Source organism: Novipirellula aureliae (assembly GCF_007860185.1).
Classification (GTDB): Bacteria; Planctomycetota; Planctomycetia; order Pirellulales; family Pirellulaceae; genus Novipirellula_A; species Novipirellula_A aureliae.
The window spans coordinates 1-115,343 of sequence record NZ_SJPY01000011.1; the positions used below are offsets into that span (position 1 = coordinate 1).

Below are 115,343 nucleotides of genomic sequence, written 5' to 3' on the forward strand. Positions count from 1 at the left end.
TGCAACTCGATTGACGGACGAAGCATCCCTGCTGGCCTGTGCCGCTTACGTGGATTTGAACCTGATTCGTGCCGCGATGGCGGAAACGCTGGAGCAGAGCGATCATACGTCGGTGCAAAAACGAATCGAGGCGATGAAAAGTGAGTCACCAAGCGAAGACAAGCCGGATGCTTTCTTGGCACCTCTGTCGATCGATGAGCGGCTTGATCCCGTAGGTCCCTGTGCTAGCGATAGCGGCAAGCGATGTAGTGATAAAGGCTTCTTACCGATTTCGCTCGTGGATTACTTGAAGCTACTCGATTGGACAGCTCGGCAAGTGGCGCCGGGCAAACGCGGAGTGACGCCTTCGGCTGCACCACCGATTTTGGTTCGGTTGGGACTCGAGCAAGCGACTTGGTGCGAACTGGTGAAGGACTTTGGGAAATTGTTCTGCAGCATTGCTGGACGCCCCGAAAGTGTCGATTCGATGCGTTGTCACCGTACGCACCGCCGCTACCATCTCCGCCGCCGCGCCCGCGAGCTATTGACGCTCCCGGACTGAGTGCCCCTTCTTCGATTCCCCTCCTTTTCGTGACGCTCTTTGAGCTGCCCCCAGGATGAAGGTACGCACCCAATACGGCCATTCCGAGGTAAAAAGCCTATCTCCCTGGTTCCCATGCATGATTATTGACGATCAAGTGCAATAGCAAAGCAAAAATCACGACGGCGTCTGCCCGGGGTGTGGCTGTATCACCTGAAATGATGCTCTGTCCCTAAGATTTGGCTACGTGCCAACCGAACCATCACACACCTCCCGAGAGAAAAGCATCAGCGGAATCACCAGGAATCGTATACCTCGGTTAGGGAAAAGGCAAATCCACCAGAATCATGCTCTGTCCCTTGGTGTTATATCCACCAGAATCATGCTCTGTCCCTTGGTGTTACCCGACGGCGTCTGCCCGGGGTGTGGCTGTATCACCTGAAATGATGCTCTGTCCCTAAGATTCCCGAACTGGTGAAGGACTTTGGGAAATTGTTCTGCAGCATTGCTGGACGCCCCGAGAGTGTCGATTCGATGCGTTGTCACCGCACGCACCGCCGCTACCATCTCCGCCGCCGCGCCCGCGAGCTATTGACGCTCCCGGACTGAGTGCCCCTTCTTCGATTTCCCTCCTTTTCGTGACGCTCTTTGAGCTGCCCCCAGGAAGATGGTACGCACTCGTTGCGGCCATTTCGAGGGAAAAGCCTATCTTGCTGGCTTGCATGCATGATTATTGACGATCAAGTGCAATAGCAAAGCAAAAATCACGACGGCGTCCGTCTGGGGTGTTGCCTCATCACCTGAAATGATGCTCTGTCCCTAAGATTCTTTCCTAAGATTCTTAGCGGAATCACCAGGAATCGTATACCTCGGTTAGGGAAAAGGCAAATCCACCAGAATCATGCTCTGACCCTTAGTGTTAAATCCACCAGAATCATGCTCTGTCCCTTGGTGTTATGTCCCTTGGTGTTACCCCTAAGATTTGTCCCTAAGATTTGTGTCCCTAAGATTTGGCTTGCCAGAGTCAATGATATCGATGGCGCGATCGAAAAGGTCACGGGTGGATTTCAAGTCAGTTGCGATGTCGTTGGAGTACAGGCCCGGGCCCCAAGTTCCCATATTGATACCTCTTCAGATGCATAACGGCAGTGATCACCGAGCTGGAACGGCCGATCATCCATTTGAAAGCACGAGCAAGTCCGGATTCGCGTGCATGGCATTGATACTCATCACGGCCTCCTTGGGTGTGTGAGCCTTTCCATGACGGCGAAGCCGTCTCATTCGTCTTCTGCAAGCTACGCTTGCAGTGCGAAAAACGTCACCCAAAAGGTGCGTTACGACATCTGGCTAAAACCCAATCATCACCCAAGGAGAACCACAATGAATTTGTATTCTACATAACATCCTTTCTACGGTGGAATCGATTTGCACACCGGAGCGATGTATGCCTGCGTCGTTGACCAAGATGGTAACAAACGACTCCACCAAAACTTCTCAACTAACAACATTCCCGATTTCCTTGCGAAAATCAAACCCATTTTACCCGATCTTTATGGTCACTTTGCAATGGTTCGTCGGCTTGTGGGCGTTGGTGCAGTTATCGTTCGTTGGTGTCGTTGGCGTTGTGTTCTGCCCTTCCCATTTCTGTATCGGGCATGAAAAGACAAACTAAAGGTGCAGACGCACAAGCAAGACCAAGAAACCAGCCAATGCCTAGAGTTGCCTTGCCGCTGGACAGTGCCAGTCCTATCGGGGTGGTAATCCAGATTGCTGCCCCAATCGCTACGATCCAAAGGGCAATCTTTGGTATCGCGAAGGCATCCGATGAACGCATAAGCTGTAAGACATTTGCTGCAATTGCGACTGCAACTACGAACCACAGTGGTGTCTTGAATAAAAGTGTCACGTGACCATTTAGCCCCGTAACGTCAAACGTCATCCCTTGGAATGCAGAATTGAACAGGTTTCCGAAGCCACCTTCGATCTGCATTTCGGCGTTGCGAATGGTCATCCAGGTCATGGGCAGAGACACCAGTCCTGACACGATACCGGCGGCTAGAATCGTGTTTTTCTGCTTTGCATTCATTGTATTCTCGCGGGATGATATTTTGCCGACGATAACCGCGTCGGCCAAACTAACGCTTAGATGACCGCAAACCGTCGTGGCCAACCGTGGTTCATCAGGTCCAGCGATTCTGCGATGGACTTCATCCGCTTCGGTGAGATATCGTTTACCAAACAACGTCGTCATCAAGTAAACGCTCGGATCCAATCCGATGCCATCGCGTTTGCTGTACGATGACTTCATCAAGTTTAGCTGAGTTGATTGGCAGAGCAAGTTCCGGTTGGTGTTCCAGATGTTTGCGAGGTGCAATTGCGGCGTGGATCGAGTATGCAAAGCGGATAACGAAACGAATTGCGATCTATCCGGGGGCCAGGCGTGTAAAAGCTTTGATCAATCGTTGACGTGTTTCGCCTGGTCCACGGATAGAATGTGGGTTGAACTCTCGGTAAACGAGTTCCAGTCGCCGACCCGTGACAAGTTCCAGGACGGATCGAGATTACTGTCGGATCGATTTCAATTGACCAAGTGATCTTCAACATCGTAGCCGCTTGTGCCAGCGTTAAACCCATGACGACTCATCGTTCCCGCAATCGTTCCCGCAATCGTCTCGGACATCGTGTTCTTGTTCGTGCTCGTGTCCCAGTCGTAGGTAAGATTGCCGATCGGGGTTACTGAGAAGGAGATCCCTGCGAGCGTGTTATCGGTATTGTCCGTTCTGGTTTCGCTCACCCCCATCTAGTCGGTCAAGAGGATCTCGGAAATACTAATGGGGAACGAAATTGATCGATAGGAATACATGAAACCGAATCAGGAGCTCCTTGTTATGGCGTTACACGAAAAAGATATGATCCGCGAAAACCTGCTTGATGATGTCTACGCCTCCGCTAGTCTCGCACACAGCTTGCCGAAGTACCGGATTCCGGACACCGAGCAGGATCCGCGTCATGCCTATTCGGTCGTGCACGACGAGTTAATGCTGGACGGAAATTCGCGACAAAACCTGGCAACGTTCTGTCAGACATGGTCCGAACCCGAAGTTCATTCGCTCATGGATGAGTGCATGGATAAGAACATGATCGACAAGGACGAGTATCCGCAGACGGCGGAGATTGAATCCCGCTGTGTGCACATGTTGGCTGAGCTCTGGAATTCGCCGGAAGCGGCCAATACCATTGGATGCTCGACGACTGGATCGAGCGAAGCGGCAATGCTGGCTGGATTGGCGATGAAGTGGAAGTGGCGTGCGAAACGAAAGGCGGAAGCTAAATCGATCGACAAACCGAACATGATCTGCGGTCCGGTTCAGATTTGTTGGCATAAGTTCGCTCGTTATTGGGATATTGAATTGCGTGAAATTCCGATGGAGCGGGATCGTCTGATCATGTCGCCTGAAGAAGTGCTCAAGCGGTGTGACGAAAACACAATTGGGGTGGTGCCAACGCTAGGTGTAACGTTTACCTGCCAATACGAACCGGTCAAAGCTGTCGCCGACGCACTGGATAAACTGCAGGCAGACACCGGGCTGGATGTTCCGATGCACGTGGACGGGGCCAGTGGCGGTTTTCTTGCACCGTTCTGTTCACCTGATCTCGTATGGGATTTCCGCATTCCCCGCGTGAAGTCCATCAACAGTTCCGGCCACAAGTTTGGCCTGTCTCCATTGGGTGTGGGCTGGGTCGTTTGGCGCGAGAAGGAAGATCTACCGGAAGACCTCGTGTTTCATGTCAACTATCTGGGCGGTGATATGATCGACTTTGCGCTGAACTTTTCGCGACCGGGCGGTTCAATTGTCGCCCAGTACTACAACTTTCTGCGGCTTGGCAAAGACGGCTATCGCAAGATACACACCGCCTGTTATGAAACGGCCGAGTTTTTAGCGAATGAAATTGAAAAACTGGGCCCGTTTGAAATCATCTACAACGGACAGATGGACGCAGGCATTCCGGCGCTTTGTTGGAAGTTGAAGGACCAAGAGGCGGAAGGCTATACGTTGTATGACTTCGCCAATGCGCTTCGTTCCCGAGGCTGGCAGGTGCCTGCATATTCGATGCCGGCAAACCGCCAGGATCTAGTGATCCAACGCATCCTCGTCCGTCACGGGGTCAGCCGTGATTTGGCGGTTCTCTTGCTGAAAGACATGAAGCGTTCGCTGGATTTTTTTGAGAAGCACCCCGACCATGCGTCGCTGGCCGCTGAAGAGGCAAGCGGGTTCATGCACTAGGGCCTTTTCGAGAACGATGTAGCCCCAGCCGCTTACGAAATGAACTTCCAAAACATGACTGAACCAACTCCGAACGATGCTCGGCCTTTGGATTCCGATTGCGTCGAGCAAACGGGTCCGTGGCCGTTTGTGACGCGCCGAGTCTATCGGTTGGCGGATCCATCGAGACGGATCTGGAGTTCACGGCACCATCGGAAGGGCCTGCTTGTCCGTGACCTATCGGAGATCGAGCAACTCGGATCGATCCTGATTCGGTGCCTTTGGTTGCCGGGAAAGCTGAACTGGTGGATCGGCATCGTCTTCACAATCGGATCGCTGCTGTTTGCGTTGGCGAGCGTATTGAGTTTGTCACCGTCGTTTGCAGGAAAATGGTCATTGGATGCGGAGCAGATCAACGCTATCTTCTTCGCGGGATCGATCCCATTCACGACAGCAGCCTATCTGCAGCTCTATCAAGCCGCAAACGTGAGCCCGTTCTGGCCGGATGGTACGTCAGCAGGAAGGCGGCGATCCTTGATCGGTTGGCGGCCATTTGATATCGGATGGCTGAGTGCTGCGTTGCAGTTTGTGGGCACCATCCTATTCAATTTCAACACGTTCGACGCAATGATTCCAGCAATCAATTGGTTCCAGCAAGACTTGCTGATTTGGGTGCCAAACATCGTCGGATCGATCCTGTTCCTGGCGTCCGGCCACTTGGCGTTCATCGAAACGTGTCATTCCCATTGGTCTTGGCAACCCAAAAGCATTTCCTGGTGGGTCGTATTCACCGGTTTACTGGGGTGCATGGGGTTCATGATCTCGGCATTGTTTGCGATATCTTTTCCCACGGCACACCCGGCGGCGATCACCCTCTCGATTGGGTTTACGCTGTTGGGGGCAATCGGTTTTCTGGTCAGTTCTCTGCTGATGCTTCCTGAGACAGTGGACGCAAATGGAATGCCGTACCGGCCCAATATCAAAAACTCGCATCGCATTGGCGACTGAAACGCGGACACGCTGGTGTGCCGGAGTGGGGCGGGACACCACCCTTTCTTGAAGAGAAGGCCGTTGAACGGAGTGAAGTTCCGTTGAACGGCCTTTTCATTCGCGATCATGAAAATCGATCACATGACAACCAACTCATTAACCTTTGCGTCGGCTCTGGTCAACCATTTGAGGCCATTGGCAGGGTTCCAAATCGAATCTAGTTGTCTGCGTTCTTTTTCATTTCGTTTGCGGCCTTCTTATCAGCTGCAACCATCTGAGACGGACCGAGCTTGACGACCACTTTATCAATCTTTCCATTGAAGCGGAAAGGCAGCTGATAATCCTTATCGTTCACTCCCGTGCGGGTATCCATTCCGATATCGAACGACTCGTCGATCGTCAAGATAGCCGGGATGCTGTGAGGGATTGTACCTCCGAAAACCTCCTTGCCGTCCACATACAACTTGCCTGACCCACCCTTGGCCATGCCGGGGCCATCGTATTTGAAATCAAACATGATGGTGTGCTTGCCAGGTGTCAGCGTCTGCTCTCCTGCCCAACGGTAATCGTTGATGCCCAGGAAGTTGTAGACATAGACGGGTTTTCCTTTGAGCAGATAGAGTCCGTAGCCACCGAATCGTCCGCCGCAGGTAACGATCATTCCGTCGCCCCCGCCTTCCGGGACTTCCACGTCGGCGGTGATGCTGTAGGACTTAGCCAGAATGTTCGGCGCGTCGCCGTTGGGCAGTCCACTCAATTCAGTTGTGTAGACGAACTCATTCCGTCCGGCGGTATAGCTTGGCCTTGCAGCGAGGATTCGTGGGAGGATTGAATTATCCAGTGGCAGCACCTGATATTTCGCGGCCTCGACGAGAAAGAGTTCCTGCAGTTCTCGCAGTTTCTCGGGATATTTGGCGGCCAGGTCATTGGACTCCGAGAAATCCTCGTCGATATGGTAGAGTTCCCAGTTGTAGCCATTGACCACATCGGGAAACTTACCTTCGCCCATGAACCAGGGAGCGTTGGGCGGTGTCGTCGTCGCGATCCAACCCTCGTGATAGATTGCACGGTTTCCAAACATCTCAAAGTATTGCGTGGTTCGTTTGGATGGGACTTTGGCGTTGGCTTTGTCCCAGGTGTAGGCCATGCTTATGCCCTCGATGGGTTTCTGCGCGATGCCGTCGACCATCTTCGGAGCCTTGACTCCGGTCGCTTCCAAGATGGTGGGAACAACATCAATGAAGTGATGGAACTGGGGACGAATGCCTCCGGCGTCCTTGATATGTCCCGGCCATGACATAACCATTCCCTGGCGGGTTCCACCGAAGTGTGAGGCGACCTGTTTGGTCCATTTGAAGGGTGTATCAAAGGCCCATGACCAAGCCACCGACATGTGCGGCGTGGTCTCCGGCCCGCCCCATTTATCGTAATACTTCATCTGATCTTCGACGGGAATGTTGATGCCCTGAATCGCTGCCATATCGAAAGGGGTGCCGATGGTCGAGCCTTCGGCACTCGTGCCGTTGTCACCGCTGACGTAGATAATCAGTGTGTTATCGAGTTTGCCCAAGTCTTCCACGGTCTGGATGACCCGGCCGATTTCGTGGTCGGTGTAGGCGACATAGGCTGCGAAGACTTCCGCTTGCCGCGCGAAGAGTTTCTTTTCGGTGTCCGTGAGCGTATCCCATTTCGGTAGTTTGGCGCCACCAAACTCGGCTTGCCCATCTGGCCAATCCGTCAATACGGTATCCGCTGGGATGACGCCCAAACGTTTCTGGTTGGCGAAAATCTGCTTACGCAGTTCGTTCCATCCCATGTCAAATTTCCCTTTCATCTTGTCAATCCACTCCTGGGTGGGCTGATGAGGGGCATGGGTAGCGCCGGGGGCGTAATAAAGGAAAAAGGGTTTCTCGGGCGCGGCAGCTTCCAGTTGATGCAAATAGCGGATCGCGTCGTCTGCCATGCCGGTAACCAGGTTGTACCCGGGTTGCTCTCTCCATGGAAAAATCTGGGTGTGATCTCGGAACAGCCATGGTGTCCATTGGTCGGTTTCACCGCCCATGAAACCATAGAAATATTCGAAGCCCATCCCGCTGGGCCATTGGTCGAACGGTCCCGCGACGCTGTATTGATAATCGGGTGTGTTGTGATTCTTGCCAAACCACGACGTTGCATAGCCGTTCTCTTGGAGGATTCGACCAATGGTTGCGTTGTCTGTGCCAATCGTGGAATCGTAGCCCGGGAAACCGGTGGCTTGCTCGGCGATCACGCCAAAGCCGACCGAGTGATGATTACGTCCGGTGATGATCGCCGCTCTTGAAGGCGAGCAGAGCGCCGTGGAATGAAACTGTGTATAGCGCAGCCCGGTTTTTGCAATACGATCCATATTCGGCGTCGGAATGATACCGCCGAAAGTGTCGTAGATGCCAAAGCCCTGGTCGTCGGTCAAAATGAGCAGAACATTGGGCGCGTCTTTGGGCGGTACGACGTTCGGCGGCCAATACGGTTTGGAATCCTTCGCACTCAGATTGATCACCCCACCAAATCTGTCCGGCGGATTGGGTAGGTAATTGCCATCGACGGTCGTGGTTGCACTTGGCAAGCCAGGCGTACCGGTGATCTCTTGTGCTTGAGATGGCGACGCATGCACCATCAAGAAAAATGGGAATAGGAAAATGAGTCGGTTCGTTTTCATAGCCTTACTTCGTAAAAAGACTGATCGTGGAGCGATCGAAAACAGTCATCAAGTTCAGAATGATTCTCGTACGTGATTGACTCGATACGATTCGACTTTGATGGTCGCGAAAAGAACACAATGGAAGCCATTAACCATTGTTGCGAAGATCTTCGCTACAGAATCAAAAAGAGGAGATGACCGCGATAAGCCCACGTCACTACGTCGCACCTGCCCGCCGCGCGTGCAAAAAGAGTGTTGCAACAGAAAGCGTATCAAATCCAGGTGGGATTGCAATTACTGAAACACGAAATCGCCCGTTCTTCACACAAAGCTCAGGCGATTGCACCGTCAGAAATTAATTTTGGATTTCTCAGCCATGCTTTGCTGCATTTCTTGGGGCTTCAAGAAAATATCTTCCGCAATAGACCAGCAAAGCGATTTCCCCATTTGTCGATTGCGAAAGTTGTTTTTTTTGGACGCCTTTAGCTTTGACGCCTTTAGTGACGGCCATTCAAGCTGAGCTATGTGGACAGACAAACGGAATCGTTTTTGCCGATACCAACCGGACGCATTGGTGCACGGCGTGCAACCGCTAGTGATGTCTCAGGATAGCTGAATCGTCCGTTTGGGTTCAGTTCCATTCGCAAGGAATGGGCAGACATTGACCGGAACCTCGTCGGAAACGCCAGGTAATTGCACCGCCCACCCAGTAGCTCTCGAGCGAAGAGATGGTGTCGGCAAACTGGTCGGTGTTCTCGAACATGCCGCCGGCAAATAGGTCGACATCGACGCCCGGCAGCATGTCGCGGATTCCCACTCCACCGGTGATGCGATGCTGGCTGATTGCGGCGAATTGTCCTTGAACGTATCGCAGGGCAGGTATTCCGTCAGGAAGATCCACACCACCGATCGAAGTCACCGAGGGATCCTGTCGCATCGGGTTCTCGTTGTATGCATATCCCGCTCGCAATCGAAGACGTGGTGATACCGCATACTGGGCCCCAAATTGATACACCCACTGGTTATTGTAGATTTCCTTCAGGAAATCCGCGTTACTGTGGTGCTTGTAGACGATATCCATGGCCAGCAGCAAGCGTCCATCAAGCAAAGAGCTGTTTGCGACACCGATGCCGAAATTTTCGGGATGATCGAATGCAAGATCCTGAGCAGTACCACCATTGTAGAGCACGGCATCCTCGAAATTGAAACTCTTTTTGGTTTGCCAGTAGGCGCCCAACGACGTGTTATGCCCGAGGTCATAGTTTGCACCAATCGTTCCTCGCAACGCGAAGGCCGCTGTCATGCCAGTTAAATCGACAAAAGGTCCATCAAGGAAAGAGGTGCCTACCGTCATCGCAGCACCGACTGATAGCCGATCGGTTAGGTCGACGCCTGCACCGGCAACAACATCCAACGCCAGGTATTGCGACGACGTGCCGTTTGACGCGGGGACGCCTCGATACTCGGCGCCAAGTCCGGCATTGGTCAGCAAACCGAGTCCGATGGTAACAGGCAAATCAAACACTCGCATATCTTGGGTGACGCCAATGTTGGGAATGGCACTTCCTGGCGTACCCGACTTCGCGGCATAGGGATCGACGCCGACCAGTGGAAGCGAAGTCGACTGATCGATATTGATCGTTGGTTCAGCCCATCCGGCACCGAACGAGAATTGGGTTCCGCGAAACTGTGTCAGCGTCGCCGGATTTCCATAGATTGCGGATTGAAGGTCTTGTGGGCGAGAGAGACTGGCACCCGCCATTCCGCCCGAAGCGGGCATCATTGTATTGTGCAGTTCAATCCCAAACGTCTGGGCGTTGGCTTCGAAAGCAAAAGCAGATGCTGCAAAGAGAATCAGGGCGACTCGTAGGATTTTCATCGTTGACATCCTGTCAAAATTGGAATTTGGTTGGTTGCGGCAAGACTCATTCATGCCGGGATGATGGCCGCAAAACCTTCCGGGCCGTACATTGATTCCTACGTAGCCGCGGCATATCAAATGGGGATTCTGGCATTGCGCATTCATCTAATCGGATGAAACGCAAGTATCTCCACAGGGACGCACCGAATGTATCGATTGTGACGCTAAATAGGATTGGTCACCCAATGGGAATTGGACTGCCATCCAATTTTCCAAATTGACAAAAGCGAAATCTTCTCGAACTCGGCAGCGTCAACAGCTTGGAAGCTGGCGGAAACCGAAGGGATGTAGAGATCGAAACGATTGATTTAGTGAAGCCCGTGTCGACTCATCTTGTAATGCAGCGTTCGCACGCTGACGCCGAGCATTTTTGCAGCTCGTTCGCGGTGATAGTCGCAGACGCCCAACGCAGCAGTGATCGCATCGATCTCGGCTTTTTCCGTTGCCTCAACTAAGGATTTGACTTGAACGTTGCCAGCAGGGGTCACCTGTTGGATTTCCTTGGGCAGATGGTTGACTTCGATGGTCGAGCCACTGATCGTAACGACTAAGCGTTCCATCAGGTTTCGAAGTTGACGTACGTTGCCAGGCCAGTTTACCGACGCAAGCATTTGCATCGTATCGTCGCTAAGTTGCTTTGGCGGACGTTGATGTCGAAGGCAAAAATAGGTCAGGAAATGGTCGGCGAGTAGCGGTATGTCTTCGCGACGTTCTCTCAGCGAAGGAACACGAATGGGAACGATATTGAGTCGATAATACAAATCGTCTCGGAACGACCCATCCTGAGTCATTTCACCGATATCCTTGTTCGTTGCTGAGATAATTCGAGCATCCGATTGCATTGTTTCCTCACCGCCAACTCGCGAGAATTCTCCCGTTTCGAGCACACGCAACAGATCGATTTGGCTCTTTGGCGGGATCTCGGTAATCTCGTCCAAGAACAGGGTGCCGCCGAATGCTTGCTCGAAGCAGCCCGGTTTTTGTCGCGCCGCACCTGTGAACGAGCCTTTTTCGTGACCGAATAGTTCGCTTTCGAGGAGTGTTTCAGGTAGCGCACCCAAGTTGACGGCGATAAACGGATTTGCGCTCCGCGTGCTAAGATCGTGTAGGGCTCTGGCGATCAGTTCTTTGCCGGTGCCGCTTTCGCCTTGAATCAAAACCGTTGCGTCGGTTGTCGCAACCTGCCGAACTTGCTGATACACATCGCGCATCGCGGAACAGTTTCCAATAATCCCAGAGATTGCACCCGCGTTTGCAAGTCGGCCCTTGAGCTCTCGATTTTCGGATTGAAGCCGATAATGCTCTAACGCCTTGGTGACCTGTTCGCGAATCAGGTCCAAGTCAACCGGTTTGGTGATGAAGTCGAACGCTCCGCGGCGCATCGCATCAACGGCGGTCTCAACGGTCCCGTGAGCGGTAATGACGATGACGGAGGTGTCTGGTTTGTGTTGTCGAATCAGCGTCAACAAGTCGAGCCCATCACGATCGCCGGGCAGGCGAACATCGGCAATCACAAGTTGAAAGTCGCCTGATTCGAACTTGTCAAGCGCCTCGTTGACGTCGGATGCGGTTTCGATTTTGTCAACAATCTTGACCAAACCCTTGGCCAATCCGCTACGGATATTGGGTTCATCGTCCACCACCAGGACTTGAAATCGCCTTTCCACGACTTCGCCTTGCTTCTGATCGTTACGGTTGGGCTTCCGATCATTGTGGTTGGTAGGGGAGAGTGAATTCAAACACGGTTCCTTCAAATGAACGGTGGAAGCTTAGGTTTCCATGATGTTGTCGCACAATCTTATCGCATAGAGCAAGTCCCATGCCTGTTCCCGCTGGTTTGGTCGTAAAATAGGGATCGAAGATTCGAGCCTTCAATTTGTCGGGGATGCCTGGACCGGTATCGATCACCTCTACCCGTTGAAAACCTAAATCGCGTCCACTCGGTTGAGCGGACAAACGAACGGTCAGCTGACCACCATTCTTCATTGCGTCGATCGCGTTGACCAGCAGATTAAGAATGACTTGCTCGATCCGCACCGCGTCGGCTTGTACCGCCCCGGAGAAGGAGCGTTCGATTTCGACATGGAGGTCGATTTTTTGTTTTTGAGCTTGAGGAGTCAATAGCGTCGTTTGCCTTTCGACGACCTCTCGCAGATCGACGGGCGAAAGGTTTAGTCTTCCCATTGAGGCAAAATCACGAAAATTTTCCAGGACCGAAACCGTTCGCTGAATTTCCGTTTTAATGATGATCAACATGTCATTCGTCTCTGGGGACACATCGCCATCTCTTAAATGCTCGTCCAGCAATTGCAAATGAAGTGACAATGCCGTCAATGGGTTTTCAATCTCGTGACGCAAGCCTGCGGCAAGCGTACCAAGTCCCATGTAGCGTTCCATTCGCCGCATCTGTTCTTCGATTAAGACGCGTTCGGTAACATCACGAAGCTGGATGATACAACCGATGTCGATATCTTCATGATTGCGAAGCGATTGCACAAAGGTGCGTAGCGTTTGCACCGAATCGTTGACTTGAACCGCGAAATCGCGGGTCTCCGCATGGGTACCGCATTGGCAACCCGGTTCGTGGAAGATCGGTAACCCAATCGTTTCGGTCAGATTCCGAATCGGTATTCCGATCGGGTCTTCGGTGATCGAAAGCAACTCCAAACCACGATCGTTGATGCTGGTGACAAGTCCTTGTTCATCGGTTGTAATCACGCCTTGATCGAGGCTGCTGAGGATATCGCCAGCGAGAGTTTTCAAATCTCGGAGCGTTCGTTGACTTGTTTTTAACGCACGCCACAGCAGCGCCATTACCGCTCCGGTAACGATCGAGTTGAGGACAATCAGCGAAGACAGCCGGAATTGCCACTTCAGTTCGCTTTCTAGCTCTTTCCCCGAATCACGTGCTTCGGCGGGCAGTTGGCTGATGAGTTGGTGAACGATTTGGCGTTCTTTTAGAAAATCGACCATGACCCAAATCGTGATCAGCAATGCGGTGACGCTGAGGATCAACAACAAGGCGATAACGAGGCGATAACTCTTACTGGTTTCAGCATCGGAGACGCGAAACATGATGATTGGCTTTGAGTGAATGAGGGGTTTGACAGGTGGCTTCGATGGCGCCCGATCGGTTCCGTTTGGCCGCAATTGGGCATCGTCGTATGGGGCATCGTCGTGCCAGCCTAGAAAGCCAGACTCTGTTTTGCAATTCGGCTAGTGCTTTGTCCAGCCAAAAAAATAGGGTGGGTCGTCCACGACCCTAAAGATATGTTTTGACAACGCACTACGGGGAAAACTCTGAAACGATTCCGGCTCGACGAAAATCACGTTTCAGCACCGCAAAACATGCAGACAACTGCAGCCGGCGTGCAAGAATTTGCAGGGTTGTTCGTTGGGCGTGATAGGTCGGGGCATCTCTAACGATTGACACAGTCGAAACGAAAATTCACTCTCTGCATTGCCGATGGGAAAGAAGGATACGCCGAAGGCTTACCCCTAACCCCGCCCCTATCAAGCACCAAGGAACCTGGGCAATGGATTACCGAAACGTTTTGCGAGTTCTAATGCTCGCCATCACTGGCATTATACAAATCCCCACCAAGGCGCAGAATACCGGCTCTGAAGATCTCGGAATCCAAGAGATTGGATTGCTGGCAGAGGGGGTTCCCGATTCCGGATCCATTCCGAGCGACGTTCGTATCGCCCTGGATCATATGCAGCGTCAGATCGACGCCATCAACGCTCCGGTGATCCACTGTGCTCCCGCACCGGCAAAGCCTGAATTTCCAGCAATTCGCGTTTCGGGATTTTTTCAAGCCGACACGGCATGGTTTGATCAGGACGCCGCTAACATAATTGCCGTGGGCGACGTCCAAGATGGTGCCGATTTCCGTCGCGCTCGTTTGCAGGCGATTGGGTCCGTCGCTGAGAACGTTGACTTTAGCGTCGAGTTCGACTTCGGTTTTCCAGGTCGGCCAAGCTTTATGGACGTTTGGCTCGACGTCCAAGATTTGAGCATACTACAAAATGTAAAAGTTGGCTTGTATCGGCAACCCTTCGGACTCGATGCATTAACAAGTGTTCGTGAGCTGACGTTCATCGAACGAGCGTTGCCATTTGCATTTGTCCCGTTTCGTCAAATTGGTGCGATGGCTCACGGTAGCTCGAAAGCCGACGACATCACCTGGGCCGTTTCAGGCTTTCGTTTTCCAACCGATTTCAATGGCGGAAATATCGGTGACAACGGAGGCTATGGTTTAGCGACGCGATGGACAGGGCTACTTATCGACAACGGCGATTGCGCAGCACTGCATCTAGGTGGAGCTTACTGTCTCATTGATCCTTCAAATGACGCGGTTCAATATCGGTCTCAACCGGAGATCTTCATTGCCGAAACCGGCGGTGCTGCATTCGTCCCCGCTGGTGTCCCTTCCACCGTCCCTCCGTTCGTCGATACAGGGGTGATTGAAAATACGGATTTGACGAATTTGTTTTCGGCCGAATTGGCGACCACGATCGGATCGTTTCATGCGCAATCGGAGGTCATCTATTCAACCGTTGACCGCAGCATTGGATCGACGGTCGGCTTTTCCGGCTTTTCGGCCCAAGCGGCCTACATTCTCACAGGCGAGCATCGGCCTTACAACAAAACCAATGGTGTTTTGGGGCGAATCACACCAAGAAATAATTTCGGGAAAGACGGCTGGGGAGCCTGGGAGGCAACGTCGCGTTACTCCTACCTCGATTTGAATGACGACGATATCCAAGGCGGACGACTCAACGATGTCACTCTTGGCTTGAATTGGTATCTCAACAACTATACTAAATTTCAAGCCAACTACATCCACGCGATGTTGGATAGCCCGGTCAACGGTGACAGCGATGCCGATATCGTTGCCATGCGAGCCCAGGTGGACTTTTAGGGCGTTAGTCGAGCGGTATGCGTTGGAGAAACGCTACCGCTTGGTCGACCCACGCGGTCAGGAAAGAAGGCGTATAGACCCCTAGCAAGACCGTCAATCCAACCGCGATAAAAATAGGTAGAATCAACAAAAAGCTTTCTCGAAATTGCTGTGGTGACCCCACGCCTTCGACTTCTTCGGCGGGCCCCAACATGAAACCCAACAAGACGGACCCCATGCCGAAGAAAACGATCAATAGCAGGACCAAAAACGTGATGCCCCGTCCCACGTTCCCAGAGTCGAACGTACCACTGAGTATTTGAAATTCGCTGACAAAGGGTCCAAACAGTGGCGAACCGGTGATTGCAAAAAACAGAATCATCATCATCCATCCACTCCAGGGCAGTCGCTTGAGCACGCCGCGCACTTGGTCCGTCGTCTTGCTGCAATAGGCACGATGGATATTGGCCGCTGCCAGGAATAGCCCGGCCTTGCATAGTCCATTGTGAATGACATGAAGGAGTGCTCCACCCGTGGCAATACCGCCAATCCCAAGTCCAAAGACAAGCATCCCCATGTGCTCAACACTGCTGTAGGCCAACAGTCGTTTGATATCGCGTTGCCGGGGCATAAATACAGCCGCCGTTCCCATCGACAATAGTCCCATGAAGATCAACAACCGCTGTGAGTGCTGGTCGTCATCTGCGATATGAGCGATATGAAAGAATCGCAAGACGCATAAAAACGCACAACTCGTTAACCCACCCGCCAACAGGGCACCGACAATCCCCGGAGCTTCGCCGTAGGCGTCTGGTTTCCAGGTGTGCATTGGGGACAACCCCATCTTGGTGCCATAGCCTACTAACAACAGGACAAATGCGGCGTGCAACCAGGGCAACGACAAGGGGTGCGAATGCTCGATCAATTCATCGAAAAGTAGCGTCGATTCCGAACCCGCTTGAACCATTGCGTAAATCAAAAAGAACGACCCAAGAAGCGCCAATGCGATCCCGACGGATCCGATCACTAAGTATTTCCAAGTCGCCTCGAGCGATTTGGGGTTGCGGTTGAAATAGACGCACGGTGCAGTCGCTAACGTGGTCGCTTCCATGGCAATCCACATCAATCCAAGATGGTGCGATAGCGTGACGAGCGACATCATACCGAACGCGACGAGCAAACATGCGACCAAGATTCGATTGTCGCGTCCCAGTCGCAATCGAAGGTATGCGGGCGCGTACAATGCACAAATGAAGAACAACACGCTGATGAAGCCCACGAACAGTCGGCTTAGCGGATCGATCGCCAACCATCGGTCCATCGCCCATTGCTCCCCTTGCGGCAACATCCAGACAACCAATGCCAGATGGCAGACTGCGGTAACGGGCAAAATCCATGGGCGATGACGGTTCGAGGGAACCAGCATCGCGATAGCGGCCGCAACCAGCGGAACAAGAACGAGCAAGACAATCACGATACACTATTCCTTCAAAGTAGAGAGATGCTCGACGCTGGCTTCCGGAAACGCTCGGCTGACGTGATTGAAGATGATCCCCATCACAAACACGCCGACGAACAAATCCAGCACGATCCCAAGTTCAACCAATAGGGGAACCGCTTCGATCAATAATAGGCCGAAGATGAAGATCCCGTTTTCCAACACGATGTATCCCAGGACTTGTCCCATCGCTTCGCGGCGGCTACTAAGGATCAAGAAGCCACACATCACGGTCGCCAAGGATGCAGGGATCGGTAGATGGCTGATGTGCTGCGGTGCCAACGGTAGCGACTTGGCAAAGACGAGTGCCAAGACCGTTGCCACGCCCCCTAACAGTAGCGGTAGCATCACGCCTACGGTGGAAGTGACCTGCGACCGCACATCCGCCAAACGTGCTGCACGAAGTAAGAAGCGTGGAATGAGAAATCCTTTGACGAGCACAATCGTTGCTGTCAACGCCATCAAGCGGAGACCGCTGAACCAGCTCGTCGGCTCGGCATCTGCATGGGAAAGAAATCCGGTGTGGGCAATCGGATACAGCATGCCTAGCAGCGCACCCTGCATCGCGACCGCATAGATCATTTGTTTTAGATTGGTGGTCGTTAAAGCGTAAAAGTTTAACAGCAACGCAATCACGAGACCTGGGTCCAGTAAATCACTCATTGATAGCTCAAAAGTAAGATGACTGCAAACAACGATACCACGCCGGCACCGATCAATAACTTCGGAATTTCAGCAATTTTTAATCGAGCCATCGTGGACTCAATCGTGCCGATCACCACGGCGACAAACAGTGTGCCGAGCAAGAAGATCAGCCAATCCAACAGCGAGCTGCCGCTGTCAAACGGCAGGATTAGGTTGACAATCAAACCCGCAAAGACGAATAGCTTTAAGGCTGCGGCATAGACGATCAAGCCAAGGGTTGGTCCGCTGTGGTCTAGCACCATAACCTCATGGATCATCGTCAATTCCAAGTGCGTGTTGGGATCGTCAAATGGAATCCGGCAGTTCTCGACTAACAACACCACGAACCACGACGCGACAATCAATAGCAGCGGAGCAGCGGCAACCCCCCACCCATTCGCGACCCCATCGCCAAGCATTTGGCTCATCTGCAGCGAACCGCTGAGTCGTGCGAACACCAATAGCCCTAAGAAAAGCACGGGTTCCGCCAGGACAGCGAACGTCGCTTCCCGCGCCGCGCCCATGCCTTCGAATGCCGATCCCGTGTCGAGAGCGGCAGCCATGGTGAAGAACCGACCAAGCGCTAAAACATAGGCAAACAAAATGAGGTCGCCAGTGAATGACAACGGTGCACTGGCGTGTCCGAGTGGGACGATGCAGGCCGCGACCAACGCGGTTACCACGCTCACGATTGGACCAAAACGAAACACCCATGACGTGGTTTCGCTAAACACACAATCCTTCTGCATCAATTTGATCAGGTCAAAATAGGTTTGCAAAATCGGTTGCCCGCGCCGTCCACCAAACATCGCTTTGGTACGGTTGATCACGCCTAACAATAGCGGTGGAAACGACAGTATGACGATCATATGGAAAAGGTTGTGGAGAATTATCATGCCGTTGGGTTCCATAGCATCAGACCAATCACGATCACAAGAATGTACAGTAAATACGCTTGCAAACTTCCCTGTTGCAAATAGCGGGAAAGCCCAAACAACCACGTCAATCCTTTCGTCGTCGGCTTGACCGCTTTCTCCAAAACGGTGTCGTTCACATGGCTTTCAAACTCAGCATCGGCAGGAAACAATGTGTTGATAACCGGCAAGTGGACGGCTGGTCGCAAAGCCCATGCAAATAGATCAACCAACCATTGAGCGAACGACGATGACGTGTACTGCATCGACGCCGAAGGAGCCGCGTAACCACAATCCCAGGTGCCTGATTCAGGACTTGTGCGAACACGACGCATTAACACCATGCTGCCAACTCCGATCAGTAGGATCAAAATACCGGCGACCACACTGATGGCCATCAACGGAGCAATGTTTGCCAAGTGAAGCCCCCCGACGTCCGCTGCGATGCCTGTATCGGCGGCTGCCCAAGTCGAGGTTGCGAGTTCTAGCATCGGAGCAAATAGTAGCGGCACCACACCGATCAGAACACAGCATCCCGCCAGTACCATCATTGGTCCTGTCATCGCGTGACCTGATTCGCGTGCCTTGGCTGCTTGCTGACTACGGCTCGCTCCGAGAAACACGATGCCATAGACTTTCACGAAACAGGCGACCGCCAAAGCTCCCACTAACGCCAAGCCAGGTGCTGCAAACGCGGCGGCTGAGGCGATCGATGCGGAGGGGGTTCCTGCGGGCGATGGATCCATTGGCATTTGAATCGTGCCGAACAGGCCGAGGTAAATCAATAATTCGGACACAAATCCATTGAGCGGAGGCAGCCCACAAATGGCAACGGCTCCAATGAGAAAACAAGTTGCCGTTTGAGGCATGCGGCGGCTCAGTCCACCCATGATATCCAAATCGCGGCTACCGACTCGGTGAATCACCGAACCGGCTCCGAAGAACAGCAACGATTTGAATAGGGCATGATTCCAAACGTGGAGCAAACTGCCGCAAGCTCCCAGCAATACCCACTGAGGTTGGTGCATCGCTCGACCGATCAGGGCAACCCCCAAACCCATTACAATGATGCCAACGTTTTCGATACTGTGGTATGCCAACAAACGCTTGATATCGTGTTGCCCAATCGCAAAGGCAACCCCAAGGATCGCCGAGATCGTTCCGACAACCAAAGTGGTCATTCCCCACGACAATGGTATTTCAGGATAGAACGAGGCGACACGAAAAATTCCATAAATGCCCATCTTAATCATCACGCCCGACATGACGGCCGATACATGACTGGGGGCCGAAGCGTGTGCGCCTGGCAACCATATATGCATCGGCATCAAGCCTGCCTTGGTCCCAAATCCGACGAGTCCTAAGGCGGCCATCGCTATCGCAGCAACCGACGTCACGCCTGGAACGGTTGCGTATTCGAAAGAGCCGGTTTGTGCATACAAAAGGGCAAACACCCCAAAAGCACATAGCGTTGCAAAATGACTGGCTGCGATATAAAGCCACGCTGCTTTGCGAGTGGAGGCAATATGATCTTCCGCCGCGACCAAAAAGTAGGCGGATACGGCCATTGCTTCCCAGCCAAACAAGAACGCGATACCATCGCGAGCGATCACTAGCATGATCATCGCAGCCGTCATTGTGCCGAGAAACAGAGAAACGCGACGTGGGTTGGCGGAGTGTTCGCTGTCGTGGTGGGGCCAATATTGAAGCGAATAGATCGACGCTAAACCGCACACCAACAACACCGGAACGAGGAAAAACGCAGACAAGCCATCGACAGCAAACGTGAACGCAAAACCTGAGATCGGAGCCGCGATTCGCGTCACTTCGATCGATCCGTTTTGCAAGAAAGACCAAACCGCAACCAAGCCAATGGTACAACCGATGACATTCATCGCGATAGCAATCCATTGCCCTAGCGAAGAACGTGCTGGCATCATCAGAGCGGGACATCCACTCAGACTGGACAGTAGGGTTGCGATGAGAATCAATTCGGTACTGGACACAAGCGACACCTTTGTGACACGACGATGATCGAGAATATACTTTCCATGACGATACCTTCAAACGGGTTGGCATCGTAGCCTTTCTATACTGGGAGACGAAGTACCAGTGACAGAATTCTTGGTGTGGCAAAATTTCGCGTGCAAGCGATTGCATTCGTTCTGCAATGATCTGCACCAAAAGATCGCTTGCGTTTTGACCAGCATTGTGGACGAGTAAAAAAATGGAAATGGATCGCGAGATCGTCGGCCCCATACCCCCAATGCTCATCGTGGGCCCTTCTATGGTACCCGTTTAGCCACTAAATTGACCTGCCTGTTCATATCGACGCCGTCGTATATCCTTAGCAGGGGCATCCGCTTGACGTGCATCCTCGTTGTGGCACGTAATAAGCATGTTTGCTCTCGACTTCTCGATCACTATCCTTTTAAACAAATCGTATGGAACTGTCACTCCACCAAGTCGCCAAGATCTTCCGCGTCTCGGAGACGCAAATTATTGGTTGGATCAATAGCAAAAATCTACCTGCCGAGTTGGTGTCGGATCAATATCGTTTCCATCGCGCCGATTTGTTAGAGTGGGCAGCGGTTGCGAATCGCTCCTTTGACCCTTCGATTTATTCGGAGGTCAATGGCGACTTGACACCTGCGGGAACCCATCTTGCCGATGCTTTAGAAAGGGGCGGCATCCTAGTCGATGTTTCGGGGAAAGGCATCCGTGATGTCTTGTCCAACGCGATCGACGGGTTGCCAATTCCCGCATCGATTGGCCATGATGACTTGATCGAATTGTTGCTCGCACGCGAAAGCGTTGGCAGCACAGCGCTCGGTGATGGAATCGCGGTACCCCATCCACGTAAACCAACCCTGGTTTCGGTTCCATCGGCAATGGTGAGGTTGTGCTATTTATCTCAACCGCTAGCGATGAAGAGTCCTGATGGTATCCCGGTCGACAAACTCTTTTTGATGATTTGTCCAACCGTACACGAACATTTACAACTGCTCGCTCGACTCGGGGCACTGCTACAAAACGAGTCGGTGGGGCAGGCGCTCCGCGATAAAGTTGCGGGTGGTGAAATGTTCAAGATTTTGCGGGAAGCGGGTCAGGAATTTGTAGCGGCGTAGAGAAAACAATCGATCATGCACGAGAATTTTAATGACAGTTGCTGAACAATTGACGACAACAAACGGCGTTTCGGTTGCTACGGAGAGTGTTCCGCTACTGTCGTTCGATAGTTTTGCCGATCGGCTCGCTGAGCAACTCGATCACAACACCAGCGGTTTGTCCGCATTGTTCGGGGTTCCAACGGCGAGCCAAACCGTGCGATTGTACGCCGTCACCAACCGAGCAACCAAATCGGAAGTGACCATTTTTGCAACCGACGTCGGCGATTCCTACCCTGCGTTGTCGGTGCGAACGCCGCAAGCCCATTGGTTTGAGCGAGAAATCGCCGAACAGTGGGGGATTGTGCCGGAAGGTCACCCCTGGTTGAAGCCGATTCGGTTCCACCGATCGTATGTCGCGACGCGCGATGCCTGGGGACGCAGCGAGAACGAAGAGATATTGCCAAGCGTGCAGCCTCAGGGAACGGACTATTTTAAAATTCGTGGCGATGAAATCCACGAGGTTGCTGTCGGACCGGTACATGCTGGGGTGATCGAGCCAGGCCATTTTCGATTTCAATGTCATGGCGAGAATGTGTTTTCGCTCGAGATTGAACTTGGCTTTCAGCATCGTGGTATCGAACGGCAATTACTTGGCGGGCCTGATAAACGATCGCTGCACTTCATGGAAACACTCTCGGGTGATACATCGATTGGCCATGCGACCACCTATTGTCAAGCACTGGAAGGACTCGCAGGCGTCGATGCGCCTCTTCGTGCTCATTCGATTCGCGCGATTGCGTTGGAGTTTGAGCGGCTGGCGAATCACACCGGCGATCTGGGGGCTTTGGCGATGGATGTTGGTTTTTTGCCGACGGCTTCGTTCTGTGGCCGATTGCGGGGCGATTGGCTCAATGCGAGTGCGTTGATTTGTGGCAATCGTTTTGGCCGTGCCACCGTGCGGCCTGGCGGTGTACAATTTGATCTGGACGAAGAACGCATTGACGAGCTTCAAACGCGAATCGATGCAATTTATCGCGATGTGACGGGTGCCGCTGAATTGCTTTGGAATACACCAAGCGTGATGGCTCGTTTCGAAGGTTGCGGCGTGGTTCCACGTCATGTAGCCGACGACTTGGGCTTGGTGGGAATCGCAGGCCGAGCGTGCGGGATTGATCGTGACGCGCGGCGAGATTTCCCATTCGGCATCTTCCGATTCCACCAAATTCCTGTCTCGACATCGAGTACAGGTGACGTGTTTTCGCGTGCTTATGTGCGTTGGCTAGAAATCCAAAGGTCGGTGCGATTTATCCAAGAACAACTGCGTGCAATGCCGAAAACGGCAACGCGGCGTGATCTTGATGAGTTGAAAGGCAATCAATTCGTGGTTTCGATCGCCGAGGGTTGGCGCGGCGAAATTTGCCATGTTGCCCTCACCAATCACGAGGGTCAATTCGAGCACTACAAAGTGGTCGACCCCAGCTTTCACAATTGGATCGGTTTGGCGATGGCCCTGCGGAATCAAGAAATCTCGGACTTCCCGGTCAACAATAAAAGTTTCAATCTCAGTTACTGCGGACACGATCTGTAATCCATGTTCAAAATTCTTAACCAACGTCGCTGCCAACAATATCGCACCATCGATTGGCCTGACGGGGACGCACCGAAATTGTCCGCTCGCTATCGCGGTTTGCCGGTGATCGATTCGAGTCGCTGTCCAGATGGTTGCCAGGCGTGCGTCGATGCCTGCCCGACCAATGCCATTTCCATCAACGGTTCGCTGAAAATGGACTTAGGGAAATGCTTGTTTTGTACCGATTGTGTTGACGCCTGTCCCGAGTCCGCGATTTCCTACAGCGAAGATTTTCGTCAAGCCGTCCGTGTTCGAAATGACTTGGTCGTTGATGGCGGGGCGATCGTGTTGGCGGATGCGTTGGAAGCAAAATCGCGAAAACTGTTTGGTCGATCGCTACAATTACGGCAAGTGAGTGCGGGTGGCTGTAACGCCTGCGAAGCCGACATCAATGTGCTGAGCACGATTGGGTTCGATCTCGGTCGGTTCGGAATTCACATCGTGGCCTCGCCCCGGCACGCCGATGGCTTGATCATCACCGGTCCTGTGACCGAAAACATGAAATTGGCACTAAAGAAAACCTACGATGCCATCCCATCGCCAAAGATTGTCATCGCCGTTGGGGCATGCGCGATTAGCGGTGGTCCATTCATCGACAATCCAGAGCAGAACAACGGCGTGGATCACATGTTGCCCGTCGACCTCTACATTCCCGGTTGCCCACCACACCCGCTGACGATTCTCGATGGATTGCTACGCCTGTTGGGTCGAATCGAAGACGACTCGTCGGATACACACTAACGCTGTGTCCCAATTCCGATGTTGGCATGCCCGAAGTGGGCGCGGTTTCGATTCGCGAACGTTCACGAAGCGAGTGGCATTCTTCGCGTAGTCTCTCAACTTCTCTTTGTGTAGCGGGCCGAGCTTCCGTCCTCCCAAGCACAGGAGGCCATGTTGTTTTTAGATGCATGTTTCACAGGCGTTGGCGCTTGTGAGACATCTCATGTAGCGGCGCATCCGCAATGGATTGCACCGCGGCTGCAAGGATTTGCAGATGTCGGATTCTCGTAACGGGCACGATTCTCGATATGGTTGTTTTGTCTTCCTTAAAGTGCATTTCTGTGCAAGAAATGCTCTCCGCATGAAGGTCTCGATTCGCTTGGCACGGGGAGTGCTTCTAGCTGGCAAGGTCACAAACGTTATGAGAGCGTTCGGACAACTGCCATCTTGTACTTTATAGAACGACTCGCACCGTGATTGTCGAAACCTCTGAACAACCATCTGAGTCCAACCCGTCCGATAGCCGTTTGGATGAGTTGCAATCAATTATTGACCATGCGATCCATTTTTTGCCTGCGCAAGGTCCTATCGAAGTTTTTGTTCATCACAACACGCTACATGCGTTCGAGGACAAGTCGTTCCATGAAGCGGCGCGATTGGCATCAAAGATCTATGACGCGAATCCGTATCTGAGCGAACAACGATACCGCGAGATGCTGGAGTCGAAGCGGATTCGGATTGCGGATCTAAAGGCGGTCTTGGCTGATGACATGGTCAGTCGTGCCGATGCAACGATCGACGGCTTGGGAACTCGTTTCGATTTACGGCTTTCGATGCTACTCTATCCGCTTCGTACCGCCCCCGAAGCCGAGTTGCGATGGGTGATTGCTGAAAGTGACGCGTTGAGCCGATTCCGGCCTGAGGTCTCGTCGTTGGTTCGCGAACAAGTTCTTGAAGCGACCCAGAAATATGTATTGTCGTCACTGGTACGAATTCCAACGGCGAATGGAAGTAGCACGAGACAACTCGCGGACCTGCTAGACGAATTCGGCCATGGCGACCCAGCACATTGGAGCGAGCGGCGGTGGGAGGAATTCACGCTGCGTTATCTTTGGCAAGTTTGTGATTCCGGTATTCGCGCGGCGAGTATGGATGAGGGCACGTTGCGAGTGCCAATTCGTGGACGGGACGCTTTGCTCGCAGCGACGGGGCAAGACACCGACCGCTATGTTCATGAAACACTGATCCGGTTTTGTGCTGCGTTCTTGGATCAGGGGTATGCCGATTGGCGACTGCCTCAGCGAGAAGCGGGCCTGTTCGGGTCGTTTGTAGAGGTATATGGCAAACCCAGTTTATTCGCCGAATCATGGCTACATTCCTTGCCGGATGAGCTAAAGAAGATATCGCAAGCCCAGATGACGCCGCTTGAATCGATAGACGAATCGTTAACGATGCTTGGCGTTCCAATGTCCGATCGAGCGATGTTTATCACCAAGAGTTTGCTGGCACTCGGTGGTTGGGCCGGAATGATATGGCAACTCGAATCGTCAGCAACTTGGGTGGACCGCCCCATCCGCCCTGGATCGCTGATGGAGTTCTTGGCCGTTCGTTTGATATTGGACCGAGTTGCGATCGACTATGTCGCTCGTGAATACTTACGTTTTGGGGGGGCCCTTAGCCAGGTGAGTGACGCGGCTTGGAAAAAGGCCGCCGCATTGAACGATTCTCACTTCCAGACCACTTTCCAGATTTTTCAAGTGGCACAGTCGATGGGTTGGGCACCTCAAGCGATGGGGCAAATGTCGACAGAAGATTGGCGGGCATTGATCGGCGAAGTCCGTGATTTCGACGAGCTGCATCGCCGCTGTATCTTCCACGAAGCTTACGAAAAATCGTACCGAACGGATGCGCTCGACGCGTTGACTCTGCATTGCCGAACGATAAACAATGGTCCCAAAGAACCAATCTCACGACCTTCGTTTCAGATTGTGTGCTGCCTTGATGACCGGGAAGAATCGATTCGTCGGCACATCGAAGAGGTCGATCCGGCAGCCATCACATACGGTGCGGCAGGTTTTTTTGCGGTGGTGATGAATTACCAAGGTGCCGCCGACGCGGGGTACAAGCCATTGTGCCCGGTGGTGGTGACGCCGAAGCATTTCGTTCGCGAAAACGTCGGCTATACATTTGCGGGTGAAGATCGTCGGCGAGCAGGAACACGGCGAACGCTTGGCCATTTGACGCACCAAGTTCACTCCCGTAGCCGAACGATTGGCGGGGGCGCGTTGACTGCGATCTTCGGATCATTGGCCGCATTTCCGCTGGTTGCTCGCGTGTTATTTCCACGAATCACTTCGCAAATTAGGCGGCGTGCGGGACGGTTTGTTCAACCACCACCGATCACGCAATTGCAACTCGAACGCTACCAAGTGGAACCGGGACCAGAGAATGGGCACGTTGGCTACACCGTCGATGAGATGGTCGAAATCGTCTCGCGTTTGCTCAACGATATTGGTGCACTGAAAAATTTCTCGCGGCTTTTCGTGGTGACGGGACATGGATCTTCGAGTACGAATAATCCCCACGAGTCCGCTTACAATTGTGGTGCCTGTGCTGGCAAACGGGGTGGCCCGAACGCTCGAGCGGTCGCACAAATGGCAAACGATTGGCGTGTTCGAGCCAAACTGCTCGAACTTGGATTGCGAATCCCCAATGACACGGTTTTCCTTGGTGCTTACCACAATACTTGTGACGACAGTTTGGTGTGGTTCGATTTGGATCGTATGCCATCGTCTCACTTTGCCGATTTTGAACATGTAAAAACGGTCGTCGATGAAGCACGAAAAAGAAACGCTCACGAACGTTGTCGTCGATTCGAGTTGGCGTCGCTCGATTTAACGCCAACCGAAGCGCTGCGGCACGTCGAGCAGCGGTCCGAAGATTTGTCTCAGGTGCGTCCCGAATACAACCACGCCACCGATGCGATGTGTTTCGTTGGACGCCGTGATTGGTCGAGAGGCTTGTTTTTGGATCGACGTACATTTTTGACATCGTACGATCCCGCCGTTGATGACGAAGAACAATCGATCCTGCTTGGGATCTTGTCTGCTGCGATCCCCGTCTGTGCAGGCATTAGTTTGGAGTACTATTTCTCCGCGGTTGACAATGGCAAGTTCGGATCGGGGTCAAAGTTGCCGCACAACATTGCGTCGCTGCTTGGTGTGATGGAGGGGGCAACGAGCGATTTACGTACCGGTTTGTATCAGCAAATGGTCGAAATTCACGAGCCAATGCGAATACTGTTTGTGATCGAGACAACACCTGATGCGATGCGGAGCGTGATGCAGCGTCATGTGGGGATTAGGAGATTGGTCGAAGGCGAATGGGTTCAACTCGCATTGATCGACGCAGAAACCTCAACTCTTCTGTTCTATCGTAACGGCGATTTCCATCCGCATCGCTGCGAATCGAGTTCGTTACCACAGGTTAATCAGTCGTCGGATTGGTATTCGGGATGCCGCGAGCACTTAGGGTTTGCGACCATTCGTAAGACAGCAATCGTCGATCGACCGTTGATAGCCGAGGCGGCGAAAGAGTTCACAACCGAACAAGAGGTGGCGTCATGACGCTTGAAACAAGCATTCATTTTTTCGGCGTGATGGTCGTCGCGGCTCCCGCGGTTTTGTTGTCCATGCTCGGTTTAAGCATGCTGTTTGGGATTCCGCTCAGTGAAAAATCGACGTCACGATTGACTCAATCGTCCGTCGCGATCGGATTGCTTGCGGTTCTCTCGATCCTACTGTTAATGTTGTGGAACGGTGATCGGCATCTACCAATCGAAATGGGCAATTGGGTTTCGATCCAAGAGCAACATTTCCACTTTCATTTGAAGTTTGTCTTCGACCGGCTTAGCATTCCGTTTACGATTTTGACATTCGTTTTGTGTGGAACGATCGGTGCTTTTGCAAAGGTCTATTTGCACCGTGAACCAGGTTACAACCGGTTCTTTTTGTTGTATAGCGTGTTCTTACTCGGGATGGTCGTGTCGTCGCTTGCGGGAACGATTGAAACGTTATTCTTTGGTTGGGAGTTGGTCGGATTATCGTCTGCGTTATTGATCGCGTACTTCCATGAACGTCAAACGCCAGTCATCAACGGACATCGTGTTTGGAGTGTCTACCGCATTGCCGACGCCGCATTCTTAGTTGCAGCATTGACGATGCACCATTTGACGGGGGGTGGCGATTTCGACGGTTTGATGGGATCTGGCCCGTGGCCCGAAGGTGTCGCCAGTATCGATCCACATGCTGCATTGGTCGTGGGACTACTGTTATTGGTTGCCGCAGCGGGCAAGTCGGGCATGGTGCCGTTTTCAGGCTGGCTACCCCGAGCCATGGAAGGGCCTACTCCATCAAGTGCGGTCTTCTACGGAGCGTTGTCGGTCCACTTGGGCGCGTACATGTTGTTGCGTGTCAGTCCGTTGTTAGATGTTTCTTTTCCGCTTCGCGTTTGCGTGATTGTGATGGGAGCGGCCTCGGCCCTCTTTGGTGCGTTGACCGCCCGCGTGCAAACCGATGTCAAGAGTGCGCTTGCGTATGCATCGCTAACTCAAGTCGGGATCATTGTGGTTGAAATTGGTTTTGGGTTTCACTATCTCGCGTTAATTCACATCATTGGCCACGCGTTGATGCGAACGCTTCAATTGCTACGCGCTCCATCGCTGCTGAAAGACTACCACACGTTGGAAGATGCGATCGGTGGTCATTTGCCGCAGACGGAATCGATCATTCGATCACCGCAGCGTGGTGGTTCGCCACGCTTGTACCGTTTCTGTTTAGAGAGAGGTCATTTGGACGCAATGATTGATCGTTTTGTCGTTCGCCCTTTTGAAAAGACGTTTCTCTGGACAGGCGAGATGGAGCGACGATGGACGCGGTTCCTTTCAGGGGATCGTTCACCGCAGGTCGACCAAGCACGATGGGAACATCCCTCGATCAATCCCGAACCTCGTGAAACCACAACACAGCGAACTGCAACGCAACCAATCACAACGCAAAAAAGGATGAGTGCCACCGTGCTAACTAGCGGCCAACTCTCGACACGGGAGAACTCCGATGCCTGAGATGCATTTTCCATGGCTTGAATTGTCGATCCTCATTCCGCTAATGGGTTCTGTGCTCGTTCGATTACCAAAGAATCGAGAATTTGCACGCAAGCTGTGTGTGGCAATTTGTGTGTTAACGTTGGCGTGTACGATTGGCGAATTCTGGGACTTCGCAAGTCTTGACCGGTTTGAAGCTCATGACCACGGGGGGTTATTGTCCTACTTATTTCGCCAGGGATTGTTTGTTGTTGACGAACTGAGCGCACCGCTGTTTCCGTTAACCGCCTTGATCTTCTTGATGACGTTTCTATCCACGCTAAAGACCAAGCTTGACCGGTTTTCTTTGAGTGGAACGTTGGTCTCTGAGTCGATTCTTCTCGCGACCTTTAGTTGCCGTGCGGGATGGTTGTTGGTCGTGCTGTTGGCTCTGGGGACGTTGCCACCACTGATTGAACTGGCCTATCGCCGCCGCGAGGGGATTCGGGTTTATGCCATTCATATGGGGTTGTTTGTTGCTTGCCTGATCGCCGGATGGGCTTTGCTTCCCAGTGAAGCGTACACAATGGATGCGGCGACGATTTCTAGCAAACTCACTTTCCGGTTTCTATTGAGCGGTGCGTTGTTGACGATCGCTGGATTGATTCGTAGTGGGGTCGCGCCACTGCACTGCTGGATGACCGACCTGTTTGAACGGGCGACGTTAGGCACGGCGTTGTTGTTTGTCGTTCCGATGCCCGGAGTCTATGCTCTGATGCGATTGGTGTTGCCAATCGCTCCCTCGTGGGCACTGCAAAGCATTGCGATCTTGTCCCTGATTACATCGGTTTACGCCGCAGCAATGGCGTTGGTCGAGACGGACGCTCGCAAGTTCTTTTGTTACCTGTTCCTCTCTCATGCCTCGCTGGTCTTAGTCGGCTTGGAACTTGTCACGGCCGTCGGATTAACCGGGGCATTGTGTTTGTGGCTGTCGGTTGGTTTGTCGCTAAGCGGCCTTGGTTTGACGCTTCGATCGGTTGAAGCCCGAATGGGACGCATTGATTTATCACGATTTCACGGGCTGCATGAACACACACCCATCTTGGCTGGATTGTTTCTGCTAACGGGACTCGCTTCCATCGGTTTCCCAGGCACGATTGGGTTCATTGGAACGGAACTTCTAGTCGAAGGGGCCGTCGGCGTCTATCCATTGATCGGGATGGCGGTCGTTGTTGCAGCGGCACTGAATGGAATTGCCATTTTGAGAGTCTACTTTCGCGTATTTTCGGGGACTCAGTTTTCAGCAACGGTTTCGTTCATGGCCAAACGCGAAGAACGATTCGCGGTGTTGGTGCTGACATTGCTAATCATCGGTGGTGGTTTGTGGCCACAGCCAAGTGTGGCATCTCGCTACCACGCAGCGAAAGCACTCATCCAAAAAAGATTGGACCAGGAAGTAAGTCATCCACCGCCGGAATCGTGATTCGGTAAAAGGCTTGGCGACTTCTGCTACGAAATTCGAAAGTCTTGACGACTCCCGCTTCACATCAAACAAGTAAACACATTTACAAACTGAGTCATCGATCATGAACGGTTCCGAAAATGATAGTAATGTTAAAACTCCGCGTGGCGATCTTGCCGGGTTTACGAAGTACTTGAAGAGCGACGTGACGTCGGGCTTTTTGGTTTTCTTGATTGCCTTGCCGCTGTGTCTGGGGATTTCATTGGCTTGCGGTTTCCCACCGATCGCTGGGATCTTTACGGCGATCATCGGATCGGTGCTGACAACGTTTGTCAGCAATTCGGAGTTGACGATCAAAGGCCCTGCAGCCGGTCTCATCGTGATTGCAATTGGTTGCATCGAGGATTTCGGTGGCAACGGAATGACGGATGGTTGGATACCGTCTGATATGACCGCCTACAAGGCGGCGTTGGCGGTCGGAGTCGCGGCAGCGGTACTACAGATCCTCTTTGGGATTTTCCGCGCCGGTATATTGGGAGAGTTTTTCCCCGTCTCGGCGGTTCACGGGATGTTGGCCGCGATCGGTGTCATTATCATCCTAAAACAATTTCCCGTCGCACTAGGTGTTTCCGCGGGGGGGGAACCACTCGAAATGCTACGCGAAATCCCTGATTATATCGCGGAAGCGAACCCCGCAATCGCGTCGATCGGGATCGTCAGTATCTTGATTATGTTCTTTTGGCCAATGATCCGAGCAAAGGTAAGTTTATTAAAAGCGATTCCGGCACCGTTGATCGTTTTGCTTGTTACCGTACCAATGGGTATGGCATTCGATTTGTTGCATACGCATTCGTATATGCTGCAAGAACATCAATATCAACTTGGCGAACAATATTTAGTTAAGATGCCGACACGTGTTTTTGGGATGTTTGACGACATTACCACCCCTGACTTTTCGGTATTGCGACAGGTCAAAGCTTGGAAGTGGGTAATGATGTTCTTCATCATCGGAACCCTTGAATCGGTTCTCAGTGCCAAGGCGGTAGACCTGCTCGACCCATGGAAGCGTAAAACCAACATGGACCGTGACATTGTTGCGGTTGGTATCGGCAACCTTTGCGCGTCGGCGGTCGGCGGGTTGCCGATGATTTCAGAGATCGTTCGCTCCAAAGCGAATATCGACAACGGCGCGAAAACGCGATTCGCCGACATGTGGCATGGCGTGTTCCTGCTGATCTGTGTGGCCATGATTCCAATGGTTTTGCATCGCATCCCACTCGCGGCTCTCGCCGGAATGCTCGTTTATACCGGTTATCGCTTGGCTCACCCAAACGAGTTTGTTCATGTGTATCGAATTGGAAAAGAGCAACTGGCAATCTTTGTGACGACCCTGATCATGGTTTTGGCGACCGACCTGCTAATCGGTGTTGCGGCGGGCATTTTGCTGAAAATGTTGATCCATCTATCCAACGGCGTGCCCATGAAATCGTTGTTTAAGCCATACATCGAAGTCGAGGAAATCGATGAGAACACAAGTTTGATTGTAGCCCGAGAATCAGCCGTCTTTAGCAATTGGATTCCGTTTCGTCGTCAAATCGAGCAGATCGGCTTGATCCAAAGAAGGAACCTGATTATCGACGTGTCCGACACGAAGCTCATCGATCATAGCGTGATGGAGAAACTCAAAGAAATGGAACGCGACTTTGAGCAAGAAGGTTTGACCTTTGAAGTTCGTGGTCTTGATTCCCTTCAGCCTCTTACCGATAACGCCAATGCCGCTCGTAAACGTGGTCTCGCATCCATGCGGCGGGTGACACTTGTTGCAGATGCAACGATCGAACATTGGCTCGAAGAGGAACTTATCCAGCTTGGTGCGAGCGGATTGACTTCCATCGTTTGTCACGAAGCCAAATCCAACGGCGTAGACGATGGTGTCCAATCCTGCAATGGGAAGGTCCGTTTGGAATTGATTGCACCGCGATCAACTTGTGATGCGATGTTGACGTTTGTTCGGCAGGACGTTTTGCCGCTGCATAGCGTCTTGGTAAGTGTCGAGAACGTGGATGTACTACGTACCAGTGATTTTGTGTCCGATCCTTTCCCCGCTGAATCTGAATCACTCTCGCATTAGCTATCGCGGTTGCATTGAAACCGATTACACCCGTTCCCGTACGAAACTTGAACTCACCTCTGATGCGAAAGACCCAATAGAAATGCACCATTCGATTCTGATCACGCTATTCGCTTCGGCAATGCTAAACCAACTCGCAGCGGCTGGCGAACCTGTGGCTGGCGAACCTGTGGCTGGCGAACCTGTGGCTGGCGAACCTGTGGCTGGCGAACCGATAGCCAACGCCCAGATACCCATGACGGTTGAACAGTCTTCCGAAGCATTCAACAAGCTCGGGGCCCAAAAGGTTTTGATTCTTGATGGCGAGCTTTCCTATGTAAACCTCAACTCCTCTCGATTCAGTGACCGCCATGTCAACTTGCTACCGGGACACTCGAATCTCGTTTATCTCTCGTTGACCAAGACTCGTATCTCCGATGCGGCATTGGATGCAGTAGGCAGGCTTCCGTCGTTGCGTTGGTTAATGTTAAGTCACACCGACATCTCCGATGCAGGTGTTGCGAAGCTGTCAGGTCTATCCAATTTGCAAACTCTCACCCTCCGAGCGACCAAGATTTCTAACAACTCTCTTGAAACCATCTCGCAACTACCTAATCTTAGGACGCTCGTAATCGGCGACACCAACATTACTGACGAGGGAATAGATTGGTTGTTGGCGATGAAGAACTTGAGCATCCTCCATCTCGAGGGAACGAAGGTTAGCGAATCGGGAATACAGCAATTACGTCGTGAGATGCCCGAATGCGAGATCCTTGGTAGCCCGGTGCCGCATCAAGGTGTTGGAAAAACTTTTTAATACGGCAAGCTTCGATTGGGGGCACTGACAGTGCCTTGACGTACCCGTTTCATCTTGTCCGTCCCAGCGGAAGCCATCAGGCTGAAGCACCGATTGCTTGCACGCCCCTACCGGTGATGCGAGTCTCAAGTTGCGGACCCGCGACCTCCGGGGGGGATCACCCTGGTCATCAGCTTTCCCCACAACAGCCTTTTCCTTTCGCGTCAAATGTCGCTTGATCGCTCGGAACCAATCGAGCAAGCGGATCGAGATTCGCGGGTACACTCGATAGCCGCCCCGTCCAATCGATTTCACGAACGCTGCTGCCTTCCACCACGCTTATCCTCAGGCGGGAGCCTGGGGATAAGTGTTCGTGGCGTAGTCGCTTGCGAAACAACAACCTAATAGCCGCACAACCTCAGGGAGTTTAAGGGAGGTCGAACGCGGCGTTAAGCTGCGGTTCGGGAAGGTGTGGGGATAGCCTCCCGATGAGGAAGTCAAGCGATCTTTACGAATCGATTTCGACTCGCTCGCCGTGCGCGTCACGGCAATCCATTTCGAGGTGTTCGGGGAACAATCCTTCGCTGCCGAGAATTTGCACGGTCATTTTTCCCACATCTTCCATCTCCATGACATCGCGGCGCTTTTTGTTGTTCAAATGTGCCGCTACTTCATCGTTCACTCGGATCGTCACTCGTTCGATATGATCGTTTGGCACCGCCAGGGCCAACATGCGAATCACTTCGATCGACATACTCTCCGCGGTCTTGACCAAGCCACGGCCTTGGCAACAGGGGCAATCGGTATAGATGCTTCGTTTCAAGCTCGGGCGGATTCTTTGCCGAGTCATCTCGACCAATCCAAACGGGCTCGTTCTTAGAATTTTCGTTCGTGCTCGGTCATTGGCCATCGCATCGCGAAGCGCGTGTTCAACTTTACGTCGGTAGCTTTCTTTTCGCATATCGATAAAGTCGTTGACGATGACACCGCCGAGGTCGCGGAGTCTAAGTTGCCTTGCGATCTCTTTGGCTGCCGCCAAGTTCAAACGGAACGCGTTTTCTTCAGGAGAATCATTGCCTCGGAAATTACCGCTATTGACGTCGATCGCCACGAGAGCCTCCGTCGGATCGATCACGATGGAACCACCGTTAGGAAGAGGCACTTGACGTTGATTGATTTGCATAATCTCTTGCTCCAACTTGTATTTATGGAAGAGCGGTTGACCGCCATCATGAAGGACCAATCGATCGACGACACGTGGCATGACCATCTTCAAAAAGTCCTTTGCCTTTTCGTAGGACTCTCGTTCATCGATCACGATTTGATCGATATCCTCGCTGTAGATATCGCGGATTGTGCGAATGATTAAATCACTTTCCTCATACAGTACGCCAGGATCGCCAGGCGTATTCACTCGGCGAACGATCGCTTTCCATAGTCGCAGCAGGTAATCCAAGTCGCGTTGAAGTTCGGGCTCTTTCCGTCCAGCACCGGCGGTACGAACGATGAAGCCGAGTCCTTTGGGTGGGTCGAGTGACAACAAGCATCGCTTGAGTCGTTTGCGGTCGTCTTCGTCTTCGATTTTTCGGCTGACCCCGACGCGCCCGAGGGCAGGCATGAGGACGAGGTAACGGCCTGGGATCGAGATATAAGTACTGAGGGTTGGGCCCTTTGTGCCAATTCCTTCTTTGATCACTTGGACCAAGACTTCATCGCCTCGTCTAAATATTTCTTGGATAGGCGGTTTGACTCGGGGCCGGCCACCTTTGAAGGCATGTTTGCGTCCTTGTCCTGAGTCTCTCGCTCGTTTCGCGGCTGCCTCGGCCATCTCGTCCGATTCTCTCATGATCTCTTCGGGATCGTAACCGCCTTGGCGGAAGTACTGCGGTTCAACATCACTGATGTGCAAGAATCCGTTTCGACCGACTCCAAAATCGACAAAGGCTGCTTGGATACTTGGTTCCAAGTTGACGATTTTGCCACGGTAGATATTTCCGGCAAATGCTTCGACACTTTTTCGTTCGACATAGAGTTCGTCGAGGCGTTTATCGGCAATGACTGCAATCCGGCATTCTTCGGGTTGCAACACGTTGATCAACATTTCTTTCTTCATCAAATTCACCTTTCGGGTGTTTGGCAAGCTTAATGCGGCGTTAAGTAAAAAGACGTTCGCATGGACGCTCACCGGGGTTTAGTATTCGGTTTAGGGCAGGCGTTCAACCTGCCGTTTGTTTCTATTTCGTAGGATAGGCTTCTAGCCTGTCGTGTTTTTTCAACACAGGCTGGAAGCCTGTGCTACGTGTTTTTTCAATACAGGCTGGAAGCCTGTGCTACGTGCTTTTTCGACACAGGCTGGAAGCCTGTGCTACGTGTTTTTTCAATACAGGCTGGAAGCCTGTGCTACGTGCTTTTTCGACACAGGCTGGAAGCCTGTGCTACGTGTTTTTTCAATACAGGCTGGAAGCCTGTGCTACGTGTTTTTTCGACACAGGCTGGAAGCCTGTGCTACGTGGTTTTTCAATACAGGCTGGAAGCCTGTGCTACGTGTTTTTTCGATACAGGCTGGAAGCCTGTGCTACGTGCTTTTTCGACACAGGCTGGAAGCCTGTGCTACGTGCTTTTTCGACACAGGCTGGAAGCCTGTGCTACGTGTTTTTTCAATACAGGCTGGAAGCCTGTGCTACGTGTTTTTTCAATACAGGCTGGAAGCCTGTGCTACGTGTTTTTTCGACACAGGCTGGAAGCCTGTGCTACGTGTTTTTTCGACACAGGCTGGAAGCCTGTGCTACGTGTTTTTTCGACACAGGCTGGAAGCCTGTGCTACGTGTTTTTTCGACACAGGCTGGAAGCCTGTGCTACGTGTTTTTTCAATACAGGCTGGAAGCCTGTGCTACGTGTTTTTTCAATACAGGCTGGAAGCCTGTGCTACGTGTTTTTTCGACACAGGCTGGAAGCCTGTGCTACGTGTTTTTTCGACACAGGCTGGAAGCCTGTGCTACGTGCTTTTTCGACACAGGCTGGAAGCCTGTGCTACGTGCTTTTTCGACACAGGCTGGAAGCCTGTGCTACGTGTTTTTTCAATACAGGCTGGAAGCCTGTGCTACGTGTTTTTTCAATACAGGCTGGAAGCCTGTGCTACGTGTTTTTTCGACACAGGCTGGAAGCCTGTGCTACGTGTTTTTTCGACACAGGCTGGAAGCCTGTGCTACGTGTTTTTTCGACACAGGCTGGAAGCCTGTGCTACGTGTTTTTTCAATACAGGCTGGAAGCCTGTGCTACGTGTTTTTTCAACACAGGCTGGAAGCCTGTGCTACGTGTTTTTTCAATTCAGGCTGGAAGCCTGTGCTACGTGTTTTTTCAATTCAGGCTGGAAGCCTGTGCTACGTGTTTTTTCAACACAGGCTGGAAGCCTGTGCTACGTGTGTTCTTCTTCGAGCACAACGCGGGTGCGGGAAATTATCGCTCCACCATTGATCCAATCATCAAAGCCAAGTATTTGCAGGATATCGTTCGGTTTTAGCGAAGCGCCCGGTGTCGCAGTCAGCGACAGCACTAAGTGCCCATCTTCCAATTCAAGCTGGGGGATGTCGTTCGCAACGTTTGCGACAACTTGTTTTTTCTTCCGTTCGACCGAGACCGTTTCTCGACTTTTAAGTTCTGCAACCGCCGCGCGGATCGCATCAAGGTCGCTATCGCTTGTCATCGAGGGTGGTAGTGCGATCACATAGTCGCTTCGCTTAAGTTGAGCCTTTTTGATTCCCTCGGGCAATCGACAAACATGCTTGATAACGAGTCCAGGTTGATGGTCGTCAGCCAATCGCCGGAACAGATCGTCGGGAGGGAGTTCTTCGGCAAGATCGATGTCGAGGACTTCGTCCAATCCCTCGATGCCGAGGGCTAGTGCTGAGGGGAATGCAATTCGCGGTTTGGGATGGAAGCCTTCTGTCATCGATGGCTTTAACTGAGCGCGGCGAACGATCCGTTCCCAGAGGCGTGCCAGATCGTTGTGGCCAATCCACCTCAGCAAATCTCTCTTCTCGAATCGAACGCGATAGCGAATTCTTATTGTCATTATTGGTTTGAAAAGTAGGTCAATCCGTCTAGCTAACAACCAATTCGGGAACAAGGGCTTCGAGTCGGTCGAGAAGATACAAGTCGACATCCTTTGCCGTTTCCAGCTTCATGACCCGCTCGGCGATTTGTCGGCACTGCTCGCTGGTAACGCTTCGAATCGCTTTTTTGAGTCGATGCAACGCTGACGGCGGCACACTTAAACATCGCACCCCCATTCCGATTAGCAGTAGTGCACGAGCCGGATTACTGCTCATTTCACCGCAAACGGAGATCGGGATATTATTGGCATTGGCGACTTCAATACTATGGGCGATCAATCGAAGCACGGCTGGGTCACACGATTGATAGAGGTTTGCGACATACTCGTTGCTGCGATCGACCGCCAACGTGTATTGGGCCAAATCATTCGTTCCAATGCTGAAAAAATCGACTTCACGGGCGAACACGTCAAGCATGACGACGGCAGCAGGGACTTCCACCATCATACCGACCGGGATGTCACTTCGATAAGGAACGCCAGAGTCCTGCAAATCTTCAGCAACGACATTGAGCAGCATTCTAGCTTGTCGCAGTTCGCCGATCGTCGTTATGAGCGGAAACATAATCCGAATATCTCCGAGGACGGCAGCACGTAAGATCGCTCTTAATTGTGGTCGAAACAGGTTCGAGTTTCGCAGCGACAAACGGATGCTACGGAGCCCCAAGGATGGATTGTGTTCGTATTCGGCATGCGGGCGTTTGCCCATCTTGTCGGCCCCCAGATCGAGCGTTCGAATCACAACCGGGCGTCCATCCATCTCCCGAACGACTTGGCTGTAGGCTTCGTAATGATCCTCTTCGCTCGGCTCTCGTTCGCTTGCAAGGTAGAGGAACTCGGTTCGATACAAGCCAATTCCGTCGGCCCCACGCTGCAAGCATCCTTCCGCTTCGCTGGGGAATTCGATGTTTGCACTCAATTGCAGCTTGAGTCCGTCCGCTGTTTCGGCAGGCAGATCTTTCAGCTCAGCTAGCCGGGCGGTAAGCGAGCGACGATCAGCGAGACGCTTTCGATACTCGCAAAGTACTTGTTCGTCGGGATCGATGATCACTCGCCCGCGGTCGCCATCGACAATGACCGTTCCTGCACTATTGACCGAATCGAGAAAGGGGCCGATGCCGACGACTGCGGGCAATTCGAGTCCTTTGGCGACGATCGCGGTGTGTCCACCGGGGCCACCTGTTTCGGTACAAAATCCCCGAACATAGCGGCGATCGAGATTGGCTGTTTCGCTTGGCGACAATCCATGTGCAAGCACAATGACCGGCTCACTCAGGTCGGCTAATGGTTGCCGGGTGACGGCCCCGAGTTCAAATAGCAATTGTTTTTCGATATCGAGAACATCTTCAGCCCGGTCGGCGAGAAGCGGGTTATCGAGTCGGCGAAGCGCGGTTGCATAATTGTTCAATACGCGGCTAACCGCATAGGGTGCCGATTGGTGATCGTCGCGAATACGTCGTCCCAATTCGGCGTGCAGTCGTGGGTCGTGCAGCATTTGAAGCTGAGCGGCAAAAATATCGCCCGTACTGTTTCCGGCGGCGGCGGAGGTTTCCAAGCGATTGGTTTCAAGTCGGGCGGAAACGAAATCCACCGCTTGGCTCAAGCGCGCGTACTCATCCTCCGCATCATCTGCGGCGACGAGACAACGGGGAATACGGTACCCATCCGCGTCGAGCACTAGGGCTGGACCGATGGCGACTCCCGGCGATACAGGGATGCCTTGTAATTCAACCATCAAAGAATCGACGGTCGCAGCCTCTTACTTGATGCGACGACCGATCGAGATTTGGCTTCTTTAAGTTTGGGATTAGCGAGAAGTTCGATTACTCTTCATCATTCATTTCATGAAACCCCGCTTCAAACAATTCCACAATCGCTTGAATGGCCGCATCGGCATCGCTTCCGAACGCCGAGATCGACAACTCGGTGCCGGCTGCCGCTCCGAGCGTCAGAAGCGAGAGAATACTTTTGCAGTCGACATGCTCGCTGCCTTTACCGATTTTGATGGTCGAATCGAACTGGTTCGCCAGTCGAACGAGCATATCGGCAGGACGAGCGTGTAAGCCTTGCGGATTACGCACGACGACAACTGTGGATAGCGAGGAATCGTTTGTCATTAGCCAGACACAAATTGATTATCGTCAGCTTCTTGAAGCAGTTGGCTGATATCCTCGGGAGTCTTGCTCTGCTTGAGGAATCGGCAGAAATTCTCGTCGCGAAGTTGCCGCGAGATATTCTCGAGGGCACGCAAGTGATCGCCAGGCCGCTCGGGTGGGCTGATCAACAGAAAGAAAAGCTGAACGCGTTCGCCATCGAGCGAATCAAAGTCGACGCCTTCATTGCTAACGCCAACGGTGCCAACCAACTTTTGTACACTGGGGTGCTTCGTGTGGGGAACGGCGACGCCACGCCCAATTCCGGTACTGCCAAGTTCTTCTCGCTTCATGATTGCAGCGATGATGTCTTCTTTTTGGTCAGCTTCGATTTGACCGGATTCCAAAAGCGACTCGACGAGCTCTTGGATGACTTCTTCCTTCGTCACGGCTTTCAGATCCGCACGAATTGCTTTGGTGTTGATAAAGTCTGCGAACTTCATTGGTATACGATTCCTTTGTGAAATCAAATTGAGTTAAATGGGGTTTATTCGTCGTCGTCATCGGTGACGACGGATTCAATGTGTTTGTGGGGCGTATTACGGTGACCCGTTTTTTTGTCCTTCAGTTTCCGTAATTGCTGCTCCATTTTCGGGATTGCCGAATCGAGAGCGGAGATCACCGTGTTGGCTTCACCCGTGGAGATGCAATCATCGGTCTTTTCGGCCGAGACACGAATTTCCAAAGAGGGCTTATCAAGATTTTCTAAGTCAACGGTGACTTCGATCGCACTGATTCGATCGTACAGCCTCCGTAACTTTTCCGTTTTTTCTACAATAAGCTGCTGATCGCCAGGTTGAAGATTACCATGACGCGCCGAAACGCTTACCTGCATCTTGTTGTCGCTCCGTGAATCGGTAGAAGTGGGAATCGGTAGAAGTGGGAATTGGTAGAAGTGGGAATCGGTAGAAGTGGGTTCTTTGATTTGACCGCCGTCGTGAGCCGCCCGGTTGTCGTGAATCTTGTGAAAGATTCCAAGCCGGTTGGAATTTAACCGTCTCAACACAGGTCGGGCAATCAAAACCAATCGGGAGTTCAGTCTACGCGACAATCAGCAGAAAGGATAGCGATCAAGACTCCTATTCTCTACCCTGAATCATAATTTTTCTAGCTTGCCGTCTCCCCCGGTGACAGAACGAACAAAAAGATGGTATCTTTTCGCCCTTACCGTTTACCACTTTATTCCTCGATCCCCCCTGGTTCACATGGCCCGTAAGGTCGTCAGTCGTAAAGCAAAAGCTGCAGAGGCGGAGGCTGCCGAAAAGCAGGCTACGGCCAAAAAAAAAGCTAAGAAAAAGCGCGCATCCACTCGAAAGTCGAAGAAAACAGCGGAAAATGTTCGCTTGAGACTTTATTGGGGTGTCTTCAGCCAAAATCTCAAACGCGTTGCTGTGTTCGAGTTTGATCAGAAAAAAGAAGCGGAAAAGCGAGCTGTCGAGCTTAGTAAGGGTGGCAAATCGCCTCACTTCATCCAGAAAGTGAAGGAAGAAATTCGGCTCGAAGGCGAATAGCCCACCGTGACCGATCCTTCGACTTCTCTCCAGCTCTCCGATCGTGGTTTTTTGCGGAGGATGCCTGCGGAATGGGAATCGCTCGCTGCCGTTTGGCTCGCTTGGCCGCATAGCCACGAGACATGGCCGGGATATTTCGAGCGAATTCCTGACTTTTTCGTGTCCTGGGTCCGGTCGATGGCGGCGAGCACGGAGGTGAAAATATTGGTGCCCCCCGCTCGCTTGAATGATGCGCGAAAGCTACTGGATATTTCTGCCAATTCGCTCGTTCACGCCTCGATCGAATTGGTGGTTGTGCAGACCAACGATTGCTGGATCCGAGATTATGGACCAACCTTTGTCGTCTCGAATGAGCGTGCAATCGCAGCGGAAAATCCAATCGCAGCGGAAAATCCGATCGCAGCGGAAAATTCGCTGAGCTGGATTGGGGTCGATTGGCGCTATAATGCTTGGGGAGGAAAGTACCCGCCCTGGGATGCCGATGACGCTGCCGCGAAAACGATATGCGAATTTCTTGGTATCCAACGAGTCCGCAGCCAATTGTGTCTAGAGGGAGGCGCGATCGAAACCGATGGTTGCGGTCGATTGCTGACAACGCCTGAATGCTTGGTAACGGCTACAAGAAACCCAAACTGGACCGCCGACCAAATCTCAGCCGAACTTTATTCACAACTTGGGGTCACCGAGATTGTATGGCTTTCTGGTGGCGGTCTGATCGGCGATGATACCGACGGGCACATCGACCAACTGGCTCGATTTTTGGACCCTGAGAATGTCGTGGTCGCCGTTTGCGACGATCCGTCGGATGAAAATCACGAACCGCTCGAAGAAAATTTTCGGCAACTGCGTTTGTGGGCTGATTCAACAACTCCCAACGTCAATGTGCATCGATTGCCGATTCCTGAACCACGATCCGTCTCTGGACAGCGAGTTCCAGAAAGTTACTGCAATTTTTTGATGCTAGGACGGGATCGATTGTTAATGCCAAGCTTTGGCCAACCGAAGTCGGATGATCGAGCAATGCAGATTTTGCAAAACCTCGCTCATGGTGCGGTCGTCGAATCTATTGATTGCCGCGATTTGATTTGGGGGCTCGGTGCACTTCATTGCGCGAGCCGCGATCAGCCGCGATGGTAGGCTTCGCTTGCTGGCGGTCGATTCCATGAGCCGTTTAGGGCGTTAGCCTCGGTTTGACCATCCAATCGAAGAACGATTGCTGAACCGATGTATCGACCCCACCGTTTCGCAAGAGATGCTTCGGTAACGATAGCAAAGCCGATTTCGTCGAAACTCTGACAACAAAATCCGCTCCATCTAGCGGCTTTGTGGGATAAAAGGAGGTTGCAGAAGCCCAAGCCGATGAACCATGATAATTCTAGCGAATCGATCTTGAGTCAAAATCAGAATTTTTCTACTTTCCGATTCTAAGTAAGTACTTTTGGGGTGAAAGCGGATGGAATTCGTTGCCTCGGAAAGTGACGTGGTAGGCTCGACGATCAAACGATTGCTCGACAATCAAACGATTGCTCTACGATTCAAAGGAATGACCGGGATGTTTTACCGACCCAACCGATTCAAGCTGTGGATGACTTCGCTTCTTCGTTTTGGCCTCTATTTGTCTGTCGTGATTGGCATTGCCAGTACGCTCGGCACTTCGGTGGCCCGTAGTCAAGACAATGCCAACGACGTGGTTGCCGTTGTGAATGCTGACCCCATCACGCGGAAAACGTTGACCGAAGAAACGCTTCGCCGTTACGGTACCGAAGTGCTTGAGAACATGGTCAATCGACATTTGATTTTGCAGGCTTGTCAGTCGCAGGGCATTGAAGTGACCGCGACCGAAGTCCGTGAAGAGATCGCTCGTATCGCATCAAAATTTGGTTTGGCGATGCCCGCGTATCTGCAGCTTTTGCAAGAAGAGCGTAATATCGCGCCCGATCAATATAGCCGCGAAATCATATGGCCCATGTTGGCTCTCCGCCGTTTGGTCGATGACCAAGTGAAAGTGACTCAGGAAGAAATGGATCGTGCCTTCATCGCTCAGTTTGGTGAGGCGGTCAAATGTCGGTTGATTATGGTAGCGTCCCGAGCGGACGCGGACCGATTGCATCAACAAGCGACCAAAAATCCCAGTCAATTTGCTCAGTTGGCAAAACAATATAGTGAGGATCCTGCAAGTGCTAGCGTTGGAGGCTTGATCCCACCGATTCGCCGCTACAGCGGCGATTCACGTCTAGAAGAAGCCGCATTTGCTCTCGCCGATGATGCGGTATCGCCCGTTATGCAACTTGGCGATCAATGGATCATCTTGCAAGCGGTTCGACGCATTGGTGAGACCATCCCAAGTCCGCAGGCGTTGCCTGCCATTCGAGAGCAAATCAGTGATCGAATTCGCGATCAAAAGATGAAAGGGGCCGCAACCGAGTTGTTTGCACGGTTGCAAGCCGACGCCCAAGTGAAGACAATTCTTGGCGATGCCGAAAAAATGAATCAATATCCTGGTGTGGCGGCGATCGTCAACGGTCAAGAGGTGACGATTGCCTCGGTTGGAGCCGAATGTGTGAAACGCCATGGAGAAGAAGTGCTTGACGGTGAAATCAACCGCAAACTCCTCACCCAAGCGTTACGAAAAGCGAACAAGCAAGTGACCGATGCCGATTTGCAAGCCGAGATCGAACGAGCAGCGCTCAGCTTCGGGTACATTCGCAAAGATCATCAACCCGATGTTCAGGCATGGATGGAGTCGATCACGGCGGACGGAAAGACGACCACGGAACTCTACATTCGCGATGCTGTTTGGCCCAGTGTTGCAATGAAAAAGTTGGTCGAAGAGTCGGTGACGTTAAGCGAAGAGGATCTGCAACAAGGCTTTGAGTCTGCCTATGGACCTCGAGTGGAAATCCTGGCGATCGTTCTGTCCGATCAGCGGACGGCACAGAAGGTATGGGAAATGGCTCGCGACAATCCGACCGATCACTTCTTTGGCGAATTGGCACAGCAATACAGCGTCGAGCCCGTCTCGTCGAGCAATATGGGCAAAGTCCCACCGATTCGCAAACATAGCGGTCAACCCGCCATTGAGCGAGAAGCGTTCGCAATGAAACCGGGTGATTTAAGCGGCATCGTTGTCACCGGCGACAAGTATATCGTGATGCGATGTCAAGGTTATACAACGCCAATCGTACAGAAAATGGAGGATGTGCGAGCCGAACTGGTCCGAGACTTGACAGAAACCAAAACGAATGTGGCGATGAATATCAAGTTCGAAGAGCTTCAAAACAGCGCCGAAATCGATAACTTTTTCGTCGCCGCAAAAGAGATTCCCAAGATGGCCAAGCAAAGCGCAACGACGACCCATTGATTCGTGAAGCCGCGTGGATAACGGCCCACGCGTCCAGCTTGATCACCCAGCGAAAACCGGTGCCTCCATCGCGAGACACCGGTTTTTGCTATTCCGTAAGGTGGCTTCGCGGCAATCTTTGCTGCGGTTAAGCTATAATGGAGACAGCGAAACCAGAACGACTCCGATTTGACCTTGATCCCTACCAAGATCCTATTTCTACCTGCAAATAGCATGAATTTTCTAGCTTGGAACATGACCCATCTTGCAGCGATTCTGATCGTTTTCGTTGCCACGATTGCGGACGCGCAGGTTGTCGATCGGTCCACCGAGGAATTCGATCAAGACCAAGTTGCAATTTGGATCAATCAGCTCGGTGCGGACGAGTTTGCGCAACGCGAATATGCGGCAGGCCAGTTGATCGAGCTAGGGGTTTCGGTGTTACCACCGCTGCAGGACGCTGCCGAGCGAACAACCGATCCCGAGGTCAGGCTGCGAAGTCGACAATTGATTCTTCAATTGACTTCCGGCGATTTGCAGCAACGAACCGATTCCTTCTTAGCGGGTGACGAGGTTCCCTTCGAAGGATGGGGGGTGATGCAGAGTGTGATGGGCGATTCGTACGGAGTCAGAAAACTGTTTGTTGAGCTGTTGATGTCCCATGCCGATGTGGTCAAGTCGCTCGATGGATCGGCTCGGGACCGAGCGATTGCAATGCAATCCGCTGTGGGAAGAATTCGTGTTCGCAAGTACGAGAAAATGCAGATGCCAACGCGTAGCGATATTTTGGCGATGTTGTTGCCTGGGCAAGACTCAAACGTACCAATTAGCGAAGCGGATGAAAGTCTAATGTTGTCGATGCTTCGTCAAGCGACGGGGAACGAATTGCATCGCGATCTGCAATTAGGAGGTCCTGTCGACGCCTTGGTTGGCAATTGGATCAATCGATCCAGTTTAGCGAATCGTGATGAAACGATCTTCTTTGCTTTGAGTTGGGATTTGGAAAGTGTTGTTCCGCTCGCAATTCGTACACTCGATGAAGCGACAACGGCTGACCAAATCTCGATGGCAATGCAAGCGATTGCTCAGCATGGAACTCGCCAAGATGGGAAGCACGTCGCCAAGTTTTTGGATGATACACGGATCGTGGCGGCACGGAGGAGTGCAACCGGAGAGAAGTTGGAGACGCAGTTGGGTGACGTGGCGATGGCTACGATTGCGATGGCCAATGGGATGAAACTTAGCGAAGTTGGCTTCGCGAAAGCCGAGCAGCATCCGTTGCAGGCATTCATTCTGGAGGAGATCGGTTTTCCAAGCGACGACCCTTCCAAACGTCAAGCCACACGAAAACGAATCGACGCCATTTTAGAAGGGAATGCAAATTCTTTGCCGATTTTTCCGTAGGGCGGCTGCGCCGCGATGTCGCTTCGCTCGTTGAGCGATTTGCGTCCATCGATTGGCTCGGTCCAACCATCCTTCTAGCCCGGATGATCGATGTGATTGGGCGCGGTTTTAACGACCCGCAGGTAGCGGAATGAATTTCGCACGATGACAGTGTCGAAGCAGATGACACTCGTCTATAATTTGATGCAGCGAGAATCGTTTCGTTTCCCAAAATCCCAACCGTTGAATGTCGTCCAAACCCGTTTCTAACGATGCTCATGCCTCGGCTTTGATCACCCTTGTTTTGAGCAACCGCGAATTGCGGGATCGCTTGGCGTCAATGCCCGCAGATGAGCAAACCGTGGTTCTATCGGGAACGGTGGAAAAAGCGTTTTTGTCACATCCTGCTTGGGAAAAGATGGCGAACGGGGCGGACCTTGAAACCATCGAGTTGCCCGAAAAGCCGGATCCAACGGAAACGATCCGAAAGCAGAAGTTGGATTGCCAGGATGTTGGATTCGTCCCTCTGAGAAAGGTTGCCACAATCGGAGGCATCAAAGGGGGAGTCAACGGATGCGAGGCGGAATACCGATTGGTTGGCCAACTCGGATCCGGCGGCACTGGGATCGTTTACCAAGCTCATCAACGCGCCATCGATCGCGAGGTGGCCATTAAAGTGCTTCGCGACCATTTAGCGGTCGACCCTACATCGAGAGACCGTTTTCTTAGTGAAGCACGTGTGATTGGAGGACTCGATCACCCCAATGTCATTGCCTTGCATGAAGTTTGCGTCGACCAGGATGGTGGATTGTTCTATTCGATGAAGCGAATTGATGGAGCAAGTTGGGATCAACAGATCAAGGAGAAGTCGGTCAAAGAAAATGTCCAAATCTTGACTCGCGTGGCGGATGCGATTCGTTATGCGCACTCGCGTGGACTCGTCCACCGCGACATCAAACCTGAAAACGTTATGCTCGGGCGGTTCGGTGAAGTGCTACTTGCGGATTGGGGATTGGCGGTCCAGTATGAAGCGAGAGATCCGCTGATTGACAAACAGGATTGTTCTTCACAGGCGAATCGGCATACGATCGGCGGCACGCCTGCGTACATGGCTCCCGAGTTGGCGAGAGGTGACTATCGACAGGTCTCGTTCCAAACCGATGTTTATCTTCTCGGAGCGATTCTATTCCAAATCAAAACGGGCTATCCACCCCATCATGGCGAGACGTTACTCGAATGCATCCAGGCGGCCGCCGAAAACAAAATCCGCCCGACCAACGTGAAAACGGAACTGCTTGACATCGCGATGAAGGCGATGTCCACGGACCCAGCCGACCGGTATCCAAATGTGGACGCGTTCTTAGCAGCGATCCATCAACAACGCGAACATGAGGAAAGCACGCGACTTGTCAAGCGTGTCGAAGAACATTTGACAACGGCGACCGCGGAGAACCATTACGAAGCGTTTCGCGTTTCGGGCGCGTTACTGGCTGAAGCACTGGAAATTTGGCCGGAGAATCGCCGCGCCTTGGATATCCGCGATCAGCTGAATCTCGAATTCGCTCGTGTAGCGACTAAACAAGGTGATCTCGACTTGGCATTGTCGCTCTATGATGCAGCGGGACATGGGACGAGTGAACGGGCGGCGCGAGTACGTCGTGAACGAGATCTACGGCTGGAAAACCGAGAAAAGGAATCTCGCTATAGTGTTTTGTTTACCCAGTCTCCCGAGGCGGGGCTGTTGGTGAGAATGTCGTCAGGTCGTGTCATCGAAGCGAATCAACAATTCAGCGACTTGATGGGATATCGAGAGGACGAAATAGTTGGAAAGTTGATGTCTAAACTCAATGTTTGGGTTTCCGAAAAGCAGCGAGACGAGTTGATTTCTCGATTGGAAAAGAATGGTCGAATCGATAATTTTGAAGGGGTCTTCAAGCATCGCAATGGAACTCGTATTGATGTTTTGATTAGCGGTCGCATTGCGAGTTTGAACGGCGAGATGGTTCTGCTTTCAAGTATTCGAGACATCTCGCTGCGAAAGAAAGCCGAAAACGAGCTGAGGCAAAGCCGCCGCCGACTTCGCGAGCTACAAGCCTTGGCGGGGCTAGCGACCTGGTCTTACGACGTGCAGAGCAAAGAGATTGTTTGGAATGATGAGGCCTTTGCATTGGCCGGCCGCAAGCCTGATCAAGGAGTTCCGAGTTTCGACGAATACCTCAAAGTGATTCACCCGGATGACCGCCGACGGATGAAAGAAGCGATCACTCAAGCGATCAAATCGGGTGCCGCTTATGAGATCAAAGTCCGCCAGAAAGGCGTTCATAACCGCTATCGCACGCTCATTGTTCGCGGCCAACCGATCTTCGATGAAACGGGCAAGACGATTGAAGTTTACGGCGTGTTGATCCCGCAAAAGGACGGCTGAGCAGAGCGTTCGGCGTCACTCGATCGTCCGCTCGTTTTTTCGAGGGTGCTCACCTATCGGTTTCCAAGCCATGGCTTGCTGGCGATGTTCCAACTTCCTCTCGTTGCTCTAATTCGTGGTTGAGGATTTCCAGCAACGTTTGCAAGAACACGACAACCATTGGCCCGACGAGAATTCCAATTGGGCCGAACACTTTGACACCGCCCAAGACACTTAGCAGTGCGAATAGCGGATGCAGTTGGGATCGTCCTTGTAACACGTAAACCTTGATGACATTGTCAATCGATGAGATGATAACAACACCATAGATTGCTAGCGCGCCAGCTTCCATCCACTGCTGTTCGACCAGCCCTAACCATAATGTCGCTGGAACCCAAACCGATGCCGCCCCTAAAAAGGGGACAAGTGCCATCAACGTGGTCGCTAAAAACAATAGTACGACCGACTCAAATCCGAGCGTCCAAAATCCGATGCCCGCCAAGATGCCTTGTATCAAGGCACTCAGCGCACTCGCCAAAACCACCGCGCGACTGGTTCGATCAAACTCTAGCAACAAGCGTCTTTCATAATTGTCATCGAGTGGGCTAAGCCGCATCAATGTCCGGATCATGGCGGCACCGTCGACCAAAAAGAAGTAGACCGAAATGACCAACACAACCATTCCAATCAAAATCTGCAGAAAATAGCTTCCCGTTGCACTGGTCAGACTGACGAAGCGAGGTTGTAGTGTTTCTCTTGCGCGGACCAACAGTTTTTTGAAATCTTCGGCGCTCGGATTCGCTACCAATTTTACTTGACTACGAAAGGAGCCACCTAGCAGTATTTTCATCCAAGAGCGAATTGCCGCTGATGCAATGACACTCTTCTGGTGAAATTGTTCGTCCGCCGTCAATTGGTCGACGACTTCCTCCTGCTCTTCGACGCCTTCGCTCGGCTCTGGCAACAACAGGTCCAATGGTCCATGCTTGGTAGGTGCAAGCGAGCGGCGCAGTTCTTCGAGGCGGTCGATTGCAACGGTCGCTGCAGCATTTGCGGTCACGGGACCGTCCACTTCCTGCTGTAAAAAAACGATCAAATTCTCGGCTTCGTTCAATTCGGCTTCGACCAATTCCCGATTGTCCGACCGCTGCTCGAAAGAGGACAATACCTGAATGAATTCGCTTAGCGGGGTGTCCGAGTCGAGCTTTGCTCGCTGCTCATCATTCAAGGATGAAGCGCTGATTGCATCGGTCAATTGATCGAGCCGCCTGAATTTCTCGGCATGCGGAAGCGAAATACCAACTTGCTCTCGCGCTCGGTCGAGGGCGGTTTCAATATCCCTAAAATTCATCTGGCTAACCATCGATGTGAACTGACTCGTCGCGACGGACAGGACGACAATGATTGGCATGAGCACGAGGGTCAAAATCAAAAAAGTTGTCGCAACGGCGGCCGTCCGCCGGCGATTCCCGATTCGGGTATAGATCCAATCGTACACGGGGTGGAAGATGACGACTAGCAAAGCGGAGAGGAACAACGGCACGAAAAAGCCGGCCATCACCCGGTAAAACAATGCACCAACCGCCACGATGCCAAGCAACAACATGACGACCGACAGAATTCTTGACAACGACGGGAGCCGGTTCAAGCGATCGGTTACCGAGCTGGGAATGTCTGGTGGGCGAGCGGCGTTCGCTATCGGAGCGGCGTCGGGAACCTTCGCCTTCTGTTCCGAATCGGCTGGCGGATCGGTGGGCGGATCGGCGGGCGGATCGGCGGGCGGATTAAGATCGGGTTTGGGCTCCGATGCCGGCTTGGGATCGACTGGCCGTTTCCTTGCTCGTCGTTTCGTCATATTGCTTGGAGTCCTCGAACCCAGGTCAACAAATCTTCTTGGGTCACTTCACCACCCCGGACGACGGGGAACCCCGTTTTTTGAAGGGTTGGTGCCCAGGTAGGCAATTCATCTTTTGAAGCGATCGGCAACAAGATCTGCAGCGATGCTTCTGCGTCATTTTCACGAAGGCGAACCGCAGGTGGACGCGTCTTCGCGGCAACCGCGACACCATAGAAGGTATGGTTAGACGACAATGCAACCGCCACGGCCATCGAATCGGCCGCAGCGGCTTTGCCTCCTGCGACCGCAGCGGGTGAAGCGATCGCGACGGATTGGGGATCAATCGACTGGCTCTTTTGAATCGAAGCTGCAAACTTCGCCATCACTTCAATTTCTTTTGGCTGCCAACGCTCATTCGATTCAGGCATCACCGCACAAACCACGACCCCCAGTTCCTGGGCAGCTTTTTGCCACGATTCCAATACCTTTGTCGATACGTCTTCACCTGGATTTAGTAGCAGAATCAGCAACCCCAATGGCCCTCGTTTCTCATCGTCGCCAGGAATTAAAACGGCAGCCTCGTTCGCGGAGTCTGGCAACTTTAGTGCTTCGATTTTCCACTTGCCCGATGTTGCCGAATGATCCGGCGGCAATTTCTGGATGGACGACGCGTCGATCGTTTCCGGGATCACGCTTACCGTCCTTGATTCACCGGATCGGTCAATTGTCAACACAATCTCTTTGCCCTCTTCCGACGCAATCAGTTGTCTCCTTAGAAAGTCAATATTTGCAATCGGGACTTCCCCGAGTTTTAGGACGACGTCGCCGACTTCGAGTTTTCCATCGCTGGGGCTTTCCGGAACGATATGTTCGACGACAACCTTTGTCCTTTCCTGCTCGGGATCTTCAGGATTGTCGACTGAAATATTTGCGGCCATCACACCGAGCCGCTGTGGCGTCAACGGCGGGATGGAATCCGTCAGTGTGATTTGCAACGTTTGCGAACCACCATCACGCATGATTTCCATCTGGATCTCGTCGCCGGCATCAAATCGGCCAAGCACTTGGCGGATTTCTTGTTGGCGCTGAACCTTCACACCTTCAATCGACTTGATCACATCGCCCGCTTTCAATCCAGACGATTCGGCAGGCGAGCGAACTCGGACCGCGGCCACTTTGGTGTCGTTTTCATACGGATCTTTGCTGTTGGGAACGAAACCCATCAAGCCTTTCTTGATGTTTTCTCCTTCCTTCATTCGTGGTAGATTTTTTTTGATAACCGAAAGTGGGACGGCGAATGCAATCCCTGAGTCGTACCAACTTGTAGCCTCTTCGGCGCCGCCTGCCGCGACTGCAGGAATCGAAATGCCAAGCGGATTGCCATGCAAATCGACCAGCAATCCGCCGTAGAACGATGGTGAAATTCGAGCGTCAAACTGCAGAGCAACACCATCGAGCCGATCTTGACCGCTGAGAATACCACGGCTGACAAGTGGTGCGGCATCACTTCCGTAACGTCCGACTGCGACCGTGGTTTGGCCGATTTCAAGGGACGCCGATTCAGGAAAATCGATGGCGGTCAATTTGGACTTCGCTTCCATTTTCAACAACACTAAATGGCGATGGAAGTCTTGCGCAACGACCTTGGCCGCATGGCGGGTTTGATCGGGCAGCATCACAAGCAGGCTAGCCGAAGGACGGCGAACGACAATGTCCGAGACGATCACATAGCCGTCCGAATCGACGACAACTCCGCTTGTTGGCGCGTCCTGCTCGACGTCACCATTTGCACCTCCCGTACCGCCGATCACTTCGACCATCACGATCGACGGCAAAACTTCATTTGCTGCACTGCGTACCGCTTCAGACATCAATTGGCGATACTCAAAATCTTGTGCGCGAGAGGAATCTGACATGAGTGTCGAGACCAGCATAGCGAATAATGCCACACCAAAGAACGGGTTGCGAAGGTGATGAAACGTCATGACGATGGACTTCGGATTCATACGAATGTGTTGATAAGTTTAAAAAACAATTAGGGCGTGATCATTACAGAAAGAATCTCGGAAGCGCGTTGGATCGTAAGCTCCACAGGATCGCGGCGGTCGATGGTCCGCAAAAGTTGACGGATTGAACGTTGTCCATCGATGCGGCGTCCGTTGATTAACAGAATCAAATCATCGGGCTGCAATCGAGCCTTTGCCGCCAAACTATTCTCGGCAACGTCATCAACGTACGCTGGCGTGGATTCCAAGATATCGGGAATCAAGATCAAGCCGATCGTGGCCAAAGAATGCGATTGATCACGGGGTAACATTTTCTCTTCGGGATCGATATTTTCGGTCACTCGGCCCGCAATGATGTCGCCGAGTGTTTTCCGAAGCGTGGAAGCAGGCAATGCATAGTTGAGCCATACGCCGGTCGTTCGATCACGCAGTTCTTTGCCAAGCATACCTATCAATTGGCCGTTTCCATTGATCAAAGCACCGCCCGCAGCCCCAGGATTGTTGGCGACCAAATCGAGTATGAACACGGTTCCTCGGTATGGCGTTTTAAAGGTCCCACGCCGCGCATCGAGTGTCGAGACCGATGCGATGCTCCCCTGCATCACGCTTGCCGGTTCTTGCCCAGCGGCAATGTTAAATAGATTACTGATGGCCAATACAGGGTCGCCCCAGTTCACTCTTATTTCGTCATCAATGCGAAAGAAAGGCAGCCCCGTAGCCTCGATCTTTAGAACGGCCAAATCGAGTGCCGGTTCGAAGCCGACGATGGTGGAATCAAAGCGTTGCCCATCGTTCAATACGACCGTAGGTTCGACGTCGAGGACGTAGCTCCAAGCGGTTGCGATATGGCCTTCGGGAGAAATCAAAAAGCCGCTTTGGTAGGCTTCCAACCCGGCGATCCCGCCAGCGCCATAAACTTTTACGACGCGAGCTTGAGCGTCTTCACAGGCTTGTTCCAGTGAAGGTTGCGCTTGGCAAACATTGGTAGCCGTCGCCAAAAACACAAAGACCATTGCGGTCGGGCGAGCAAAATAGGGCATCTTATTCATCGACGGATTCCTTTTCGTTATTCGCTTCGCCGTTGTTTTCCCACGAATCGACGTGGATCCGAAGTACCGACTCGATTCCATAACGCAGGTCGAGCGTGATGGGTATAGCGTTGGGATCGTCAACAGGCCGTGTGATCCAAAGCTCCGCCGGATCTTCGTCTCGGTCAGCGAAAACTTCGATTGCTTCGACAAGTTCACTCTCGGGATGCGACAAAAAGCGAACTTCAAGTTCACCGTCGTTGGCAACCATACAATCCCGAAGCGGTCTCTCGCCCGCCAGCGGCATCGTGCCTAGATAGATCGTTTCACCAAACTTTTTGGGGCCATCAATAAGCATTCGCTGCCAAGCGGCAAGTGCTGGCAAAATGCCGGCAAAGTTTTGAGCGTCAACGTTATCATACAAATCGGCCTTCGTCTTGGGTTCCACCGCAACATCGCCAACCACGATCGCCAACTTATCGGTGGTGACAGAGATTGCAACATCACGCCCGTCGTCTGTTTTTCCGCGAATATTCCAAGCGATCGTGTCGGAGTCCTCTTTTGCAGGAAACTGTTTTCGCAAACGGGTGATAAAACGCTCTTGCTGAATTTCATTGAACGCGTAGTTGGCAAAACCTCGTTTCGCTTCATAAAGGGATGCAACGGCTGGGGGGATTGGATTGGACGCATCGCCATTCGGAGCCAATCGGGGAGTCGCTTTTTTTTCCCCGTCGGGTTCATCGCTGCCGCCTTCCTCTTCTTTCGGTGGCTTTTTCAGGGGGGGTGGCGGAGGCATTGCACCCGCCATTTTGGTGAGCAGTTCGTCTTGGCGATGGACACTTCGCAGCCGCACGAGTGTATGGACCGTTTCACCTTGGTTGCGATAAACCAACTTCACTCGCCACCCGGCTGGCAACGTCGCTAAGACATTTTGCAACTCGTTGGCAGTATGAACGACACGCCCATCGACTTCCAAAATCTCAGCCGAATAGGTTAAACCGCGACGGTAGGCGTCACTCGATTCCAGAATGTTCGACACACGGACGCCGCCATCGGAATCGCTCGCGACGGTCGCTCCGAGCGTGGCGTGATCGACGATCCGCCCACTGTGCAGGTAGCCGATGAAATTCTTGGCTTGGTTGATACTGATCGCATAGCCGACACCAACATTGACGCGGCCGCGTTTCTCGAACGAGCACCGGCCGACAATGCCGAGCAATTCTCCCTCGGCGTTGTAGATCGGGCCACCTGAATTGCCAGGGTTGACTGACGCATCGGTTTGTAAACAATCCGCATATTCAAGTAGTGTTCCCGAAGGGTATTGGTAGCGTCCAACGCCGCTCAAAATTCCCCATGTCACGGTGGGTTGCAAGTTGGAAGCCAATAAGAACGGGTTTCCGATCACCATCACCCAATCACCTGCGGACGCCAATCGACTGTCGGCCATCGTTGCGTAGGGAAAATCGTCTCGCCCGAGTAGTTTGATCAATGCAAGATCACCGACGGGATCAATTCCCACGATCACCGCGTCGTAAATGTTGCCGTCGCTTAGTCCACACCGCATAAAGGAGCCCGCTGGTGAGGTGACATGAAAGTTGGTCAGAGCAAACCCGTCGGGCGAGATCAGCACCCCGCTGCCACCACCTCCGCCGCCAGGAACAAAGACGCATACGGTTGACGGCACTGCGCGAGCGATCGCATCAATCCGTTGCTGTTCCGCCTCCGCCAACCTCGGATTTAGGGTCAACGGCCCGTCCTTTGCGGCCAATATCGCAGGGCAGCAAAGGCAGCCGAAAATCGCGACTCCCGCTAATCGCAACGCTGCGATCGGAAACCTTGTTGATGTCATGTCTTTCATCGTTACCTTTGCCTATCGCAATAATCTTGGAAGTAGGATGCGAATGATATCACCGATTTCACCATCATCAGCGATATCGGTTTCGATGGTCAAACGATTGCCGCCATCGATGGGGAGTTCGAAACCAAATGTTTCCTCGCCGACGATCGACTGTTCCCAAATGAGCTTTCCATCGAGCCGAATTCGGACGATCGACTTGGTTGCTTTGCTCACTTGCCGATCACGTCGCACGCCCGCTGCGAAAACCGTATAGCCATCCTCAATTCGATAGTCGACGGACGACTTACCAATTAGAATCAGATCTTGATCGGCATCCGCTTTGGGGCTGAACCATGAATCCAACCGCGAGGAATCTAAATTCGTCTTGATCGCCGGGGTAAACGATTTCTCCGCTGGTTCCATTTGGGCGAGGAGCGACAAACCACCTGACCAGCGGATCGATTCAATGTGCTCGAGCGGCAATCGATGTTCGAGCGAATTGCTTAAAACCAATCGTAGAGGTTCGCCAAGTTCGCTTGGCTCAAGACGAGAAACGGACCAACGAGAATTGTAGACATCGACGATTTGAATATCCGATGCGTTGGCTATCGATTGGCTGCCGCCAAACAGAACACCTTCCAACCGCCCGATGGGTGCATCGATGACTTCTCCATCGATGTCAAACTTGACCACACTATCTGTGATCGACACGACCAATCCGTCGACAAAATCGAGTTGGTCACCCTCGCGGCGTATCACCAACGTATCGCCTCTCCGCTCCGTTTCGAACTTACCGAACCAAACCGGATCGACATTTTGGTTGGAAGCTTGGAAACGGATCGCACGAACTTGGTCGATCGCAAGGTCAAGTTTCGCTTGTCGACGAGGTTCGATCGTCAACCGATCGCCTGCCAAGGCGATGCCTTGCGCAGTAATCACACTGCCGCCCACCAATGTCACCGTTGGTTTCGGCGCTAGTCCCGTCGGTTCTTCAATGGGTTCGAGGGCGGTCAGCTCGGAAAAAGCAATCGCTGTCTCCGCTCCTTCGGATTGCAATAACAGTTCCGATTCGCCAATGCCTCTCAGTTCCCCTTCGATCCACTTGCCGTCGGTGGTGGAAACGCGAACGGGGAAACCCGCTAAAAGGGTCAAAAATAACAGTTTTATCAGCATAGATATCGATTGATGGGTGTTCATTGAGAATAGCAGCTTCGTGCTCACGACAGCTATTCTAGCGCAACATCGAAAAAAAGTCTGCCATCGAACGGAAAAACGCTCGATTTTTGCGTTCGATGGATTGAGGCAGAAAAAAAACGGGTTCCCGGTGCTTTGTCAGCATTGGATCTGAGGGAGTGGAGCTTGTGAAAGATCCGGAAGCACGGGGATCTTTCACAGACTCCACTACCGTCAAACCGTGTTCCTATAACCTGCCAAACCACTACGATGGCGTTATTAAGTTGATTGGGGCAAAAAGTGAGTCATCGCCAAACTGCGCTTGGATAGGGTGAAGCGTGATGGCGGTCAGCGAGAAATGTCAAGAAAACTGAATATTTAAAGCGAGAGGATTTCCTTGGTTTCTGCACGATGGTGGTGGCTTCCGGATGAGTTGGAGATTCTCAATTGGCTGCATCATTACCTTCGTCGAGTTCACGCATACTATCCATCGTGGCCGAGGAGTCTTCAACGGACTCGTCGCTCGATGGCGAAGAGCCATTCGTGAGCGACCGACTGCTGCTTGACGCTTGGAATTGTCACCAAGATGCGGATGCGTTTTCGATTCTCGTTCATCGCTATTCACGTTTCGTGATGAGCGTTTGTTTGCGTCAATGCCGAACGCCCGAAGATGCGGGTGGTGCGACCGGTGCAACCAACACCGTCGATTTGGATGGAGCAGCGGCGAACACCGCGTCTCCGCAGGTGACAACCGATCCCTTTGCCGAGAGTCCCTTCCGCAATCAAACTGCCGTACATTCCAATTCAAATGCACCGCAGCCATCGAAATCGACATGGGCAAGCGAGAACGCCGATTTTTTGGCACGAGTCGAGCAGGCATTGACTGAGAAGGGGCGGTTCCAATTCGTCGAGACGCCACTCGACTTGGCGATCGAAAAGTGCTTCTCAGTACAGGCTTGTGCTGAGTTTCCGTACCATTGACCGCGTGCCCCGCAGGCCGCACGTTTCTCGTTACGGCTCAATCGTCTCTCGCGAAGCTCGTGTGCCGAGCGCTCCCCATAGTCCATACGGACTTTGCGAGCCAGCAGCGGTCGGGCTATCCGTACCCTCGGCAAGAGCATCGCAATAAACACATGGAATCTTCGGATCGCCTGCTTCGATCGAATCGGAAATAAAACGCACGGCTCCATCCGCCATCAAAACGTGCACACCTCCCTGATGGCGACTACTTGGTGGGGCGACCCCATAGGTGTGCGAGTTCCCAACCAAGCAAACCTCAGCATTGGGAGCTAGAATCGTATTCATGATCGATTGTAGCGTGTGATAGTCGGCCCAACGGAACCCGCGTTGGGAAACGGCGCCATAGACGTTCGCTGAATCGTTCCAAAACTGAGGTCTCGCTGGATCGATCAACCCAAGTTCGGAACAGCGATGAGGATTGTCTGCGACGCCAAGAAAACCACCCTTCGTATTGGTGAATCCGACGCTGCGAATATCGCGGTCACCGAGTCCTGTGGCGATCTCGCCAATCGCGATCGTATTTGATAGTCCGTCGGTGACGTCGCGAAACCGCAGTGCTTGACGTGTTACGAACATACCACGAAGGCCACAGCGTGCGCGTTGCATCGCTTGCGAGTCCGACTGATACCGCCATCGATTGATTGAATTGTCCCAAACGGTGACTCCATCTTCTGCATCATAGAAACCATCGCCGAAACAGGCTGCGTAGTTGGTTCGGCCGAGTGCAGGGACGCCGACACCTGGATCACTGGGGCATCGAAACGTCGGGATCTCGGTTGCCCAGGGGGGATAGTTTCCATTGTTAGGACGCGACCCGAAGGCAGGCCATCGATCGCCGTCGGCCTCGACCAAGGGATTGCTGACTTGATCCCAGATAGCTTGCTGTTCCACGAATGGCAGCAGCCCCACCAAATACCCGAGTTCGAGTCGAGTGAAACCGGTTCCATCGTTCTTCGAGGCAAGCGTCGTGTCGTTTTCAAATTCGTTGGTCGGTCCCGTCCCATGCATAGGTAAACGATCGAAAGCGGCATGATAATTGTGTAGCCCCAATCCAATCTGTTTGACATTGTTGCTACAACTCATCCGCCGAGCTGCTTCGCGTGCCGATTGAACTGCGGGAAGTAACAACCCGACTAAGACACCGATGATGGCAATGACGACCAAAAGTTCAACGAGGGTAAAGGCTCTTCGTTTGCGATAGCGAAGCCTACTCATGGTGATTCCTCCTCCACTTCTTCCGCTGCGACTTGAGCCATGATTTCGTCGAAGGTGTACTCGTCGGTCTCTTCGACGACCTCAGCCGCTGGTTCACTGCACCCGGCTATCCAAAGGGCACTAAACACAGACATAGGGAGTAAAAACGACAAAGCAATACGATGCGTCATTTTGTTTTGGTAAGAGGCTTTCACTTGTATTCACCTAATGATAGAAAAGTAGTCGCCTTTCGTTGTTGTACCGACAAACCACTCAAACACAAAATATTTTCGGTAGTTTTTCCGGAAAATCGATGACTTTGCGTTACCCACCTTTACGAACACGTGGGTTTGCTAAAATAGGCGATTGGCAATTCGCCTCCGCTGTCGCTCCCAATCCAACACTGAGAAGCACGAATGCGTTTAGGACAAAACACGATCATGCCTAGGCTACAGGTTCTATTCCCCATCATTCTCTGCGTTATTGGTGTGCTGGGGTGCTCCTCGAGCGATTCGACGGACTCGGCTGCTCTCGAGACCCGACCGACGCAGGCCTCCGGCACTCAAAGCGAGCTTCCGCCAAAGCCTGAGATTCCGCAGGACACCTGGACAACAACACCGGCGCAGCAGCAACCTGCTGTCGAAGAATTGCCGCCGCTTGTCAAATCGATCGATCGGCAAAACGAGCCGAAGCAAACAGGTGACCTCCGTCGAGCGGATTCCCCGGTCAACGTCTCGGTGGATAACGATCTGACGGAAGCAGCAAAACGGCTTCAGCTTCGAGCCGATTTAACGCCTGATGAATTGCAAGTCTTTCTTGCCGGTGCCGATAAAGACATGCAGATGATCGCGAGTGGTCGAACAGCAATCACCGATCAGCAGAAAGCTCTCGCTGAAATGAAGCGAATCGTCAGATTGAAGTTGGAGGCGTCTCGCCGGCTCAGCGAACATGCTGACGCGAGCGACCAAGCCAAACAGGAAGCCGCTCGAGGCGAGTTGCAATCCCTTTCCCACTTAGCCGCTCTCGGCGATGTCAAAGCAGCGGTCGAACTTGAAGCATTGGCCAAATCCAACCTCGACTCGAATGATCCAAACCTCGTTTTCGATAGCCGATTGGTATTGATCGGTTTCGCCATCGAATCCCTTCAAAATGGCAAACAGGATGCACCTCAACAAATTGTTCAGTTGATTGAAAGTCTTGGCAAGGCAGCGAGTGACTCCGAAGATGCAAACCAATCGCCAGGGATTGCTGCATTGATGGTGATGGGGCAAGCTCGGCAGATGTTGGTTCAGTACAACCAAGTAGATGAAGCCGCGATCGTGCGGCAAACCATTTTGGATCGATTCGCCAATGCCGCGGATCCACAAATTGCGAAAATGGCTGCCCAGATGGCGGGCACGAGTGAATACGACAACATCGATGTCATGCTGCAGAAATCGATCGATGGCGAGACCATTGCCGTTGATGATTGGGTCACTGCGATGCAAGCCTTGATCCGTGAATCACCCGATTTGCAGACGGTTCAGTATCTGGCAGGTGCAGCGTTGCAATTCGAAGGACTCGAGCAATTGGAACTTGCCGAGGCGACGTACGAACAATTGGCCGACAGTTTTTCTGATCCCATTCCTGCGACCGGCAAAGAGACTCAGCTAGCGATCCAGGCTCGACAAAACCGGAAAAACGCGATCGGAAAGACATTCGATCCCGATCTTGACACGCTGACCGGAACCCCCATTGCTATCGCTGACTATCGCGGCCAAATCGTCTTGATGCCGTTTTGGGCGATGACATTTCCGGAATCCTTGCAACTGGTTCCTGCCCTCGAAGAGATCGCGAACCAGTCTTCCGGAAAAATCGCCATCATTGGAATGAACTTAGATCCAAAGGACGCTCCGGTATTGGAATTCATCAAGCAGCACGAAATGCCGTTCCCGAGCTACCGATCGGAAACATCGGATTCAGAACAGGTGGCCAACGAGGTCGCAGCGCGATTCGGCATGGTGTCTGCCCCCTTTGTCGTCATCATCGATCAGCAAGGTAAAGTGACATCGATCGCCTACACCCGATCTCAAGTGGAAAAGGCGATCGAGCAGTTGTTACGCCGTTCATCGCCCCGCGATTAAACGTGGGATGTACTTGCCTCGGACTTCGCTTGGTTGTCTCGCCGCATCATGCTATTTCGCAGCCTGTTTCTCGCTACGGTGTGGACGCGACTGGTTTCAGGGTAATCGTTGCGAGTTTGAGGATGCTTGCTTCGTCGATCGTCGCGCACCGCAGGGTCAGCGTGATTGGGCCGGACGGAAGTTCGATGGAACCAGCGTCGAGAGTTTTCCAGACTTCGCCGCCTCCGGTTGACTTGACTTCAAACGACCGCTGGGCCTCCCCAGCGGACAAGGCAAACGTGGCGTTGTCCTTGATCTTGTCGGCAGCCACTTCGATTTGGACCGCATAGCTTTGCGATTTTTCGACCTGCAATGGGAATTGTGCCTCGGCGTTTGCTTTCCATGAATCGATGCATGACCGCCGGTGCATTTCATGGTCGTGGTATATTGCGTCCTTGACGGTCGCGTCGGCGGGCTCCAAATCAAAGGAGCCATCGGTTGCGGCGTGGACGCGGTACGGAGCGACGCTGGGAACCTGATCAAAGTCAATCGCGATCACCGTGGCTGCGTCGTGAACCGGTTGCGTCGGTAGACCTTCAAGGACCACACCGCCGCGTGCTTTCGACATCCTCAGCGTCTCGGCCGCCTTTCCGCCCATGACAGATCCATGAGTCGGTATCGTTTGCAGACCCGGCACCAGCAGTTCACCATTGGCTGGCCAGTCAAACACGTGCAGATACAGGCGATGGCCGCCGTCGCCAATCTCCTTTGCGGTAGCGCGTCCCCAGGGTAGACGGGAAAACGGGCCCGCTTGCGTGCCGTAGATCGCGTCTCCATTGATTTGCATCCACTCGCCAATATCGCTGAACCGCTCCACTGTCTTCGGATCGATCGATCCGTCGGGTAGGGGGCCGATGTTGAGCAGATAGTTTCCACCTTTGCTGACAGCATCGATGAGTCGATGAATCAGCTCGGTCGAGGTTTTAAATTCAACGGCATGCTTGCTCCAGCCCCAGGTGATATTCAGGGTGTCGCAAGTTTCCCAATCGATGCCCTCAATTCCGGTTGCTGGAATGTGTTGTTCCGGTGTGGAAAAATCGCCGAACCAGTATTTCCCGCTATCCTCGCGCTGTTCCTTCGTGTTTTGCCACAAACGGTTGTTGATCAAGATTTGTGGTTGGTTGTTACGAATGAGTTCGACGAGCTGTTTGGCACGCCAAACCTCGCCTTGGTACGGTCCTTTGGAGTAGTCCAGCCAAAGGACATCCACATCACCGTATCGGCCATCGGTGATTTCATTCACTTGCGCGTGCAGGTAATTGGTATAGCGGGAAAGATCACGTCCTTCCATCGTCAAGCCGCTCACATTCATCGCGCCCTTTCCAGCAGGGGCATCGGGATGGTGCCAATCCCAAAGCGAGTGATAGACACCGACGCGCAAGCCTTCCGCACGGAGCGCCTCGACCACTTCCTTGTGCAGATCGCGACCGGTTACGTCCTTGGCGTCGTACTCGGTTTGCGTCGAATCGTGCAGGGCGAACCCTTCGTGGTGTTTGTTGGTAAAGACCACGTACTTCGCACCGGCCTGTTTCGCCAGGCTCGCCCATTTCGACGCGAAATCGGGTGCGGGTTTGAATTTCGGTAGCATGGTTTCCTGATAGACATCGGCTGACACGTTCGCGTTTCGCTGAATCCATTCCGCGGCTCTCGTGAACGTCTTGTCGCCCCACTCGCCTTCGGCAGAGGAATAGAGTCCCCAGTGGACAAACATGCCGAAACGTGCCTCCTTCCACCAAGCCATGCGTTCTTGCTTGTCGGCTGCCGACTCGGTGTTCAGAATATACTCCTGCCCCTCCGTTTGTGCGTTCACCTGAACGCCGGAGAAACCCATCAACAAACAAAAACCTGCAATCAAACCCATTCGTTTCATTCGATTATTCCTGGAAATTAGGGATGCTTCTTGGTAAACGCCACCGCCGATTGTTGCCAAATATTTGAAAAGACTCAAAGTTGTCTCACTCATGTTAGCATAGAGGTCAACGGACTTCTTCGTGCCGGCAATTATCTGCGGTCCTCCGCAGATGGAAGGTGGTCATCGTGTGCCCGCCATGTTCAAGTGGACGGGAAAGATCCCAGCGAGTTGGGGCGGCGCTGATGGAGGAAGCGGAACGTCTGCGTCGCGAACTCGGTGACGTCAATGTGGAAGGGACCGATCAACGGCCCCCTATGTTTGCCCCCTTTGTTCGAATATCCAAATGAGAGAACTTAGACAATGATGAAGCGAATTTTTACCAACACCCTCCTTACGTGCTCGCTGTTGACGATGTCATGTGTTGCATCTCAAGCGGAGGAAACCTCTTTCGGCACCGTGAACGTAACCCACAGCGAGCTGACGGGTATCGGCGTTGAAAATGGGGTGATGCGGCGTGATCCAAGTGATGTGATCAAGGTCGGCGATCTTTACTACGTTTGGTATTCAAAAGGGAAGATCTCTCCCGGCTACGACGCAACCGTGTGGTATGCGACTTCGCCTGATGGTCATCAATGGACCGAAAAGGGTATGGCTCTTGCCAAAGGGGAAGCGGGTACATGGGAAGGTGCCAGTGTCTTCACGCCGAACATTCTTGTTGCTGAAGGACGCTATTGGTTATTCTACACCGGCACCTCGAGGGAATTTGGAAAGGGATTCAATCCAGACTCGAAAATTGGCATTGCGGTTGCCGATTCGCCCGATGGTCCGTGGGAGCGTCTGGCCACGAATCCCGCTTTGACAAATAGCGACAACCCCGACGATTTCGACAGCCACCTAACCGATGACGCTTGTCTGATTGTTCGTGACGGAAAATATTGGTTCTATTACAAGGGGCGGCAATTGGGAAAGGGGCCCGGACAAACTCAGATGGGATTGGCGATTGCAGATCATCCGCAAGGGCCCTATGTGAAACATGAGTCGAATCCGGTCATTCCCGGCAATCATGAAGTGCTGGTGTGGCCGCAGGGCAAGGGCGTCGCAGCGATGATTGGTACGACGGGGCCGAAGACCATTACCAACACCGTCCAGTATGCAGAGGACGGGGTTCATTTCCATAAGACTCATGATGTGAAAAATGGCCCCTGGGCAGGCGGTGCCTATCGGCCTGAAGCGTTTACGCAGAGCGGAACTGGAGAGATGCCGCGGTGGGGCGTCGAGATTGGCGGAGCAAGAGGGCAGCTGCCGTTTATTCGGCGGTTTGACGTCAAGGAGGACTAATCGGCGGTCAGCGTTGAATCTTCGGTAGGGGATCTTGTTAACGGTCCTGACGCAATGGGATCTTGAACAAGATCCACTACCGCCAAACCTTCTTCCCATTCCTTTCAAATTCCCATTCCTTTCCAACCACTTGAGTTCAGCGAGAAACCGCATGCAATTAAAGGTCATTAACCATTCGTCCGGTGACTCATCGTGTGGTACCCCCCCGGACATGTCCCGTCGCCGGTTTTTGGTAGCCACCACTGTCTTGACGGCGGGGCTAAGCGGCAAACCGATACTGGCCGCTGACCAACAAGAGAGCTATTCGGACGCGGTGAAGTCGCATGCTTCTTTGCGAGGCTATTGGCGGTTTGACGGTGATCTTGTCGATGCGTTTGGCAAGGCACCCGCGACGAGCAACGGCTCGATGTCGTTTGTGGAAGGCGCTGTGGATGGAAAGGCAGTCAGCCTGGTTCCCAAACAGTCGGTTTCGGTGAAGCAAACCGATCACCTTCGAGGCCGGGCTGCGACGCTGGAGTTATTCTTCAAACTCGCTTCGCCGCCGCGTGGCAAGGAAGACCCGGTGATTATCGCGCAAACCGATGGGCAACAGGCTCGCTACATTGTCGGCGTCAAGAACGACTTGTCGGCACTGATCTATCGTAACGTCAATGGAGATGTGCTGACGACGATCAACCTGGCCACCGACCAACCGATTGAAGTGGGACGCTATTATCACTTGGCGATCACCAGTTTTGATCTTGACGTGCGGGCCTATGTGGATGGGTATGAATGCAGTCTGGTCGGCGGTGCGTTTGAGTTTACCCGCAGGGGGCCGAACCAATCAACGATGACCTTTGGGGAAACAACGGTCAATGGATGGGGCTCGGCCGATATCTGTCTCGATGAAGTCGCGTGCTACGCGAGCGGACTGACGGAGGCTGATTTTCAGGAACATTTGAAGGCTGCTCAGTGGGGGCAGCGTTTGAAAGAGACGGGCGAGGTCGTCGCTCGCGTCGAATCGGAACGCAACGCCCGGCGGGCACGTAAAGAGCATGCCATCCTGAATGATCCGGTGCTGACTGCTCCGGGCAAGACGCGTGTTTATGAGGGCGAGAACCTCGATGCGATCCGCTTTACTGTCGGCGGGATTGGTGCGGGGGGTATCCAGTTCAACGGCAAGGCGGAACCCGCCATTTGGCAGATCGCTTGTAACCATTCCGAAGAACGCGTCGCCGACAGTTTCCTGGCCGTTCGAGCACAACCCCTTGGCGGCAAGCCGGTGGTTCGCGCGTTACAGACCGAGCCGGTCGGGCCGTTTGCAGCAATGCCGTCCTTGAAATTCGAAGGCGAATACCCGCTGGCCAAGTATCGTTTTGAAGAACCCTCACTTCCCGTCGAGGTGGAAATGGAGATTTTTAATCCGTTTATCCCGATGGACTTAAAACACTCAGCAATCCCCTGCGCGATTTATACCGCGACGGTGACCAATCGAAATTCATCCGCTGTGAAGGTCGATATTCTTGCTGCGCAAAAGAATGCACTCGGGTATGCGGAAGGTAATGGAGGACGATTTGGTAGAAACCAAAACGAGATCGTGAAGGATGGTGAGGCGACTGTGTTGCACATGACTCGCAAGGAAGTTCCTGGCTCGGACATGGTGCTGATGACCCAAACAGCGGACGCTTCGGGGTGTGCGAGTTGGGATTCACTCGAGGAGTTACATGATTCCTTTGCTGCTGACGGCGAATGCGAAGGCCCTGCGACGTCAGCCGTCACCACCGCAGGGAAGACGGTCAACGGAGCGATCACGGCGCCACTGGAATTGGCGCCGGGCGAAAGCAAGTCGGTAACGTTTGTGCTGACCTGGTATTTCGAAGGCGGGCGGCATGGTGAAGGAAAAGCTAGAAGAGTCATGGAAGGAGAAGGGGGGGCAGCAGGAGGCAAGTGGAATCGTGCGGGCCAAAACTATACGAATTGGTGGCCTGACGCTATCGGCGTGGCCGCGTACTTGAGGGAGAACCTCCAGGATTTGACGGCTCGTACCCGCCGTTTTCATGATACGCTCTATGCGTCCAAGGTGCCGGTTTGGTTGTTGGATCGCATGAGTTCGCAATTGGCGGTCCTGCGCAGCCAGACGTGTTGGTGGGCTGCCGATGGCTACTTCGGTGCTTGGGAAGGTTGCAATCCAACGAAAGGATGTTGCGGTGGAAACTGTACGCACGTGTGGCACTACGCCCAAGCCCACGCTCGGCTGTTGCCCGAGCTTGGTCGCAAGATGCGTGAGCAAGATTATTCGATGCAATTGCCGAGCGGGCTGACACCATTTCGACACACCAATCAGAGCGCGGCTGCCGACGGTCACTTCGGCACGATTCTGAATACCTATCGCGAGCATCTTTGTAGTGCGGACAATCGTTGGCTTAGGTCACAATGGCCCAAGGTGAAAAAGGCGATCGATTGGGGGATCGAGCATTGGAATCCTCGCCGTGACGGCTTTCTGCAGACCGTTCAGCACAATACACTTGATGGCGATATGACTGGCTGTTCATCCTGGATTGGTAGCCTGTATCTGTCGTCGCTTGAAGCGGGAGCGAGGATGGCTGAAATCATGGGGGAGCCAGACACGGCAGCGGAATACCGTCGGATACGAGAGTCTGGGAAGAGACTGCAGAATGGGCGATTGTGGAATGGCGAATACTACGTCCAGGAAGTGGGTGAGACCCGTAATCAGGACTACTTGGACGGTTGTCACATCGATCAGATCCTCGGCGAATGGTGGGCTGACCAAGTTGGCATCGATCGAAATTTCCCCAAAGATCGTACCCGCCAGGCGATGGAGTCGCTATTGAAATACAACTTCTTAGCGGACTTTTATGGCCAATCGCTCAAGCCGCGTCAGTATTGTGAAATCGACGATGGCGGCATGAAAATGATCACTTGGCCAAAGGGACCGCAGCCGATTCCCGGCATGAAATATGGCGACGAGGTGATGACCGGTTTTGAATACAGCGCCGCGGTTTCCTTGATTCAAAACGGTCTGTTGCGTGAGGGGCTGATGGTTCTAAAGGTCATTTCGGATCGCTACAACGGACGTTTGCGCACCGAGGGCGTCTCCGATTTTGCCAACGGTCCGTGGGGCTATTCGGGCAACCCCTTCGGCGATGATGAGTGTGGCAAATTCTATGGTCGTTCGCTGAGCGTGTGGTCGGCATTGATCGCGTTGCAGGGGTTCCTCTATGACGGCCCTGCCGGACGCATCGGCTTCCGTCCTGTTTTGAATCCGTTCGACCACGCCAGTTTCTTTACCGTTGCCGAGGGGTATGGTCTCTTCACCCAGATCAAGGATGCGAAACAGCTCAATGCGTCCATTGACTTGAAGGAGGGGCAACTCCGCCTAACGGAAGTGGTTCTGTCAGCGGGCGAAGGCAGGCAGGCCAAGTCCGCGACAATGAAGCTCGCTGGTGAAACGCTTGAGTCCCGTTTGGTTGCCAGGGGGGGCGAAATCAATCTGGTTCTCAAGACCCCGCTTGTCATGAAGGCGGATCAGCAACTAGATGTCGAAGTGGCGTTGGTATGACTACTAACGCTTCAGCGACATGAAAACGTCGGGATAGGCATCCTGCTTGCCAATCCGTACTGGCCGTAAATCCGCAGGCTGGAAGCCTACGGCCACGAATAAGAACGTAATTCCGCAGGCTGGAAGCCTACGGCCACGAATAGGCCGTAAATCCGCAGGCTGGAAGCCTACGCCACGAATAGAACGTAAATCCGCAGGCTGGAAGCCTGCGGCCACGAATAGGCCGTAAATCCGCAGGCTGGAAGCCTACGGCCACGAATAGAACGTAATTCCGCAGGCTGGAAGCCTACGCCACGAATAGGCCGTAAATCCGCAGGCTGGAAGCCTACGGCCACGAATAGAGCGACCCCAATCTTAATGGGGATGAAGCACTCGCTCGTCCCGAAAGCGGGAACCGAGAGGGAAGAAAAGAAAGGACGACGTGTCGGCTACCCATTCGTCGGAAAAAAAATTGCCACTTCTCAGTAAACGCCAACTCCGATTGCTCCCCCGGCCGCGTCGGGGGAGGGACACCAAGCGTAGACGCTTGGTAAACAAGCAATTTAGAGCGGCACGACCTCTGCGCCGGGAGAGGTGCAAAAAATACGCAAGTTACGATCACATTAACACCAAGCTTTTGAGCACCCCACTCCCACTCGGCCTTCGGCCATACTCCTATTCGTACTCAAAGTGTCTTGGGCGTCCGAGTAGGAGTACCATTTCATTGAGTACGAGTACGGTTCTATTACGAATTTTGGTGGCGATTAGCGAGAAATTTCTGTTTTCTTTGCAACATTGCCTTCCGAGCCCCGACTGCACTGATGTAACCGCGATTTTGCGGTGGAAACACTTCACATACCGGCTCCTAGGAGGGTCAAACATCATGGTGCGTTGGATAACATACACGTTGGGGACTCTGACTGCGGTGGCGTTGGTTGGCTTTTTGCTACTGGGGGGACGTTTCGCAAGTTACGTTCGGACGTCTGCCAGATCGGTGCAGGAAACGGTACAGGACTCCGTGCCGCTGGAGTTTGAACTGCGTCGTGCTCGCGATTTAATCGATACGATTCTGCCGGATATGCAGTCGCATGTTCGCACGATCGCTCAAGAGGAGGTCGCGATTGCAGCTCTGGAAAATGAGCTGCTGCTCAGCACTCAGCGGCTTGAAAGCGAGCAATCTGCTTTGGCGTCACTCCGGGATAAGATCGGGGTGCACCAGGTTTCCTATTCGATCGGTGATCGCGAACTGACTCGACAGCAATTGGTCGAGCAGATGCATCAGCGTTTTGAGCGATACAAACAAGGTGAGTTGGCGATCGAAAGCAAAACCCGATTGCTGGAAAAACGGCGTGAAGGACTTGCGGCTGCCCTTGCGATGCTGGACAAAATGCGACATCGTAAGGTGGAGCTCGAGCTAAAGGTTGAGGCGTTAGCCGCACAGAGTCGATTGCTCAACGCGTCCAAGGTGGAAGCTGGCGTCGTTATCGACGGCAGCCAACTTTCGGAGGCTGATCAATTGCTTGGGCAAATTGAGACTCGCCTCGCCGTTGCGAAACGTGTCTTGGCCCATGAGCAGGACGCGTTTGCCATCCCGCTCGATGACGACGTGGTTCTTGAAGAGAGCGTCATTGCTGCTTACGACGACCATTTCGGAAAAAACGCTAACCGTGAGGTTTTGGTGAGTAAATAGTCCGCCCGAAAGTGTTTCAAATTTAGCCCTTAGAAACGGAAGCTAGTAGCCTTGTTTCATCTTGACCTCAAACGTGTCGAAACTGCGATCGCGGCGGGACGATTGGAAGAAGCGTTTTCGCTTTTGAAATCGTCCTCTGCGCGAGTGCATCGGGATGGTCAACGGTTGGTCGACGAGCTGATTGAAGCGTTCGTCCAACGCGGGCATGAGCATCTTTCGGAGAACCGATTGGATGACGCATGGCATGATGCTTCCGCAGCAGGTTATTTCGGTGGACGTCAAATCAAGGTGGCTCGGTTGATCGCACAAATTCATGAACTTCAGCAATCCCAGCGTCGCGACTTGGGTCAGCCAGCGGCCGATCGAGCTCGATCGAGTCCTGCGGAGGCTGGTGCCACGGGTGGCAATGTGTTGCAGGTCGACGGACTCGGCAGTCTGCTATTGCTGACGTCTGAGACGGTCTCCATTGGCACGGTGTCATCGTCTTCGCGGCATGAAATCGCTGTTCAAACCGATGGCTTGGCCGCGACAATCTTTATCCAGCGTGATGAATCCGGTGGCGACGGTGAGGACTACTTTGTCCGATCTGCGTCGCCGTTTGCCCTGAACGGCAAACCGACACAGCAGCGCCTTTTGAGCGACGGAGACACGATCTCGGTAGGCCGGCATGGAAGAATGAAATTCCGTCGACCGGTGGCGGCGAGCGGTTCTGCGGTACTGGAAATGACAGCGGGGCGGTTGACGCGCCGAGACATTCGCCGCGTCGTCTTGATGGCAGACTCGTTACTGTTTGGTGAATCGCTCTGCCACTTTCACTTGGCCGTCGGTGAGACGCCGGTCATCATGCAGCCCGCCGTTGGTGTCTCGCTGGGTAGCGGATATTCGCTTCAACGCCAGGGCGGATTGGATCCCCAAACGCTTTGCGTGGGCGGAAGCGTCCGGATCGGCGACACTCGTTTCGCCCTCAGTCACCCCTCAAACACGGGACCCCGTTTCTAATGCCCGCTTACCGATATCAACAGGGCGATCGGCCACTCGAAGGCTATACGATTCAGCACGCACTCGGTCGTGGTGGTTTTGGCGAAGTGTACTTTGCGATCAGCGATGCAGGACGCGAAGTCGCCTTGAAGGCCATTCAGAACTACGAAGAGATTGAACTGCGTGGTATCGGCCATTGCATGAACTTGAAGTCGCCACATTTGGTGATGATCTTTGATGTCAAGCAAGATGCGGAGGGGATGGCGTGGGTGATCATGGAATACGTTTCGGGCGCCAACCTGAGAGAGATATTGGATGAAGCCCACGTAGGTTCGTCTCTCCGAGACGAACATGGAAATGCGAAAGCGCACGTAGGTTCGTATCTCCGAGACGAACATCAGAATGCGAAAGCAAACGTAGGTTCGTCTCTCCGAGACGAACATAAGAATGCGAAAGCGCACGTGGGTTCGTCTCTCCGAGACGAACATGAGAATGCTGTCCGTCTCGGAGAGACGGACCTACTTGGAATAGGAGTCGAACAGGCGGCATATTTTACTCGCGAGCTATGTAAAGGGCTTTCCTATCTGCACGATGCGGGCGTCGTCCATCGCGATTTGAAACCGCACAATGTGTTTTTTGAAGATGGCGTGGTGAAGATTGGTGACTACAGTCTCAGTAAAGCGATCACGACCAGCCATCGCAGCGGTCACACGACGACCGTGGGAAGTGTGCATTACATGGCACCAGAGATTTGTGAGGGACGCTACGGCAAGACGGTTGATATCTACGCGCTCGGTGTGATGTTGTTTGAGATGCTGACGGGATCGCCGCCGTATGAAGGCGAGAGTATGGGTGAGGTGTTGATGAAGCATCTATCAAGCCAACCGGACGTCAGTGGATTGCCTGAACCGTTCGGCCGTGTGGTCGCCAAGGCGATGCATCGCGATCCTGAGAAGCGTTATCAAACCGCTAGCGAAATGATGCGTGCTTTGTCGCCCGCCGACGAGCTGGAATACTCTCGCCCACCCGCATCGCTGTCGATGATCGGAGATCGAGCTTTGAAGGGGCGGGCCATTCGTGTCCGAGAATCCGAGACGCCCGCGTGTGGTTCGAAGGACGCGTTGGCCGAGACATATGCGACTCCGGTCGCCCTGCGAGACACGCATGAACGAACGGATTCGGTGCCGTTCGAACGCCCTGGAGCGGTCAGCTTTGACGCACTGGGACTGTGGTGGAAACGGCAGCCGAGCTTGGCGTTGGAAGATGATCCCGTGCCTGTCCTTTTGCGTTTGGCGATCGCTGTCGTGATTTCTTTGTTGTCTTTTTCCGTTGGGTGCGTTACTGATCCCAACAGCTGGTTCTGGGGGGATGTCCTGACTTGTTCCATCGTGTTTGCCTCCTATAACGCTCTGACCTGCTGGTTCTTCTTGTCAACCTTGCCACGATCCGGCGGGCTGGGATGGGCGATCGTGACTCGGATCATTGCGGTGGTTCCGTTGGTCGTGGTGTCGGGAATCTTAGTGACCTGGCATGGATTTGAATTTTACCACGGTATGATCGGGGGGCTGATCGCTGTGTACGCAATCCTGGATGCTCGCTGTCTCGTCACTGCTGATCGCTATCCCCGAATCAGTCTCATGAAAACATTGCTTGCTGGCGGGATCGCGGCGGTGATCACAACCCTGATCGGCGGGAGCGAGCGTTACACATTGTTCTCCGGTATTTTGGCGGTCTCGTCGGCCATTGCGGTCCAAGTGCTCGCGCCGCTCGGTCGTGTGGTACGAGTGAATTTAGAAGCGAATCGTGCGAATAGAAATACAACTAACCAGAGTGATGGTCAACCACGATCCGAAGACGCGTCCAATGGTACAGACCAGCCAATGGTAATCTCGTCTTCGGTAGATCCATCGGTAACAAACTAAGGGCGGCGAAACGCCGGTCTATCTTCAAGAAAGCAAATCGTCATGAGTTCAACGGGTGTCAGCGTGATTGGAATATTTGTTCTATTAATCGTTTTAGTCTTTTTGTTTTTCCTCGTTGTCGGCGCAATCTTTGCGGTCGTTCGGGTCGGGAAGAACCATGGGGCCACCGCCGCAATCGGGCTGGCGGTCGGACTCCTCGTGCTGCCGTTGCTGGGCTTGGCAGCGGTTGCTTCGATCTTCTTTGTTCGCATGAACACGATGGAGCAGTTGGTGGATGCACAAAGATCGGAGCAGAGAGCGGAGCAGAGAGCGGCCATACAACGAGAAGCTGCATACGCCGAATCATTTACCGCCGCTTCGACGCGCGATGGAATGCACAGCGAGTACTCGGCGAACTCGCCTGCCACCGTCGCGCGCGTCAACGCCATGCCCAACACGCCGCCGGTCCGTTGGGTGTCGGCGACCGACTTGGGTGAGTTCCAAGCGAGTCTGTATCCAGGGATCCTCGAGTGTGCCGCCCCTTTGGCTCAACAGGTTGGTGAAATGCTTCAGCAGCCACCGTTCGCCGCCGAGGTGGGCGAAGCGAGCGAGGGTGACGGAATCCGATTCCTGATCCGCACGGAAGACGATTTCGGCGATCAAGCCGACCCGTTCGTGGGTACGTTCATGAAGTCGCTGCAAGAACGATTCCCTCACGCCGAGTTGACTCAGCAAAGTGTCGTTCGTGACAGGCCGATAGCACTCGAAAGCGACGAAGTCAGGCTGACGCTGGCGGTGCAAGTCGAGAGGATCGAGCCCGCCTTATGGGACTCGGGTGGCCAATTCGCCAGCGGCAACGTGGCCTGCCGGATTGGTGACGATAGCAACACCGCTCGTGCGAAACTTCAATTTGCTGAGAAACCATGGGTGACTCGATTTGATGAAATCGTTTCCAAGGTTCCATATCGGGCATTTGTCGTCGGTTACAGTTCGGAGTTGGCCTCTTCAGAAGTGCAGGCTCGTCAGTCGGCATTGGAGAACGTTCGAGCGCAGGTTGATGTCGAGAATTGGAATGGTGCGAGGGTGAAGATTACGGACGAGCACGTGGTGGATCGCTTCGCGCAGCGGCTGTCACGTCCCTATGGCGATGTATGGCGTGAAGCGGTACTCGTCGACTTGTCAGGACCAGGGATGCAATGGACGGCAGCCACAGCGGTGGCCGACGCGGGTGGGCGTACCACAATGAAGCGGTTAACCGTCTTGTTCGCTCTGCTTCTCGTGCTAGCCACGATCGTGGTCTGCTTCCTCGCCAACGTGCTGACTCAGGGCTACTACCGAAAACCGATTCGCCAAGGTACGGTTGTGGTCATTGCATTGGTGGTTCTCGGTGGGGTGCTTTTCCTTGGATTGGTAGGTGCCTAGAATTGAGCAGGAAATAGGTGCGTCGTCTTGATGTTGTATCGCGACGATTGTCGCTCTGCTCACCGAGCGGAAAGCGTCTTCGGTCAGGAGATCGATAGTACCTCCCCCCAAGCTTCGTTTGCGAGAGGAGGTTAAGTCGTTGACTCAGATGGAGCTAAAAGCCGCAAGACCGCTTCGTCGGGGGAGGTTGAAAATACTGACACAAATGCCGCATTGATACAATCGACGTTCCGAGAGTTGAGCGACATTGCGTGAATTCCACAACCGTATTCGATCGAACCGATGGAACCAAACTCTCTTAACCAAGCCGATCGCCATCTACTCGGGCTCATCCGCGCCGGCGATGTTGACGGCTGGAATCAGTTCTTGGGGCGTTACCAACGCCGACTGACCGCGTTTGCCATTGGACGTGTGGACCAGTTGGCGACCGCAGAGGACTTGGTACAAGAGACATTCGTCGCTTTCCTAAAGTCGATAGACCGTTTTCGCGAGCAGGGAAGTTTGGAGTCGTTTTTGTTCCGAATGCTCCGTCGCCGAATCGTCGACTACTATCGTGCGAGCGGGCAAGAACGGAAGGTTCCAGTTTGCCAGATCGGGACCGAGCCATCGGCCGTGAATCTCGATCAAGTCGCGTCGAGTGACTTGACGGCCAGCCAATATGCACGCCTCGATGAACAGCTAGAAGAGGACCAGCGGACGCTTTCGCTTGCGATTGTTACAATCACCGGCGAGTTGTGTCGCGCAGAGAAGTTTCATGAACTCAAGATCGCCGAGGGCCTCTTCTATGCAGGAATTCGCAATCGGCAACTCGCGGAACTGCTTGGTGTTTCGGAAAATGAAATTGCGGTGATCAAGCATCGGCTGATCAAGAAGCTCAGCAGGTGCGTTCAAACCTATCAAGCGAGCTTGGATCCCGTTCAAACCATCGATGGTGTGGTCGCCCCCGAGCTCAGGGATGCGGATTTACGGGCGGCTTGGGAGACGCATCGACCGAGCTGCCCCAAGCGTTCGACGCTTGGCAAATACACGCTTGGAATTCTGTCGCCTGCTTGGCACGATTTTGTTCGCTATCACGTCGAAACGCTTGGCTGCCTCTTCTGCGACGCTAACCTAGCAGAATTTCGAAAGCTCCCGCCAACCGCGCCGTCGACGATAAACAACCATCTCTTTCAATCGACCGTCGGCTTTCTACCCCCACCGAACGGGAATTCAACGTAATCTCAAATCAAGCCCACTGGGATTAAACGGAGATTCAACTTAAGGTTTTCGATTACAATCGATTGTCGCAGTGGCAAATCGGATTTGTCACGACAGTCAACGAAACCCCAATCGATCGATGAGTATCGAGCTATGAAATTAAAACGAACAGGATTGATTCTCACGCTTTCATTCCTATACGCCAGCGTCAATGCGTATGCTGCGGACGGGTTGGCTGGCGAATCGGAATTGTCTATTGGGAAAGAATACTCCTCGGCTTTTGCTAATCCCAAGGATGACCCAAGCCTTCCTAATGTCCTGCTAATTGGCGATTCCATATCGATTGGTTATACGGTGGAAGTCCGAAAGCGGCTGCATGGAAAGGCCGATGTTTTTCGGATACCTGGAAATGGGCAGGACTCGGCTCACGGATTGGAAAATTTGGACAAGTGGATCGGGAAACGCAGGTGGGATGTGATCCACTTCAATTGGGGCCTATGGGATCTCTGCTATCGAAATCCCGAATCGAAGATGCAAGGACATCGGGACAAGGTGAACGGAACAATCACAGCAACTCCAGAACAATACCGCGAAAACATGGAAAAGATCGTGGCACGACTTAAGAAGACCAATGCGACCCTGATCTGGTGCACAACAACACCGGTCCCGGAATTGGAGGCGGGGAGAAAACTCGGAGATGATATTAAGTACAATCAGGTTGCGGAAGAAATAATGAAAAGCAACGGCGTCTTGATCGACGATCTGCATGCTCATGCCCTCAAGAAGTATTCCGAAATCCAAACAGAAAAAGGCAATGTCCATTTTACGCGGCAAGGATACGCCTACCTGGCTGAAAAAGTAGCACGGGAGATTTCCACGCTGCTTTCTAAACCGGGTATTTCCAGTGGCTCGGTGAGCGAAAATCATTCGCCATGAAATTTTTAAGTTGGTTGCGATTCAGCGGGGGCTGCTTCGGTGACCGCTGGAAAGTAAAGAGAACCGCCGAGATTGCCGGAAGGAAAAATTTGGCAGCCACCCTGAAATCGTTCAGCAGCACTAGGTCCGCCATGCAGACCTTACTTTAGACGGCATCGTCCCTTTGTAGGCGAGTCAGAAGCGAACAATGCCTTTTGGTCTTTTGTCGCCCATTACGAGAAATATTATGAATGTTATGAATGCACGATACGTTGTAGTCTTCGCTCTGATCTGTTCTGCGTTGGTGAGCAAATCGGTTGGCGCGAAAGAACCCGTCAGTATTGAATCACTGTTGCGAGAAATGGTCGATCGAGATGCCGTGGCGCATTACCCAGAGCAAGACTTCCGACTGAAACAACACAGCAGCTATGATCGTAGATCCAAGAGCCCCGATGACTCGCAAGGTTGGTTTAGAAACAAGGATTCCAACCGGAATGACACCGATACAAACCTTATTCGAATCGAGGAGATCGACGGCCAGAAGGAATGGGTGCTCATGGATCATGAGGGGCCAGGTGCGATCGTTCGAACCTGGATGCCGTGGCGACAGCCCAACAATCCTACGACCGATATCCGTATCCGTATCTATCTTGATGGTGCAAGCGAACCGGCACTCGAAGGGAATATGCTGGAACTGTTCAATGGCAACGGATTGATTCCCTATCCCCTGGCTCATGGATCGCTGCGTTCGGCCGTCAACTTTTTCCCGATTCCCTATGCCAAGAGTTGTAAAGTGACAACGGACCAGCACCCGTTCTATTTCATCTTCACCTTCCGTGAATACGACGAAGGCACGCCGGTGAAAACCTTCACGATGGAGGATTTCGAGGCCGCCAAAGGATTGACGAAAGAGACAGGGCAAAAGTTGCTCAGCCCAAGCGTCTCTGGAGCGAATGCGCCGCTCCGTTTGCAGGCGACTTTGGCCAGCCAGGAAGAAAAGTCGCTCATGCTACCGGCTGGTGTCGCTGCGGTGCGAGAACTTTCGGTGAAACTAGGAAGCTATGAGGATCGGGATGTTACCCGTCAGGTTGTGCTCAAGATGGAGTTTGACGGCAAAGAAACGGTTTGGTGCCCGATTGGGGATTTCTTCGGTTCGGGGATTGGCTTCAATCCGATGCAGGGCTGGTATCGCACGGTGGCTGACGACGGAACGATGAGCTGTCGCTGGGTGATGCCGTACCAACGGGGCGGCAAGGTCTCGCTTCAGAACCTCAGCGGCTTACCGGTCGATGCCGAGCTCGAAGTCAAAACCGGAGATTATCTCTGGGATGACCGTTCCATGTATTTTCACGCGGCTTGGCGGGGCCAGTATCCCGTTCCGACGCGTCCCTACTCGGATTGGAACTATGTCACGCTCAAGGGACGGGGTGTCTATGTCGGCGATACCCTGACGGTCATGAATCCAACCAAGGTCTGGTGGGGCGAAGGGGACGAGAAAATTTGGGTCGATGGCGAGGACTTTCCGTCAATGTTCGGCACAGGCACCGAGGACTATTACGGCTATTCATGGGGGGGAAGTAGTACCGACTTTTATCAGCATCCATTCCATGCCCAGCCTCGCGCCTATCGATACAACAAACTAAATCGCAAGACCGCAGAGAAAGAGGACAATAATCTCGGGTACAGCGTGGAAACCCGTAGCCGTGCACTGGACACCATGCCGTTCAGTAGCTCCCTTCAGCTCGATATGGAGGTCTGGGCTTGGAAGGATTGTGAGATGGGCTACGGCGTTGGCGCTTATTGGTACGGCTTCGCGGACACAACATCCAACCGCGAGCCGGACCCGGACGAGGTGCGCAACGTGCCGCCGCTTCCCGATGCGCTGTGATCGTCGCGGAACACGTCAAGAGCGTCGCAGCGGCACCCAACCCGACGTTTTGGATGCAGAGGCGCAGAAACAGTTGGAGACTATTGACGGGCCAAAACTCGTGTGCGCAGTTCGTTCAACGCTCTCAGCCAAAGCATACGGACGGCAGATTCATTTCGCTCGAGTTTCTTGGCGATCTCAGCATGTGAAAATCCTCGCAGATTCCTTAAAACGATCACCTCTCGATAATCCTCTGGAAGCGATTCGATCACATCGGCAATAATGGTTTGCTGTTCACGATTGTCCGCGTGAACGCTGGGAGTGTCTGTCTCGGCAGCCAACATTTTGTCTAAGAGAATCGAGGACTGGTCAATCGAACGTTGAAGAGAAAGTTCTCGGCCGGGATCGCGCATTTGCGTTCCATCGTACTTTCGGACCTCTCGGCCGATCACTCGGCCAAGAATCGTACGCAACCAGGCAATTCGTTCAGCGGTCGTGTTGCCCTGAAAAGCGGATTCCCCAATCCATGCTTCCAGCAATGTTTGCTGCAGGATATCCGAAGCATCGAACTTGCGATTCCAACGACCGTCAAGTTGCAACCTTGCCATCAATCGCAGCCAGCCATGGTAAGGAGCGAGATAGTTGGAGTGGTCCTCCTTTTCTATCTCATCGGAGTCAAGTGGTTGTTTCATGCGACCGCTGGCTCTGTTGGCTCTGAAGCAGTGCGACGACATTGAACAATTCGAAGCATAAACCTTGTGATGAAAGCCAATGGCCAAAGGATCACGATACCGACCCCGCCCGCCCACACGCCCGCCCACAGCAGCCACAACGATCCTGGATCCAACCAATCAAATTTGGTGCCTTCAAGGAGATCCGTCGTTGCGAGTTCGGAGACCGCCATCACACCGGGAACCGCGAGGGCGAAAATCACCAGAAGAAAGAGCGACTTCCAACGTCCGTGAAGGAAGTACCAAACAAACAACGATATAAAGATAAGGAAAGGCAGCAGCACGATTGCGCCGAGCAACTTGCCTTGCCAGGGAGGCATCGAAGTCTGAGCGTACTCTGCGCCCAATGGCGAAGGTATATGAAAAAATACATAGGGCAGCACAAACACCAACGGCATCAGCAGAAACCATTGCAAGTTCCACTGCCGACGTCGAAACAAGATGTAGAAATACGCACCAGGAAACACGATCGCACCAAGCACGATCGGCAACAGTTGCGTAATCAAAACAACAGGGCTGCGATCGAGTCCTTCAATCTCGAACAAACCCATCGCATTGCCATAGAGGTTCCAGGGGAGCGGCTCGATCAATCTTGGGTCGTCGGTGTCCGCGGCAAAGGGAGCACCAGCGAGATCGTGGATCAACTTTCTGGACCGAAGGCGTTTCGTCAACGCTGTGTCGCCGCTATTATTGAATCGAGCGGCCGATGCCGTCGCGACGATCGACGAGGTTCCGTTGGTTTCAGTAAACAGGACGCGCGGCCGTCGAGCGGTTTCAATATCATCTGAACCATCTCCACAGAGCAGTCCGTCAAAATCGGTGTCTGCTGGCCAATTCAAGTCCCACTGCACTTCGAGAGTAGCTGGGTCGACGAGTTTCAAGCGACGATTGGGGCCGTCTTCGGTTTCGACACGAATGAAGTCGCTATCCGGATCGGTTCTGATGTTTCGAACACTGGCAGCCCACGTCAGCGATTTGCGATGGATCTCGTTGCCACTGGCCAATTCGAAAGTGACGAATTCCTTCTGATTGAAAAACACGCCTTCCGTTTTACCATCGCCATCAATGTCGCTAACCAAAATCAGGTCACCGCTAACGATGCGTCTGACCTCTTTCGCGGAATCGAAGCTGAAGTCCAGCACGACCAGCTCTTTCTTTCCTGCGTCGAGCATGATTCCAGCGAATCGTTTGTCGCCGTCGGCAATGACCAAGGGAACCTTTTCGGTTCGCGAACGCACCCCGTACGGGAGTTGTGGTTTGCTAAATTCACCCGCGGCTGTCCAAGTCGAAACGGGGTCTCCGCTGACGAGGTCAACAAAGTTGACGTTCAGCTGGTCCTCGTCTTTCGGACCGTGTCCCTCCCAAGCCGTGACGAATACTGAACGGTTGCCTTGCTGAGAGGAGCTGTTCTGCGCGGCAGGAATGATCTCGGACTGCCAACCAAATGCAGTTTTGCCACTGCCTTTGGACAGCGGTAACAACTTCCAGATTGGCTTTCCCGTTTTTCCGTTGATGGCTACTGAAGAGGGTTGACTGTTTTTGTAGAAACATGGACACAAAATGTCGGCATGTCCGTCTCGGTTAACATCCAGAATTCTGAGTTCGTAACTTGGCCTGTGAAATTCATGAGTGATGAAATTGGTCGGCGCGATGTCGAAATGCCAAGCCTCGTCTCCGGATTTTCCATCCCGGCATGTTAAACGGAACTGAGCGGGTAGGTTTTGGTCGGCGAAGTGATGAAACAGCAACAGGTCCGACTGCCCATCCCCATCGATGTCGTGGCATTGGGCTGTGGCATCGGAGACCCCGATGATACGCGCTGGCTGTTGCCAGAGGACCTTGCCCTTAGCCCCACTCACGAGAACCAGGATTGCTTCCTGTTGATCATTCGAACGTTGTTCGGCCAAGAAGTCGTCAACTCCATCGCGATCAAAATCTCCATTGGCCGGATAAAGAGCTTCGGCAGGCCGCTGATATTCCCACTCACTTAGTCCTTTCCCGTTGGCTCCAGAAACAACCCGGCGTGCTTGTTCATTTGATGGCGATTGTTGCGTCAAATAGTGGCCAATCGGTGCATCAAGTAAATCTCGCACACCGTCGCCATCGACATCATCTATCCGCGTCAGCTTTGATTCGCCAGCAAACTTGATCCCGCCGCTGGACGACTTCAGCGTCACCAGTTGGTTCGACCGGAGCGGTTTGCTGCGGTCGCGTGGTTTCAGCAGAAATAAATCGTCACTCCCATCACCATCCCCGTCAGCCGCAATCGGATGTTCCAGCTGGTCGCCGATATTGATCAACTCACCCGTTGCCGTCGACATCACCACGGTGCTATGACGTTGGTAATTGACGTTTATGGCTGGTGACGCAATCACCAATCCCGGCCTGTCCAAAGCGGTGTCGAAAAAGAACGGCTTTTCAATCGAAAACCCAAAGTCGTCTGACTGAAAGACTGGGATCTCGCTGTGTACCGTTCGTAGTCGTTTTCCTGTCACGCCTGACAGGATATCAACGAAGATCCAGCAGCGTGATTTGGCCATCGGCGCCACGACGTAGACATCGTCGAGTCCGTCGCCATCTTCGTCAGGTCCCAGCAACGCGTATTGAATTTGCCGGTCAAGCGATCGGATCTTGGCTCGTTGTTGAGTGTCCCAAAGTGGCTTTCCCGTCCGTGCATCTAACGCTTGCAGCGACGCAAGTCCTGTCGGACGTCGGCTTTCCAAGTCTGTACCATCGGCAATCAGAATTTCAGGCGTCGCGTCTCCGTTGAGATCGGCGATGACTGGCCAGTTCGATTGCGAGTGCGGCCACCACTCGAGTTCGTAGTCGGCATCGAAACGCCAAAGTTCTTCGCCGCTGTCCAAGGATCGCATCGAAAAACGCGTGATGGGTTTGTTCCCCTTGTTGATCCCAACCGAAGAAACGATTTCGGTCAGCAGCAATCCAATCGTTTGCTGTTCCTTGTCGAACGTTTGGACTACCTGCGGTTGCAACGCCGGAATGAAACCAAGCTCCAGCGGCTGCCCTTCGTTAAAGCGTCCCGGCTTACCCGTAGAAGGATCACAGGAAATGATTTTGCTTCCGCAAGCCAATAGCAACTGTTCGCTTGATCCGTTTTTCGGTTTCGGAACCCAGCTTCCGGCCCAAGGCACTAGCTCGCCAGTGACCTTTTGTTTGTAAGGCTCTCGACGATACTTCCAGCCTTTCCCGGCAGAATGAATCGCTACAAAATAACATCCCGTGCCACGAAATGTTTCCATTTGGCAGAACGATGGACGGTACGTGCTGGCCGGAACATCGAACAGCTCTGTTGGCATCGAACGTTGCCAAATTCGTTCGCCGGTCTTTCCCGAGACCGCGTCTATCCAGCGTTTGGGGTTTGAGGTGTTTCCCATTGTGAAGCTGAAGAACTGACAGCCGAAGTCATCAATCTTGTCGCCGTCAATATCACCCAATGACATCGGCGAATGGATCGTCTTCGATTGCTCGTTCAGAATTCCAGCGTTGTAGTGCCACAGTAGCGTTCCGTCCTCTCCGTCAAATGCAAACAGAACTGCCTGATGGCGACACGCGATCATCACATCCTGCTGCCCGTCCTCGTTAATGTCCGGAAAGTTCGTGGCCACAATAGGTAAGAATTGCTGGTTATGGTCTCCATCGTCGTCACGCCCAGCCAGGTAGTCAGGAATGCTCCAGAGGATCGGTGAATCCGGTTCGATCGAGTTCGGGTCATCGGCTTTCTCTATTCGGGCCGTCATTGCCTTGAACGATTCTTTTTGAATCACTTGAAGGAATTTCTCCGCGTTGGCCGTCCAGCGTTCCTTGCCGCTGCGTCCGTCCATCCGCGTGATTCCCTCTTCGTGAAAGAACAGCAAATCATCTCGGTTGCCTAGCGGCAGCACTTTGGGAACGCCCTGAACCGTCCGCTCGTCGAAGACGCCATCCTCGGAGAGTTGGATCTTTAATTTCGAGTTCGTTTTCGGCGTCAGCGTCACGCGTTGACTTTCGCCAAACCGCCCGCCGGACCATGTTTGCAAAGTGTGATCGCCAGCCGCAAACGGCAGCGGTCCTTCGGTCGGGATTGTGAACGAGGGCGAAGCGTTACCAGAATCGTCGATCAGACGTCCAACGATCGGGCCTTCGTTGGAGGCGATTTCTATCGTGCCAGTGATTGAATCTTTCCATGCCATCCACACGGCGACGGAGACGCCCAGCAGCATCAGCGCCGCACTTGCCGCCAGCATGGCGGTCGATACCGCTTTCTGATTATTGCGTTTCCAGCGAGTGACACGTTCGATGACGTTCGGTCGACGCGCTTTGATCAAACGGTCTTCGACAAACGCGTCGAGGTCGTCCGCCAATTGCTGCGCGGTCTGGTAACGCTCGCTGGGATCTTTTTCCAAACACTTCAGCAAGATTGTTTCCAGATCGCGTGAAGCGTCGGGCACCATGCTTCGCAAAGGTGGCGGCTCATCCGCAATGACCTGTGCCAACACGGCGTGTGGTGTTTCGGCAAGAAACACACAGCGTCCGGTCAGTAGCTCGAATAGCGTCGCACCGAGCGAATAGATGTCGCTGCGGTGATCGGTCGGATGACGATCCGGCGTGGCCTGTTCGGGACTCATGTAGTTGGGCGTTCCCAGCATCGCGCCGGTCATGCTCATGCGTAGATCGTCGAAACGTCGGGCCAGCCCAAAATCTGTTAGCCAGACATGGTCTTGCTCAACCAGCAGATTCGATGGTTTGATGTCACGGTGAATGACGCCCCTTTGATGAGCATGAGCCAAAGCCCCAGCGACTTGAGCTCCCCATTTGGCAATCGTCTTGGCGTCTCGCGTGACGTTTTCTTCGGCGCTCCATTGCGATAGGCTTCGCCCGTCAACCAAACGCATCGCCAGATAATGTGATCCGTCCTGCTGTCCCGTCGTGTAGATCGGCACAATGTTGGGGTGTCGCAAAGTCGCGACCAGTTCCGCTTCCCGTTGAAACCGTTTGGTAGCTTGTTTTCCGACGACGGTGTAGCGAAGGACTTTCAGAGCCACTTGCCGTTTTAGCGAGACTTGATTGGCGAGGTAGACAACCCCCATTGCCCCCGATCCAATCAGCTTGACGATTTCAAAGTCACCCAGCTGCTGTGTGAGCAAGTCGTCTCCCAACCCCAGCCCAGCAACCATCTCAATACTGCTGAGATAGTCAGCCAATGCGTCTTTGATTTCAGGATGTTTTTCCAGCAACTCGGCTCGACCACACGCGCGGCCATTCTGAAGGTCTTCCAGATACTGATCCAGCACGCATGCGACTTTGGGGTCGTGATTTTCCAGCGTCGGGTTGATGGCAGACGCATTGGGTACTTGATCAGTCATGACTTCGATTGTAGTTGATGTTTCGGACCGGGAGCCATATGGTTTTGCCCCTCCCCTGGATAAAGTGCCGGTGTCCGGAAGTGCGCAACTCCGTTTCGGGGAATTTAGACGGGAATTTTGGTGAATGGCAGAATTTTCCACCGCTGGACCGAGCAAGTTGGGAAAGAGGGAAGATGGACCAGGCGAAGCGACTGAGAAGAGGCTGAGAAGCGACTGAGAAGAGGCTGAGAAGACACGATTCGCAAGACAGCGGGCCAGGCAGCAAGAATGACTGGTGGTGGAAAACGAATGGCTATTGGATTAGCATAGGGTGTCAAACGTGGACACCGAGTGCCAGCTATCTTGCATAGGCTGCAAGATGTCAAAACGCTGGTAGCGTGAAGCGTTTGTTGGCGGTAGTGGATTTATTCGTGGTATAGGCTTCCAGCCTGCGATTTGCGACAATTGGCGGATTGGCAGGCAGGATGCCTGCCCCACGTTTGACATTGAATCGGCGCAAAGGATGCCGTCCAAAGTCAGGCGACTTCAGCTACGCCCAGCCCTCACCCCTCCCTGAAATGATACCTCTCCCTGAAATGATTGCACAAAGGACGTTTAGATGAAGAATGTTTTTTTAATGGTGGTTTTGGTCGGTGCATTGACACTGTCGGATTTCGCGGAGGCGGCGCCGAACCAGCCTAATGTATTGTTTATCTTCGCGGATGACATGAGCTACGAGACGATTGGGGCGGCCGGCATGTTGGATATCGACACGCCGAACCTCGATACACTGGCCAAGTCCGGGGCGAGCTTCACTCATGCCCACAACATGGGTGCATGGGGCGGCGCGGTTTGTACGGCTAGCCGCAGCATGCTCAACACGGGCCGTTTTCTCTGGCATGCAGGAGCGAGTGTTAAGCCGTGTGTCGCCGAGAATCGTATGTGGTCGCAGCGAATGCAGGAGGCGGGGTACCAAACCTACTTTTCAGGGAAGTGGCACGTTCCCGGTGCCAATCCGCAGGGCTTATTTCATGTCGTAAAAAATGTTCGCGCCGGCATGCCGAAGCAGACTCCGCAAGGCTACAACCGGCCGAAGAGTCCAGAGGATTATGCGTCTGGCTGGAAACCGTGGGAGACGAAATACGGTGGGTTCTGGGAAGGGGGCACGCATTGGAGTGAAGTGCTCGCCAACGACGGTGTGGAGTACCTCGATTCCGCGGCAAAAGAGGAGCAACCGTTTTTCATGTATCTGGCGTTCAACGCGGCGCATGATCCACGTCAGTCTCCGAAGGAATATATCGACCGCTATCCGCTCGAGCGAATCAAGCTGCCTGAGAATTTCCTGCCCCAATATCCCTATGCCGATAAGATCTGCGGACTTGGCTTGCGTGATGAAAAGCTGATGCCTTACCCACGCACGGATTACGCTGTCAAAGTGAACCGCCAAGAATACTTCGCACTGATCACCCATATGGATGACCAGATTGGTCGTATCCTCGAAGCACTCAAAGAATCGGGTAAAGCGGATAACACCTACATTGTCTTTACCGCCGACCACGGGTTGGCGGTTGGTCATCACGGCCTGAGCGGGAAGCAGAACATGTATGACCATAGTGTGCGCGTGCCGTTCTTTGTCGTCGGACCGGGTGTGAAAGCCGGAACGCAAATCGATACGCCAATCTATCTGCAGGACGCTATGGCCACCATATTGGATTTGGCCGACGCATCGACCGAGGGTGTCGAGTTCAAAAGCTTGCTGCCGCTACTGGATGAAGAGAGCAGCGAACACTACGAAGCGATGTACGGCGCCTACATGAAAACGCAGCGGATGATCACGAAAGGTGACTGGAAGTTAATTTCCTATCCAACTGCCAATGTCGAACGATTGTTCAATCTGAACAAGGACCCGAACGAGATGGATGACCTTGCCGGAAATCCTGAGTATTCCAACAAGTTGGTGGAAATGCGTGTAGCGTTGGCTGAACTGTGTGAAGCGATGGACGATCCGCGAACAAAGGATTCCACCGATGCAAAAGAATAGGCCGTAGCGAAAGTCGCCAAGACTTCGTACCACGTCGAACCTCGATGAGGTCGGGATTTCTTGACGAGCTCGGCTACTTCAGGATTCTTTTTCGTTGCGGTATTGGCGGCAGGTCCACCTGCTGGTAAAGCCTAAAAACAGGGAAAGTTAAGAATTGACGTGGAAAATATCCAAATCGATCCTCTTGTAGGTCGCTTGCTGTACCGGGAATGACTATGTTGGATTGTTTCTTCAACAGATCGCCAACTCTCGTTTTTGGGCTGGATGAAGGACTACAATAAGGGTTTCGGGAGTTCAACGATACAATGAAGGTTTTAGATATGAGAGCCAGAACCTATACCGCTCTATTTACACTCGTGATCGTTGGTTTGTTGGCTGCGGAGATATCCTTTGCAGCGCGTCATGATGTGGACGAAAGCAACAATCCGAAAGCAGACCAAGCCTATATCGATGAGGCCGCTGCTCCTGAGGAACCGTTGACGCTGTGGTATCGCAAACCGGCGACCAAGTGGGAAACCGAAGCGTTGCCGATTGGAAATGGTCGGCTGGCTGCCATGGTTTTCGGCGGGGTCAACAACGAGCGGATCCAGTTCAACGAAGAGACCGTCTGGGATGGAGTGCCAACGGATTACAACAATCCCGAGGCGCTTGCGGCATTGCCGGAAGTCCGCCGTCTGCTCTTCGAGGGTAAGAACGACGAGGCGACTCGGATCGCTGGCCGATCGATGATGGGGAACCCGAAAAAGATCAAGTCCTATCAGACATTGGGCGACCTCTTCCTTGACTTTCCCGACACGGACAAGGTCTCGGGTTACCGACGCGACCTGGATCTGACGACGGCAATCAACCGAACTCATTACAGTGTGGATGGGGTCGAGTACACGCGAGAAGTGTTCGTGAGCGCGCCGGATCAGGCCATCGTGATTCACTTGACGGCCAGCGAGCCAGGGAAGATTAACTTCACGGCTCGCTTTTCTCGTGACAATGCATCCATAAAATCCGCTTCAGATAACCGGCTCGTTCTGCAAGGAAAGCTTGGAGTTCACTATGAAGCACAACTCCGTCCTGTCGTCGATGGCGGCAGCGTTCGTTCCACAGACGGAGTATTGAAAGTCTCGGACGCTGATAAGGTGACGCTGGTGGTGGTCGGTGCGACGAGCTACAACAATGCCACCGATATTTCGGGGGACGCCAGTGCACGCTGTGAGAAGTATCTTCAGTCGATTGGTAAGAAGTCCTATGATGATCTGCGTGTTACGCATGTCACCGACTATCAGAATTTGTTCAATCGCGTCAAACTCGACTTAGGAACAACGGATGCGGTCAATAAGCCAACCGATGAGCGGCTACGAGAGATCAAGAAAGGGAAGCATGATCCGCAGTTTGAGACACTGTATTTCCAATTTGGTCGTTACCTATTGATTAGCAGTTCCCGCCCGGGGCATTTACCCGCTAACCTGCAAGGCAAATGGGCGCAGCAATACAACGCGGCATGGAACAGTGATTATCATTTCAACATCAACTTCCAAATGAATTACTGGCCCGCACAGGTCTGCAACCTATCGGATTGCCATCAGCCGTTTTTCGACTATGTGGAGAGCCTCGTTCCCTTTGGCGAAAAAACAGCCAAGGTGCACTATGGCGCGAATGGGTGGACGCTGCATCACCTCTCTGACATCTTTGGTATGACCGCACCTGCGGACGGTGTGCATGGTATTTGGCCGATGGGGGCTGCTTGGGCGAGCCGCGATTTTATGGAACACTACCGCTTCAACGGCGACAAGGAATTTTTGACTCGGCGGGCGTATCCAATGATGAAAGAGTCCGCGCAGTTCCTCTTGGATTTCTTGGTCGAGGCGCCCGAAGGGACGCCCGCGGCTGGTCGTCTGGTCACCAACCCCTCACACTCGCCGGAGAATTCGTTCATCAAAGCGGATGGAACGCAATCGGTGTTCACTTATGCGTCAACGATGGACCTTGAGATTGTTCATGACCTATTCACCAGCCTGCTGGAAGCAAATGATGAGATCGATCCGACTGGCAACTTTGATAGGGAGTTCCGTGGTGAGCTAGAAACGGCATTGGCGAAACTGCAGCCGCTGCAGATCAGTTCCAAAACGGGTCGCTTGCAGGAGTGGGTTGAAGACTACCGGGAAGCCGATCCAAATCATCGCCACACGTCTCATTTGTTTGGACTTCATCCTGGAAAGCAGATCACAAAGAATGCAACGCCCGAATTGTACGAAGCTGCAAAGAAATCGCTGGAAGCCCGCGGTGATGGTGGCAAGGGATGGTCGATGGCATGGAAGGTCAACATGTGGGCCCGTTTCCATGACGGTGACCGCGCCCATAAGTTGCTCGGCAATCTGTTGGGCAAAATGACGCTAACCAATCTCTTCGACACACATCCGCCGTTCCAGATTGACGGTAACTTTGGAGGCACCGCTGCGATCGCTGAAATGTTGCTCCAAAGTCATGATGGTGAAGTTCATCTCTTGCCAGCCTTGCCTACGGCTTGGCCCTCCGGTTCGGTGAAAGGCCTACGCGCACGCGGCGGCTTTGAAGTGGATATCGCTTGGGAGGACGGTAAGTTAACGCAGGCAACGATTCGTTCGCTGCTCGGCAATCCACTCAAGCTTCATTACGAAACCACAACCCACACAGAGAAGCTTGACCAGGGTGATAGCTTTACCTGGGACGGAAAATAGGAGCTAGAATCAGTAGGGGCAATCCACTATTCGCTGTTGCTCTCTGCCTTCTAGCGATGTCGGTACAGGTTCAAGCTGCCATGCCCAATTCTTCCGTCATCCGTCTTGGATCTTGTGAGAGACCCAGGTGTGAGAGGATCTTTAACAAGATCCACTACGAAATTTTTTTCTGCCGTTCGCTTTAGGGCAAGGGTAATATCGATGTTAACTTTTGGATTTGGGGAAATGCGTTCATGAATCGCTCAGGAATAAGAACCGCTGTCGTCCTTTGTCTTTTAATTCTATCCGTGCCAGTCCAGGCCGAGTCCTCCGATGCGCTGAAACTCTGGTACAAGCAGCCGGCCACGCAGTGGACGGAGGCGATGCCGATTGGTAACGGCCGGCTCGGCGCGATGATCTTTGGCGGCATCCAGCAGGAAAAATTGCAAATCAATGAGGACACGCTTTGGCATGGTGGACCTCATGACTACTCCAACCCAGAGGCCTATTCACATTTGGCCACGGTTCGTCAGTTGCTTGAAGACGGCGAGTATGACAAGGCAGAGGCAGAAGCGGAGAAGATGATGGGGAATCCCGTCACGCAGATGGCTTATCAGCCCTTGGGTGACCTTTTGCTGCAATTCCCGCAAGGCGAAAAAGCGACAGACTATCGTCGTGAATTGGATTTGCAGAACGCGGTCAGCACCGTAAGCTACACCGTCGCCGGAACCCGCATGACCCGTACGACCTTTTCCTCTCAACCGGACCAAGCCATCGTCATGCGGCTTGAAAGCAGCGGTGTCGGCCAGATCAGCTTTGATCTTTCGATGGCCAGCCCGCATCCAATCCAATCCCAGGTCATTGGCAATGACACTCTCGGGCTGACCGGCCAAATCGCTCCGCGTGCTGGTGGTGGCCTGATTGCTCCCTGGGAAGGCGAAGGCATGAAATTCGCTGCCCAGGTCAAGGTCAAGGCCGAAGGCGGGACGCTCGTGGCCGAGGGAGACAACATCTCAGTCCATGATGCCGATGCCGTTACCCTGGTCTATGTGGCGGCAACCAGCTTTGTCAACGCAACGGACATGAGCGCCGATGCCGTCGCCCGGGCAGCGAAGACTCTTGCTGCCGCCAGTGGTCAATCTTACGCACAGCTCTACCAACGTCACGTCGAAGACTATGCGTCTCTTTTTAATCGAGTGGCCATCGATCTTGGCGGTCAAGACGCGTCCGATTTACCTACCGACGAGCGGCTCAAGCGACGGGCCGATGGCGCGGTTGATCCGTTATTGGTCGAACAAATCTTTCAGTTCGGCCGTTATCTGATGATTGCCGGGTCACGCCCCGGAACCCAGCCCTTGAACCTGCAGGGTATCTGGAACGACAAAATCAATCCTCCCTGGTGCAGCAAGTACACCATCAATATCAATATCCAGATGAACTACTGGGTCGCTGAGGTCTGCAACCTCAGTGAATGTCACGAGCCTCTGCTGCGCATGGCTAGTGAGCTGGTTGCACCGGGCAGCAAGACTGCTCAAATGCACTACCGCGCCGATGGCTGGGTGACTCATCACAATACGGACATCTGGCGCGGTACGGCTCCGGTGGATGGCGCTCACTGGGGGATGTGGCCCAGCGGCGGGGCTTGGCTCTGCCAACATCTCTGGGAGCATTATCTGTATACCGGTGACACCGAATTTCTCACCAAGGCCTATCCGGTCATGAAGGGGGCTGCTGAGTTCTTCTTGTCAGATGGTGTGCTGGTTAAGAATGAAGACGGAAATCTGATCACCTCACCGTCGATCTCACCCGAGCACAGTCATGGCGGAGGGAGTAAGGATGGGCTCAGTTCCAACCGATCCGGTGCTTCGGTTTGTGCCGGGCCGACGATGGACGGACAGATCCTTCGTGATCTCTTTGCCAACTGCATCGCAGCGGCAGAAATCCTGGATATCGACGAAGACTTTCGCTCGCAGGTGGCCCAGACACGAGCTCGCCTGGCGCCCATGAAGATTGGCCGCCACGGTCAATTACAGGAATGGCAAGAGGATTGGGATAATCCTGACAAGCCGCATAGTCACGTCTCGCATCTCTACGGGATCTATCCCAGCGCTCAGATCAATCTCGCTGATACCCCCGAGCTTTTTGATGCTGCCCGGGTCTCCATGATCCAACGCGGTGATTCCGGTGGATGGCCCGGCGCCTGGAGGATCTCTCTGTGGGCCCGCGTGGGCGATGGCGATCGTGCTCTGAAGAACTTTAGTAATGTCGCACGTGGTCTGACCAGCAACCTGTTCAATGGTAGCCGGTTCCAGATCGATGCTAATTTTGGCGCGACCGCCGGGATCGCTGAGATGCTCATGCAAAGTCATGGCGGCGAAATCCAGCTGCTGCCTGCACTGCCCAAGGCCTGGCCGACCGGTTCGGTTGAGGGGCTGAAAGCACGTGGCGGTTTTGAAGTCGATATCGCGTGGAAGGACGGAAAGCTGACCGAAGCCAAAATCCATTCGCTCGGTGGCAAGCCCTTGGCCGTTCGTTACGGAGATGAAACCCGCAAGGTCGATCTCAGCGAAGGTGAGAGTTTTAGCTGGAACGGTGAATAGGAAGTCGGCCGATGTGGTTTTACGTCAGGCCTGTAGGTTAGCGATTTGCGACTGCTCGACTCTTGCCGGCCGAACATCCCTGAAATTTATTGGGGGGGTGGGCGTGGTTGAATTTCCTTGTTGTCCCCGCTATGGTGGATACCAGGGGTGTCCCAACGGGGCTACTTGTACAGGTTTGGCTGGCTCCAAAATTCTGCCTCTCAGCTCGACCGACTTTCTGATACGTTCACTACGCACCGGGGAAAGAATTGATGAAGCGACACAGACTACTATCAATCGGCATACCTGTTTTCGTCGCGCTATTGGCGATACCGGCTGTCCAGGCGAAAGCGGATGTTGTTTTTAATTTCGATAACAATACTGAGTTTGATGGCAATGTAGGTATTGGAATGATGATGTCCGCCACTTCCACTACCGCTCCTGATATCGGAGACACCGTCACCATTACGACAGTGGATGCCTATGCCCCGGTCTATACCGACCCATTTGACGGGACAACGACGGGCACGGTTACCGCCACAACAAATATTGGCAGTAATGCAATTGGCATAAATAACCCAACCTATAGCAACAACGCGTATGATACGTTGACGGGACAAACAGCCGATGAAAGCGGGGATTTCAATCCAGGCGAAGCTTGGGTAATCGAATTCGATAAAAATGTCATGATTACGGAGTTCAACTTTTCGTCGATTGATGGTGTCGACGAATTCTTCGACGTCACCGTTGAAGGCAATCCAACAGTGTTTAGTTTTACAGACGGCACGTCTGGAGACGATTTCGCTGATCCGCTCAGCGGACTCGTAGTCGCCGCGGGAACGGATGTCACATTCGCTGCACGTGGTACCATTGGTGGTACCAACATTCGCATTAGCGAGATCAGCGTTACTGTTGTCGCGATCCCAGAACCCAGCTCGCTTGCCGTGTTAGGCTTGGGCGGCATGATGATGTTTGTTCGTCGGCGCGATGCTTAAATCCTGAGCTTGCGATCTTTTGGTTAAACGCACGGCCCCATCGAGCTCTGCTGGATGGGGGCGTTTTCACAGTGACAGAGGTATGCCTTGGTAGAGTGGCGTTCCCAGCCTGACATTGAGAACATCGTCCTACCTGGGCAGCCAACACGGTGAAGCATTTTATCGCGTTAAACCGCGCGCCCATTGGGCCGCACGCTGGGCACTGCAAAACACGCGGGGCGATGGTAGGCAATCGGAAATGTCCTCGTTGGTCTGGCCCCCGAAGGAGACTGCTGAAGTCGTAACATTGAACCTAGGCCGGAGGCCGACACATCCTTGCCGGTGGTGTGAGCCACCGGTATGAATGGCAACCGAACGACAAGCCCGGAGGGCGACACATAGCGATGATAGGTCGGCCCCCGGCCTTGCGGCGACTTAAACGCTGCTGAGATCTCTTCCGGGATCAAAACGTGGGTAAAGACAAGGGCATCGCGTCACCACGATGGTTGCCGTCATACAAGTCATCTTTCTCGCTGGGTTCGGGCCGATTCAATTGGTCTGGCCAATCGGGAATGTTGATCACTGATGGATAAGTGGTGTCGTTAGTGCTATCTTCGTTAGTGTTGGCAATGACGGCCAATTCGAGATGGTCACCGGCGGTGCGAGGGGTGTACCTGTTAGCAGGGCTGCAATCAAAATCGCAGAGTCAAAATCGCAGAGGGCGATAGCTTCCCTTTGATCGTTAAACACTGTTTCGATTGAATCAGGTACATACTCGCTCTATATCTAAGAGAACGGTTGATGCCGTTCTGGTCGGCAAGTTGGATCAGCAGGAAAATAGGGTAGACACAATCATGAACACGACTAAGCAATCCGGGTGTGCAATACTACAAGGTATGAAAGGCATTTTGCTGTTTTTGTCGCTCGTTGTATCGACGACTTGTTACGCACAAGACGAGGACCTTTCTTGGGAGGCGTTGAGCGAACAATATGAAGTCCCACAATGGTTTACCGATGCCCGATTTGGAGTTTGGGTGCACTGGGGTGCGCAATCCGTACCCGAATATGGTGGCGGTTGGTATGCACGACACATGTATATGCAGGACGTAGGCAGGGAAACGTTCGGAAAGAATGCCTATCCTTATCACCTAAAAACCTTCGGCCATCCATCGGAAGTTGGGTTCAAGGATGTGATCCATCATTGGAAGGCAGAGAACTTCGATGCCGATAGTCTGTTGCGATATTTCACGGAGAATTTAGGTGCTAGATACTTTATGGCTTTGGCACATCACCATGACAATTTTGACAATTGGGATTCAACCTATCAAGAGTGGAATTCGGTTAACGTTGGCCCCAAACGTGACATCATCGGAGAGTTCAGCGAGTCGGCCAAAAAATTTGGCGTCCCCTTCGGCGTGACCACGCATGACGAGCGATTCTTTGATTGGAACCTGCCTGCGTTTGGTGCAGATAACTCAGGAGAGTTCAAAGACATTCCCTATGATGGACGTCTTACGAAGAAGGACGGGATCGGAAAATGGTGGGAAGGATTCGATCCCGCAAATCTATACGGCATACCTCCTGAGAAAAGGACACCCGAGTGGATGGAAGCTTGGAAGCAAAATTGGTTGCTGCGGATGAAAGAATTGCTTACCAAGTATGATCCGGACTATTTGTGGTTTGATGGCCGAGGGTTTCCCTATGGTGATTACGGTAAAGAGGCGTTTCGCACCTTTTACAATCAAAGCTTGAACGAGCATGGGAAAATCAATGCTGTGATTGCTGGCAAGATCCCTGGCGGGGACCCAGGCATCGTTCATGATATTGAGCAGGGTGTGGAATCGGTGATCTCTGCCGAGCCTTGGCAAAGCATTTGCACTTATACGCATTGGTTCTACAAGAAGGATGACGAATTAAGGCATGATGCCAAAAGTACGATTCAATTACTGATTGATGTGGTGAGCAAAAACGGCAACTTCGTACTCAACGTGGAGCTTTTGCCAGATGGAACGATCCCTCCAGATCACAAGGTTATTTTGGATGGATTTGGGGCATGGTTAAAACTCAATGGCGACGCAATCTATGGGACTTCGCCATGGAAAGTGCATGGCGACAATCTGCTCTCTCGTCTGGCTGATGCCGACTCCAAAAATGCCAACGCCGCCAATTCCGATCTTTCCGCCGCTAAGAGAAGCCGAAGTAAACAGTTCAACAATCGAACGAAAGACAGCCCTGCCTACGGGCATGAAGAGGTTCGATTCACGGTCAAGGACGATGCACTCTATATGTTCGTGCTAAACCCATCGGAAGGCGAGATTGAACTGCCATCGCTGGGATTAAACTCGGCGTATAGACCGAAACCGATTCAATCAATCCGACTCATCGGCAGCGACGCAGAAGTGAAGTTCAACCAAAGTGGTGATACATTGATTTTAGAAGTGCCCGCCAACCGACCGACCCCCTACGCGGCCGTCTTCCAAGTCGAAGGAGCGTTGGACAGCGAGCAATAGAGTAGAGGCACGATCGTCAGCATGCCCGCGAAGTACAGCTAACGAAAGTTGCTTGCTCCGACTCCATTTTTCATGACTTCCATACGCACTTCGACAATCGAAACCTCTAGGGGAGGCCGAGTCGTTGATAGGTTGACGCTTGGTGGCTACTCACCAAAGCAAAACAGGTGATTTTCGCCTCTTACCAACACTTGTTTGCCTAACGGCACCGCTGAACCGATGACGGACTCTTCCAGCTCGGCTTCGGCAAGCACATTGAATTTTCGATCGCGTATATCGATAACGAAAACCGTACCATCTTCTCGCGCGCAATACAGTAGCCCGCCGGCGATGAGTGGGGAAGCATAGTAGTTGGAGCGGTGTTTGGGCAGGGTCTCACGCCAAACCGATGTGCCATCGGCCGGGTTAAAACACTCGACTTCGCCCCGATCTCGAACCAAATAGACGTGTCCTTCCCAGACCGCCGGAGAAGGGACAAAGGTTCCGATGTCATCTCGATTCCAAATGACGTTTGTTTCGGAAACATCACCGCTACCGTCTAATTTCACGCCGTATAGAAGCGGCTCTCTTCGATCGTTTCGCCCGGCGGCGACCACCGCAACATCATCAACCACAACCGGCATCGCAATGGTTGGCCATAGATCGGTCTTGTCCGGATTAAACCCGCCGCATTGCCACAGCATCTTGCCGTCTGCAACATCGTGAATGGTTAGATGTTCGGCGCCGTACACCAACACCGCTGGTTTTCCTTGGAATTCGATCAGGACCGGTGTCGCGTAACCCTGATCACCTTCGCGGGGCGTTTCATAATTCCGGTCCACCTTCCAAACGAGATCGCCACTTAATTTATCGAATGCAGCAACCCAAGAATCGCCAGCGTGCATCCTCACCATCACCACATACTTGTCGGTCAAGATGGGAGACGTACCGTGATCCCAGTAGAGCTCTACTTTGCCAAAACGCTCAACCAAATTATCCTGCCAACGGATGCTTCCATCCTTTTCGACGGCGACCAATGTTCCGCTTTTGAAGTACGAGAATACTGCATCACCATCGCTGACCGGCGATGCATTGCTGCCGGATCCATTGCGATGTTTACCTTGTTCCTGCTCTGAAAACTTCGTCAGCCACTGTTGTTGTCCATTTCGATCGAGGCAAACAAGTGCGTCCTGCCCGTCGGCTGGAGCCGTAATGTAGATCGAATCACCAACGACGATTGGTGTCGAACAACCTTTGCCAGGTAGTTCAAATTTCCACGCCAAGTTTTGCTCGGGGTTGAGTTCCGTTGGAAAATCTCCACCTTCCAACGATCCGCTCGATTGGCTGCCTCGCCAGCTGTGCCAATCCGCATTGGCTTGTTCGCGTTCCTGAGCACTCACGTTGCCAGTCGTGAGCGAAAGGAGTAACACCGATAGAGTGGATGGCATCAAAAGGATTCGTCGCATAATTTTCCTTTGTGGATTTAAAGCAGTGGATTTAAAGCAAGAGAGTTGATGGAAGCTCGGTCTACATTGTATCGAATTTGATACGCCGAAAACGTGCGTGGCGTCGAAACGAGTGGATTTAAGTAGACTCGCTGCGTGTACAAGTATTTAGACCTGTGGGGCTAAATGCTGGCGTGGGCGGCTTCAAACGATCGGGATGCACGCGTTGCCGTTGTTGAATCGACACGCGGCTGGAAACGCATCCGGGGGCGAAGGGTGGAAATATCTGATAAGGATGGTAGAGTGATCCTTGATTTAAGGGGCATCCTCCTCCACAATGTGATGGGTACGGAGTAATGTTGCTTCTCTATCGTGCTGCATCGTCCTGCCGTTTAGCGGGCGCTGGCAGACATTTGCTTTAGGTATTCAGCTAGTATTACAAGAGCGTGACTCCTTTGGAGCACGCATCAAAATTGGAACCGAGTGAGTTTAGAATAATCATGTTTGTACGTAATTTGATGATAACTGCCTTAGCCGCGACCATCTGGGCTGGGTTGGGGTTGCATCCTGCATCGAAGGCTTCGGCTGTGGAGCCGAGCTCTGGTTTAATCGCAGACGGTGCGGGTAAGGCTTTGCGGATGTGGTACAGCGAGCCAGCACCAGACAGCGACGCTGGCTGGGTCAACCGTTCGATCCCGATGGGCAATGGCTACATGGGGATCAACGTGTTCGGTGGCACGGGCACTGAGCGAATCCAGATCACGGAGAACAGTCTGTACGACTCGGAGGAAGGGAGTGGACTGCGCCGCGGAGGCTTGAACAACTTTGCTGAGGTCTACCTGGATTTCGGTCACGACAACACCAGCGATTACGAGCGAGAATTAAGCCTCAACGAAGGCGTTTCGCGTGTGAAATACACGCAGGCCGGCGTGGAGTATTCGCGGGAGTACTTCACCAGTTATCCCGACAAGGTGATGGCGATCCGTCTTAACGCGTCAAAGCCGGGGACCCTGTCGTTCACGCTTCGCCCCACCATCCCCTTTATGGATAAGGGCAAGTCTGGATCCGTCGTGGCGACGGAGGACACGATCACTCTTGCGGGTGTCATGAACCATTACAACGTCAAGTTTGAGGGCCAGTTCAAAGTCATCCCGACCGGAGGCACGATGACGGCAGACAATAGCAACTCGCAGGGTACCATCACCGTTGCGGATGCTGACAGCGCAGTGATTCTGATCGCGGTTGGAACGAACTACCCATTCGACTCCCAAGTGTTCCTGACCACAAAGGCGGCCGATAAACTTGCTGGTTTTCCCGGCCCCCACGCCAAGGTAAGCGGCTACCTAGCCGCTGCGGCCGCAAAGTCCTATGAGGAGTTGCTGGCGAACCATCATGCCGACTACACCGAGCTATATGACCGGGTGAGTTTCGACCTCGGTGCCGCCGAACCGGCGATACCCACCAATAAGCTTGTCGATGCCTACCCCGCCGGTGGCTCAAGCCGATACCTTGAGGAGTTGGCCTTCCAGTTCGGGCGTTACCTGTTGATCTGCTCCTCACGGGAAGGCACGCTTCCGCCTCACCTGCAGGGAATCTGGAACGTCTATAAGAGGCCACCGTGGGCCGCTCAATACCTGCACGACACGAACGTGCAGATGGCATTGGCCCCCGCCTTCTCTGCCAACATGCCTGAGCTGTTCGAGTCCTATGTCGGCTACTTCAACACCTTCGTGCCACGGCAGCGATTGTACGCAACGCAGTACATCAAACAGTACAATCCCGCGCAGCTCGACGCCAGCGGAGACAACGGCTGGTCCGGACCGTTCTGGTCCAATCCGTACAATGTTCCTGGGAAGACACGCGTTGCCGGCTTCGGCACAGGCGCTTGGATCGCTCAGATGTTCTGGGACTATTACGACTATACGCGGGACGAGTCTGTGCTGGCGGATAAGGCGTATCCGGTGATGTACGGCCAGGCTAACTTTGTGTCCCGGTTCGTAAAAGACGTCGATGGCGTCCTGTTGGCCGACCCTTCCTCGTCCCCTGAGCAGAAGCTTCGGGACACGGTGGGTACCACGTTCGACCAGCAGATGTTCTACGAAAATCATCACAACACTTTGACGGCCGCCGAGATCCTCGGTCGGTCTGATCGTCGATTGGCTACCTTCAAAACCCAGCTTCCTCTTCTGGACCCGATTCAGATCGGTAAGTCGGGACAGATCAAAGAGTTTCGCCAGGAGCAGTACTACGACGATATTGGTGACCCCGCCCACCGGCATGCCTCGATGCTGCTGGGACTGTACCCAGGCCAATTGATCAACGATACGACGCCGGCTTGGCTCGATGCTGCGAAGGTAAGTCTGACCAAACGCACCAACAAAACGAAAATCGGATGGGCGCGAGCGGAGCGGATCGCCATGTGGGCCAGGGTTCACGACGGCGCGGAAGCGTACTCCTACTACAAAGCGTTGTTGGGCGGAAACTACATGCATAACCTCTTCAATGACCACCGGGGCGGACAGCTGTTCCAGGCGGACGCGAACTACGGCGCCACAGCCGGGGTCGTGGAGATGTTGCTACAGAGTCAGGACCACGTTGTCGCCCCGTTGACCGCGATACCCGCGGCATGGTCAGAGGGCAGCTATCGCGGACTGCTGGCGCGAGGAAACTTCGAGGTCTCGGCGCAGTGGGCTGGTGGGCACGCCAGCCGGTTGGAGGTGTTGTCCAAGTCGGGCGGTGCGTTGGACTTAAGGTACCCCAACATTGCCCAAGCCGTGATAAAGACCTCGGACGGTCAGAAAGTAGACTTCGTTGCTAAAGGGAGTGACCAGGTCCGCATCGAGTCGAGCCAAGGCAAAACCTATGTGGTTACCGACATCCCAGTCGGCATTCCTGTGGCGGCGCCCTCCAACCTGAAGTTCAACAAAGGTGGTGGGAGCGATCCGATCGAACTCTCCTGGACCGGCAGTCCGGACGCTGCGTCGTACAACCTGTACCGCGCGGTAGGAAACGCACCAGACTATGAGCTAGTCGCCTCCGATATCACGGATACCGACTTCGTCTACCAAGCCCCTGATCTGAAACAGATCGACCAGATGACGCTCAAGGTCACCGCAGTGCGGTCCGATGAACGCGAAAGCGACGAGGGAGCCACGGTGATTTGGCTGTTGCCCTAGCAGGTGTTGCCCTAGCAGGTGGCGAACGGGAAAAAGGGTGGCCTGCGGGCCTCCCGACCGTTTTCAGCGGCCTCATCAGGCAGAACGAGGTGCATCTCGCTGCGGCGCCTCGTCAGGATGTGATGATTTTTTGCGGTCTGAAAAGCCGTTTTCGAGGTTAACCCAAACGGCTAATTTGCAGAGTGAGACGGAAAAACGGTGCCCCATCCTATGAATCATCCTGGTTTAAGCGAGTCGCCGGAGGTCACAGGCATTTTCTCGGGCACCGAATACGCAATTCCCCCCTACGAGCCAGCATCCCCAGGACCATAACGATGGCACAACTTGTTTTTCGAATTTTACTTCTGAGTTTGGCGATCGTTACGCTTGATGCGTCGCGTTTGTTTGCACGTGACTTTGTGTTGGTCATTGGCGGCGGATACTCGCCCTCCGGCAACCAGGCGTCGCTGGAGAAAAACGTGCTACTCTTTCGACGTTCGATCGAAGCACATGGGCTGAAACCCTTTCGTAGCGATACGTTTTTTTCCGATGGGGACGACCCACTGCACGATCTACAAGTGATTGATGCGGATTCGATTCCAAAACCGAATCGATTGATGGCAGAATTCTTCGGCTCTCAGGAAGACCTCGGATTGAGCTACCGAAATCACCAGATTAGCGATGTTCGTGGTCCCTCGAAGCCCGACTCGATTCGCAACTGGTTCCAGGAGATCAAAGGTCAAATTCAAGCCGGTGACCGACTGTTGGTCTATGTGACGGCCCACGGTCAGAGAAGTCGCCAGCGTGATCGCCCTTACAACACCTCGATCGCGATGTGGGACAACTCGTCGATCGAGATGGATGAGTTTGCCACGCTATTGGACGGACTGCCCGATGAGATCCATGTCGTGTTGGTAATGGTCCAGTGCTACACCGGTGGCTTCTCACATCTGATGTTTCGCGGTGGTGATCCGAAGCAGGGATTGTCGCCACAGCGGCGAGTTGGCTTTTACGCCACCGTTCACGATCGCCCAGCCGCAGGATGTACACCCGACGCTGATGAAACCAACTATGCCGAATACAGCACGTACTTTTGGGCGGCGTTGTCGGGTGTCGATCGAGCAGGAAATCCGATCGAGCGTCCCGACTACGACGGCGACGATAGGGTTTCATTCGAAGAGGCGCACGCCTATACGATTTTGAATGCTGACACGATTGACTTGCCCGTGAAGACGTCGGGAGAATACCTCTCGATCGTCAGTCGATACGCTACGGACGATGAGGATGATAAGCATCTGTTGAAAGACGATGAGCCGTACAGCGTCGTGCTTGAATATGCCTCGCCGGTGCAGCGGCAAGTTTTAGAAGGATTGTCGGAACAGTTGGGACTCCGCGGTGATGATCGCTCGGTCGATGCGATGCAGGCAACCCGTCCACAGCGGCGCCGTGGACGTGGGCGGCCAACAAATGAATCGGGCTCCCTACGCGAGCGGATTGCCAGAGACTTGATCACCCGTTGGCCCGAGCTTGCAAATTTGATGAATCCAAAGTCGATCGAATTGGTTACCACGCAGCAAGACTTATTTGTCAACGCCGTCGAACAACACCCCGAATACACTCGCTATGCGGATCTTCAGTCGCGTGAAAGCTCATCGATCAACGCTACGAATCTGCGCGTCAAATACGAGCGATTCCTACGAGTTGTCGGCAATGTGATCATGGCTGAAAATTTGCGTCGACTCGACAAACCTAAGGAATTGGCGGAGTACTTGGCGATCGTGGTAGCCGAACGCAAAGGGTTGGAGTAGCGTTCTCTCCATCACCATTGGGGAACGGCGGGCGTTAGGTCACGTCGATCAAGACGAAACCTACTCCGGCATGATCGTCTTTGCGATTTCGGAGTCATGTAAATACACGATGGGGTCGAGGCTTCTCTCAAATTAGAATGCCTGGGATAACGAACAATATTTAGGCATTTAGACCGGGATACGGAGAAAATGAAGAAAATTAGCAGTTCAATCCTGTTGCTGATTTGCACGCTGATCACGCTACAAACTCGTGCCGATGAGATGGACCAACTGTGGGGCGAGTCGGTGGTCAAGCTGAGGGCTGAGGATGCCGAGCGTGGCCAGCTTTTCGCGGATGGAAACTACGCAATGTTCATTCATTGGGGGGTCTATTCCCAAATTGCCAATCAGGTCGATGGAAAGACCTACTACGGGATCGGTGAATGGATTATGAACAATCGAATGGCGGGCATTCCAATTCCCCGCTATCGAGAATTGGCGAAGACCTTCAACCCGGTTAACTTCGATGCAATGGAGGTCGCTCAGTTGGCCAAAGATGCTGGGATGAAATACATCATCGTCACGGCCAAACACCATGATGGTTTTGCGATGTACCACTCCAAAGTCAATTCGTTCAATATTGGCGAAGTATCACCGATCCAAATCGATCCGATGAAAGAACTCGCTGAGGCGTGCCGGCAGGTTGGATTGGGCTTTGGATTTTATTATTCACACAACCAAGATTGGACCTTTCCGGGTGGCGGCAATGGGCCGAAAACCGATGCGGAGGGGAATCTCGCAACCTTTGATGATTACTTTCAGAAGAAATGTTTGCCACAAGTAAAAGAGATCACCAGCGAGTATGGTCCCATCGTGCTGGTTTGGTTTGACACGCCAGGAAACATGCCGAAAGAATATGTGCAACAATTAGTGGACGTCGTACGCAAAAATCAGCCGAATGCGTTCGTGTCGGGTCGAGCCGGACATAGCCTTGGTGACTATCAAACCCTTGGCGATATGCAAGTCCCCTTGCGCAATGTCGAGGGCCTATGGGAATCGGTCGATACCACGAACGACTCATGGGGCTATGCTTGGTATGATCAAAATTGGAAAACCCCGAAAGCGATCTTGGGGCGTTTGATCGCCTGTGTCGCACGCGGTGGTACTTACATGTTAAACGTCGGCCCGAGCGGTGATGGCTCCATCCCTGAGCGTGCGGCAAACTCGCTGCGAACGTCCGGTGAGTGGATTCGTCGATATCCTCAAGTTGTCTACGGCACCGACGCATCCCCATGGCAACATGCGCTGCCATGGGGTGACGTGACCGTTAAAGACAATACGCTGTTTTTGTCGGTGATGCACTGGCCGGAATCAGGCTTCCTGTATCTGCCGGGCTTGGAAACGGAGATCGTTACTGCAAAATTGCTGTCCGGCGATCAAGCAGAGGAGATTCAAGCGGAGCGTCTTGGCAGTTGGACAAGACTGTCGGTGCCGGTTGCGGCACCCGAAGAACTTGTTTCGGTTATCGAAATCGAACTGGCAGGTAGTCCGAAAGCCGATGCGACGTGGGGAATCGATCCGCAACTCTCGACCGAAATCGAAGCGGAGTTTGCCACGGTGGTCGGAGCGGTGCAAAAAGAAAAACGCTGGATGGAAAAGTTCGGCGAATGGAAGCACGTCGTACAAGTTACCGACTGGGCATCGGAAAACAGCAAGGCGACTTGGGAAGTGGATGTCATCGCCCCGGGTGACTACCTGGTTGAACTGACTTACGCAGGCCAGGATCGATTGGTGTGGAGTGTCTCCATCGAGGATGGGCAATCGATTCAAAACCAGCAGAATGCGTCTCACAACTACCAAAGTTTTCCGATCGGTTGGCTTCGCTTTCCTCACGCCGGACGCTACCGTGTGAGTGCATCCTGTGTCGAAGGCAATACGCGATCGGCGAGCTTGAAATCGATTCACTTCAAGCCAGTGTCTGCTGCCTTCGATTAGCCCACGACAGTGTTGCTTCGTGTTGCTTCGTGTTGCTTCGCAAGCGCTATGAGCAGCCTGAGTGTGATTCGAGTCAATCAATCGTTGTTTGTTTCCCTCGTTTCGGTTCAAACCTTTGACAGAATCGGTTTTGGTAGTAATAAGGGAAGAATGGAATCTAAAATTCGAAGGTGGAACAGCGATACGATACAACGAAGAGTGGCATCCGGTCGCTACAAAATAAGTTGCAATTCACCATTGGGTGGATTGGGTGAATGACAATGGGACTGATCCAGGAGTAGAAAAATGAAATATGCCATCGTTCTGGTATTCGTACTGTCGTTGTTGCCGACGGCCTTTGCCGGGGAACCCGGCCTACCTTTCGGCTGGTTGATGACTCGGCAGATTTCCATGAGCCTTTTGGTCTCTTCTGCAGATACCAATGAAGCAACGGAACCGTCCGTCAATGGTCCTGGTGTGATCGATCTCCTGGAAAGTGGCACATTGGACGCGTGGAAGGTGCCGTCGGACCGTTGGCACCTGGAAGAGAAAAGTATTATTGTCGGCTCCACCGGGACCGAGAAACTTGATCTACCGGAGTGGCTGTACACGAAGCAGTCGTTTGGTGACTTCGAGTTTACCTGTGAATTGAAGTTGACCGGCGACAATCGCCGCAACACTGGTATCTACTTCCGCGCAAATCCTTTTACTTTTAAAGGCTACAAGACCTTCGAGGCACCTTCCGGATACGAATTTGATGCCGGAAACGCCGCGCCCAACAAAAAAAACATGTGGGGATCGGTCGGTGATTGGTACGCACGCCCATCGCTTCGGATTTTCGCAGACCAGACGGTCATCGTCGAGGCATTCAAGCCCGAAGACTGGAATCGTGTAACGATCCGTGCACGTGAAAATCGACTGGAATACTGGATCAACGGCACCAAGATAATGGACTACCGAGATAACGATCCCAAAGGCTCTCGCGATGGGTTGATCGGTTTTCAAATTCATGACCGATCGGTGATGAAGGTAGCCTTCCGAAACATACGCGTGCTTCCACTTTCACAGCCGAAGAAACAAGGCCCCAAAGAATAGATCCCATCTCCGGGCTAGCAGGCTGTCGATTTAATCGTTTAACGCTTAGCCGAAGGCGCCAGCTTTTCCATCAGCGGTCGCCTATGGCTTGGCGTTAAACAATCAGTCGAGTCGAACCGATTAAATCAACAGCCTGCGAGCGGCCAGTCTTCAGCACGGAAGATTGTTCGCTACCCATCGAACGAACGCGGCGTGATCCTTCCGAATGCGCTAAGAACGAGCAGAATGCTGTCTCGCTTATTTCTTCGTACTGGAGGGTAACAGTCCGCTGCGAAATGCCTTGGCGATCGCGGCGGGAGCGTTGGAGACGTGTAGCTTTTCGAAAACATGAACGACGTGTGTGCTGACGGTACTGGTGCTTAACTGAAGTGCCTTGGCGATCTCTTTCTTCGTCATACCGTCAGCGATAAGCGAGAGCACTTCCAGTTCGCGAGGCGTCAACTCATTTTCGATGGTTTCTTTAGGAAGAACCTCGCAAAGCGTATTCAATACATACCTTGCTACACGGGAATCCAGCGTCGCTTCCCCCTTCACCACGCCGCGGATGCTTGATTTGATTTGAGCAGCGGTGGCGGACTTAACCAAATAGCTGGAAGCTCCTTGGGTGATTGCTTGAATCACATCTGCCTCCTGTTCCGATTGGGTCAGTACAAGGATCTTCGCGTCGGGGAAAGTCGATGCCAATACAGGAATTCCCTCTAAGCCGCTAATACCGGGCAGATTCAAGTCCAGTAGTATCACATCAGGCATGTTTCGCTCATCGCGATTGAGCAGGCTCCGCTGGGCGACTTCCACAGCACCATAGGTGCCAATCATTTCAAAGTCGGGTTCACGGCTGATCGCGATTTCAACGACTTCACGATAGGCTGGATGATCCTCGATGAGCATCACGCGAATCGGTTGGTCAGACATTTGATCATTCTCTATCATCGAAATTCCCAGTGACCTATTGAAGGATAAATGCTGCCCCACTTCCCAAACTCACGATCGACCCCTTGAAGAGACTTTTCTTGTGTGACTACAGAGATCAGGGGGCCGGTCATGATGTCATTGCGCTTTGAAAAAAAGAGCTGCGCACAATACGAATACATCATACCAAACTTTGATGCTAGAGCCTGCCGTTGATTTCAAATCAGGAGAGGAATAGGCGACCTCGAATCTGCTGCGCGCTTCCTCGCATCTACTTTGTCACAATGAATATTCTGGTCTTGAACAGCCCGGTTAATTCATCGAAAAAGTACGATGGCCTTTCTAGGCCGTCGAAATCAGCGACAGCCTGGAAAGGCTGTCGTACAGTGTGTTTTCAGCAGGTTTGTCCGAGCTGATGGTTACTAAACAAGTTAGGACGAATGTTTTTACTCCGGTGAATAATCCGGGCTAGCTGAAATTGGCGGCGTGGAGTTGCCGGAGGTCAAGCTCGATGGGAAGACTTTTTGGTCGCGATGCAAGGGCGAACCAGGCGAACCACGGGATTGGATTTTTCAATATGATTGGCCGAAATCATGGAGCTGGATTCCTGATGAATTGGGCGAGGAAGAACTCGTCTGGGTGCACGATCACAAATACAAGCTTTACAAGAATGGGCTGTTTTACGACATCGGTCATGACTGGGAAGAGCAATGTCCAATCCGGTTAGAGAAGCTGACGGTGGAGCAGAAAGAGATTTACCCGAAGTTTGAAAGGGCGATCTCGTTGATACCGGTGATCAACTCAACCTAGCAGGCGACATTGGAAAAAGGTGCTAAGTAGAGGCCCGTTTTAAGTTGGTAGCGAGATGGTATCGGTGTTATATTGTTGTCATGAAAGCGAGCGGTATTTCATTCTTGCCCGTGCTAAAAGGAGAGACGCAAGCCGAGCGTGCTTTGCTGTGCTGGGATCGGATCGGATCGGATCGGATCGGATCGGATCGGATCGAAAGCGGTTCGCGAAGAGGATTGGAAAGGGGTGAAGCCGAAATCCAGCAGAGACATACCGTGGGAACTCTACAACGTTGTCGATGACCCGACCGAATTGAATGATTTGGTAGGAAAGTATCCAGAGAAGGTAGGTGAAATGTCAATCTTGTGGGAGGAATGGAAGACGCTGGGAAACGAACGCCAGTGGACTGGTATCATCTGCCACTATCCGAGGATTGTTTGGGGGCACCGATCGAACGATTGATGAAGAGAGTGAACTTGGTATTTAGCCGAGGGAACAACTCAGCATTGCCACTGAAAATGATTGAGGTTTCCCGCGGTGTCGCCGGGTAGGTTCTGCCGGACGACTCACACCAATTTGCGATGAGAAGAAGTTGTTTATTACATTTTTTAATTAAGGTTATGATAATGTCAGATAGCACAGAGTTGCAACGAAGGCAGTTTCTCAAGTACACCAGCGCAGCGGTAGGTGGGGCACTTGGCGCTCCTTCTTTGTCGGTTGGACAGGAGACCCCCTCGGTACCGGACCTGGTGTCACTGGGGGATGCGCACAAGGGAACGTTGGAGATCGATCTGCGGATCATGAACCAATACAGGAAGCAACCTCAAGAAGTGCAGGATTTTTATATTGCCTGCCGAGAAGCATTGACCGGTAAGAATCCTGAGCATGATTTGGCTGAAGTTTGTCGAAGCTTCAACCGCTGGAAACTTGGTGGTCCAATGCTGGGCAATGTTACGTCGACAAGCGTTTCGGTTTGGATGCACTTACCCGAACCGATTGCAGTTCGGGTGACGGTCATTCAGGAAGGATCGGGTGTTTCGAAGACTTACGCGTCCGCTGCTACGGAGCGGATTTTGTGCGTTGGTTGCGAAGGTCTTCGACCGGATACCGCTTATACCTATCAAGTTGTCGACGCAAAAGACAGGAACTTAGGAGAGGGACGTTTTGTCACGCCTCCAGCCGAGCTGACGGAAAAGCCTTGGCGAATCTCGTTCGGTGGCGACTTTCATAAAGTAGGGATGTATCGTCCCGATTTGATGCACTTGATTCAGGAGCGAGGTAGCCGCGCGATGTTGCTGATCGGCGATTCCGCCGTCGATGGCCGCAAAGATGACTTCGGGTTGATCAATACGGATTATATGCTTCGTAACCTTTCATCGCCCATTCAGAAACTGACGGCGCATGTCCCCGTTTCTGCTACCTGGGACGACCATGATTATTGGGGGAATGATACGTCGGGCGCTCGCACCAATAGCAAAAGGCCGATCGATGTCGATGGATTGCGAAAGACTTGGAAAACGCAATGGAATAATCCGGAACGGGACACCGAACGTCAGGGGATCTATTTCCAAACCCATTTTGGCCCGGTGCACTACATTGCACTCGATACACGATCTTGCCGGGACCATGACCAGCGAGGAAAAAAGAATTCATTCCTAGGCAACGTGCAGATGAGTTGGCTGAAAGATCAAATCAGCCAATCCACTTCCCCGTTTATTATCATCAGCGGCGGCACGATGTGGAGCGATTATATCTCCAACGGAAAGGACAGCTGGGGAACCTGGGACACTGAAGGACGCGAAGAGATCTTTCAGTGGATTGATGAGAAAAGTGATTCGCTTGTCGTCCTTCTCTCGGGGGATCGCCACGGTGCGCGAGGCTTTTCCATGCCACGGCCTGGAAATAAGAAAATCTATGAGCTTGAAGTCGGGACTCTTGGCGGGGTTCCAGGACCGGAAGCATACGGAGAGAACAAAGACGATCAGCTCTTTGGCTACCCAGGCCGCTCATGGGGCTTCGGTGAATTTACCTTCCGCAAGGTGAATGGCCATCCCCAGGCTGTTTTCCGTTTGATCGATGAGAACGGGAAGGAATTGGAAACCATATCACTGGAGAAATAAAATCGTCTTCAACGAGCACTCCGATCAAGCCTTTGCATCGAAGTCTCGGTCAATTGCATCAAGCAACTGCTTGCTGACTTCATTCGGGCTACGACGCTTCGCGTCTTCCAGTGGTGGCGTTCGACTTTAGGGTCGTCGTCACCGAGACGGCCCGGATGAGTAAACCGCAAACAAAAGCATCGAGCCCGTCGCCACCTCAAGAAATGGTCAACCCCACCGCACCGACGGGTGCTGGTGGACGATTACAGATTCGTTGGCGAAACATTTCCCGATAGCAACCAATCTCTCGCTACTTTATCGTCACGGCAACCGCGTATCCGTTTGGACCGGTGGCAACACTGCCGAAATCGATTTCCAGCGCCTCGGCGTTCTGCGTCCACGGTAGATTCTGATTTCCATCGAGCAATCGTACTTGGCTCACCTGGCCTGCGGATTCGTTCAAGGCGTGGATCTGCACGCGACCTTCGGCCGGGGCCAATGACATCGCGTAAACCGTGTCGTCCTTGGCGCTGAACCAGAACTCGGTGGAAAGGGATGAGTCACTCTGTACCTTGCTGACTCCTTCGCTAAAGATAGTCCAACGCGTCGTCCCAAAGATAGCCTCTGAGTTGGTTTTCACCCAGTCCCCCATCTCCTGGAAATTCTTCACGCACGGTTCCTGCACGCGTCCCTCGCCGTCCGGTCCAATATTGAGCAGGTAGTTGCCGCCCTTGGAGACGATGTCAACGAAATTGCGAAGCAATTGATTGGAACTTCTCCAATTGTTGTCATGGGCTTTGTAACCCCAGGAGTGATTCCCGGTACCACAGGTTTCGAAGTGTTTTGCAGCCAAGTCGCTTCCGTCCGGTGTCTTGTTGTCGCCAGCGTCGACGTAGTCGCCAAAATCGTAGCCAATGCGACGGTTAACGATGATGTTAGGATTGAGATCGTAGATCATTTTGTAGAAACGGAAGGCCTGATCTTCGGTGATCAAGTCCTCGCCGTCGAACCAAATCAAGCTCAATTCCGGCATCAGCTTGATCAGTTCTTCGACCTGCGGATAGGCTTTGTTTTGTAGGTAGTCTTTATAGGGGTTGGGGCTGGGGTCCCATAGGTTTTTGCCGTTTGGCCGGGTGGGAACCCCCAAGGCGTCGCGGTTTTTTTTGACGTTGGTGTAGTTGGCGTCCGCGCCATCGGCCCAGTCACGACCATGCGAGTAATACACGCCAAAGTCCAGTCCTTCCGCGCGACAGGCATCGTATAGCTCTTTGATCAGATCTCCGTCATAGGGGCAAGCATCAACGACATCAAAATCAGAACAAGTTGAATCAAACAGCGCGAATCCGTCGTGATGCTTGGCAGTGATCACGACGTACTTCATTCCCGTATCCTTGGCAAGCTTAGCGACGTTTTCGGCGAAAGACTTATCGGGATTGAACCGTTTGGCGAATTCTCGATACTCGGCGCGGGAAATGTTAAACGTGAACATCAGCCATTCTGCCACGCGCGGGCCTGCGATTCTTGACTGTTCGATCCTGGTTCCCTTCCAGCTGCCGCCCGCAACGGAATAGGCACCCCAGTGAATGAACATGCCAAAGCGATTCTGTTTGTGACGGGCAAGGGCTGCTTGCTTTTCCGCCGAGAGATGCATTTTAAGCCAGGGCTCGTAGTACTTGTTCGAGCTGGTGTGGATACGGCTCTTTTCATAGGCCTCGGAAGCGAGGCGAACCGTCGTGGGCCCCAGTTCCGACTGAACCAAAAGGTGATGTGTGCCAGATTTTAGATCAATTGCCTTGGTCGTTTGCCATACGATTCCATCTTCGATCATGTAAACTTTCTTCAGCGAATCGCTAAACGAATTGCCGTCCACCGTCACGCGGACTTTCGCATCGCCGTCAGCGTTGGAAACCGGGCCGATCAGTTGAACCACATAGCGACCGGGGATCGTCAAGTCAAAGTCCCAGCGATAATGCGATCCCTCCACCTTTCCTTCGGAGGCGTCCATGACCACACAGCTGTTGACTCGCTGTGTGGGGACTGCATTTGGAACGGCTGCGGTAGCATGAAACAAGGGCAGGGCACATGCTCCGCACAAAAGGAATAGGTATCTTGTTCTTTCTCTCAAACTTTTTTCAATCATTGGTTTCATTCGCTTGTAGGATTATTTGATGGAGTCTTTCCATGCTTGGTACTTTGCGAGCAGAGTGTTGAATCGCTCGGGTTCAGCCTGGGATAGGTCGGTGATTTCTGTCTCCTCTTTATTAAGATTATACAGACTCCAATTTTTCCCGTCCTCGGTCACCAGTTTCCAACCGTCATCGATGATGAACGACTGTCCGCCTCGGTTCATATAGATTGTGTCTTGGTGTTCGATCGGCTGGTCATCGATCACGTCGGCAAAGCTGGCTCCGAGGATTTCCCGCCCAGAGACTCCATTGAATGTTTCTGGATATTCCGCGTCTGAAATTTCCAAAAAGGTTGGCATGACGTTGGAAACGTGTGCGAATTTATCCGTGAAACGACCCGGATTCTTAATTCTATTGGGCCAATGAAGAATCATGGGAGTTCGTGAACCGCCATTGTAGGCGCTCAATTTGCTCATGCGGTGCGGCGTGTTGGCAACGTTGCTCCAGCTACTGCCTATCGACAAGTACGTACCGACCTCGCCTGCGTTTTCGGGAACCTTCCGCGTGCCTACTTTTTCAGCGCCATTATCCGAGCAGAACAGAATCAGTGTTTTGTCAAAGACGCCCATCGATTTGAGTTTATCCAGGACATCTCCGATTCTCTGATCGACACGGTCAATCATCGCGGCATGGATCTCCATCAGGGCTGCCTGATCCGATCGCTCTTTGGCATTCATTGCTGACCAGTCCGCGTGCGTTGCCGGTGAGAGCGGGCATTGTTCCGGGTCAACCAGTCCCATGTCCACCTGCTTTTGATACCGAGCCTGACGAATAGCCTGGTAACCAACATCGTAGGTCCCTTTGTATTTGGCAATATCTTTTGGCCAAGCCTGCAGTGGATAGTGCGGGGCGGTGTAGGCTAGATACAGAAAGAAGGGGGTCCCGGTTTCTTCCCTTTTCCATTGGTCTAAATACTCGAGCCCCTTGCTAGTAAAGGCATCGGTCGAATAAAAGCCTTGGGGGAAATAATGCTGATACTTCGGGTCTGTGGTTTCGAAGGTCAGTTCTTCATCGCACCAGTAGCGTATCTTACCTTCCTTGCTGCCGGGAACGGGTTCGCCTTCTCGCTGTAATCCGGGGTTGAAATGGTTCGACATTCCATCCCGCAGCCCGTAATAGCGGTCGAAGCCACGATCAACGAGATTGATCGTGGAGTGATTTTTCCCAGAGGCATAAGTGTGATATTCGACCTGCTTCAACACATGCCCCAACGTCGGATTGTTGTAGGTACGTTGCGATGCTCCGACGTTGGAACGTCCCATCAACAGGCTGACCCGAGTCGCTCCACACTTGGCATTATTGAAGAAGCGACGGAATCGCACACCGCCTTTCGCCAAGGAGTCAATGTTGGGCGTTTCGATTTCCCCTCCGTAGCATCCGATATCCGACCATCCCATATCATCCACCATGATCAGTAGGATGTTCGGTTTTTCTGGTTGTGCCCCGGACACTGCTGTAACCGAAACAGACACGATCACACAAACGCACAATCGTAGTAATGTTTTCATCTCATTCTTTTCATGTATCGGCAACGGTACCGTGGAGGGGCTTCGTTAGGAGTGTGTACCTATCATCTCTTGTGCTTCAACCAGATTTGTTTTTGAAGTTAGCCGTTTGGGCTGTTAGCCACGGTTCTGTTGAAAAAACGGAGCCAACGTCCAAACGGCTAATGTTGTCAACTAAAGTGCTTCTCCCCCCTCCAAAGGGCACTAGTTCGCAGGGATCGCCTGATTCGAATAGGCCCCGTTTTGTCCAACCTCTGGATAGCTGACCAAGAAATTGTTTTCGTCAACCAAGTTCAGATAATAGTGCGTCGTCCCGGCCGGCAGTTCGACGGATGCCGTCGTACTGTCCTTCAACGTGGCCGTCGTCCGAAACCATTCCTCATGCGTTTTGCCGCCGTTGAGCGTATAGAGCAGATCCGCCCGCACCACTTTGGCACCGTTTTCAGTAAAGACGAATTCGACCGAATTCCCGGTAGCTTTATGAGAATTGACGGTGCATACCGAAGACTGTCCGGGCATCGTCTTATTCGAGGGGTTATAGTACGGATAGCTCGCGTCCATCTCGGTCAGTATTTCGGTTAGCCGAGCATTCATTGCGGCCGCCTTTTCCGGCATCTTCGCGGCTAGGTTATTGGCCTCTTCAATATCCACCCGCACTCGTTTTCCATTTTCGGTTCGATAGAGCTGGAAAACTTCGAGTTCAGGTGTCCCATCGTTGTTCACGTGGTCATAGTTTCGGATTAACTTATAATCGCCGACAATCAATGTGCTTTCCAAACTATTGCCATGCGGGAAATGCCACATCGTTGTGTCACGCACCGAACCATTGGTATCTTTAACCATCGTCGGGTCTTTGGGGTCACCCAACAGGAGTGGTGCCAGGTCGCAGCCATCAAGATTCTTGCCCTCCGGCCGTTGCGAACCTGTCAACGAAAGAATGGTCGGATAGAAATCAAGGCCGTTCACCCGTACATCGGATTGCACGCCTGCCGAAATGCCAGGGCCGACGATCATCATTGGCACGCGGGTACCACCCTCTTTCGCAGAGGATTTCCCTCGATCCAAGGGTGTATTGTCCGTGTAGCCTTTCACGCCTCCGTTATCGGAGGCAAAGATGATGTAGGTATTTTCGCTCAGCATATGACCCGGCCACCGCGGATCCTCGGTGGTTTCCAAATATTGGAAAACCTGCCCGACATAATAATCGAGAGACTCAACCATCGCCCCGTAGAAGGGATTCTTCTGCCCTATCATGCTCTTGTCGTTCTGTGGCTGTGGTTCTACACCCATTCGCTCGGCATACTTCTTCAGCAAGGCCTCATTGCGTGTAACAATCGGTGAGTGGACCAACCAGGTGCAGTAGTAGAGGAAAAAGGGTTTATCCTTATTTTCGCGTAGAAACGTTAAGGCATCCTCATTATTTTGGTGGTAAGGAAAACCGTTCGCGTCCAGGCGATAGGGATCATCCTTCGCCGTCGTGGCAAAACCGCTGAGACGGTTGTCCATGCCTCGCGAGCTGTGTGCACCTCGAGTCGAACGAGTGTAATCGAATCCCACATCCGCTGGCTGTGGGAAAGCAGAATGATTGATTGCAATGTGCCATTTGCCCGCATGCCCTGATGTATAGCCGTTGGCTTTCATCGCTCGTGCGAGCGTGAACGTGTCCTCCGGCATCCGACCGCTGTACCAAGGATCAATCATCCGCGAGCGACTATTACGCGGGGCCGGCGGACGCCCGCCCACCACGTGCGTCTTCTGGGCCCGGGCCGGATGGTTCCCACTCAATATGGCACAGCGAGACGGCGAACAGGTCGGTGCAGGCGAATAGGCCTGCCAGAACATTACACCTTTTTTTGCAAAGGCATCCAGATTCGGTGTGTCATAGGCCGATGGGGCGTCGACGTCATAGCACTTCAAGTCTTGCCAGCCTAGGTCGTCCGCCAGAATCAACACCACGTTGGGTTTGGGCTGAGCATAGAGCGACGAAGTGGACAACAGCACCACGCATAGACACTGTATTAGGTTTCTCATGTTTTTTCTTTAGGAAAGGTTCTTTAGAAGAATCGGTGGGGATGGTACTCGAAGAATGCTGCTTACGCCACTGGTTCGATTCACCTCGCCATGACCCGCCTCATTCTCCGTCAACTGAAATGAACATCGGCTCATTTCGATTTTTCAGATAGGTTCTCAGAGGCAGAATCCGCCGTCGACGCGGGTGGTTGATTCTCTACGATCAGCTTAATGACGGTGTCCACCGAGTCCCATGAATCACTGGCGTCGAGGGTTATCTTTACCTGGCTTGATGTCTGAGAAAAACCGCAAGCGTTGCCTGTCCGTAAGTTAACTGCAGAGCTGTATTCTCTACCGTCAGCTGGTGCATCAATGGTTAGAGTGGTTCCAGAAGGCGATTTCAATACGTGAAGATATTCATCGTTACCATCAGCTGATCGGGTTGCAATGCCCCAATCCAAATCGCTGATATTTGTTTTATCAGCTGTTGGCCATGAATCACTTGGGACTGTACTTTTAATCGACTCGCCCACGTCATCAATCATGGTTCCTAAACCTGTCATGCCGGATAGTATACCTTTATTCCAAGAAATAGTTTTCGTTGGGTAGGGACCAATTGCCCAAGCCACTCCACCACCTTCTTCGTTAACTCCAGCTTGCAGAACGGTGTACTTATACATCTGCTCACTTGTGTAACGAATCGTTCCTGGTTCAGCAGACCAACTTCTGTCGGAAACAAAAGAAACCGACCTCTCGTAGCCAGGCCAAGTTTCCTCATCGGATTTGTCCGCACCTGAATAACCACCTAGACCTTTGAAATTGGCGGCAACTGACTTGACCTCAACCGCACCGAAATCGGAACTCTCGTTAGCAAAGCCATTAGCTATTAGAACGGCATCCGGCATGATGGCTCTAACCGTTTCCCCTATACGTTTCGTATCGGTACAACCATAGATCAAACCTTTATCAAACCAGAAGCCTTTAAATTGTGTCTTATAGCGATCTGTAATTTCGGCGATCATCTCATTGATGAAGTTGTTGTAGATGGTTGTTTTCGTTTTCCTGTCAATATAACCAACCGCTGCTTGTTCTGCAGGAGAAAAGTTATGAGCCTCCGAAGGTTGAATATAAAAATAGACATCAATACCTTTCGCGTCACAGGCGTCTAATAATTCCTGCAATACGTCTCGCTGAGAGCTATGACCTTGCCCTCTCCACTGAGTCATCTTAGCACTGGGGTATAATGGATGCATCCTCAGATGCCATGCAGTGAAAATAAGATACTCTGGACTCATTTTAGCGATGTCGTCCACAAATCCTTGCACGTCAAAATTATCCGCCGCCCCATCGACATTCTTTTGTTTAGAGCCATCAGGATATGGTGTCATCGAACCATAATGTACAAAGATGCCATAGCTTTTATGGGCATAAGCATCACGGTTGTCGGTCGTGGATGTGGCATCCTGGCCGTAACCTAGTGCCGGCATAACAAGCAAGGAAAACCAAACAGACATCAGACGACCTCCGAAAACTACTTTTCGAGATTGATCTGATTGTGTTTGTCCGGTTTGAGGTGTGGCGGTTTTCATGGTGACTCTTCGGTTGGAGTATTCTTAGACTTTAATCGTTCGCGGTTGCTTGGTTTTTGATTTCTATTTCATGGTTCCGGCGGCGTTCCGCGGCAAAAGTTTCAACCGCACTTCTCGATGAGGAACTCAGAGGCTTCGTCGAACGGTACAAACACGCCGCGCCAAGATCACAACGGGGCTGAATAAAATATCCTTGAAGGCTTGACCGTCTTTTAGCTACCCAACGAACGCCATCGGCTCATTTCGATTTTTCAGATAGGTTCTCAGAGGCAGAATCCGCCGTCGACGCGGGTGGTTGATTCTCTACGATCAGCTTAATGACGGTGTCCACCGAGTCCCATGAATCACTGGCGTCGAGGGTTATCTTTACCTGGCTTGATGTCTGAGAAAAACCGCAAGCGTTGCCTGTCCGTAAGTTAACTGCAGAGCTGTATTCTCTACCGTCAGCTGGTGCATCAATGGTTAGAGTGGTTCCAGAAGGCGATTTCAATACGTGAAGATATTCATCGTTACCATCAGCTGATCGGGTTGCAATGCCCCAATCCAAATCACGGATCGTTGTTCCTTCCGCTGTTGGCCATGAATCACTTGGGACGGTGCCTTTAATCGACTCACCCACTGCATCAATCATGGCTCCTAAATCTGTCATACCGGATAGTACCCCGGAATTCCAAGATATCGTTTTCGTTGGGTAGGGGCCAATTGCCCACGCCACGCCACCACCTTCTTCGTTAACTCCAGCTTGCAGAACGGTGAATTTATACATCTGCTCACTTGTGTAACGAATCTTTCCTCTTGGTTCCGCAACCCAACTTCGGT

At 52.8% G+C, this 115,343-nt stretch carries 74 protein-coding genes (1 of these 74 running past the window's edge); 41 read left to right on the forward strand and 33 right to left on the reverse strand.

Going from position 1 to position 115,343, the window contains the following annotated elements; genetic code table 11:
• Positions 1 to 541: hypothetical protein (locus tag Q31b_RS25825; protein WP_231617856.1), on the forward strand; the 541-nt coding region annotated here is incomplete at its 5' end.
• 1,576 nt (positions 542 to 2,117) lie between these two features.
• Here the strand turns inward: Q31b_RS25825 and Q31b_RS25830 are convergent.
• Together Q31b_RS25830 and Q31b_RS25835 are read right to left on the reverse strand one after the other, a co-directional pair.
• Positions 2,118 to 2,828, reverse strand: a complete 711-nt coding sequence (locus Q31b_RS25830; protein WP_146602565.1) for a hypothetical protein — start codon at positions 2,826 to 2,828, stop codon at positions 2,118 to 2,120.
• 270 nt (positions 2,829 to 3,098) lie between these two features.
• Complete coding sequence (locus Q31b_RS25835) at positions 3,099 to 3,314, reverse strand: hypothetical protein (RefSeq protein ID WP_146602566.1); 216 nt, start codon at positions 3,312 to 3,314, stop codon at positions 3,099 to 3,101.
• A 67-nt stretch (positions 3,315 to 3,381) separates the two neighbouring features.
• Between Q31b_RS25835 and Q31b_RS25840 the strand changes: the two genes are divergently transcribed.
• Positions 3,382 to 4,806: a glutamate decarboxylase gene (locus tag Q31b_RS25840; RefSeq protein ID WP_231617857.1), complete on the forward strand. Its 1,425-nt coding sequence runs from the start codon at positions 3,382 to 3,384 to the stop codon at positions 4,804 to 4,806.
• A 54-nt stretch (positions 4,807 to 4,860) separates the two neighbouring features.
• A complete protein-coding gene (locus Q31b_RS25845; protein ID WP_146602567.1) occupies positions 4,861 to 5,793 on the forward strand; it encodes a hypothetical protein in 933 nt (310 codons plus the stop codon).
• Between the two features lie 199 nt (positions 5,794 to 5,992).
• Here Q31b_RS25845 and Q31b_RS25850 read toward each other — a convergent pair whose 3' ends face one another.
• A complete protein-coding gene (locus Q31b_RS25850; protein WP_146602568.1) occupies positions 5,993 to 8,470 on the reverse strand; it encodes an arylsulfatase in 2,478 nt (825 codons plus the stop codon).
• Positions 8,471 to 8,707: 237 nt separating this feature from the next.
• Between Q31b_RS25850 and Q31b_RS25855 the strand changes: the two genes are divergently transcribed.
• Positions 8,708 to 8,938, forward strand: a complete 231-nt coding sequence (locus tag Q31b_RS25855; protein ID WP_146602569.1) for a hypothetical protein — start codon at positions 8,708 to 8,710, stop codon at positions 8,936 to 8,938.
• Positions 8,939 to 9,083: 145 nt separating this feature from the next.
• Here the strand turns inward: Q31b_RS25855 and Q31b_RS25860 are convergent, their stop codons facing one another.
• The 3 genes from Q31b_RS25860 to Q31b_RS25870 all read right to left on the reverse strand — a co-directional run bounded on the left by Q31b_RS25860 (position 9,084) and on the right by Q31b_RS25870 (position 13,448).
• The gene (locus tag Q31b_RS25860) at positions 9,084 to 10,331 is read right to left on the reverse strand and encodes an OmpP1/FadL family transporter (RefSeq protein ID WP_197172378.1); all 1,248 of its coding nucleotides are present in this window, start codon (positions 10,329 to 10,331) and stop codon (positions 9,084 to 9,086) included.
• Between the two features lie 350 nt (positions 10,332 to 10,681).
• Positions 10,682 to 12,040, reverse strand: coding sequence for a sigma-54-dependent transcriptional regulator (locus Q31b_RS25865; RefSeq protein WP_146602628.1), 1,359 nt, complete (start codon positions 12,038 to 12,040; stop codon positions 10,682 to 10,684).
• Between the two features lie 40 nt (positions 12,041 to 12,080).
• The gene (locus tag Q31b_RS25870; RefSeq protein ID WP_146602571.1) at positions 12,081 to 13,448 is read right to left on the reverse strand and encodes a two-component system sensor histidine kinase NtrB; all 1,368 of its coding nucleotides are present in this window, start codon (positions 13,446 to 13,448) and stop codon (positions 12,081 to 12,083) included.
• 461 nt (positions 13,449 to 13,909) lie between these two features.
• Here Q31b_RS25870 and Q31b_RS25875 point away from each other — a divergent pair, with 461 nt between their 5' ends.
• Entirely contained in the window at positions 13,910 to 15,298 is a 1,389-nt protein-coding gene (locus tag Q31b_RS25875) for an OprO/OprP family phosphate-selective porin (protein WP_146602572.1), read from the forward strand.
• Positions 15,299 to 15,302: 4 nt separating this feature from the next.
• Here Q31b_RS25875 and Q31b_RS25880 read toward each other — a convergent pair whose 3' ends face one another.
• From Q31b_RS25880 to Q31b_RS25895, 4 genes are read right to left on the reverse strand one after another with little or no spacing between them, the layout of a single operon-like run.
• Positions 15,303 to 16,751: a proton-conducting transporter transmembrane domain-containing protein gene (locus Q31b_RS25880; protein WP_146602573.1), complete on the reverse strand. Its 1,449-nt coding sequence runs from the start codon at positions 16,749 to 16,751 to the stop codon at positions 15,303 to 15,305.
• A 6-nt stretch (positions 16,752 to 16,757) separates the two neighbouring features.
• Positions 16,758 to 17,438, reverse strand: coding sequence for a hydrogenase (locus Q31b_RS25885; RefSeq protein WP_146602574.1), 681 nt, complete (start codon positions 17,436 to 17,438; stop codon positions 16,758 to 16,760).
• Positions 17,435 to 18,355 carry a respiratory chain complex I subunit 1 family protein gene (locus Q31b_RS25890; protein WP_197172381.1) on the reverse strand — a complete coding sequence of 307 codons (921 nt, stop codon included), beginning with the start codon at positions 18,353 to 18,355 and terminating at the stop codon, positions 17,435 to 17,437. The genes Q31b_RS25885 and Q31b_RS25890 overlap by 4 nt, the downstream gene beginning before the upstream one ends.
• Positions 18,352 to 20,379 (reverse strand): proton-conducting transporter transmembrane domain-containing protein, encoded by a 2,028-nt coding sequence (locus tag Q31b_RS25895; RefSeq protein ID WP_197172383.1) that lies wholly within the window; start codon positions 20,377 to 20,379, stop codon positions 18,352 to 18,354. The genes Q31b_RS25890 and Q31b_RS25895 overlap by 4 nt, the downstream gene beginning before the upstream one ends.
• A 438-nt stretch (positions 20,380 to 20,817) precedes the next feature.
• On the opposite strand from Q31b_RS25895, the gene Q31b_RS25900 reads away from it, so the two are divergent.
• The 8 genes from Q31b_RS25900 to Q31b_RS25935 all read left to right on the forward strand — a co-directional run bounded on the left by Q31b_RS25900 (position 20,818) and on the right by Q31b_RS25935 (position 33,302).
• Positions 20,818 to 21,501, forward strand: a complete 684-nt coding sequence (locus Q31b_RS25900; protein WP_146602575.1) for a PTS sugar transporter subunit IIA — start codon at positions 20,818 to 20,820, stop codon at positions 21,499 to 21,501.
• Positions 21,502 to 21,532: 31 nt separating this feature from the next.
• Positions 21,533 to 23,071 carry a hydrogenase large subunit gene (locus Q31b_RS25905; protein WP_146602576.1) on the forward strand — a complete coding sequence of 513 codons (1,539 nt, stop codon included), beginning with the start codon at positions 21,533 to 21,535 and terminating at the stop codon, positions 23,069 to 23,071.
• Positions 23,072 to 23,074: 3 nt separating this feature from the next.
• Positions 23,075 to 23,854 carry an NADH-quinone oxidoreductase subunit NuoB gene (nuoB, locus tag Q31b_RS25910; RefSeq protein WP_146602577.1) on the forward strand — a complete coding sequence of 260 codons (780 nt, stop codon included), beginning with the start codon at positions 23,075 to 23,077 and terminating at the stop codon, positions 23,852 to 23,854.
• Between the two features lie 452 nt (positions 23,855 to 24,306).
• Positions 24,307 to 27,459: a DUF2309 domain-containing protein gene (locus tag Q31b_RS25915; protein ID WP_146602578.1), complete on the forward strand. Its 3,153-nt coding sequence runs from the start codon at positions 24,307 to 24,309 to the stop codon at positions 27,457 to 27,459.
• Positions 27,456 to 28,955 carry a proton-conducting transporter transmembrane domain-containing protein gene (locus Q31b_RS25920; protein ID WP_146602579.1) on the forward strand — a complete coding sequence of 500 codons (1,500 nt, stop codon included), beginning with the start codon at positions 27,456 to 27,458 and terminating at the stop codon, positions 28,953 to 28,955. Before Q31b_RS25915 ends, Q31b_RS25920 begins: the two co-directional genes overlap by 4 nt.
• Positions 28,948 to 30,396 (forward strand): proton-conducting transporter transmembrane domain-containing protein, encoded by a 1,449-nt coding sequence (locus Q31b_RS25925; RefSeq protein ID WP_146602580.1) that lies wholly within the window; start codon positions 28,948 to 28,950, stop codon positions 30,394 to 30,396. Before Q31b_RS25920 ends, Q31b_RS25925 begins: the two co-directional genes overlap by 8 nt.
• A gap of 103 nt (positions 30,397 to 30,499) precedes the next feature.
• Positions 30,500 to 32,506: a SulP family inorganic anion transporter gene (locus tag Q31b_RS25930; protein WP_146602581.1), complete on the forward strand. Its 2,007-nt coding sequence runs from the start codon at positions 30,500 to 30,502 to the stop codon at positions 32,504 to 32,506.
• Positions 32,507 to 32,588: 82 nt separating this feature from the next.
• Positions 32,589 to 33,302, forward strand: coding sequence for a leucine-rich repeat domain-containing protein (locus tag Q31b_RS25935; protein WP_197172385.1), 714 nt, complete (start codon positions 32,589 to 32,591; stop codon positions 33,300 to 33,302).
• Positions 33,303 to 33,789: 487 nt separating this feature from the next.
• On the opposite strand, the gene Q31b_RS25940 is transcribed toward Q31b_RS25935, so the two are convergent.
• From Q31b_RS25940 to Q31b_RS25965, 6 genes are all read right to left on the reverse strand, one after another.
• On the reverse strand, positions 33,790 to 35,394 hold the full coding sequence (locus Q31b_RS25940; protein ID WP_146602583.1) for an Rne/Rng family ribonuclease: 1,605 nt from the start codon (positions 35,392 to 35,394) through the stop codon (positions 33,790 to 33,792).
• A 1,302-nt stretch (positions 35,395 to 36,696) separates the two neighbouring features.
• Positions 36,697 to 37,353 (reverse strand): TIGR03936 family radical SAM-associated protein, encoded by a 657-nt coding sequence (locus Q31b_RS25945; RefSeq protein ID WP_146602584.1) that lies wholly within the window; start codon positions 37,351 to 37,353, stop codon positions 36,697 to 36,699.
• Positions 37,354 to 37,381: 28 nt separating this feature from the next.
• The gene (gene ptsP / locus Q31b_RS25950; RefSeq protein ID WP_146602585.1) at positions 37,382 to 39,127 is read right to left on the reverse strand and encodes a phosphoenolpyruvate--protein phosphotransferase; all 1,746 of its coding nucleotides are present in this window, start codon (positions 39,125 to 39,127) and stop codon (positions 37,382 to 37,384) included.
• A gap of 88 nt (positions 39,128 to 39,215) precedes the next feature.
• The gene (locus Q31b_RS25955; RefSeq protein ID WP_146602586.1) at positions 39,216 to 39,509 is read right to left on the reverse strand and encodes an HPr family phosphocarrier protein; all 294 of its coding nucleotides are present in this window, start codon (positions 39,507 to 39,509) and stop codon (positions 39,216 to 39,218) included.
• Positions 39,509 to 39,988, reverse strand: a complete 480-nt coding sequence (locus Q31b_RS25960; protein ID WP_146602587.1) for a PTS sugar transporter subunit IIA — start codon at positions 39,986 to 39,988, stop codon at positions 39,509 to 39,511. Before Q31b_RS25960 ends, Q31b_RS25955 begins: the two co-directional genes overlap by 1 nt.
• Before the next feature lie 44 nt (positions 39,989 to 40,032).
• Positions 40,033 to 40,548, reverse strand: a complete 516-nt coding sequence (locus tag Q31b_RS25965) for an HPF/RaiA family ribosome-associated protein (protein WP_231617858.1) — start codon at positions 40,546 to 40,548, stop codon at positions 40,033 to 40,035.
• Between the two features lie 124 nt (positions 40,549 to 40,672).
• Between Q31b_RS25965 and Q31b_RS25970 the strand changes: the two genes are divergently transcribed.
• From Q31b_RS25970 to Q31b_RS25990, 5 genes are all read left to right on the forward strand, one after another.
• Positions 40,673 to 41,056 (forward strand): hypothetical protein, encoded by a 384-nt coding sequence (locus tag Q31b_RS25970; RefSeq protein ID WP_231617859.1) that lies wholly within the window; start codon positions 40,673 to 40,675, stop codon positions 41,054 to 41,056.
• 6 nt (positions 41,057 to 41,062) lie between these two features.
• Positions 41,063 to 42,193, forward strand: coding sequence for an agmatine deiminase family protein (locus Q31b_RS25975; RefSeq protein WP_231617860.1), 1,131 nt, complete (start codon positions 41,063 to 41,065; stop codon positions 42,191 to 42,193).
• Between the two features lie 520 nt (positions 42,194 to 42,713).
• Positions 42,714 to 44,417 carry a peptidylprolyl isomerase gene (locus Q31b_RS25980; protein WP_390622355.1) on the forward strand — a complete coding sequence of 568 codons (1,704 nt, stop codon included), beginning with the start codon at positions 42,714 to 42,716 and terminating at the stop codon, positions 44,415 to 44,417.
• A 213-nt stretch (positions 44,418 to 44,630) separates the two neighbouring features.
• Positions 44,631 to 45,800 carry a hypothetical protein gene (locus Q31b_RS25985; RefSeq protein ID WP_146602589.1) on the forward strand — a complete coding sequence of 390 codons (1,170 nt, stop codon included), beginning with the start codon at positions 44,631 to 44,633 and terminating at the stop codon, positions 45,798 to 45,800.
• 226 nt (positions 45,801 to 46,026) lie between these two features.
• On the forward strand, positions 46,027 to 48,204 hold the full coding sequence (locus Q31b_RS25990) for a protein kinase domain-containing protein (protein WP_146602590.1): 2,178 nt from the start codon (positions 46,027 to 46,029) through the stop codon (positions 48,202 to 48,204).
• A 49-nt stretch (positions 48,205 to 48,253) separates the two neighbouring features.
• Here Q31b_RS25990 and Q31b_RS25995 read toward each other — a convergent pair whose 3' ends face one another.
• The 5 genes from Q31b_RS25995 to Q31b_RS26015 are packed head-to-tail and all read right to left on the reverse strand — an operon-like array spanning position 48,254 to position 56,064.
• On the reverse strand, positions 48,254 to 50,038 hold the full coding sequence (locus tag Q31b_RS25995) for an AI-2E family transporter (RefSeq protein ID WP_146602591.1): 1,785 nt from the start codon (positions 50,036 to 50,038) through the stop codon (positions 48,254 to 48,256).
• The gene (locus tag Q31b_RS26000; protein WP_146602592.1) at positions 50,035 to 52,026 is read right to left on the reverse strand and encodes a PDZ domain-containing protein; all 1,992 of its coding nucleotides are present in this window, start codon (positions 52,024 to 52,026) and stop codon (positions 50,035 to 50,037) included. The genes Q31b_RS25995 and Q31b_RS26000 overlap by 4 nt, the downstream gene beginning before the upstream one ends.
• Before the next feature lie 29 nt (positions 52,027 to 52,055).
• Positions 52,056 to 53,075, reverse strand: coding sequence for a S1C family serine protease (locus Q31b_RS26005; protein ID WP_146602593.1), 1,020 nt, complete (start codon positions 53,073 to 53,075; stop codon positions 52,056 to 52,058).
• Positions 53,068 to 54,903, reverse strand: a complete 1,836-nt coding sequence (locus tag Q31b_RS26010) for a S1C family serine protease (protein WP_146602634.1) — start codon at positions 54,901 to 54,903, stop codon at positions 53,068 to 53,070. Before Q31b_RS26010 ends, Q31b_RS26005 begins: the two co-directional genes overlap by 8 nt.
• Positions 54,904 to 54,924: 21 nt before the next feature.
• Positions 54,925 to 56,064, reverse strand: a complete 1,140-nt coding sequence (locus Q31b_RS26015) for an NPCBM/NEW2 domain-containing protein (RefSeq protein ID WP_197172387.1) — start codon at positions 56,062 to 56,064, stop codon at positions 54,925 to 54,927.
• Between the two features lie 447 nt (positions 56,065 to 56,511).
• On the opposite strand from Q31b_RS26015, the gene Q31b_RS26020 reads away from it, so the two are divergent.
• Positions 56,512 to 57,045 (forward strand): hypothetical protein, encoded by a 534-nt coding sequence (locus Q31b_RS26020; RefSeq protein ID WP_146602595.1) that lies wholly within the window; start codon positions 56,512 to 56,514, stop codon positions 57,043 to 57,045.
• Positions 57,046 to 57,075: 30 nt separating this feature from the next.
• Here the strand turns inward: Q31b_RS26020 and Q31b_RS26025 are convergent, their stop codons facing one another.
• Both Q31b_RS26025 and Q31b_RS28710 read right to left on the reverse strand, forming a co-directional pair.
• On the reverse strand, positions 57,076 to 58,299 hold the full coding sequence (locus Q31b_RS26025) for a DUF1559 domain-containing protein (protein WP_146602596.1): 1,224 nt from the start codon (positions 58,297 to 58,299) through the stop codon (positions 57,076 to 57,078).
• A complete protein-coding gene (locus Q31b_RS28710) occupies positions 58,296 to 58,433 on the reverse strand; it encodes a hypothetical protein (RefSeq protein ID WP_197172389.1) in 138 nt (45 codons plus the stop codon). Before Q31b_RS28710 ends, Q31b_RS26025 begins: the two co-directional genes overlap by 4 nt.
• Before the next feature lie 261 nt (positions 58,434 to 58,694).
• Here Q31b_RS28710 and Q31b_RS26030 point away from each other — a divergent pair, with 261 nt between their 5' ends.
• Complete coding sequence (locus Q31b_RS26030; RefSeq protein WP_146602597.1) at positions 58,695 to 60,401, forward strand: TlpA family protein disulfide reductase; 1,707 nt, start codon at positions 58,695 to 58,697, stop codon at positions 60,399 to 60,401.
• 73 nt (positions 60,402 to 60,474) lie between these two features.
• On the opposite strand, the gene Q31b_RS26035 is transcribed toward Q31b_RS26030, so the two are convergent.
• Entirely contained in the window at positions 60,475 to 62,310 is a 1,836-nt protein-coding gene (locus Q31b_RS26035) for an alpha-L-fucosidase (protein WP_197172391.1), read from the reverse strand.
• A 393-nt stretch (positions 62,311 to 62,703) separates the two neighbouring features.
• Here Q31b_RS26035 and Q31b_RS26040 point away from each other — a divergent pair, with 393 nt between their 5' ends.
• The 9 genes from Q31b_RS26040 to Q31b_RS26080 all read left to right on the forward strand — a co-directional run bounded on the left by Q31b_RS26040 (position 62,704) and on the right by Q31b_RS26080 (position 77,159).
• Positions 62,704 to 63,630: a family 43 glycosylhydrolase gene (locus tag Q31b_RS26040; RefSeq protein WP_231617868.1), complete on the forward strand. Its 927-nt coding sequence runs from the start codon at positions 62,704 to 62,706 to the stop codon at positions 63,628 to 63,630.
• A gap of 151 nt (positions 63,631 to 63,781) precedes the next feature.
• Positions 63,782 to 67,189 (forward strand): GH116 family glycosyl-hydrolase, encoded by a 3,408-nt coding sequence (locus tag Q31b_RS26045; RefSeq protein WP_146602600.1) that lies wholly within the window; start codon positions 63,782 to 63,784, stop codon positions 67,187 to 67,189.
• An 862-nt stretch (positions 67,190 to 68,051) separates the two neighbouring features.
• A complete protein-coding gene (locus Q31b_RS26050; protein ID WP_146602601.1) occupies positions 68,052 to 68,858 on the forward strand; it encodes a signal peptide-containing protein in 807 nt (268 codons plus the stop codon).
• A gap of 51 nt (positions 68,859 to 68,909) precedes the next feature.
• The gene (locus tag Q31b_RS26055) at positions 68,910 to 69,857 is read left to right on the forward strand and encodes a hypothetical protein (protein ID WP_146602602.1); all 948 of its coding nucleotides are present in this window, start codon (positions 68,910 to 68,912) and stop codon (positions 69,855 to 69,857) included.
• Positions 69,857 to 71,758, forward strand: coding sequence for a serine/threonine protein kinase (locus Q31b_RS26060; RefSeq protein WP_231617862.1), 1,902 nt, complete (start codon positions 69,857 to 69,859; stop codon positions 71,756 to 71,758). The genes Q31b_RS26055 and Q31b_RS26060 overlap by 1 nt, the downstream gene beginning before the upstream one ends.
• Positions 71,759 to 71,800: 42 nt before the next feature.
• On the forward strand, positions 71,801 to 73,159 hold the full coding sequence (locus tag Q31b_RS26065; protein ID WP_146602603.1) for a hypothetical protein: 1,359 nt from the start codon (positions 71,801 to 71,803) through the stop codon (positions 73,157 to 73,159).
• Between the two features lie 282 nt (positions 73,160 to 73,441).
• Complete coding sequence (locus Q31b_RS26070) at positions 73,442 to 74,377, forward strand: RNA polymerase sigma factor (RefSeq protein ID WP_146602604.1); 936 nt, start codon at positions 73,442 to 73,444, stop codon at positions 74,375 to 74,377.
• A gap of 132 nt (positions 74,378 to 74,509) precedes the next feature.
• Complete coding sequence (locus tag Q31b_RS26075) at positions 74,510 to 75,292, forward strand: SGNH/GDSL hydrolase family protein (protein ID WP_146602605.1); 783 nt, start codon at positions 74,510 to 74,512, stop codon at positions 75,290 to 75,292.
• Between the two features lie 235 nt (positions 75,293 to 75,527).
• Positions 75,528 to 77,159 carry a glycoside hydrolase family 172 protein gene (locus tag Q31b_RS26080; protein ID WP_231617863.1) on the forward strand — a complete coding sequence of 544 codons (1,632 nt, stop codon included), beginning with the start codon at positions 75,528 to 75,530 and terminating at the stop codon, positions 77,157 to 77,159.
• Between the two features lie 80 nt (positions 77,160 to 77,239).
• Here Q31b_RS26080 and Q31b_RS26085 read toward each other — a convergent pair whose 3' ends face one another.
• Both Q31b_RS26085 and Q31b_RS26090 read right to left on the reverse strand, forming a co-directional pair.
• Entirely contained in the window at positions 77,240 to 77,830 is a 591-nt protein-coding gene (locus Q31b_RS26085) for a sigma-70 family RNA polymerase sigma factor (protein WP_197172393.1), read from the reverse strand.
• Positions 77,827 to 83,232, reverse strand: coding sequence for a serine/threonine protein kinase (locus Q31b_RS26090; protein WP_146602607.1), 5,406 nt, complete (start codon positions 83,230 to 83,232; stop codon positions 77,827 to 77,829). The genes Q31b_RS26085 and Q31b_RS26090 overlap by 4 nt, the downstream gene beginning before the upstream one ends.
• A 598-nt stretch (positions 83,233 to 83,830) precedes the next feature.
• Here Q31b_RS26090 and Q31b_RS26095 point away from each other — a divergent pair.
• From Q31b_RS26095 to Q31b_RS26115, 5 genes are all read left to right on the forward strand, one after another.
• On the forward strand, positions 83,831 to 85,252 hold the full coding sequence (locus Q31b_RS26095; protein ID WP_146602608.1) for a sulfatase-like hydrolase/transferase: 1,422 nt from the start codon (positions 83,831 to 83,833) through the stop codon (positions 85,250 to 85,252).
• A gap of 320 nt (positions 85,253 to 85,572) precedes the next feature.
• The gene (locus Q31b_RS26100; protein WP_231617864.1) at positions 85,573 to 87,960 is read left to right on the forward strand and encodes a glycoside hydrolase family 95 protein; all 2,388 of its coding nucleotides are present in this window, start codon (positions 85,573 to 85,575) and stop codon (positions 87,958 to 87,960) included.
• A gap of 233 nt (positions 87,961 to 88,193) precedes the next feature.
• Entirely contained in the window at positions 88,194 to 90,539 is a 2,346-nt protein-coding gene (locus tag Q31b_RS26105; protein ID WP_146602610.1) for a glycoside hydrolase family 95 protein, read from the forward strand.
• A 251-nt stretch (positions 90,540 to 90,790) separates the two neighbouring features.
• Positions 90,791 to 91,513 carry a PEP-CTERM sorting domain-containing protein gene (locus Q31b_RS26110; protein WP_146602611.1) on the forward strand — a complete coding sequence of 241 codons (723 nt, stop codon included), beginning with the start codon at positions 90,791 to 90,793 and terminating at the stop codon, positions 91,511 to 91,513.
• Between the two features lie 833 nt (positions 91,514 to 92,346).
• A complete protein-coding gene (locus tag Q31b_RS26115; protein ID WP_146602612.1) occupies positions 92,347 to 94,002 on the forward strand; it encodes an alpha-L-fucosidase in 1,656 nt (551 codons plus the stop codon).
• Positions 94,003 to 94,148: 146 nt separating this feature from the next.
• Here Q31b_RS26115 and Q31b_RS26120 read toward each other — a convergent pair whose 3' ends face one another.
• Positions 94,149 to 95,447, reverse strand: a complete 1,299-nt coding sequence (locus Q31b_RS26120) for a PQQ-like beta-propeller repeat protein (protein ID WP_231617865.1) — start codon at positions 95,445 to 95,447, stop codon at positions 94,149 to 94,151.
• A 479-nt stretch (positions 95,448 to 95,926) separates the two neighbouring features.
• Between Q31b_RS26120 and Q31b_RS26125 the strand changes: the two genes are divergently transcribed.
• The 4 genes from Q31b_RS26125 (at position 95,927) to Q31b_RS26140 (ending at position 103,437) form a co-directional block, all read left to right on the forward strand.
• A complete protein-coding gene (locus tag Q31b_RS26125; RefSeq protein WP_146602613.1) occupies positions 95,927 to 98,602 on the forward strand; it encodes a glycoside hydrolase family 95 protein in 2,676 nt (891 codons plus the stop codon).
• 314 nt (positions 98,603 to 98,916) lie between these two features.
• Positions 98,917 to 100,389, forward strand: coding sequence for a hypothetical protein (locus tag Q31b_RS26130; RefSeq protein WP_146602614.1), 1,473 nt, complete (start codon positions 98,917 to 98,919; stop codon positions 100,387 to 100,389).
• A 189-nt stretch (positions 100,390 to 100,578) separates the two neighbouring features.
• Positions 100,579 to 102,363 (forward strand): alpha-L-fucosidase, encoded by a 1,785-nt coding sequence (locus tag Q31b_RS26135; RefSeq protein WP_231617866.1) that lies wholly within the window; start codon positions 100,579 to 100,581, stop codon positions 102,361 to 102,363.
• 285 nt (positions 102,364 to 102,648) lie between these two features.
• Positions 102,649 to 103,437 (forward strand): 3-keto-disaccharide hydrolase, encoded by a 789-nt coding sequence (locus Q31b_RS26140; RefSeq protein ID WP_146602615.1) that lies wholly within the window; start codon positions 102,649 to 102,651, stop codon positions 103,435 to 103,437.
• A 237-nt stretch (positions 103,438 to 103,674) separates the two neighbouring features.
• Here the strand turns inward: Q31b_RS26140 and Q31b_RS26145 are convergent, their stop codons facing one another.
• Positions 103,675 to 104,349: a LuxR C-terminal-related transcriptional regulator gene (locus tag Q31b_RS26145; protein WP_231617867.1), complete on the reverse strand. Its 675-nt coding sequence runs from the start codon at positions 104,347 to 104,349 to the stop codon at positions 103,675 to 103,677.
• A gap of 483 nt (positions 104,350 to 104,832) precedes the next feature.
• Here Q31b_RS26145 and Q31b_RS26150 point away from each other — a divergent pair, with 483 nt between their 5' ends.
• From Q31b_RS26150 to Q31b_RS26160, 3 genes are all read left to right on the forward strand, one after another.
• A complete protein-coding gene (locus Q31b_RS26150) occupies positions 104,833 to 105,156 on the forward strand; it encodes a hypothetical protein (RefSeq protein ID WP_146602616.1) in 324 nt (107 codons plus the stop codon).
• A gap of 138 nt (positions 105,157 to 105,294) precedes the next feature.
• Positions 105,295 to 105,597 carry a hypothetical protein gene (locus tag Q31b_RS26155; RefSeq protein WP_146602617.1) on the forward strand — a complete coding sequence of 101 codons (303 nt, stop codon included), beginning with the start codon at positions 105,295 to 105,297 and terminating at the stop codon, positions 105,595 to 105,597.
• A 164-nt stretch (positions 105,598 to 105,761) separates the two neighbouring features.
• Complete coding sequence (locus Q31b_RS26160) at positions 105,762 to 107,255, forward strand: alkaline phosphatase D family protein (RefSeq protein ID WP_197172399.1); 1,494 nt, start codon at positions 105,762 to 105,764, stop codon at positions 107,253 to 107,255.
• Positions 107,256 to 107,544: 289 nt separating this feature from the next.
• Here Q31b_RS26160 and Q31b_RS26165 read toward each other — a convergent pair whose 3' ends face one another.
• The 5 genes from Q31b_RS26165 to Q31b_RS26185 form a co-directional block, all read right to left on the reverse strand.
• On the reverse strand, positions 107,545 to 109,374 hold the full coding sequence (locus Q31b_RS26165; RefSeq protein WP_197172402.1) for an alpha-L-fucosidase: 1,830 nt from the start codon (positions 109,372 to 109,374) through the stop codon (positions 107,545 to 107,547).
• 21 nt (positions 109,375 to 109,395) lie between these two features.
• Positions 109,396 to 110,928 (reverse strand): arylsulfatase, encoded by a 1,533-nt coding sequence (locus tag Q31b_RS26170; RefSeq protein ID WP_146602620.1) that lies wholly within the window; start codon positions 110,926 to 110,928, stop codon positions 109,396 to 109,398.
• A gap of 201 nt (positions 110,929 to 111,129) precedes the next feature.
• A complete protein-coding gene (locus tag Q31b_RS26175) occupies positions 111,130 to 112,956 on the reverse strand; it encodes a sulfatase (RefSeq protein WP_146602621.1) in 1,827 nt (608 codons plus the stop codon).
• Between the two features lie 131 nt (positions 112,957 to 113,087).
• Positions 113,088 to 114,524 (reverse strand): alpha-L-fucosidase, encoded by a 1,437-nt coding sequence (locus Q31b_RS26180; RefSeq protein WP_146602622.1) that lies wholly within the window; start codon positions 114,522 to 114,524, stop codon positions 113,088 to 113,090.
• A gap of 238 nt (positions 114,525 to 114,762) precedes the next feature.
• Positions 114,763 to 115,343 carry the end of an alpha-L-fucosidase gene (locus Q31b_RS26185; protein WP_146602623.1) on the reverse strand. 853 nt of this gene lie beyond the right edge of the window, so 581 of the gene's 1,434 nt are visible here — the last part of the coding sequence; its start codon lies off the right edge, out of view; it ends in the stop codon at positions 114,763 to 114,765.

What these genes read in the sequence shown, in the direction of transcription:
- Q31b_RS25830 (WP_146602565.1), bottom strand. Translation starts at nt 2,828, where the DNA reads ATGAAGTCATCGTACAGCAAACGCGATGGCATCGGATTGGATCCGAGC.
- Q31b_RS25840 (WP_231617857.1), top strand. Translation starts at nt 3,382, where the DNA reads ATGAAACCGAATCAGGAGCTCCTTGTTATGGCGTTACACGAAAAAGAT.
- Q31b_RS25845 (WP_146602567.1), top strand. Translation starts at nt 4,861, where the DNA reads ATGACTGAACCAACTCCGAACGATGCTCGGCCTTTGGATTCCGATTGC.
- Q31b_RS25850 (WP_146602568.1), bottom strand. Translation starts at nt 8,470, where the DNA reads ATGAAAACGAACCGACTCATTTTCCTATTCCCATTTTTCTTGATGGTG.
- Q31b_RS25860 (WP_197172378.1), bottom strand. Translation starts at nt 10,331, where the DNA reads ATGAAAATCCTACGAGTCGCCCTGATTCTCTTTGCAGCATCTGCTTTT.
- Q31b_RS25870 (WP_146602571.1), bottom strand. Translation starts at nt 13,448, where the DNA reads ATGTTTCGCGTCTCCGATGCTGAAACCAGTAAGAGTTATCGCCTCGTT.
- Q31b_RS25875 (WP_146602572.1), top strand. Translation starts at nt 13,910, where the DNA reads ATGGATTACCGAAACGTTTTGCGAGTTCTAATGCTCGCCATCACTGGC.
- Q31b_RS25885 (WP_146602574.1), bottom strand. Translation starts at nt 17,438, where the DNA reads ATGAGTGATTTACTGGACCCAGGTCTCGTGATTGCGTTGCTGTTAAAC.
- Q31b_RS25890 (WP_197172381.1), bottom strand. Translation starts at nt 18,355, where the DNA reads ATGATAATTCTCCACAACCTTTTCCATATGATCGTCATACTGTCGTTT.
- Q31b_RS25900 (WP_146602575.1), top strand. Translation starts at nt 20,818, where the DNA reads ATGGAACTGTCACTCCACCAAGTCGCCAAGATCTTCCGCGTCTCGGAG.
- Q31b_RS25905 (WP_146602576.1), top strand. Translation starts at nt 21,533, where the DNA reads ATGACAGTTGCTGAACAATTGACGACAACAAACGGCGTTTCGGTTGCT.
- nuoB (WP_146602577.1), top strand. Translation starts at nt 23,075, where the DNA reads ATGTTCAAAATTCTTAACCAACGTCGCTGCCAACAATATCGCACCATC.
- Q31b_RS25920 (WP_146602579.1), top strand. Translation starts at nt 27,456, where the DNA reads ATGACGCTTGAAACAAGCATTCATTTTTTCGGCGTGATGGTCGTCGCG.
- Q31b_RS25925 (WP_146602580.1), top strand. Translation starts at nt 28,948, where the DNA reads ATGCCTGAGATGCATTTTCCATGGCTTGAATTGTCGATCCTCATTCCG.
- Q31b_RS25930 (WP_146602581.1), top strand. Translation starts at nt 30,500, where the DNA reads ATGAACGGTTCCGAAAATGATAGTAATGTTAAAACTCCGCGTGGCGAT.
- Q31b_RS25935 (WP_197172385.1), top strand. Translation starts at nt 32,589, where the DNA reads ATGCACCATTCGATTCTGATCACGCTATTCGCTTCGGCAATGCTAAAC.
- Q31b_RS25940 (WP_146602583.1), bottom strand. Translation starts at nt 35,394, where the DNA reads ATGAAGAAAGAAATGTTGATCAACGTGTTGCAACCCGAAGAATGCCGG.
- Q31b_RS25945 (WP_146602584.1), bottom strand. Translation starts at nt 37,353, where the DNA reads ATGACAATAAGAATTCGCTATCGCGTTCGATTCGAGAAGAGAGATTTG.
- ptsP (WP_146602585.1), bottom strand. Translation starts at nt 39,127, where the DNA reads ATGGTTGAATTACAAGGCATCCCTGTATCGCCGGGAGTCGCCATCGGT.
- Q31b_RS25955 (WP_146602586.1), bottom strand. Translation starts at nt 39,509, where the DNA reads ATGACAAACGATTCCTCGCTATCCACAGTTGTCGTCGTGCGTAATCCG.
- Q31b_RS25960 (WP_146602587.1), bottom strand. Translation starts at nt 39,988, where the DNA reads ATGAAGTTCGCAGACTTTATCAACACCAAAGCAATTCGTGCGGATCTG.
- Q31b_RS25985 (WP_146602589.1), top strand. Translation starts at nt 44,631, where the DNA reads ATGAATTTTCTAGCTTGGAACATGACCCATCTTGCAGCGATTCTGATC.
- Q31b_RS25990 (WP_146602590.1), top strand. Translation starts at nt 46,027, where the DNA reads ATGTCGTCCAAACCCGTTTCTAACGATGCTCATGCCTCGGCTTTGATC.
- Q31b_RS25995 (WP_146602591.1), bottom strand. Translation starts at nt 50,038, where the DNA reads ATGACGAAACGACGAGCAAGGAAACGGCCAGTCGATCCCAAGCCGGCA.
- Q31b_RS26000 (WP_146602592.1), bottom strand. Translation starts at nt 52,026, where the DNA reads ATGAATCCGAAGTCCATCGTCATGACGTTTCATCACCTTCGCAACCCG.
- Q31b_RS26005 (WP_146602593.1), bottom strand. Translation starts at nt 53,075, where the DNA reads ATGAATAAGATGCCCTATTTTGCTCGCCCGACCGCAATGGTCTTTGTG.
- Q31b_RS26010 (WP_146602634.1), bottom strand. Translation starts at nt 54,903, where the DNA reads ATGACATCAACAAGGTTTCCGATCGCAGCGTTGCGATTAGCGGGAGTC.
- Q31b_RS26015 (WP_197172387.1), bottom strand. Translation starts at nt 56,064, where the DNA reads ATGCTGATAAAACTGTTATTTTTGACCCTTTTAGCGGGTTTCCCCGTT.
- Q31b_RS26025 (WP_146602596.1), bottom strand. Translation starts at nt 58,299, where the DNA reads ATGAGTAGGCTTCGCTATCGCAAACGAAGAGCCTTTACCCTCGTTGAA.
- Q31b_RS28710 (WP_197172389.1), bottom strand. Translation starts at nt 58,433, where the DNA reads ATGTCTGTGTTTAGTGCCCTTTGGATAGCCGGGTGCAGTGAACCAGCG.
- Q31b_RS26030 (WP_146602597.1), top strand. Translation starts at nt 58,695, where the DNA reads ATGCGTTTAGGACAAAACACGATCATGCCTAGGCTACAGGTTCTATTC.
- Q31b_RS26035 (WP_197172391.1), bottom strand. Translation starts at nt 62,310, where the DNA reads ATGAAACGAATGGGTTTGATTGCAGGTTTTTGTTTGTTGATGGGTTTC.
- Q31b_RS26040 (WP_231617868.1), top strand. Translation starts at nt 62,704, where the DNA reads ATGTCATGTGTTGCATCTCAAGCGGAGGAAACCTCTTTCGGCACCGTG.
- Q31b_RS26045 (WP_146602600.1), top strand. Translation starts at nt 63,782, where the DNA reads ATGCAATTAAAGGTCATTAACCATTCGTCCGGTGACTCATCGTGTGGT.
- Q31b_RS26050 (WP_146602601.1), top strand. Translation starts at nt 68,052, where the DNA reads ATGGTGCGTTGGATAACATACACGTTGGGGACTCTGACTGCGGTGGCG.
- Q31b_RS26060 (WP_231617862.1), top strand. Translation starts at nt 69,857, where the DNA reads ATGCCCGCTTACCGATATCAACAGGGCGATCGGCCACTCGAAGGCTAT.
- Q31b_RS26065 (WP_146602603.1), top strand. Translation starts at nt 71,801, where the DNA reads ATGAGTTCAACGGGTGTCAGCGTGATTGGAATATTTGTTCTATTAATC.
- Q31b_RS26070 (WP_146602604.1), top strand. Translation starts at nt 73,442, where the DNA reads ATGGAACCAAACTCTCTTAACCAAGCCGATCGCCATCTACTCGGGCTC.
- Q31b_RS26075 (WP_146602605.1), top strand. Translation starts at nt 74,510, where the DNA reads ATGAAATTAAAACGAACAGGATTGATTCTCACGCTTTCATTCCTATAC.
- Q31b_RS26080 (WP_231617863.1), top strand. Translation starts at nt 75,528, where the DNA reads ATGAATGCACGATACGTTGTAGTCTTCGCTCTGATCTGTTCTGCGTTG.
- Q31b_RS26085 (WP_197172393.1), bottom strand. Translation starts at nt 77,830, where the DNA reads ATGAAACAACCACTTGACTCCGATGAGATAGAAAAGGAGGACCACTCC.
- Q31b_RS26090 (WP_146602607.1), bottom strand. Translation starts at nt 83,232, where the DNA reads ATGACTGATCAAGTACCCAATGCGTCTGCCATCAACCCGACGCTGGAA.
- Q31b_RS26095 (WP_146602608.1), top strand. Translation starts at nt 83,831, where the DNA reads ATGAAGAATGTTTTTTTAATGGTGGTTTTGGTCGGTGCATTGACACTG.
- Q31b_RS26100 (WP_231617864.1), top strand. Translation starts at nt 85,573, where the DNA reads ATGAGAGCCAGAACCTATACCGCTCTATTTACACTCGTGATCGTTGGT.
- Q31b_RS26105 (WP_146602610.1), top strand. Translation starts at nt 88,194, where the DNA reads ATGAATCGCTCAGGAATAAGAACCGCTGTCGTCCTTTGTCTTTTAATT.
- Q31b_RS26110 (WP_146602611.1), top strand. Translation starts at nt 90,791, where the DNA reads ATGAAGCGACACAGACTACTATCAATCGGCATACCTGTTTTCGTCGCG.
- Q31b_RS26115 (WP_146602612.1), top strand. Translation starts at nt 92,347, where the DNA reads ATGAACACGACTAAGCAATCCGGGTGTGCAATACTACAAGGTATGAAA.
- Q31b_RS26120 (WP_231617865.1), bottom strand. Translation starts at nt 95,447, where the DNA reads ATGCGACGAATCCTTTTGATGCCATCCACTCTATCGGTGTTACTCCTT.
- Q31b_RS26125 (WP_146602613.1), top strand. Translation starts at nt 95,927, where the DNA reads ATGTTTGTACGTAATTTGATGATAACTGCCTTAGCCGCGACCATCTGG.
- Q31b_RS26130 (WP_146602614.1), top strand. Translation starts at nt 98,917, where the DNA reads ATGGCACAACTTGTTTTTCGAATTTTACTTCTGAGTTTGGCGATCGTT.
- Q31b_RS26135 (WP_231617866.1), top strand. Translation starts at nt 100,579, where the DNA reads ATGAAGAAAATTAGCAGTTCAATCCTGTTGCTGATTTGCACGCTGATC.
- Q31b_RS26140 (WP_146602615.1), top strand. Translation starts at nt 102,649, where the DNA reads ATGAAATATGCCATCGTTCTGGTATTCGTACTGTCGTTGTTGCCGACG.
- Q31b_RS26145 (WP_231617867.1), bottom strand. Translation starts at nt 104,349, where the DNA reads ATGTCTGACCAACCGATTCGCGTGATGCTCATCGAGGATCATCCAGCC.
- Q31b_RS26160 (WP_197172399.1), top strand. Translation starts at nt 105,762, where the DNA reads ATGTCAGATAGCACAGAGTTGCAACGAAGGCAGTTTCTCAAGTACACC.
- Q31b_RS26165 (WP_197172402.1), bottom strand. Translation starts at nt 109,374, where the DNA reads ATGATTGAAAAAAGTTTGAGAGAAAGAACAAGATACCTATTCCTTTTG.
- Q31b_RS26170 (WP_146602620.1), bottom strand. Translation starts at nt 110,928, where the DNA reads ATGAAAACATTACTACGATTGTGCGTTTGTGTGATCGTGTCTGTTTCG.
- Q31b_RS26175 (WP_146602621.1), bottom strand. Translation starts at nt 112,956, where the DNA reads ATGAGAAACCTAATACAGTGTCTATGCGTGGTGCTGTTGTCCACTTCG.
- Q31b_RS26180 (WP_146602622.1), bottom strand. Translation starts at nt 114,524, where the DNA reads ATGAAAACCGCCACACCTCAAACCGGACAAACACAATCAGATCAATCT.